Source organism: Streptomyces sp. NPDC005483, assembly GCF_040606035.1.
In the GTDB taxonomy this organism is placed as follows: domain Bacteria; phylum Actinomycetota; class Actinomycetes; order Streptomycetales; family Streptomycetaceae; genus Streptomyces.
In genome coordinates, this window is sequence record NZ_JBEXEA010000019.1 from 1 (window position 1) to 114,717 (window position 114,717).

Genomic DNA, 114,717 nt, shown 5'->3' on the forward strand with positions numbered 1-114,717 from the left:
AAGCAGTGGCGCGGCATCGCGACCCGCTACGACAAGACAGCCGAGTCCTACCAAGCAGCCGTCACTCTCGCCTCGCTCCTGATGTGGGCGTGACACTTGAAGACAACTCCTAGGACCCGCCGAGACTCCAGTGGTAGAGGGTCATCGCCACACTCGTCGCCAGGTTGTAGCTGGAGACCTGGGGGCGCATGGGCAGCGCCACCAGATGATCGGCACGCGCGCGTAGGTCGGGCGACAGCCCGCTGCGCTCCGAGCCGAAGGCGAGGACGGCGTCGTCCGGGAGCTTCACGCCCCGGATGTCGTCGCCCTCCGGGTCCAGGGCGAACACCGGGCCGGGCGGCAGCTCGGCGACCGTCAGGCGTTCCACCGCGGTCGCGAAGTGCAGGCCCGCCCCACCGCGTACGACGGTCGGGTGCCAGGGGTCGAGCGTGCCCGTGGTGACCACGCCGGTCGCCCCGAAACCCGCGGCCAGCCGGATCACGGCCCCGGCGTTGCCGAGGTTGCGTGGATTGTCGAGGACCACCACGGGGGCGGTACGCGGTGTGTGCGCCAGCTTCTCGAGATGGGCGGCCCGGGACGGCCGTACGGCCAGGGCCGCCACCGCCGTGGGATGCGGACGCGGCACGAGGGACGCGTACGCCGACTCCGGGACCTGGGCCAGCAGCGCGTCCAGGGTGTCCCGTACGTCCGGCGCCAGCTCTTCGGCCAGGGCGAGCGCGGCGCCCCGGTCGACGGCGACCGCCACCGGGACCTCCGCCCCGAAGCGCACGGCGTGCTTGAGGGCGTGGAAGCCGTCGAGCAGCACGGAGGTGTCGGCGAGCCGGTGCCACAGGCTCACGGGATCGGGGGCGGGGGCGGTCATGCGGGGAAGCCTACGTGCCGGGGGTCGGGGTTCTCGGGGTCGCCGGGGGTGGGGTTTTCGGGGCGGGCGGAGGTCGCCTTCTCGGGGTGCCCGGAGGCGGCGAGGTCCTCTGGGTCGGCGCCAGGGTCGCCGATGAGGTGCGGGGACTGCGCGGGCTCCGGCTCCTTCAGCGCGCCCCGCCCTTCGGGACCGCGTTGCCCCACGGGACCGACGCGTTCCCCTTCCGGACCGCGCTGTCCGGGCAGTCCCGCGCCCGGGGCGTCCCCGCCCGTCAACCGTGCCCACAGCCGGACACGCGCGCGGGCGAGCCCCTCACCGAGTCGGCGCAGGAACGTCGTCGGCAGGAAGACCGAGTCGGCGGCGATCATCGCCAGCGAGAAGAACGGCAGTCCGAGGACGACCGCGATCACCGCGTGCTCGGTGATCATCGCGGCCAGCAGGATGTTCTTGACCCGACGGTTGAACAGGGTGAACGGGAAGGCGACCTGCACGGCGACCGTCCCGTAGGTCACCAGCATCACCATGACGCCGTTCGCCGACAGCAGGTCGGCGAGGGCGGGCCAGGGCGAGAAGGACTCCAGGTGGAGGGGGTAGTAGACGGCCGTGCCGTCCTGCCAGCGGGAGCCCTGGATCTTGTACCAGCCCGCCGTCGCGTAGATGAGGCAGGCCTCGGCCATGATCACGAGCAGGGCACCGTTGTGGACGATGTTGCCGACGACGTCGAGCATGATCCGCGACTGTCCGGACCGGGTGAACCGATCGACCGCCCACCACAGGCCCTGTGCCAGCCACAGGGCCCACAGCAGCGCCGGGACGAACCGGTCGCCGTTCAGCCTGTCCAGGAAGGCCGCCGACACCAGCACCAGCCCGAGGACACCCCACAAGGCAGGGCCGACGCGGTCCACGCCATGCTCTCCACGCGCGTGTGCCTCCCGCGTGCGCCGGGCCCGCCGCTCGTCCAGCGACCAGACCTGGCCGCAGCGGGTGAGGACGAGGTAGATGCACATCAGGTGCAGGACGTTGTCGCCGCCGTCGCCCATGAAGATGCTGCGGTTCTGGAGCGAGAGCACGCCGACCATGAACAGCACGGACATCGCACGGGTGCGCCAGCCGAGCAGCAGCAGCAAGCTCGACACAGCGGCGAGCACGTAGACCGTCTCGAACCAGAACCGGCCGTCCGACCACATCAGGGCCGTGAACGCGCCGTTGAGCGAGATCAGCTGGTCGGCGAGGTTCCAGCTCCACGGACCGTCCGGCCCGTACAGCTCCTGGCGGTGCGGGAACTCGCGCAGCAGGAACAGCAGCCAGGTCGCGCTGAAACCGATACGGATCATCGCGGTCTGGTAGGGGCCGAGCGCGGCCCCGGTGACGCGGGCGATGCCGGTGGACACCGCCAGGGCGAATCGGTTCACCGGGCGCTCCCCTGGGTGTCGTCCGCCGTCACGGCCCACCAGAGCAGCTCGCGGTAGGCCGGCTGCACCGAGACCTTCTCCTCGCTCCACTTCGGCGGGGGCACATTGGAGGTCCTGGAGCGGACCTGGACGCTCACGAGGACGGCGCCCCGTGCGGTCACGCGGTCGCGCTCCAGACGCAGTACCACGATGCGGCGGAGATAGGTCTCCGACAGGCTGCCGCGCAGGCCGACCGGGCGGTTGTCGGCGTCGTGCGTGGCTACGAAGAAGTCCCAGGAGCGGCGCAGCTCGTTCTGCTGCGTGTGGCTGGGCAGCGGATTGCCGTCGACGGCCCGGCCGTCCTGGGCGGACAGGTCGTACCAGCCGGTCGTACGGCTGCCGCCGTCAGCGGTCCGTGTCCGGGCCCGCACCTGCACCGCGATGTTCTGCTGGAGCGGGTTCGGCGCGAAAAGCTTCCAGTTCTGCTCGAACTCCGGGTAGACCCAGTCGTCGACCGCCCCGCCGTGCTGCCTGGTCATCGTGTTCGGCGGCGCGACGTGCAGGAACACCATCCCGATGTGCACACAGACGGCGACGGCCACGACGGCGAGCGCCAGTGCGGCACCTATCTGATAGCGGAGCGAGAGGGCGGCCACGCCGGTACGTGGGTCGGGGCCGGGATCGAGATCGCGGTAGGGCGCGGGGGTCGGGGTCGGGGCGGCCGGGCGTATCGCGGCGGGGTCGGCGGGACGGGTGTCAACGGGCCGGGTGTCGCCGGGGCGAGTGCCCGTGGGGCGGGTGCCGGCGGCCTCGGCGTACGCCTCGTGCGGGGCCGACCGCACGTCGGCGGGTTCACGATCCGGTGCGGGGTGCGCCTCCCGGGCCTCGGTGGACGTGTCCGGCGCACCCGGCGCCTCCGGACCGTGTGGCTCCTCCCGCCCCGCCGGCTCCTCCGACTCAGGGGCATCGACCGGCTCGCTCGCGGCGCCCGGTCCTTGCCGGGCGTTCGAGCCTCCGTCGTACGCGTCCATTCCGCCCCGTTCCCGATTCCGGTCCGTCCACCACCGCCGGGCCGCAAGGGGCGGCGGCGCCCGGTGGCCGGCGCCGGTACCCGCCTCGCCGCGGTGGCTCGCACGGCACGGTACTCAGACCCGGCCGCTCCGCACAGCCCCTGCCGAGGGGCACCGCCGTGGCCGTTCTCACTCCCGCCCCGGTTTTCCACAGGTTGCCCCGCGGGTTTTCCACAGCGGTTGACACCTTACGGCGCCCGGCACACCATGAAATCGCACGAACCGAACGATCGGTCGGTAGCAGATTCCGGCGGAGCCCAGGTCGAGGGGGCCTCATGGCGACATAGAGCGGGTGCTGCACCGAAACGGCGTGCGGGAGGTCACCGTCCGCACCGCTCTCGCGCCGGCTTGGTCGACCGACGACATCACGGCCGAAGGGCGCCGCAAGCTGCGGGAGTTCGGCATAGCGCCACCCCTCACCGTGGCCGCATCCGGACCGGTCGCGGTGGGTCTCGGGCCCACGCGGACACGCGACGCTGCGGCCGAAGCCGTCCTCTGCCCGCACTGCGGTTCCGCCGGCACCGATCTGCTCAGCCGGTTCTCCTCCACCGCGTGCAAGGCGCTGCGTCGGTGCCTGGACTGCCGTGAACCGTTCGACCACTTCAAGGAGTTGTGATGGCCCGCTTCCGCTTCCACCCGCTCCCGGTGGCCGCGGTCGACCGGCTCACCGACGACTCCGTGGCCCTGACCCTCACCGTGCCGCCAGAGCTGCGCGGGGAGTTCCGGCACGCCGCGGGCCAGCATCGCCCTGCGCCGCCCGGCCGACGGCACGGAAATACGCAGGACCTACTCGATCTGCTCCCCGGCGCCCGACGCGAAGGGACCACGTGAACTGCGGGTCGGCGTGCGGCTGGTGGAGGGCGGCGCCTTCTCGACGTACGCGCTCAAGGAGATCGACGTCGGTGACGAGCTGGAGGTGATGACCCCGGCGGGCCGGTCCACCCTCCACCCGGCGCCCGGTCTGTACGCGGCGATCGTCGGCGGCAGTGGCATCACCCTGGTGCTGTCCATCGCGGCGACACTGCTGGCGCGCGAGCCCGCGGCCCGGTTCTGTCTGATCCGCAGCGACCGTACGTCCGCGTCGACGATGCTCCTGGAGGAGGTCGCCGACCTGAAGGACCGCCATCCCGAGCGGTTCCAGCTGGTCACGGTGCTCTCCCGGGAGGAGCAGCAGCAAGGCTGCCGTCCGGGCGGCTCGACCGGAGCGGCTGACCGGGCTGCTGCCGGCGCTGCTACCCGTGGACCGGGTGGCGGGGTGGTTCCTGTGCGGACCGTTCGGACCGGTGGAGGGTGCGGAGAAGGCGTTGCGGGAGCTAGGGGTCGCCCGTGCCCTGATCTACGAGGAGATCTTCCACGTGGACGCGGCCGCCCCCGCTCCGAAGGTTCCCGCGTCCGCGCACAGCACCGTGACCGCTCGGCTCGACGGGCGAGGCGGCAGCCGGCCGGTCCAGGACGGTGAGTCGCTGCTGGAGACGGTGCTGCGCAACCGGTCCGACGCTGCAAGGGCGGGGTGTGCGGGACCTAAGGGGCCTTCCTGGTCTCCGGCGAGGTGCGCATGGACCGCAACTTCGCGCTGGAGGCGGAGGAGACACAGGCGGGCTATGCGCTGACGTGCCAGTCGCATCTGGTGACAGAGAAGGTGGAACTGGACTTCGACAGGTAGGACGGGGGGAGCCCGTTCCCTTCTTCTAGAACTTGTTCTATCTTGACGGACCGTCAGATCAGCTGACCCGATCTGCCGACCCGTCGGAAGGACAGGGACCGTGGACTTCACCTTCAGCGAGGAGCAGCAGGCGGCGGCCGAGGCAGCGCGGGGGGTGTTCGCCGATGTCGCACCGGACGCGGTGCCGTCTCCGGCGCTCACCACGGGTGCCGTGGCCGACGAGTTCGATCGCGCGCTGTGGGCCACGCTCGCCGACGCGGACCTGCTGAGCCTGCTGCTGGCGCAGGAGTACGGCGGGGCCGGCCTGGACGCCGTCGCGCTGTGCCTGGTGCTGCGTGAGTCGGCGAAGGTGCTGGCGCGGGTGCCCCTGCTGGAGAGCAGCGCGGCCATGGCGGCCGTACAGGCTTACGGCGGGCCGGAGTTGCGGGGGGAGCTGCTGGAGCGGGCCGGGCGCGGGGAGGTCGTGCTGACCGTCGCCGCGAGCGGCCGCACCGGGCACGACGCCGCCGGACTCGCCGTCACGGCGCGGCAGGAGGGGGAGGGGGCCGACTGGGTCCTGGACGGGGTCCAGACCGCGGTGCCGTGGGCGTACGACGCGGACTTCGTCGTCGTACCGGCGCATACGACCGCCGGCCGTACCGTCCTCGCGCTGGTGCCCCGGGGCCGTGACGGGGTCGCGCTCGGTGAGCAGTTCTCCACCAGCGGGGAGCGGCTGGGCGAGTTGCGGCTGGAGTCGGCGCGGATCGCCGCGCGGGACGTGATCGACGTCGAGGGCGCGTGGGAGTGGCTGCGGGATCTGCTGACCACGGGGACCTGTGCGCTGGCGCTCGGGCTGGGCGAGCGGGTGCTGCGGATGAGCAGTGCGTACACCAGCGAGCGGGAGCAGTTCGGGTTCCCGATCGCCACCTTCCAGGCCGTCGCCGTACAGGCCGCCGACCGTTACATCGACCTGCGGGCGATGGAGGTCACGCTGTGGCAGGCGGCGTGGCGGATCGCCTCGGGAGCGCGGGGTTCGCTGCCCGTCGCGGGGGATGTCGCCGTGGCCAAGGTCTGGGCGTCGGAGGGGGTGAGGAGGGTGGTGCAGACGGCACAGCATCTGCACGGCGGGTTCGGCGCCGATGTCGACTACCCCCTGCACCGGTACCACGCGTGGGCCAAGCATCTGGAGCTGTCGCTCGGTCCGGCGGCGGCGCACGAGGAGGCGTTGGGGGATCTGCTGGCCGCACATTCCCTGGGGTGAGGCGAAACCGCAGAACCCTTGATCGGCGACTGAGAGGGTGACGGAACCGCTCCCACAGTAGGAGGCAGAGCATGATGGTGCTCGCCCTGTCCGGCATCCTTGTGCTCACCATCGGGGGATGTGTCTGCGTCTGGTGGGCAGCGCGGGGCGGCCCACGCTGGACGCGCGCGGTGTCCGCCGCGACCCTCGCTGCGGGCGAGCTGGCCCGGCGCGCGAGCCGTTATGACCGGAACCCGAGCAGCGGAGACGACTGAGCACCCTCCGCCCGGACTGAGCACCCCACCCTCCGCCCGGAAAATGCCCGATGGCTGCCGGAATCTGCCAGGGCGGCCCGAGCCTGCCAGGGACCGCCGAAGATGCCCGGAACTGCCCGACGCTGCCGGGGCTGGCAGGAACTGCCCGGACCTGCGGGGAGCGACCGATGGCTGCCGGGAACTGCCCCACGCTGCCGGGGTTAGCGGGAACCGCCGGGCCTGCCCGGACCTGCCAGGACTGCCCATGCCGGCCGGGAACTGCCCGACGCTGCCGGGGCCCCGCCGGAGGCTAGAGCACGAAGCCCGGTCGGCCGTCGTCGGTCACCACGGGGCGGCCCACCTCGGCCCACAGCTGCATCCCGCCGTCGACGTTCGCGGCGTCGATGCCCTGCTGGGCCAGGTACATCGTGACCTGGGCGGAGCGGCCGCCGGACCGGCAGATCACGTTGACGCGGCCGTCCTGCGGGGCTGCCTCGGTCAGCTCGCCGTAACGGGCCACGAACTCACTGATGGGAATGTGCAACGCCCCTTCGGCGTGACCCGCCTGCCACTCGTCGTCCTCGCGGACGTCCAGCAGGAAGTCGCCGTCCTTGAGGTCCGTGACCTGGACCGTGGGCACACCAGCACCGAAGTTCATGGGGCCGACGCTACCTGACGCCCTGGGGACGCGGCCGGTCACTCCTGCGCGAGCAGCTCCGTGAGCTCCGCCTCCCGAGTGGAGACGTCGGCCAGGAGCTTCTCGGCGATCTCCTCCAGGAGACGGTCCGGGTCGTCCGGTGCCATCCGGAGCATCGAGCCGATCGCGCTCTCCTCCAGCTCCCGCGCGACCACCGAGAGGAGTTCCTTGCGCTGGGCGAGCCATTCGAGGCGGGCGTAGAGCTCCTCGCTGGGGGTGGGGCCCTGCTCCGGCGGCTTGGGACCAGCGGCCCACTCCTCGGCCAGTTCCCGCAGGAGAGGCTCGTCGCCGCGGGAGTAGGCGGCGTTGACCCGGGTGATGAACTCCTCGCGCCGCGCCCGCTCGGTGTCGTCCTGGGCGAGGTCCGGGTGGGCCTTGCGGGCGAGCTCGCGGTAGAGCTTGCGGGCCTCGTCGCTGGGGCGCACCCGCTGCGGGGGCCGTACCGGCTGCTCGGTCAGCATCGCGACGGCTTCCGGGAACAGACCCTCCCCGTCCATCCAGCCGTGGAACAGCTCCTCGACGCCGGGCATCGGCATCACGCGGGCGCGGGCCTCCTCCGCCTTGCGCAGGTCCTCGGGGTCGCCACTGCGGGCGGCCCGGATCTCCGCGATCTGCGCGTCCAGCTCATCGAGGCGGGTGTACACGGGGCCGAGCTTCTGGTGGTGCAGGCGGGAGAAGTTCTCCACCTCGATGCGGAAGGTCTCCACCGCGATCTCGTACTCGATGAGCGCCTGCTCGGCGGCCCGCACGGCCTGCTCCAGCCGCGCGGTGCCTGCGGCGGCTGTGCCGGGGGGGTCGGTTTCCGGGGACGTCATCCGGACAGCGTAACTGTGCGGGGGTGAGGCGAGCGCCTTCCGGGGTGGCGGGCCAGGGGTGGTCGGGCGGGTGCGGGTGGCGTTGTGGCCGGTCGGCCCCCGCGGTGAAGCCGCACATGGACACGGCCCCGGGCCCTTGGGGGTGGGTGCGGGCCCGCCGGTCACAATGCTCCCGGCCTCCTCACACCCCCGTCTCCGCCGCGATCCGTCCGGTCCGCACGGCCGCCACCAGCTCCCCGTGGTCCGCCTCCGTGCGGTCGGCGTAGGTGACGGCGAAGGTGGCGATGGCCTCGTCGAGTTCGTCGTTCTTGCCGCAGTAGCCGGAGACGAGGCGGGGGTCGGCGCTGTGCGAGTGGGCGCGGGCCAGGAGGGCTCCGGTCATGCGGCCGTAGTCGTCGATCTGGTCGGCGGAGAGGGCGGCCGGGTCGACGCTGCCCTTGCGGTTGCGGAACTGGCGGACCTGGAAGGGACGGCCGTCGACGGTCGTCCAGCCCAGCAGAATGTCGCTGACGACCTGCATCCGCTTCTGGCCGAGGACCACCCGGCGGCCCTCGTGGTCGACCGACGGGACGTCGAAGCCCGCGGTGACCAGGTGCGGCAGGAGGGCCGAAGGCCGCGCCTCCTTCACCTGCAGGACCAGCGGTTCGCCGCGATGGTCGAGCAGCAGGACGACGTAGGAGCGGGTGCCCACGCTGCCCGTGCCGACGACGCGGAACGCCACGTCGTGCACCGCGTGGCGGGCCAGCAGCGGGTGGCGGTCCTCGGAGAGCGTGGTCAGGTAGTGCTCCAGGGACGCGGCCACCGTCGCGGCCTCCTCGTCGGGCACCCGGCGCAGCACCGGCGCGGCGTCCACGAAGCGCCGGCCGCCGTCCTCGGTGAGCTCCGTCGACTTTGCCGCGAAGCGCCCGCTGGTGTTGGCGCGCGCCTTCTCCGAGACCCGCTCCAGCGTGCCGACCAGGTCATGGGCGTCGGTGTGGGAGACGAGTTCCTCGTCCGCGATCGCGTTCCACGCGTCCAGCACCGGGAGCTTGGCCATCAGCCGCATGGTGCGCCGGTACGCGCCCACCGCGCCGTGCGCCGCCGCGCGGCAGGTCTCCTCGTCGGCGCCGATCTCGCGGCCCGCGAGGACCAGGGAGGCGGCGAGCCGCTTGAGGTCCCACTCCCAGGGGCCGTGCACCGTCTCGTCGAAGTCGTTCAGGTCGATGACCAGGCCGCCGCGGGCGTCGCCGTACAGGCCGAAGTTCGCCGCGTGGGCGTCGCCGCAGATCTGGGCGCGGATCCTGGTCATCGGGGTGCGGGCCAGGTCGTACGCCATGAGGCCCGCCGAGCCGCGCAGGAAGGCGAACGGCGTGGCCGCCATCCGGCCCACCCGGATCGGCGTGAGCTCGGGGATACGGCCCCGGCTCGACTCCTCGACCGCCTCGATCGCGCCGGGGCGGGAGATGTCGAGGTCCAGCGCCGCATGGGCACTGCGCGGGACGCTCTCCCGCAGGGCCTTGCCCTCCTTCTTGGGCGAGCCTTCGACGGGCCACTGGGCGAAGCCGGGAACCACCTGCCGCCGGGCGGGCCCCGCGGCCGTGTCGGCCGACACCGAGGCCGACACCTCCGGCGCCCCGGCCCCCTCACCGGCCCGCGCCCCGGCCTTCGCCTCCGCACCGGCATCGGTCACACCGACCGCCTCCCCCGTGACTCGCAAGAACATCAACTCGTGCCGACCGTACAACCACCAGCCGAAACGCGTCAGACCCTGTGGACGGCGGATGTCCGTGGACCTGGCTCAGCCCAGCGCGTCCACGGCCCGGTAGTACGTCCACGCCGTCGCGCGCACGAGGTCTTCTCCACGCCCGAGTACGTGGTGCACACACGCTTGAGGTCGGCGCCTCGAAGGTGCCGGCCGCCTCGTAGCTGCCGTAGCCGAAGCCATGACGGACACAGGCGTTCGCGAACGGGAACCCTAGGGGGTTGTCGGGGAGGTCGTGCAGTAGTCGGTTGACCAGTCGAAGCCGTACGCGCTCCAGGCGCTCTGGCCGCGCGGGCGGCGAAGAAGGCGTTGTAGCTGCTCGCATAGGACTGGGTCCAGCTGCTGAGCACGGCGCTCTTGCCGGCCGGGGCGACCGGGGCGGCCTCAACGGCGGAGGCCGGAAGCAGGACGGCGGTCACGGCGACGGCGGAGGTGAACAGGGGCGCGGCGAGACGACGGCGCATGGGCTCTTCCTCCGGGGCACGGGGACGCCCCGACGGGACTCGTCGAGGCGTGGTCCAGCGAAGGCCGGAGCCCTATGCCGCACGCATGCCGCAGCTACAGAAGGAGGTCGCCTCGGCCGGAGGACGGCCGCACTGCCAGGAGAGCCGCGCGACTAGGGAGAAGTCACCCCTAGCCGGGAGAGGCCGCACCCACTATCGAAATGCCACCCGCAACCGCAGAAGGCCGCGCCGACCAGGAAGAACCCGCCCCTCAGCTGCGGATGACCGCGCCGACCGGGAGAAGTCACCCCGCGGCCCGGGGGGACGGCCGCACCGCCAGAGAGAAGTCACCCCCAGTACGGGGACGGCCACGCCGACCATCGAAAAGCCGCCCGCAACCACAGTTGACCGCGCCGACCAGGAAGACCCCGCCCCCCAACCGGGAGGACCGCGCCAGCCAGGGCAAAGCCCCTCTGGCCGACGAAAGCCACCCCGCCGAAGCCCCACAGGAGACGTCACGATCGCAAATATGCGAGTACCGCGAGTACCCGGCGGTGGGTCTCGTCCGCCGGTGGCAGGTCCAGCTTCGTCAGGATGCCGCCGATGTGCTTGCCCACCGCCGCCTCGGAGACGACGAGTTCACGCGCGATGGCACCGTTGGACTTGCCCTCCGCTATCAGCGCCAGGACCTCCCGCTCGCGAGGGGTGAGCCGCTCCAGCGGATCCCGGCGCCGGCGCAGCAACTGCCGTACGACCTCGGGGTCCACGACCGTGCCGCCCTCCGCCACCTCGGACAGCGCGTCGACGAACTCCTCGACCTGGCCGACGCGGTCCTTGAGCAAATAGCCGACGCCCGTGCCGTCGCCGGAGTCGAGGAGTTCGGAGGCGTACGTCCGCTGCACGTACTGGCTGAGCACCAGCACCGGCAGCGCGGGGCGGCTCTCCCTCAGGCGGACCGCCGCGTGCAAGCCCTCGTCCTGGAAGCCGGGCGGCATACGGACGTCGGTGACCACGATGTCCGGGCCGTGCTCCTGGACCGCCGCGATCAGCGCCTGCGCGTCGCCGACCGCCGCGACGACCTCGTGACCGCAGCGGCCGAGCAGGCCTATGAGTCCCTCCCGCAGCAGCACGCTGTCCTCGGCCAGGACTACACGAAGCGAGCGGCCGCCTCGCTCAACTCGGTCGCCTCGCAAGGGAACTCCACACGCAGCAGGGTCGGTCCGCCCGGCGGACTGGACAGGGAGAGTCTGCCATCCAGGACCGACACCCGGTCCGCGAGTCCGGTCAGTCCGCTGCCCGCCGAGGCGTCCGCGCCGCCACGTCCGTCGTCGCGCACCTCGAGGACCAACCGCCCGCCCGTGTGGCCTCCGGACACCTGGGCGCGGTTCGCCCCACTGTGCTTGGCGACGTTGGCGAGAGCCTCGCAGACCACGAAGTACGCGGCCGCCTCCACCGCCTGCTCGAACCGTCCCGGCAGCGGGAGGTCCACGTCGACAGGGACCACGGAACGGTCGGCCGCGTCGGCCACGGCGGCCCCGAGGCCGTAGTCCGCCAGGACCTTCGGGTGGATGCCGTGGATGAGTTCACGCAGTTCCGCGAGGGCCTTGCCCGCCTCGTCGTGGGCCTTGGCGAGCTGGTCGGCGAGTGGTCCGGGCGGGGCGTCGAGGCGGGCCAGGCCCAGGGTCATGGTCAGGGCGACGAGGCGCTGCTGGGCGCCGTCGTGCAGATCGCGTTCGATGCGCCGGCGCTCCGCCTCGAAGGCGTCCACCAGCCGCACCCTGGACCGGCTGAGCTCCACCACCCTGGCGCCCAGGTCACCGTCCCGGTCGGCGATCAGCAGCCGGGTCAGTTCGGCGCGGGCGCCGGCCGCGACGCCCAGGACGTAGGCGCCGAGGGCCAGCAGCAGCACACCGAGCACGGCGACCCCGGACGCCGTCGGCCAGGTGGTGACCGTCCACTGCTTGAGTACTTTCGTCTTACGGCCCTCACCGAAGGTGGCCATGAGCAGCGGGGTGGCGGCCAGGGAGAGGGGGAAGAGCAGCGCGACCGTGACCACCAGCGCGTCCAGCGGCCACAGCAGGCCCGCGAACAGCACGGTGTACGCGAGCTCGCGCCAGGTGGCCTGTTCCTTCAGGCGGGTCGTCAGCCAGGACACCAGCCTCTCGGCGGCCGGTGCCTGGTGAGGGTCCGGTGCCGGGTCCAGGTCGACCAGGCCGAGCCTGCGCCGCTCCACCCAGGCCACCGGCAGACCGGCGAGCGCCAGCACGACCAGCAGCGGCAGTCCGACGAGCACGATGGCGAGCGCCCCGCCGACGGCCGCCAGCGTCACCAGCCCGATCAGGGCGAGGACGCCGGTGACCGCGCCGGTCAGCAGGTAGCCGACCGAGCGCCAGGGCCACGCCGACAGCAGAAAGCCCGGCCGGGACATGGCCTGCCACACATTCCGAGGGTGCATGGGAATCACCGTAGAAGGGCGGCCCGGCGCCCGGCCATGGGTCCAGGGGGCGGGCCGGGGGTAGGGCCGGCCATACCCCCCGGGCGGGAGCGACGGGATCCGGCCGCGTCCGCGCCGGAACACGGGTCCGTCGTACGGCTGCCCCGGCCGTCGTACGGCTGCCCTGGCCGTCGTACGACGATCCCGGCCGCCCCACAGCAAGTAACGCCCGTCCGCTCGCAGGCTCTTGCCATGGCAGGCTGCCGCCGAATCGAAGGCACAATGCCGCCGATATGCGGTGCGAACAACGGCAAAAGGAAGACGCTTCAGCGTTCCGCGCCCGCCGGGCCGCTCCTTGGGCCGTGGCCGCAATCCATCGCAACCGCACCCCTACGGCGGGACGCCGGCTGCTGATCCTGTTGGACGACGCGGCCGGCGAGCTCCGGCTCGACGCGCTGCTGCCTGCGACGACGACGGACGCGGCGGTGCGGGTGACCGGCCGGTACCGGCTCACCGTCGTGCCCGGTTCACGCACCGCCGTCCGGAACCGATGGGTGCCTCGGAGTCCCGCGCACTGTCGCGGCGAACGCCGGTAACGCCCGGATCGTGGTGAGCCGGAGGCGGCCGACATGATGGTGCGGTCCTGTGCCGGACTGCCAGCCGCGCGGCTGGGCGAGCTCCGCACTCGGACGGACGTGGGACGTGTCCTCGCCTCGGCCCTGCGGGCCCGGCCGCACGGCGTGGGGGACCCCGCGGGTGTGCTGGCATCGCCCTCCCGCGGTCCGCAGCGGAGCCGCGGTGGAGACCGGGCTGTCCGAGGACACGGCCGAGAACTGCTGGAGCGGCTGCTCGAAGGTCCGCTGCTGAAGACGGCGGGCAGCGACGCCGAGGGCGGTTGGGTTGAGCGGCGGTCCTACGGCTGTCAGGGCGCGCTGCGCGAGGTGATCCGCTTCCCCGGTGAGCCGGTCCGAGCGCCGGGGGTATGCCCAGCCCTACCCCAAGTCTCGTCCCTGCCGCACTGCGCCCGAGTGTCCCCACACGGTTTCGTGGAGTCACCGAAAGAACGAGAGAGGCGGCACCCGGATGACGGCTTGGCCGGAGTAGACGGCGGCGCCGGCATCCGCGCCCCTGGTGCTGCTGCTACCCGCGCTGGACCACCCCGGCTGCGACTCAGACAGCTCCTTGCTACGCCAGCCACCCGCCCCCTGCCACCTGCCACGCGCCACGTCAGACCCGCACACCCCGGCACCCCGGCCCAGCCCGCAGTGGCCGTACCGGCGCCGGCGCTCCGAGCCCCGAAACCGCCGTCCCGCCCGGGTGCGCGGGAGGACCGACACCGAACGAGTGGGGACAGATGAACAACGACGCCATCCAGTTGCGTTCCGTCAGCAGGAGCTACGGGTCGGGCGAGGGCACCGTGACCGCCCTCGACCAGGTCTCCCTCTCCTTCCCACGCGGTACCTTCACCGCCGTCATGGGCCCCTCCGGCTCCGGCAAGTCGACCCTCCTGCAGTGCGCCGCGGGCCTGGACCGCCCCACCTCGGGCTCGGTCTCGGTGGACGGCACCGAGCTGACCAAGCTCAGTGAGACCAAGCTGACGCTGCTGCGACGCGAGCGCATCGGGTTCGTCTTCCAGGCGTTCAACCTGCTGCCCGCGCTGACCGCGGAGCAGAACGTCGCCCTGCCGCTGCGCCTGGCCGGCAAGCGGGTCGCGAAGTCCCGGGTGCGTGAGGTGCTCCAGCAGGTCGGGCTCGGCGACCGGGCCCGGCACCGGCCCACCGAGATGTCCGGCGGCCAGCAGCAGCGCGTCGCCCTGGCCCGCGCCCTGATCACCCGCCCCGAGGTCCTCTTCGGCGACGAGCCGACCGGCGCCCTGGACTCGCAGACCAGCCGTGAGGTGCTGGCACTGCTGCGCTCCATGGTCGACCGCGAGGGACAGACGATCATCATGGTCACCCACGACCCGGTGGCCGCCGCCCATGCCGACCGCGTGGTCTTCCTCGTCGACGGCCGGGTCAACGGCGAGCTGATCAGGGCCAGCGCGGACGGCATCGCGGCGCGTATGACCAAGCTGGAGGCCGTGCCGTGCTGAGCGTCGCCCTGCGCACCCTGCGCACCCGATGGGTCACCTTCGTCGGCAGTTTCGTCGCGCTCTCGCTGGGCGTGGCACTCCTCGCCGTGATGGGTCTGGCCCTGGCCTCCTCCCTGCACGCGCCCGAACGGCAGCCGGAGCGGTTCGCCGCGGCGCCGGTGGTCGTCCAGGGACAGAACACCCTGTCGGTGCCGACCCCGATCGGCGACCGCACCCAGAAGCTCGCCCACCCGCGCGCGGTGCCCGAGGAGACCGTGGCGAAGCTGCGGCGGCTCGGCCCGGTCGTCGCGGACCGGTCCTTCCCGGTGCGGGCCGCGAAGGGCCCCGGCGACCTGGTCGGCCACCCCTGGTCCACGGCAGCCTTCGCGCGGTACGAGATCGACGGGGGCCGTGCTCCGCGCGGCGCCGACGAGGTCGTCGTCACCGGCGGCTGGGCGCGGCCCGGTGAGCGGGTCACGACCGACCGCGGCACCGTGACGGTCGTCGGAACCGTCGCCCCGCGCGGCTTCGAGGACGCCGTCTTCTACACCGACGCCCGGGCCGCCGAACTGTCGCCGAAGAGCACACAGTTGGTGGTGAAGGCCGACGCGGCGGAGGTCCGCGAGGTCGTCGGGGGCCAGGATCTCCGGGTCCTGACCGGTACCGACCGCCGTCTCGCCGACGCCGATCCGGATCGCGACAGCGAGGCGCTCACCGCGATGAACGCCATGTTCGGCACCGCCGGCGGGGTCACCGCGTTCGTGTCGGTGTTCGTGGTGGCGTCCACGTTCGCCTTCGCGGTCGCCCAACGGCGCCGGGAGTTCGGACTGCTGCGCACCGCGGGGGCCACGCCCGGCCAGATCCGGCGGATGGTGTTCGCGGAGGCCCTGGTGGTCGGCGTGCTGGCGTCGGCGGCGGGCTGTGTGCTGGGCGCGTACGGCGCCCCCAGGCTCGCCGCGTGGGTGGTAAAGGGCGGTCTCGCGCCCAGCTGGTTCACCATCGGCGACTTCACCTGGCCGTACCACATGGCCTTCTGGACCGGTCTGCTCGTCGCGCTGCTCGGGGTGATCGCCGCGTCCTGGCGGGCCGGCCGCACCGGGCCCACCCAGGCGCTGCGCGAGGCGTCCGTGGACACCAAGGCGATGACCTGGGGCCGCTGGCTGTTCGGGGCGGGTCTGCTGCTGACCGCGGCGGTGACACTGGGTCTCGTCCTGGTCTCCGACCCGGGTGAGCTGCTGCACCGCAAGACGTATGTGAGCCGTCCGATGCTGCTGATCACCGCGGTCGCGCTGCTCGCGCCGATCCTGGTGCGTCCGCTCACCCGGCTGATCGCCTGGCTGCCGGCCCAACTGCCGGGCGCGGGCGGGATGCTGGTGCGGGAGAACGCGGCCGCGGGCATCCGTCGTACGGCTGCCATCGCGGCGCCCGTCCTGGTCACCGTCGCCCTCGCCGGCTCCCTGCTGGGTGCCACGGCCACCCTGAACGAGGCGAAGGCCACCGAGACACGGAAACAGACGGCGGCCTCGTTCGTCGTCACCCCGGACGGGGACGCCGGGTTCGACGCGGCGACGCTCGCCCGGCTGCGTGCGACGAAGGGCGCCGTGGTCTCGGCCACCTCGGCAAGTGCCGTGTACGTCCTGGAGGACGGTGTCGCCCTCATCAAGTCCGAGGCCCGCGCCGCAGAGGCCGCCCCGCTCGCCAGGACCGTGCACCTGCCGCTGGCCGCCGGGAAGGTGAGCGACCTCGACGACCACTCGATCATCGTCAACAAGGAGTGGGAGAAGCACACCGTCGGACAGAACGTGGACGTCTGGCTCGGCGACGGCACGAAGAAGTCGCTGCGGATCGCCGCGGTGATGACGACCGGCACCGGCAACAACGGCGCCTGGGTCACCCCCGCCAACGCCCCCGGAGCGAGCGTCGACCGGGTGGACGTGGCCCTCGCCGACGGCGCCGACCCGGCCGCCGTGGCCGCCGCGCTCACCAAGGCCGGCGGACAGGTCTTCACCAAGGACCAGTGGGTGCGGGCGAGTTACCCCGAGACCAACCGGACCACCCGCTACGGCTTCCTGCTGGTTCTCGGCATCGCCCTCCTCTACACCGGGATCTCCCTGGCCAACACGATGGTCATGGCGACCTCCGACCGGGTGCGCGACCTCGCCGTCCTGCGGCTCGCCGGGGCCACCCAGGGGCAGGTGCTGCGGCTGGTCGCTGGCGAGGCACTGATGGTCGTCGCGGTCGGCGGAGTGCTCGGACTCCTGGTCGCCGGGCTCAACCTGGCGGGCATGTGGAGCGCGCTCGGTCTGCTGTCGGTGTGGAGCCCGGTGGAGATGCCGTGGGCGGAGCTCGGAGCGGCCGTGGGTGCGTGTGCCGTGCTCGCTGTGGTGTTCTCCGTCGCCCCGGCCGGGCTGGCCATGCGGCGCCGGCCCGTGGAACTGGTCGGCATGCGGGAGTGACCCCCCGACCGCGCCGATCGGCACCTCCCCCGTCCCGGTCGGCGCCACCCCGCCCGTGGGTCCACCCCGGGTCCCACCGAGCGGAACGACGGCCGGTCCGCCCCTCACAGGGCGCACCTCACGCCTCCGCCACGGCAGTACAGCGCATGTTTCACGTGAAACAGAAAAAAATCGGGCCGCCGGGTCGGCGAAGCCCAGACCACGGAGAGTTGGCAGGCGAACCGGCCGCTCTGCGAGGAAGCTGTGGCACCGCTCCCGGCCGAGCACCGCCTCGGCCGAGGCGGTCGGCAGCCGGACTGCTGGTGCGCGGCGGTGAGGAGGCAGGATCAAGAACCCTGGGTCGGCGCTCCACTGGAACGGGCGTGGAGGTAGACGCCCATCCGGCCTCGCCCCTGAAGCGCACGCTCGTCGGCAATGTGGTCGACGAAGAAGGCCCCGACCCGTGAGATAGCTCACGAGCTGGGGCCTTCCATATGTCCTGACAAAGGTGTGTGATGTCTCACAGTCACCAGACCTGCCAGGAAACCAAAAACGGACCTCTGCGGTGACTTCCGTCACCTGCAGAGATCCGTCGTCGGTACCTCGTGGTGCGCGAGGGGGGAGTTGAACCCCCACGCCCTTTCGGGCACTGGAACCTGAATCCAGCGCGTCTGCCTATTCCGCCACCCGCGCATTGGGTGTGTCCTCGGGCCCCTCGCCTTGCGGTGCGGCGCCTTCCGACACGCAGAACATTAGCACGCTGGAGAGGGTGGGTTCACATCCCTTATCCGGGGGCAGCCGCCCACCAGCGGCTTCGAAACGGCGCCCCGACCGAGGTGCCGTCGGACCCGTGTCGACCTGCGCCGGTGCACGTATCAACTTGTGCTGGTTCACGTATCAACCTCGTACCGGTAGCCCCCGTCCCCCCAGGACAGGTAGGGGTCCACAGTCAGGTGCGGGACACTGGTCTGCGGCCGCCTCTACGATCCTTGACGAAGGAGTGGGACAGCGGAGTTCGAAGTGGAGCTCCACAGGGAACTTCGGAGGCGTCGACACCCGTCGACCGTGCCGACAGGGGGAACCAGCCGATTCACCGGCGCGTGGATACGATCAGTAAGCAGTACCAGGTAAACAGCAGCCGGCGCAGTACCCAGGACGGCAAGGACGGAGGAGGTGCCTCATGGGAGTCCTGAAGAAGTTCGAGCAGCGTCTCGAAGGTCTGGTCAACGGCACCTTCGCCAAGGTGTTCAAGTCCGAGGTCCAGCCCGTGGAGATCGCGGGCGCGCTCCAGCGGGAGTGCGACAACAACGCGACCATCTGGAACCGCGACCGAACGGTCGTACCCAATGACTTCATCGTGGAGCTGAGCACGCCGGACTTCGAGCGTCTCAGCCCCTACTCGGGCCAGCTCGGCGACGAGCTCGCCGGCATGGTGAGCGACTACGCCAAGCAGCAGCGCTACACCTTCATGGGACCGATCAAGGTCAACCTGGAGAAGGCGGACGACCTCGACACCGGTCTGTACCGGGTGCGCAGCCGTACGCTCGCCGCCTCCACCAACCAGCAGGCCCCCGGAACCGCGGCCCCGGCCGGCCGCCCCGGCGCACCGGCACCCGGGGCCGGCTACGGCTACCCGCCGGCCGCCCCGGCGGGCGCCCCGCCCATGCCGGCCGCCCCGCCTCCCGGCCGTGGCGCCCCCGGCGGCTACGGCTATCCGCAGCCGGCCCAGGCCCAGCGCCCCGGCGCCGGCGGCCCGGTCGGCGCGCCCGCGCCGGGCTCCCGCACCCGCCACTGGATCGAGATCAACGGCACCCGCCATCAGATCTCCCGCGCCACGCTGGTGCTGGGCCGCAGCACCGAAGCCGACGTGCGGATCGACGACCCCGGCGTCTCGCGCCGGCACTGTGAGATCCGGACCGGAACGCCCTCGACGATCCAGGATCTCGGGTCCACCAACGGCATCGTGGTGGACGGGCAGCACACCACCCGCGCTACGCTCCGCGACGGCTCGCGGATCGTCGTGGGCAGTACCACCATCATTTACCGGCAAGCCGAAGGGTGAAGCGGGGGCAATGTCAGAGCTGACCCTGACGGTCATGCGGCTGGGTTTCCTGGCCGTACTGTGGCTGTTCGTGATCGTGGCCGTGCAGGTCATCCGCAGCGACCTGTTCGGTACGCGCGTCACCCAGCGCGGCGCGCGCCGGGAGGCCGGCCGTGCCCAGCAGTCCCAGCGGCAGGCGCCCCCGCAGCAGCGCCAGCAGCCGGCCGCCGGGGGCCGCCAGCGCCGTAACGCGCCAACCAAGCTGGTCGTGTCCGAGGGCACCCTCACCGGCACCACCGTCGCCCTCCAGGGGCAGACCATCAGCCTGGGCCGGGCGCACGACAGCACCATCGTGCTGGACGACGACTACGCCTCCAGCCGCCATGCCAGGATCTACCCGGACCGCGACGGCCAGTGGATCGTCGAGGACCTGGGCTCGACCAACGGCACGTATCTCGACCGATCGCGGCTGACGACTCCCACACCGATTCCGCTGGGCGCGCCGATCCGCATCGGCAAGACCGTCATCGAGCTGCGGAAGTAGTGCTACATCATGAATAGGCGCGAGCGGAGCGAGCACGCGGCGTGGGCCCCCACCCCGGGCCCCGGCGCGCTCCCGACCGGAGGGTGGGCACCGTGCGGATGTACCCGGAGCCGACGGGCGAGGTGCGCATGAGTCTGTCACTGCGCTTCGCCGCCGGATCGCACAAAGGCATGATCCGGGAGGGCAACGAGGACTCCGGATACGCCGGGCCCCGCCTGCTCGCCATCGCCGACGGCATGGGCGGCGCCGCCGCCGGCGAGGTCGCCTCCTCCGAGGCCATCTCCACCATCGTCGCCCTCGACGACGACGTCCCCGGCTCCGACGTCCTCACCTCGCTCGGCGTGGCCGTACAGCGCGCCAACGACCAACTGCGCTCCATGGTCGAGGACGACCCCCAGCTGGAGGGCATGGGCACCACGCTGACCGCCCTGCTGTGGACGGGCCAGCGGCTCGGCCTCGTCCACGTCGGCGACTCGCGCGCCTACCTCCTGCGCGACGGTGTCCTCACGCAGATCACGCAGGACCACACCTGGGTGCAGCGCCTGGTCGACGAGGGCCGCATCACCGAGGAGGAAGCCACCACACACCCCCAACGCTCCCTGCTGATGCGGGCATTGGGCAGCGGCGAGCACGTCGAGCCCGACCTCTCCATCCGCGAGGTCCGCGCCGGCGACCGCTACCTGATCTGCTCCGACGGCCTCTCCGGCGTGGTCTCCCACCAGACCCTCGAGGACACCCTCGCCAGTTACCAGGGCCCCCAGGAGACCGTGCAGGAGCTCATCCAGCTCGCACTGCGCGGCGGCGGCCCCGACAACATCACGGTCATCATCGCCGACGTCCTCGACCTGGACACCGGGGACACCCTCGCCGGGCAGCTCTCCGACACCCCGGTCGTGGTCGGCGCGGTCGCCGAGAACCAGCACCAGCTGCACGACAACAACATCATGCAGACCCCCGCGGGCCGCGCCTCCGGGCTCGGCCGCCAGGGCCACGGACAGGGCGGAGGCGGCGAGTTCGGGCCGTCCCACTCCTCCGACACCACCGGCTACACCCCCGCCGGAAGCTTCGGCGACTACTCCGACGACGACTTCGTCAAGCCCCGCAAGGGCCGCAAGTGGCTGAAGAGATCCTTCTACTCGGTCCTCGCGCTCGCCGTCATCGGCGGCGGCCTGTACGGCGGCTGGCGCTGGACGCAGACCCAGTACTACGTCGGCGTCAACGACGAGCACGTGGCGCTGTACCGCGGCATCAGCCAGGACCTGGCGTGGGTCTCGCTCTCGAAGGTGTCCAAGGACCACCCCGAGATCGAACTCAAGTACCTGCCGCCGTACCAGCAGAAGTCGGTCGAGGGCACCATCGCCGAGGGCGGCCTGAAGACGGCCCAGAAGAAGATCGACGAACTGGGCGTCCAGGCCTCCGCGTGCAAGAAGCAGGCAGAGGCTCAGGCCACGGAGAGCAAGAAGAACTCCAAGACGGGCGAGGGCCAGGCCGGCGGCACCACGGGAACCACTCTGTCCTCCCTGACGTCAAAGGCCACACCGACCCCGACGAGCACGACCTCCCCGTCCCCGAGCGCTTCCGCATCCCCGAAGCCCACTCCCACCCCCGGCCCCACCCTCTCGGACGAGGAGAAGCAGGTCGTCGGGAACTGCGGTACGCAGTAGGCAAGCCGTGAGAGGCCCTGTCACACGATGAGCAGCAGTACTTCGAACACGTCGACGCACCACACGTCCACGATCGGCGCGATCGGCGCACCGAGCCGCCGCAACACCGAGCTGGCGCTGCTGGTGTTCGCCGTCCTCATCCCGGTCTTCGCCTACGCCAACGTGGGCCTGGCCATCGACGACCAGGTCCCCACCGGGCTGCTGAGCTACGGCCTGGGCCTCGGCCTGCTGGCCGGCGTCGCCCACCTCGCCGTACGCAAGTTCGCCCCGTACGCGGACCCGCTGATGCTGCCGCTGGCCACCCTGCTCAACGGCCTCGGACTCGTCGCGATCTGGCGCCTCGACCAGTCCAAGCTGCTCCAGCAGATCCATGTCGCCGGCGGCAAGGCCACCAACCAGCTGATCTACACGGCGATGGGCATCGCCCTGTTCGCCGTCGTCCTGGTCTTCCTCAAGGACCACCGGGTCCTGCAGCGCTACACCTACATCTCCATGGTCGGCGCGCTGGTCCTGCTGCTCCTCCCGCTGGTCCCGGGCCTCGGCGCCAACATCACCTACGGCGCCAAGATCTGGATCCAGGTCGGCAGCTTCACCATCCAGCCCGGTGAGTTCGCCAAGATCGTCCTCGCGATCTTCTTCGCCGGCTACCTCATGGTCAAACGGGACGCGCTCGCCCTCGCCAGCCGCCGCTTCATGGGCCTGTACCTGCCGCGCGGCCGCGACCTCGGCCCGATCATCGTCGTCTGGATGATCTCGATCCTCATCCTGGTGTTCGAGACCGACCTCGGTACCTCGCTGCTGTTCTTCGGAATGTTCATCATCATGCTGTACGTCGCCACCGAGCGGACCAGCTGGATCGTCTTCGGTCTGCTGATGTCCGCAGCCGGTGCCGTCGGCGTGGCCAGCTTCGAGCCGCACGTCCAGACCCGTGTCCAGGCCTGGCTCAACCCGATGCACGAGTACCTGCTCAGCCGCAACGGCAGCAACGACGGCATCGTCCACTCCGAGCAGGCCATGCAAGCCCTGTGGGCCTTCGGCTCCGGCGGCACCCTCGGCACCGGCTGGGGCCAGGGCCACTCCGAGCTGATCCGCTTCGCCGCCAACTCCGACTTCATCCTCGCCACCTTCGGCGAGGAACTGGGCCTGGCCGGCCTCATGGCGATCCTGCTGATCTACGGCCTGATCGTGGAGCGCGGCGTCCGCACCGCCCTCGCCGCCCGCGACCCCTTCGGCAAGCTGCTCGCCATCGGCCTGTCCGGCGCCTTCGCGCTCCAGGTCTTCGTGGTGGCCGGCGGTGTGATGGGCCTGATCCCGCTGACCGGTATGACGATGCCCTTCCTGGCCTACGGCGGCTCCTCCGTCATCGCCAACTGGGCCCTCATCGGCATCCTGATCAGAATCAGCGACACCGCCCGCCGTCCCGCGCCCGCCCCCGCCCCCAGCCCCGACGCCGAGATGACCCAGGTGGTCCGCCCGTCATGAACAAGCCCCTGCGCCGGATCGCGATCTTCTGCGGCCTCCTGGTCCTGGCCCTGCTCATCCGCGACAACTGGCTCCAGTACGTCAAGGCCGACAGCCTCAGGGAAGACCCGGACAACCGCCGCGTGCTCATCGCGCGGTACGCCACGCCCCGCGGCGACATCATCGTCGACGGCAAGGCCATCACCGGGCACGCCGAGACCACGTCGGGCGACTTCAAGTACAAGCGCACCTACAAGGACGGCGCGATGTGGGCGCCCGTCACCGGCTTCGTCTCGCAGGCCTACGGCGCCACCCAGCTGGAGTCCATCGAGGACGGCATCCTCACCGGCACCGACGACCGGCTCTTCTTCCGCAACACCCTCGACATGCTCACCGGCAAGCCGAAGGAGGGCGGCAACGTCGTCACCACCCTGAGCGCGGCCGCGCAGAAGGCGGCCTACGACGGACTGAAGAAGCAGGGCGGCAAGGGCGCGGTAGCCGCCATCGAGCCGTCCACCGGCAAGATCCTGGCGCTCGCCTCCTACCCGTCGTACGACCCCTCCACGATCGCCGGTGGCAGCGACTCCGACGCCGAGGCCTGGAAGAAGATCGACAAGAAGAACAACCCGGACGACCCCTCGCTCAACCGGGCGCTGCGCGAGGTCTACCCGCCCGGCTCCACCTTCAAGGTCGTCACCGCGGCCGCCGCCCTCGAGAACGGCCTGTACAAGTCGGCCGACGAGCAGACCGACTCCCCGCTGCCGTGGACCATGCCCGGGACCACGACCCAGCTGAAGAACGAGGGCAATATCCCCTGCAAGAACGCCACCATGCGGGTCGCCCTCCAGTACTCCTGCAACACCGTCTTCGGCAAGATCGGCTCCGACCTCGAGAACGCGAAGATGCTCGAAGAGGCCAAGAAGTTCGGCTTCACCGAGGAGCAGTTCACGCCGGTCCGCTCCAGCGCGTCGGTCTTTTCCGACGACATGAACAAGTCGCAGACCGCGCTGTCCTCGATCGGCCAGTACAACACCGCCGCGACCCCCCTCCAGATGGCCATGGTCGCCTCGGCCGTCGCCAACAACGGCACCCTGATGAAGCCGTACATGGTCGACTCCCTCCAGGCCCCGAACGTGGACACCCTCGAGAAGACCGAGCCGGAGAAGCTGAGCGAGCCGCTGTCCCCGGAGAACGCCCAGATCCTCCAGTCGATGATGGAGACGGTCGTCGAGAAGGGCACCGGCACCACCGCCAAGATCGACGGCGTCACCGTCGGCGGCAAGACCGGCACCGCCCAGCACGGCGAGAACAACAGCAAGAACCCCTACGCCTGGTTCATCTCGTACGCCAAGGTCGGCGACAGCGCGCCGGTCGCCGTCGCCGTGGTCGTCCAGGACGACAAAGCGGTCCGCGAGAACATCTCCGGCAGCGGCCTCGCGGCGCCCATCGCCAAGAGCGTCATGGAGGCGGTCATCAACTCCAAGAAGTGACCCCGCTCACGTCACCTCCACATCGATGCACGTTGCGATACCGGTCCTGTATCGGGTGACGCACTTGGCCAGGTCACACAAAGCTAGCCGGGTACGGTAGGCCCGGAGTGCAGCCTCCGACGGCACACACGTGCCGGTCGGGACCGACGGAGAGGGCTGGTAGGAAGCTATGGAAGAGCCGCGTCGCCTCGGCGGCCGGTACGAGCTGGGCCAGGTGCTCGGCCGTGGTGGCATGGCGGAGGTCTACCTCGCCATGGACACGCGCCTCGGCCGCACCGTCGCGGTGAAGACGCTGCGCGCGGACCTCGCGCGCGACCCGTCCTTCCAGGCCCGGTTCCGCCGGGAGGCCCAGTCGGCCGCCTCGCTCAACCATCCCGCGATCGTGGCGGTCTACGACACGGGCGAGGACTACATCGACGGGGTCTCGATCCCGTACATCGTCATGGAGTACGTCGACGGCTCCACGCTCCGCGAACTCCTGCACAGCGGCCGCAAGCTGCTGCCGGAGCGCTCCCTGGAGATGACCATCGGGATCCTCCAGGCGCTGGAGTACTCCCACCGCAGCGGCATCGTCCACCGGGACATCAAGCCCGCCAACGTGATGCTCACGCGCAACGGCCAGGTCAAGGTCATGGACTTCGGCATCGCCCGCGCCATGGGCGACTCCGGCATGACCATGACGCAGACCTCCGCGGTCATCGGCACCGCCCAGTACCTCTCCCCGGAGCAGGCCAAGGGCGAACAGGTCGACGCGAGGTCGGACCTCTACTCCACCGGCTGCCTCCTCTACGAGCTGCTGACGGTCCGGCCGCCCTTCGTGGGCGACTCCCCGGTGGCCGTCGCCTACCAGCACGTACGCGAGGAGGCGCAGCCCCCGTCGGTCTTCGACCCCGAGATCACGCCCGAGATGGACGCCATCGTCCTCAAGGCCCTGGTCAAGGACCCCAACTACCGCTATCAGTCCGCCGACGAGATGCGCGCCGACATCGAGGCCTGCCTCGACGGCCAGCCGGTCGCGGCCACCTCGGCGATGGGCTCGGTCGGCTACGGCGCCTACCCGGACGACCAGCCAACCACGGCCCTGCGCTCCGACGCCGGCGCCACCACCATGCTCCCGCCGACGAACCCGGACGACGGCGGCTACGGCTACGACGACCGCCCCGACCGGCGCCGCCAGAAGAAGTCGAACACCTCGACGATCCTGCTGGTGGTGGCGGGCATCCTGGTACTCGTCGGCGCGATCCTCATCGGCAAGTGGATCTTCAGCGGCGGCGGTGCGGGCAACGACCAGGTCACCGTGCCGAACCTCGTCAACCAGCCAAAGGACGACGCGGCGAAACAGCTGGCCAACGTCGACCTGAAGCTCGGTGAGGTCACGCAGAAGGCCTGTGAGAACACGGCCAAGGGCAACATCTGCGAGCAGAACCCGACGGGCGGCACCAAGGTCGACAAGAACTCCACCGTCAGCATCGTGGTGTCCACCGGGGCACCCAAGGTGGCCGTCCCCAGTGTCCTCGGCCTGAAGGTCGACAAGGCCACGCAGACGCTGGAGGACGACCAGTACCAGTTCGTCGTCAAGACCAAGCAGCAGGTGTCCACCGAGGAGGCGGGCACCGTCCTGAACCAGGACCCGAAACTGGGCGCGGAGGTGGAGAAGGGTTCCACCGTCACCCTCACCATCGCCAAGGCCGAGGACAAGGCCACGGTCCCGGACGTCGTCGACCGGTCCTGTGACGAGGCCAGGGCACAGATGCAGGCGAACAACCTCGTCGGCAACTGCACCACGGTGGAGACCGACGACACCAACAAGATCAACAAGGTCATCTCGACCACACCGCAAGCCGGCACCCAGGTCGCCAAGAACTCCTCGGTCAACATCCAGATCGGTAAGGCGAAGGACAAGACCCAGGTCCCGGACGTCAGGAACCGCACGGTCGCGCAAGCACGGCAGATCCTGAACAACGCCGGCTTCACGAACATCCAGTTCGCGAACGGCAGCGACCAGAGCGACACCGCGGTCGTGCTCCAACAGGACCCGGGCGCGGGCAACGAGGTCGACGATCCGGGCCAGACCCAGATCAACCTGACCACCGTGAGCTTCGGCAACGGCGGCAACAACAACGGCGGCAACAACGGCGGAGGCATCTTCGGAGGCCCCGGAGGCTGACCCTGCCTGCACCCAGCGCGGAAAGAAGAGCCGGACCCTGCACGGGGTCCGGCTCTTCGCGTCTCTGCCCGTCGTGTCTTCCCATCCGACAAGTCGTTGATCGGATGGGGTGACGTGTCGAAACGTGCCCCGACCACAGCCGGAGGGGCAGAACATGATCAACGACACGGCGCTGCTGGAATCGAAGAGCCTGCGCGACAGCGTGCTGGAACGCACGGACGTACTCGACAGGGTCAAGGCCTTGTCCCTGCTGCCGGACGGGATGCATGTGACCACGGCGATGGTGGCGTCGTACTTCGGGTGGGTCTCGAAGCCGTCAAGTCACTGGTCAAGGACCACCGGACAGAACTGGAGACCAACGGGTATCACCTGCTGACCGGTGAACAACTGAGGTCCTTCAAGAACCTCAGTGGGATTCAGTCACGCACCGCCTCCCTCGCCCTCTTCTCCCGCCGAGCCGTCCTCAACGTCGCCATGCTGCTCCGCGACAGCGAAGTCGCACGTCAGGTGCGTGTGTATCTCCTCGACATGGAGTACCTGGCGCGTACACAACCTGTGGACAACTCAGTCCACAGGGAGACCGTCTCGCTCGACGACCGCATCGACCAACGCATCACGCACGTCCTCGGCAAGACCGTCGTACCCATGTTCAACGCCCTGATCGAAACCTCGGGCGAGCACCGCAAGGAACTGATCGCCCTGCGGGCAGGAGTCCAGCGCATCGAGCGACGCCTCCACCAGCACCACACCCGGCTGCAGCGACTCGAAGGCGTACGAGACGACCGGCCCGCCGTCGGGGTCATGGCCGCCATGGACGCCATGAACGGCCGCAAGTTCGAACATCACATCGCCAAGCTGCTGCGCCGGGACGGCTGCACCAACGTCGTCGTACAGGGCAGTCAGGGAGACCGGGGCGTCGACGTCATCGGGCTCACGGCCGACGGACGACGCCTCGTCGTCCAGTGCAAGAGGTTCGCGCCGTACCTCAACATCACCAGCCCCGACATGCAGAAGTTCGTCGGGGCGGCCAAGGTTCTCCACAGCGCGGAGGTGGCGCTCTTCGTGGCCACCTGCCCGTTCACCTCGGAGGCCCTGAGCATCGCCGCCGAGACCGGGATCACCGTCGTACACCGTGGACAGCTGGAGGAGTGGAGCGCCGGGGAACCGCTGGAAATCCTGGAGTAGGCGCGGCCTGACGCGAAGAGGCCCGAAGCCGCAAGAGCAAGTTGCGGCTTCGGGCCTTCGCCATGCTAGGTGACAGACCTCCTTAAAGGAGGTCTGTCACCTCAGCTCCTTCGGCAGCGTCCGCTCGCTGTCCACCTTCTCCGTGCGGACCAGCTCCCCCCACACCACGTACCGGTACCGCGACGTGTACACCGGCGTGCACGTCGTCAGCGTGATGTAGTGACCCGCCTTCTTCTTGCCGGACTCCTGGGGGATCTGGCCGAGGACCTTGACGTTGTACTTCGAGGTCTCGGGAAGCACGGCGAAGACCTTGTAGACGAACCACTCGTCCTTGGTCTCGAAGACGATCGGGTCGCCCTTCTCGACCTTGTCGATGTTGTGGAACTTCGCGCCGTGGCCGTCGCGGTGGGCCGCGAGCGAGAAGTTGCCCGTCTTGCCGCTGGTGGGAAGCACGGCCTTGACCGGGTCGGTGTAGTAGCCGGCCACACCGTCGTTGAGGATCTTCGTCGACGTGCCCTTCTCGACCAGGACCTCGCCGTTCTTCATCGCGGGGACGTGCAGGAAGCCGATGCCGTTCTTGGTGTCCAGCGCACCGGGACCACCGGTGGTCCGCTCGGTCCAGCTGTCGCGCACCTTGTCGGCCTGTTTGTCCGCCGCACGGTCGGCGACGACGTTCGTCCACCACAGCGAGTAGACGACGAACAGGCCGAGCACCAGGCCCGCCGTGATGAGGAGTTCACCGAAGACGCTGACCGCCATGGCGATCCGGCCGGTGCCGCGGCGGCGCGGCGCGGAAGCCCGGGTGTTCTGCTCTTGATCGGTGGTCGCTGCCACTAGTCATCTGCCCTTACTGGACGAGCGCATCCGGCTTGCCCTTGCTGCGCGGCCGTTCCTCGACCATCTTGCCCCAGACGATCAACCGGTACTTGCTGGTGAACTCCGGCGTGCAGGTGGTGAGGGTGATGTAGCGGCCGGCCGTGGTGAAACCGGATCCCTTGGGGACGGGGTCGATCACGCTCGTGTTGCTCGGAGACGTCACCGGCAGCGTCGACGTCATCTTGTAGACGAAGTACTCGTCCTGCGTCTCGACGACGATCGCGTCACCCGGGGACAGCTTGTTGATGTAACGGAAGGGCTCGCCATGTGTGTTGCGGTGCCCGGCCAGCGCGAAGTTGCCGGTCTTGGCGTCGGGCATCGCCGTCTTCAACGCGCCCTCGCTGTAGTGCCCGACCATGCCCTTGTCGAGGACCTTCTTGTTGCTGACGCCCTCGGCTATCGGCACCACCACGTCCAGCTTGGGGATGTGCAGCAGAGCGAAACCCTGGCCCGGCTCGAAGGTACCTGGGGCGCCCTTCCCGCTCGCCCAGTCGTTCTGGAGGCTGCTCGCCTCCTTGTCCGCCGCCGCGTGCGCCCGCACGTTGGTCCACCACAACTGGTAGCTGACGAACAGCAGCATCAGCACACCGGTGGTGATGAACACCTCACCGATCGCCCGGCTCGCGACGACGGCCGCGCCGGGTTTGCGCGCCTTTGCCGCCTTGCGGGCCTCGATCCGCGAGAGCGGCTTGCCGTCCGGCGACTCCTGCTCCGACGGCGACTCGGGGGCGGCCACGCCACCATGACGCCCGTGACGGCCCTTGGCGGCCTTTCTGCGGGCCGCACGGCCACCCTGTGGTGATCTAGTGGCGGATGTGACGGAAGAGGCCGCAGAAGCGGACATGGAGGGCGGTGACGGATCGGGGATCCGCAGCGCCACCGTCTCGTCGTCGGCCGGAGGCACATACGGGCCCGACGCCCCGCCGAACGAAGCCCCACCCAACGACGCCTCGGTGTACGGCTCCTCGACGAACGGCTCCTCCACGCGGGGCTCCTCGGCGTACGAAGCACCACCCAAGGACTCCCCGGCATAGGGATCGCCGCCGTAGGACTCGTACGACGCGTCGCCGTACAAGTCCTCGCGCTCAGGGCGCAGGGCCGTCACGCCGTGGCCCTGCCCACCACCGGGGCGAGCCCCGCCGACCTCGCCACCGCGCCCTGGTCCCCGCACTCCACCAGCCAGTTCGCCAGCATCAGATGGCCGTGCTCCGTAAGCACCGACTCGGGGTGGAACTGCACACCCTCGACCGGGTGTTCACGGTGCCTGAGCCCCATGACGATCCCGTCGTGCGTCCGCGCGGTGACCTCCAGTTCGGCCGGGACCGTCGCCGGCTCGGCGGCCAGCGAGTGGTACCGGGTCGCCGTGAAGGGAGTGGGCAGCCCGGCGAAGACCCCGCGGCCCTCATGCTCGACCAGCGACGTCTTGCCGTGCAGCAGCTCGGGAGCACGGTCCACGACACCGCCGTACGCCACCTGCATCGACTGCATGCCGAGGCAGACACCGAAGACGGGCACCCCGGTCGCGGCGCAGTGGCGCACCATCTCGATGCAGACCCCGGCCTCCTCCGGCGTGCCGGGACCGGGCGAGAGCAGGACGCCGTCGAAGCCGTCCTGGGCGTGCGCCGTCGACACCTCGTCGTTGCGCAACACCTCGCACTCCGCACCCAGCTGGTACAGGTACTGGACCAGGTTGAAGACGAAGCTGTCGTAGTTGTCGACGACGAGAATGCGCGCGCTCACTGGTTGTCCACCGTCACATCGTTGAAGGGCAGCAGCGGTTCGGCCCACGGGAACACGTACTGGAACAGGACGTACACCACAGCAACGACCAGCATGAGTGACAGGAATGCCTTCGCCCATGCGTTCCCCGGCAGATGCCGCCAGATCCAGCCGTACATGCCGTCCCTTCCGTCGCACCACGGCACCACACACACGCCGTACCGCACCAGACTAACGGCGCAGGGCAACAGGCTCGCCGTCCTCCACAGGCTGTGTGGAGTCCAGGTGTGCCCAGACGATCAGCCGGTGGCTGTGTCCCCACTCCGGATCGCACGTGGTCAGCGTGAGATAGCGGCCAGGCCGCGTGTACCCGGATTTACGTGGCACAGGATCGATCACCTCAATGTCGGCGGGCACGGTTTTGTAAGGGCCTTTGTCGATCCGATACGTGAACCAGGTCGTTCCGTCGGTCAGGACCACCGCGTCACCACGCCGCAGCCGCGGAAAGTCCTTGAAGGGATCGCCGTAGGTGCGCCGGTGCCCGGCGACCGAGAAGTTGCCCTGCTGCCCGAGCCGCGCGGTGTTCGCGTAGTGCCCGAGGCCCTTCTTCAGGGTGCCGACCTCGGTGTCTTCGAGCACGGGCTTGTTCCACGTGAAACCGAGCCGAGGGATGTACATGATCGCGAAGGGCTTCCCGCCGCGGTACGGCACCGACGCCGCGGCAGACGGGGAGGAAGAGGCGGACGCACCGGCCGTCGCCCCGGCCGTCACCCCGGGCTGCCGCACGCTCCCCTGCGACCACTGGTTCTGTAACTGGTCGATCTGGTCGTCCATGACGGAGTCGGCCTTCACACCGGTCCAGAACAACACATAGGCGACGAACAACACGATCAGGGCGCCGGCGGTGATGCACAGCTCGCTGACGGTCCGGACGACGACACGCACCGGCGGCTCCAGAGGCTCACACCGTGCTCACTCCACGGGCTTGGCGTACTGCAGATCCACTGTGCCCGAGTAACCGGGAAGAGTCACCGTGCCGTCATCGGCGACATTCCAGCCGAGACCGTAGACGTTGACGTAGACCATGTAGTTCTGGATCGCCTTGGAGTCCGCGAGCGCCTGCTTCAGCCTGCCGGGGTCACCGACCGCCTGGATCTTGTACGGCGGCGAATAGACGCGGCCCTGGAGGATCAGGGTGTTGCCGACACAGCGCACGGCACTGGTGGAGATCAGCCGCTGGTCCATGATCTTGATGCCCTGGGCGCCGCCCTTCCACAGGGCGTTGACCACGGCCTGCAGGTCCTGCTGGTGGATGACCAGGTAGTCGGGCTGCGGCTCGGGGTAGCCGGGCAGCTTGGCGGTGGCGTTCGGCGGGGCGTCGTCGAGCGTGACCGTGACCGCCTTTCCCTTGATTTTCTGGGTGCCCGCCCGGTCCTCCAGTGCCGCGAGCTTTTCGTCCTCGGCCTTGGTGCTGCCGTCGTCGCGCTCGGCTAGCGACTCGACGTCCCGGCGCAGCGAGCCGTTCGACTCGTCGAGCTCGCCGTTGTTGCGGCTGCGCTCCTGGATGAGGTCCGAGAGCTTCAGCATGGAGGCGTCCGTGCGGATGTCGGTGCCCTTGGCCGTGTTGAAACTCGTGAAGAAAATGAGTCCGGCGAGAGCGAAGACACCCACCGTGAGCACCCGCACCGGCCGGAAACCCCGCCTGCGGACAGGACTGGATCCGGACGGGGGAGAGTCGGCAGAATTGCTCAACGTACCCTTATCTCCTTCGGCGCTACGGAAGCACTACGCTAACGGACGCCCGGGGGAGCGCTCAGCGTCCCCTTGTACGCTGCCCCGAGCCCGACCAGTTACCTGCGCGGCCACGCAGCGCATCGACAGGAGAGACCCTCGTGCCGAAGTCACGTATCCGCAAGAAGGCCGACTACACGCCGCCCCCGGCGAAGCAGGCGACCGCCATCAAGCTCAACAGCCGCGCCTGGGTCGCCCCTGTGATGCTGGCCATGTTCCTCATCGGGCTCGCCTGGATCGTCATCTTCTATGTGACGGACGGCTCGCTGCCCATCGATGCTCTGGACAACTGGAACATCGTGGTGGGCTTCGGTTTCATCGCCGCCGGATTCAGCGTCTCCACCCAGTGGAAGTAGCTCTCCCCAGGGGTATCCGCAGAGTTATCCACAGCCTGAGCGATTTCCACAACGAGGCTGGGGAAAAGACGACGATCTGTGGATAACCCATCGGACGTTGACGCCGGTACGACCATCGCACCAGCATCGCAAGCCTGTTCGCCCCCTGCCTGACCTGCGCAAACACGGGTCAGCAGCAGGGGGCACAGCTGTTCCCGCACTGTATGCACAAGATCCGGGACTCTCTGTGGACAACGGCCGCTCAGAGGGGTCGCGCGGTCCTTTTCAGGTCAGCTGGGCGGTTCTGACCACGATCATGACGACGATGACCAGCAGAACCAGCGCACAGGTCCCGTACTGCACGAGCGCCCGCCGCTCACGCGGGGCGTGGACCATGCCGTAGCCCGTGATGAGACCGGCGACGAGGCCTCCGATGTGGGCCTGCCAGGAGATGCTGCTCCAGCCGAAGGTGAAGATCAGGTTGATCACCAGGAGCGCGATGATCGGCCGCAGGTCGTAGTTGAGCCGCCGCATGAGGACGGCGGTCGCGCCGAAGAGGCCGAAGATGGCACCGGAGGCGCCGAGTGTCTGGGTGACGGGATCGGCCAGCAGGTAGGCCAGGGCACTGCCGGCGAGACCGGAGACGAAGTAGACCGCGAGATAACGAGCCCGGCCCAGGGCGGCTTCGAGGGGGCCGCCGAGCCACCACAGGCTCAGCATGTTGAAGCCGATGTGCCAGATCTCCTGGTGCGCGAACATCGAGGTCACCAGGCGGTAGTACTGACCGTCCGCGACGCCCTCGGTGGGCGTGAAAGGCGCCGGCGGCCAGGCAGCGACGAGGCTGAGGTCCGCCGCCAGGGACGCGTTGGCCCGGATGGCGATGAAAACCGCGACGTTGATCCCGATGAGGATCTTGGTGAACAGCCGGGGGTCGGCCGTGACGGCACCGCCGGCGATGGTGCGGGGCCGCGCCGTGGCCGGAGCCGGTCCGCTGCCGCCGCCGTCGCGTACGCACTCGGGGCACTGGAAGCCGACGGAGGCGCTGACCATGCACTCGGGGCAGATCGGGCGCTCGCAGCGGGTGCAGCGGATGCCGGTCTCCCGGTCCGGGTGCCGGTAGCAGCCAGGCAGGTTCTGGGCCTCCGGTGTGCTGCCCGCCTCCTGATTCATGCCATCCCCTAAGTCGCCCTGAGTCGTCGTGCCCCCATGCACTGCCCCGCTCATCCTTACGGTTGAGCGGGGCGTTTGGTTCCCTGTGCGGTGGCTGTCCGGGGCTCAGCCCTGGCGCGTCTCCACGACGACCTGCTCGATGACGATGTCGTTCACCGGGCGGTCGTTGGGGCGGGTGGTCTTGACGCCGGCGATGGCGTCGACGACCTTCTGGCTGGCCGGGTCGGTGACCTCGCCGAAGATGGTGTGCTTGCGGTTCAGCCAGGCCGTCGGGGAGACGGTGATGAAGAACTGCGAGCCGTTGGTGCCGGGGCCGGCGTTGGCCATGGCGAGCAGGTAGGGCTTGTTGAAGCCGAGGTCGGGGTGGAACTCGTCCTCGAACTCGTAGCCCGGGCCGCCGATGCCGGTGCCCAGGGGGTCCCCGCCCTGGATCATGAAGCCGCTGATGACGCGGTGGAAGATCGTGCCGTCGTAGAGCCTCTTGGTGGACTTCTCACCGGTGCCCGGGTGGGTCCACTCGCGCTCGCCCTGGGCGAGTTCGACGAAGTTCCTGACCGTCTTCGGGGCGTGGTTCGGCAGGAGCCGGACTTCGATGTCGCCGTGGTTGGTCTTCAGGGTGGCGTAAAGCTGCTCGGCCACGATCTGCCTTCCGTTGTCTTCTTGTGCCCGTCCGATCCTCGCACGGATCCGGCCGAGGAGGGTCCGGACGGGGGCGCGGGGCGGCGATCCGTGGCATTGTCGTCGACAAGCTCCTGTTGCCACGTATTCATCCGTTATTGATCCGGATGCCCGCCCTCAGGTGCCGGGCTGCGCTCCGGCAGGCATGATCCGTAAAAGGGTGGAAAGTCGAATTACCGTACGCCACCGAGGAGGAGGATCCCGTGACCCGCATCGAAAGCGTGCGCGCCGCGACCGGCTCGGCGAAGGACAGCGTGCTGCACGCCGCGGAAGTGGTGGCGCCCTACGCCGACACGGCCAAGGACAAGGCCTCGCACTACGCGACGGAGGCACGCGTACGGCTCGCGCCTAAGGTGTCCCTGGCCGCCGAGCAGGCGCGTGTCCAGTACGGCGCCTATGTCGCGCCGCGCCTGGAGCAGGCCCGTACGCATGTTCCGCCGAAGGTCGATCAGGCTGCCCACGAGGCCGCCGTACGCACCCGCAAGGCAGCTCGGCAGGCCGCCGACTATTCCCGCCCGAGGATCGAGCAGGCCGTCGCCGCGGCCGGTCCGGTCCGTGACGAGGCCACGGCCCGGAGTGCGGCCGCACTGGCCGCGCTGCGTGGCCAGGTCACGCCCAAGGAGGTCCAGAAGCTGATCCGCAAGCACGAGCGGCGGGCCCGCGCAGGTCGGCTCGCCAAGGCGCTGGCGGTCGCGGGCCTTGTGGCGGGCGGTGCCTTCGCTGCCTGGAAGTGGTGGGACAAGCAGGCCAATCCTGACTGGCTGGTCGAGCCGCCCGCCGCGACCGAGGTACCCGAGACGGGCCGGCTGACGTCCGTGGACGGCAGCGGTCAGTCCGCCCTGGACCCCGAGGTCCAGGCGAAGGAGGCCGAGGAGGACGCCGCGAAGCACGACGAAGGGCGCTGACGCCGATACCGGCGTGTACCAGGGGTGGGGCGGAGCTTCTCCGCCCCACCGTCGTGTTCACCCGCCGGTGTGGTCGGACCGGTGCGGCGGGGCTCGGGTGCGTCACAGTCGCGGGGACATGTCTCCGTACCGGATGGACCGTCGCCCTGATGAAGCCCTCGTGCCGCGGGCCGCTCGCCCTCGTCGCCGTACTGCTGCTCCTGGCCTCGGCCTGTACTGCCCGTGTCCCCGGGCCTGCGGCGGTTTCCGCGTATGGCGCGTACGTCGGCTACGAGGCCGCCGACGTGGGGCGTGTGCGCGCACTCGGCGCCTGGGTCGGCGGGCGCGCGCCCCGGGTCGGGCATGTGTATCTGCCCGGCGACCGGTGGAGCAACATCGAGGGAGCGCCGGGTTACCTGGAGTCTTGGGCGGCGTGGCGGCGGGCTGATCGGCGGCGGATGTTCGTCCTGAACGTGCCGCTGCTGGAGCGTACGGAGGCCCACCTTCCCGACAGCGCGGTCCGTGAAGAGCTTCGGCGGGGTTCGAACGGCGACTACGACGGCCATTTCCGTGCGCTGGCCCGGCGGCTGACGGCTCTGGGCGTCCCGGACACGATCGTCGTCCTGGGCTGGGAAATGAACGGCACCACCTACACCCACCGCTGCGGCCCGGATCCGGCCGCGTGGAGGAGGTACTGGACGAGGATCGTGCGCGCGATGCGCTCGGTGCCCAGTCAGCGCCTGCGCTTCGAGTTCACGCCCAACCGCGGCCGCGACGCGATCCCGTGGCCGCGTTGCTATCCGGGGGACGGGGTGGTCGACATCATCGGCATGGACGCCTACGACGCCCCGCGCGGCCTGCGCTTCACCGACCAGGTGAGCGAGCCGTACGGCCTGCGCGCCCAGGTCCGCTTCGCCCGCGCCCACGGCAAACCCTTCTCGTACCAGGAGTGGGGCCTGTACGAGAACGGTGACGACCCGGCGTACATGCGCGGCATGCTCACCTGGTTCGCTAGGCAGCGCCCCCTGTACCAGGCCATCACCGATTACTGCCCGCACGGTGTGTGGGGTTGCCGGGCCCATCCGAGGTCGTCCGCGGTGTACCGCTCGCTGATGAGGTAGGTGGGTAGGTCGGCACCGGCCGGTCGGGGGGGGCGCCTGCACCGGCAGTCCGGCCGATGAGGACGCGCACCGCGGGGCTGGGGCTTCGCTCCGGTCAGCCAGGTGGCCTGCGGGCGGGTGGTGATCCTGTCGTCAGCGTCGGGTCATCGGTGCGGCCTGCACGAAAATCCCCTCCGCCCGCGTATTCGCAGGTCGGAGGGGATTTTGGAGTGGAGCCTAGGGGAGTCGAACCCCTGACATCTGCCATGCAAAGACAGCGCTCTACCAACTGAGCTAAGGCCCCGGGAAGAGGAACGTCCGCCGGAAGAACCACTTGCCGGTGGGCGCCGCAGACCAGAGTACCGGGTCACCCCCGGTATTCCGCAAAAAGATTGGGGGTCCCCGCGAACGACCACTCTCCGTAAGATGCTCAACCGTGGTTCGCTGTCGCGAACCACGGTTTTTTGGGGAAGCGATGGGGAGACGCACATGGACGCCGCACAGCAGGAAGCGACCGCGAGAGCGCGGGAACTGCAGCGGAACTGGTACGGGGAGCCGCTGGGGGCGCTCTTTCGTAAGCTCATAGACGACCTCGGCCTCAACCAGGCTCGTCTCGCGGGGGTGCTGGGACTTTCGGCTCCGATGCTGTCGCAGCTGATGAGCGGTCAGCGGGCGAAGATCGGCAATCCCGCCGTGGTCCAGCGGGTGCAGTTGCTGCAGGACCTGGCGGGGCAGGTCGCGGACGGCAGCGTGAGCGCGGCCGAGGCGACCGAGCGCATGGACGAGATCAAGAAGTCGCAGGGGGGCTCGGTGCTCAGCAACACCACGACCACGACCAGCAGTTCGGGTGCGCCGACGGTCAAGCGGGTCGTCCGCGAGATCCAGTCGCTGCTGCGCTCGGTGGCGGCCGCCGGAGACATCATCGACGCGGCCGACACTCTCGCCCCGACCCACCCGGAACTGGCAGAGTTCCTGCGGGTGTACGGCGCCGGCCGCACCTCCGACGCGGTCACGCACTATCAGTCGCACCAGAACTGAGCCGTCCGTCCGGTCGCCGAAGGGGGTTCGGCAGCCGGGTCGGGGGCCGTGCGGGTGCAACGGAGGAGCGCGAGGGGGTCGCGCTCCTCACCGGCGGGTGACACACGGGGGTGTGCCGGCCGCCGAGGAGACGAGGAACACGGGGCCGTATCTCTCATCCGGGAGGCCACGAGGGGTCGTATCGCTCATCGAGGGGGAAGCAACGGGGGTAACCGCAGGGGGAGGAGCGACGCGCAGTCATGGGTGAGGTGTTCGCCGGCCGGTACGAACTGGCCGATCCGATCGGACGCGGCGGTGTCGGCGCCGTCTGGCGTGCCTGGGACCACCGGCGTCGACGGTATGTGGCGGCCAAGGTCCTGCTGCAGAGCGACGCCCACTCCCTGCTGCGCTTCGTCCGTGAACAGGCTCTGCGGATCGACCACCCCCATGTCCTCGCGCCGGCCAGCTGGGCCGCCGACGACGACAAGGTCCTGTTCACCATGGACCTGGTCGCCGGCGGCTCGCTGGTTCATCTGGTCGGGGACTACGGTCCCCTGCCGCCCGTGTTCGTCTGCACCCTGCTCGACCAACTCCTCGCGGGGCTGGCCGCGGTGCACGCGGAAGGTGTCGTGCACCGTGACATCAAGCCGGCCAACATCCTGCTCGAAGCCACTGGTACCGCCCGCCCGCGGCTGCGGCTGTCCGACTTCGGCATCGCCATGCGGCTGGGCGAACCCCGCCTGACCGAGACCAACCTCGTCGTGGGCACCCCCGGTTATCTCGCCCCCGAGCAGATGATGGGCGCGGAACCGGACTTCCCCGCCGACCTGTTCGCCGTCGGCCTGGTCGCGTTGTACCTCCTGGAGGGCGCCAAGCCCGACGCCAGGGCACTCATTGAGCACTTCGCAGCCCATGGCACGCCCGGCGCCCCTCAGAGCGTTCCCGACCCGCTCTGGCAGGTCGTGGCCTCCCTCCTTCAGCCGGATCCCCAGGCCCGCTTCCGCACCGCCACGGGCGCCCGCAAAGCGCTCGCCGCCGCCAGGGAACTCCTCCCGGATCCCGGCCCCGACGACGAGTCCATCGAAATCTTCGACCAACTCGGCCCTTTGCCCCCCGGGTTCGGTCCGGAGGGACCGCTCAAGCGGGCACCTGGCGTGCGCTCCGGGACAGGTGACGGACGCGGGGGTTCCTTTGAGAGCGGCGGGGGGAGCGGGGCTCCTTTCGTGAACGGCGGAGGCAACGCGGGAGCGTTTGCCGACGGCAGAGGGGATGGGCCGGGGTTCTGGCGGGGGGCCGGCGACGGGGTTGGTGCTGGGGCGGGTGCTAGTGCTGGTGCCGGTGGGGCAGGCGGTGATGCGGGTGCGGGTTCCGGTGCTGGAGCCGGTGGTGGTGTTGGGGCCGGCGGTGGTGCTGCTACTGGATCTGGTGCCGGTGCTGAATCGGGTGCCGGTGCGGGGCCTGCTGGTGATGGACTCGGTGCCGGTGCTGCGCCCGGTGCTGGCGAGGCTGGCGAGAGAGCTTCGTGGCCTGGCTGGGGCAACGGCGGGGCTTCCCGGCCAGATGGGGCGGGTGGCGCATCCTCCTGGTTCGGTGAGGGGCACGGGGCAGGGCCCCGTCCTGGTGAAGCGGGCGAGGATTCCTTCCGGTACGGCGACGGGAATGGACCGGGCGCCTTCCAGCCCGGAGACGCGAGCCGGGCTCCCTCCTGGTCCGGGGAAGGAAACGGGCCGGGATCCCAACCCCGCCAAACGGGCGGAACCTCCCTCGGGCCCGGCGAAGGAAAGGGACCCACCCCCACCCCACCCGGAGAAGCGACCGGGACACCCCCCTGGCCCCAAGAAGGAAACGGGCCGAGATCCCAACCCGGCCAAGCAAGCCACGCCCCATCCCAGCCCCGGGCGGCCAGGGGAGCGACCAACTGGTCCGGCGAAGGAAGCGGACGGTCCTCCCACCCCGAGGTGCCAGGCGGGGCGCCCTCCTGGCACAGCGAGGTAGGTGGAACACCTTCCCAGCGCCGCGAGGCAAGTGAGACGCCTTACCAGCGAGGTGGGGCAGACGGAGCTGCCTACGGACACGCTGGGCCGAGCGGACCTGCCTATCCACCTGGTGAGCCGAGCAGGCCTGTGGCCTGGCCCGGGGAGGCATACGGAGCGGTCTCCTGGCCCGGCGAGGGAAACGAGCCGTCCTGGCCCGGACAAGGCAGCGGCGCGGCCTGGCCCGTCGAGGGCAGTGAGGTCCCGCAACGCGCCGGGGAGGGAAACGCACCGCCCTGGCCCGCTGAGGCGAATTCGCCGTCCTGGCCCAGGGAATCGAACCCGGCGCCATGGTCCGAACAGGGCAATCCGACGTCCTGGCCCCGCGAGTCCGGCCCCCCGCCCTCCCCGGGTACCGACGCCCCAACTGCCCACCCGAACGCCGGCACCGACACGTCCTCTCCCACCACGGGCCGCGGAACCCCCTGGCCCGACCCCACCGCGCCACCCTCGGTGTCGGACACCGGAAGCTTCCATCTGTCGCCACCCCGGCCCACGGACTCCGGCTCCCAGCCTTCCACTCCACCGGAACACCAGGCACAGCCGCGCCACCCCCACCCACAGGCCCCAGCACCACCACGCCGACCTGCGCCCCCGGCTCACTCCGGCTACGTCTCCCCCTACGACCCCACACCCCCCACTCACGTCCTGCCCTCCCCCCAACTCCACGCCCCACGCTTCCCCACGCAGGCTCCGACACCGGTCCGGCACCAGCTCCACGGTGATACCTCTACTGCTTCGTACACCGCTCAGAGCCCGCAGGTTCCACCTCCCACCCGGTCACTTTCGCGAGCGCGCCGCAGCGGCCCACCCGCAAAGGTGGCGATCCCCCTCCTGCTCCTGGCCCTGGCCTGCTACGCCGTGGGATTTTGGGCGCTCACCCAGATCTGAGGAGCTGGCGCCTGTACAGACCGCCATCCGTACAGGCCGCCATTCAGACACTGCAGGACGACTCCGCCGAGGTCCTGACTCCCCCGCATCCCGAATACCCCATGCACTGCCCCGGGCCGGCGGCAAGACAGCCGCACTCAATCCGGTCAACTCCGAGGTCCGACAACCCGGTTGTCCCAGGCCCCAGAACCGAACCGTGCGGTCGCCGAGGGCCCGCACCCCGCACATACATCCCCGGAGCCTTGAATCCCCGACGCCCGACAGCACAACCCAAAGGCTCCCAAGCCGGACCCCGGCCCCGGACCCCCGAACCCCCACGCCCTACACTCCGGCAGCCCTCCGCCGCCCCACCGCAACCCACACCCCGAGAACCACCAACACCACGGTTCCCGCCCCGATCCCCCCGACGGCCACCAGCTTCATGCCGGCATCACCGCCACCCGCCTCACCACCGTCACCGTCGCTCGAACCCGCGTCCCCGGCCGCCCCCGATCCCCGTCCAAGAAGCCCCACCTGGAAGATCCCCGAAGGCTCGGACTGCCCCGCGTAACCGGGCCCGGCCGTCGCCGCCCCCTTCACCCGCACACGCAGCGTCAGCCCGACCGGCCTGTCCCCGAACTCCTCGCCCACCCGCGCGGCGAGATGCACGACGAGGTAATAGGACCCGGCGAACCGCATCCCGCCCACCCGGTCGGAAACGGAGTAGCGGTTGTCGTACCCGACCGGCGGCAGGGCAGCCAGCGCACCCGACTTCTGGCTGCCGTTGTAACTGATGCTCGTGTCGTCCACGAGTCCGCGCACGGGGTTGTACAGCGCCAGATTCACGCCCCCCGGCACAAAGCCCCCACCCACCCCACCGGACCCACCACTGCTCGCACTGCTCAGGTCGGCGGTCGCGTACACCTGCTGTCCCCAGTCGACCGGCACCTCGTAGAACAGCGTCTGTCCGGGCCGTACGTCGTCGCGCCAGGCCCCTTGTTCCAGCGCGGTCGCCGAGCCGAAGCCCCCGCCGCCCCGCAGCCGCACGGCCTCACCGCCCGGAGGCGAGGGCGTGGCCGAGTCCCAGGCCTCGGGCGCGCTGGTCGAACCGGTCTCCCGTAGCCGCGGTTCCAGCACCGGCGCGAGTTCCAGGTCCCAGTCTCCCGGTGTGGACTCTGTGCGCAGCACGCGCTCGACGACGACGTAGTACGTACCGGCGCCCTGGCACAGTGACCGGCTCGACGGGAGCTGACGCGCCCCCCAGACGGTGAGCGGACGCGGGCTGCGGCCGGCGCCGATGCTGGCGGTGTCCGGCGCGGAGCAGGGACGGCCGTCGGCGTCCTGCACGGACACCCTGACACCTTCCGTGGGGGTGACCGCGGCGTCCGTCGGGGGTACGGCCGTCGCGGCGACGTACACGGTGGACGTGCCGTCGAGTACGAGGCGGTAGTAGACCTTGCCGTCGCTCGGCAGCGAACTCCGGTACGTCGTGCCGGGTTCGAGACGCTCGGCGTCCGCCGTGTCCGACGCTCCGGTGACCGACGGGGCGTCTTCGGCAAAGGCGTACGAAGCACCCGTAGCGGAGGAAGAAGGAGAGGGAGAGGGAGAGGTGGAAATGGAAGCGGAGGGGGAGGTGGAAGGCGAGAACGAGGCGGCAAAGCCAGGAGACCCAGGCGCACCCGCCACCGCGCCCAGCACGACCCCCACGACGGTCCCCCGCCACCACGCCGTACGCCGCCCCATCCCGCCGCCCCTCCGTGTCCGCGCCCGAACTCCCACGACCGTCATCGATGGGCCACGACCGCCCGTGCGGCCGGGCGGCCGTGGCCCATCCTGCCCCGCCCGGCCGCCGCCCACCCTCGCAATCCGTACGCCCGTCCGAAACCCCCGGTCACCGCCGTCCCGCTGCCGAACCGGCCTCGGGCAACACAAAACCCCGACCGCAACAACGGCCGGGGTCTGTTCAGAATCGGATGTCGGTACTCACGAACCCGTGGGCACGGAGTCAGTCGCCTCCGTCCACAGATCCTGCTCGGCGCGATCCGCCTGGATCTGGCGGTACACGAGGAGCCCGCCGATGGCGGCCAGTGCGACCAGGAGCAGCTTCTTCACCGCGCTACCTCGTCTTTCCTTGACGTAGGGGACCTCTGCCGCCCGACTATACACACCGACCGATACCGATCGGTGACCTGCGTCCTGGGCCTCAACTCCCTTCGGGAACGGCCCAGTAGAAGCGGAACAGGGACCTCCGATCAGAGGGTGATCACACCTCTACAGACGGTCACTTCACCCCCTATCGCACCGCTTCTCCTCTTTTTCGCCCTTTATGCACCCATTCGTGTGGTGTTCATCTGAAGATCGACGCGCCACAGGCTCGGGTACGTGATTTCGCGACGCTCATACACATCATGAGGAAAGTACGCAAATCGAACCGACCCGAAAGTGAGGGACCATGGCCCAGAACAAGGTCATGAAGCTGTGGACCGTCGTCATCACCGCCGTCCTCGCGCTGTTCACGGCGCTCGGCCTCATCACGACGACCGCCGCCGCTGCCGTACCGCAGACCCAGCCGGCCCGCAACAGCGCCGCCGCGCACCCGGAACTCCCGGCGACGTCCCACGGACTCTGGTCCTACGTCAGGTCCCTGCCCCCCACGATGAAGCAGCGGATCCGGGCAGAGGCCCACGGAAAGACCCCCAGCTGCCGCCCCCGTTCCCTCGCCGACACGGACGCGGCCGCGGACCCGAGCACGGACACGGACACGGAAGCGGAAGCGGGCACACCCGAACCGGCCTGCGCGGACCGCGCCTGACGCCACCGCCCCGCCCCAGAAGCACCGAAGCCGAATCGAAGACGGATCAACGACGGATCAACGACGCACCGAAAACGCACCGAAGACGCGGCAGGAACGCATTGAAGTGGCACCGAAGACGCAGCGAAGAAGCGCTGAAGATGTGACGACGTCGTACACACCACCGCGCGGAGACACCCGCCCGAACGCCGAAGGCCCCCCACGGGAACCGGCTGAAGGTCTTCGTCTCCGGTGGAAGCAAGAGGACGTACTCCGGAGGTCACCGCACACGATGGACACAGCACCCGTGTTCGCCGGCCCCCGCACCCGCCCAGGGGTTCTCACTGACGCCGTTGGCCCAGGACACAGAACTCGTTGCCTTCCGGGTCGGCCATGACCACCCACGACTGGTCACCCTGGCCGATGTCGACCCGCTTGGCACCATGAGCCTCAAGGCGAGCCACCTCGGCGGTCTGGTCATCAGGCCTGAAGTCGAGATGCAGCCGGCTTTTGGCCTTCCTGCTCTCCTCGATCCTGACGAACTCCAGCCCTGGCAGGCGGTCCGGCCCCGGGCGGATCTCGAACTCGTCATCGGAAGAGTGGACCACGACCCAGCCAAGAGCCTCGGCCCACCACTGCCCCAGGGCCGCCGGATCCACCGAGTGAACGATTACCTGCTCCCATTCCAAGGTCATCCGGCGAGTCTAGGCACCCGAGGACTTCGAAAAGCCGGCGCTCGAAACCCCCCAAGACAAAAACCCCCAACCATGATCGGTTGAGGGTCTTCGTGCTGGTGGGGCTAACAGGATTTGAACCTGTGGCCTCATCCTTATCAGGGATGCGCTCTAACCAACTGAGCTATAGCCCCGCCGCGCTCTGCGGAGTGTGTCCCGCGCGCTGACTCCTGAAGATTAGCGCACGACGTGGGCAGTCCCAAAATCGGTTCCCCGAGGACCGCCCCCGCAGGTTTCGGACAGCGTTACTCGTCCTCGGCCAGTGTCAGCTCGACGCCGCCGACGAAGCCGGCGGAGAGGTTGTAGATGAACGCGCCGAGGGTCGCGAGCGCCGTCGCGAGGACGACGTCGATGACCGCGATGATCGACGTGAACATCAGGACGTTCGGCAGGGAGAGGAACGCCTGGAGGTCGAAGCCGTTCGACTCGTTCGAGCCGGTCGCCTCGGCGATCGTCCCGCCGACCGTCGAGAAGACGCCCATCGCGTCCATGACCATCCACAGCACGGCGGCCGCGACGATCGTGCAGATGCCGAGTGCGATGGAGAGCAGGAAGCTGACCTTCATGACGGACCACGGGTCGGCCTTGGCCACCCGCAGACGTGCCTTGCGGGTTCGCGGCGCGGTGCGCGCACCGGTGCGCGGGCGGCGTACGGCACCGGCCGGCCCGGCTTGTGTCGGGTAGGCCTGCGGCGGGTGGTACGGGCCGGTCTGCTGCTGCGGCTGCCGTTCCCCCGGCAGCGGAGACGGCGAAGGCTGGGGCTGCACCGCGGGCTGCGGCTGCGGCGGTGCGGCGGGCGCCGTCGGCTGGGCCGGCGGCTGGGTGTCCGTCACAGGTCCCCCCTGGGATCCACGAGTCTCGGGCGAGCGCGACGGGGTCGCGGGCGGCTTGATCGCCTTGAGTTGAGTCGTGTGCGTATCTGTGGGGTGCGGTTCTGCCGCACGTGCGTCGGCCGCACGCCCGTCCGTCGCCCGCGCGTCGGCTGCACGCGCGGCAGAGCCACGGCCGCCGCCGTCCGCCTCCGTGCCGGGGGAGGACCCCCTAGAGGTTCCGGTCGATCCGGCGCCCGTGGCTCCGCTCACGATGACTCTCTCCTCGTGCTACTCGGCCGAGGGTGCCTCACCCTCGTCCGTGCCGATGGTCTCGGCGGCACCTTCGACGGTCTCGTCGTCGGCCACATCGCCTTCGACCTCCTCCGCCTCACGTCCCGCCTCGGCGTTACGTGCGATGCCGACCACGGCATCGCGCTTGCCCAGGTTGATCAGTTGGACGCCCATGGTGTCACGGCCCGTCTCCCTGACCCCGCTGACTCGCGTACGAATCACACCGCCGGACAGCGTGATGGCGAGGATCTCGTCGGTCTCCTCGACCACCAGCGCTCCGACGAGCGATCCGCGGTCCTCCACGATCTTGGCGGCCTTGATGCCGAGGCCGCCGCGACCCTGGACGCGGTACTCGTCGACAGGGGTCCGCTTCGCGTACCCGCCGTCCGTAGCAGTGAACACGAACGTACCGGGTCGAACAACATTCATCGAGAGCAGCTCGTCTCCCTCACGGAAGCTCATGCCCTTGACACCCGAGGTGGCACGGCCCATGGGACGAAGGGTGTCGTCCGAGGCGGTAAACCTGATCGACTGTGCCTTCTTGCTGATCAGAAGCAGATCACTGTCGGCCGAGACGAGTTCGGCGCCGATCAGTTCGTCGTCCGAACCGTCCTCGCGCTCCCGCAGATTGATGGCGATGACGCCGCCGGAACGCGGAGAGTCGTAATCCTTCAGTGACGTCTTCTTGACCAGACCCGCCTTCGTGGCGAGCACCAGGTACGGCGCCGCGTCGTAGTCGCGGATCGCGAGGATCTCGGCGATCGCCTCGTCCGGCTGGAAGGCCAGCAGGTTGGCGACGTGCTGTCCACGCGCGTCACGCCCGGCGTCCGGCAGTTCGTACGCCTTGGCCCGGTAGACGCGGCCCTTGTTGGTGAAGAACAGCAGCCAGTGGTGCGTGGTGGACACGAAGAAGTGGTCGACGATGTCGTCTTCCTTGAGCTTCGTGCCCCGTACGCCCTTGCCGCCGCGCTTCTGGGCGCGGTAGTCGACGGTCTTGGTGCGCTTGACGTAGCCGCCGCGCGAGACCGTGACGACGATGTCCTCCTCGGCGATGAGGTCCTCGATGGACATGTCACCGTCGTAGGGCACCAGCATGGTCTTGCGGTCGTCGCCGAACTTCTCGACGATCGCGGCGAGTTCCGCGCTGACGATGCCGCGCTGGCGGACCGGCGAGGCGAGGATCTCGTTGTATTCGGTGATCTTCGCCTGGAGTTCGTCGTGCTCCTGGATGATCTTCTGGCGCTCCAGGGCGGCCAGTCGGCGCAGCTGCATCTCGAGGATGGCGTTGGCCTGGATCTCGTCGATCTCCAGGAGCTCCATCAGGCCCCCGCGCGCGATGTCGACGGTGTCGCTGCGCCGGATGAGCGCGATGACCTCGTCGATGGCGTCCAGGGCCTTCAGCAGGCCGCGCAGGATGTGCGCCCGCTCCTCGGCCTTGCGCAGCCGGAACTTCGTACGGCGGACGATGACCTCGATCTGGTGCGCCACCCAGTGCCGGATGAACGCGTCGAGAGACAGCGTGCGGGGGACGCCGTCGACGAGCGCCAGCATGTTGGCGCCGAAGTTCGACTGCAGGTCCGTGTGCTTGTAGAGGTTGTTGAGTACGACCTTGGCGACCGCGTCACGCTTCAGGACGATCACGAGTCGCTGGCCCGTGCGCGACGACGTCTCGTCCCGGACGTCCGCGATGCCGCCGACCTTGCCGTCCTTGACCAGGTCGGCGATCTTCTGTGCGAGGTTGTCGGGGTTGGTCTGGTACGGCAGTTCCGTGACCACCAGGCACTGGCGGTTCTGGATCTCCTCGACCTCGACGACCGCGCGCATGGTGATCGAGCCACGTCCGGTGCGGTACGCCTCCTCGATGCCCTTGCGGCCGACGACGAGGGCGCCGGTCGGGAAGTCGGGGCCCTTGATGCGCTCCATGAGCGCGTCCAGGAGCTCCTCGTGCGAGGCCTCCGGGTTCTCCAGGTACCACTGGGCGCCGGACGCGACCTCGCGCAGGTTGTGCGGCGGGATGTTGGTGGCCATGCCGACCGCGATGCCGGCCGAACCGTTGATCAGCAGGTTCGGGAAGCGGGCCGGCAGGACGGTCGGCTCCTGGGAGCGGCCGTCGTAGTTGTCCGTGAAGTCGACGGTCTCCTCGTCGATGTCCCGGACCATCTCCATGGACAGCGGCGCCATCTTGCACTCGGTGTAGCGCATGGCCGCCGCCGGGTCGTTGCCCGGGGAGCCGAAGTTGCCGTTGGAGTCCACCAGCGGCATCCGCATCGACCACGGCTGGGCGAGGCGCACCAAGGCGTCGTAGATCGAGGAGTCGCCATGGGGGTGGTAGTTGCCCATGACGTCGCCGACCACGCGCGCGCACTTGTAGAAGCCACGCTCGGGGCGGTAGCCGCCGTCGTACATGGCGTACAGGACGCGGCGGTGGACGGGCTTGAGGCCGTCCCGGACGTCCGGCAGCGCGCGGGACACGATGACGGACATCGCGTAGTCCAGGTACGAACGCTGCATCTCCGTCTCGAGCCCGACGGGCTCGACACGCTGGGCGATGACGCCGCCCTCTTCAGGGGTGACGGGAGTGTTCTCGTCGGCCATTACTGGTCAAGATCCTTCCTGGTGCGGTCAGCTGAGACCGACTCAGATGTCGAGGAAGCGGACGTCCTTGGCATTGCGCTGGATGAACTGGCGCCGGGCCTCCACGTCCTCGCCCATCAGGACGGAGAACAGGTCGTCGGCCTGGGCGGCGTCGTCGAGGGTGACCTGGCCGAGGACGCGGTGCTCCTGGTCCATGGTGGTCACGCGCAGTTCCTCGGCGTTCATCTCGCCGAGACCCTTGAAGCGCTGGATGGAGTCCTCGCGGATGCGCTTACCGCGCTGGCGTCCCATCTCGATCAGCGCGTCCCGCTCGCGGTCGGAGTACGCGTACTCGATGTCGTCCCGGCCCCACTTGATCTTGTACAGCGGGGGGCGGGACAGGTACACGTGCCCGGCCTCGACCAGCGGCCGCATGAAGCGGAACAGGAAGGTCAGCAGCAGGGTGGAGATGTGCTGGCCGTCGACGTCGGCGTCCGCCATCAGGATGATCTTGTGATAGCGCAGCTTCTCGATGTCGAAGTCCTCGTGGACCCCGGTGCCGAAGGCCGAGATCAGCGCCTGGATCTCCTGGTTCTGCAGGATCTTGTCGATCCGCGCCTTCTCGACGTTGAGGATCTTGCCGCGGATCGGGAGGATCGCCTGGTACTCGGGGTTACGGCCGGACTTGGCGGAGCCGCCGGCGGAGTCACCCTCGACGATGAAAATCTCGCACTTGGTGGGGTCGTTCGACTGGCAGTCGGAGAGCTTGCCCGGCAGGGACGCGGTCTCCAGCAGGCCCTTGCGGCGGGTCAGGTCGCGGGCCTTGCGGGCCGCCACGCGCGCGGTGGCCGCCTGGATGGACTTGCGGATGATGTCCGCGGCCTCGACGGGGTTGCGGTCCAGCCAGTCGGTGAGGTGCTCGTAGACGACCTTCTGAACGAAGGTCTTCACCTCGGTGTTGCCCAGCTTGGTCTTCGTCTGGCCCTCGAACTGCGGCTCGCCCAGCTTCACCGAGATGATCGCGGTCAGACCCTCGCGGATGTCGTCACCCGTGAGGTTGTCGTCCTTCTCGCGCAGCAGCTTCTTGTCGCGCGCGTACTTGTTGATCAGCGAGGTCAGCGCCGCGCGGAAGCCCTCCTCGTGCGTGCCGCCCTCATGCGTGTGGATGATGTTGGCGAAGGAGTACACACCCTCGCTGTAACCGCCGTTCCACTGCATCGCGAGCTCGAGGGACAGGCTCTTGTCCTTGTCCTCGGCCTCGAGGTCGATCACGGTGGGGTGAACGACTTCTCCCTTGCGGGAGTTGAGGTACTTCACGAAGTCGACGATGCCGCCCTCGTAGTGGTACGAGACGGTCTTGACCTCGTGCTTCTCGTCCTCGCCCGCCTCGTCCGCGCCGGCGGTGGCCTTCGCCGACTCGCGCTCGTCGGTGAGGTTGATCCTCAGGCCCTTGTTGAGGAACGCCATCTCCTGGAAGCGCCGCGAGAGCGTCTCGAAGGAGTACTCGGTGGTCTCGAAGATGTCCGGGTCGGCCCAGAAGGTGACCGTGGTGCCGTGCTCGTCCGTGGCCTCGTGCTGGGCCAGCGGGGCCGTCGGCACGCCCAGCTTGTAGTCCTGCGTCCAGCGGTAGCCGTCAGTCTTGATCTCGACGGACACCTTGGTCGACAGGGCGTTCACGACGGAGACGCCCACGCCGTGCAGACCGCCGGAGACCGCGTAGCCGCCGCCACCGAACTTGCCGCCCGCGTGCAGCACGGTCAGCACGACCTCGACGGCCGGTTTGCCCTCGGAGGGGACGATGCCCACCGGGATACCGCGGCCGTTGTCGACGACGCGCACGCCGCCGTCGGGGAGGATCGTCACGTCGATGGTGTCCGCATGCCCGGCCAGCGCCTCGTCGACGGAGTTGTCGACGACCTCCTGCACCAGGTGGTGCAGGCCGCGCTCGCCGGTCGAGCCGATGTACATACCGGGTCGCTTGCGGACCGCGTCCAGACCCTCGAGGACGGTGATGGCGCTGGCGTCGTACGAGGCGGTTACCTCGCCGTTCGACGAGGTCGCCTCGGCGTCGGTGGACGGAATGTTCTCGTTGGGGTTGCCGGAATCGGCCACGAAGCGCCCTTTCTGGCACAGCACGAGCCGGGCTCGTCGGCGGGTTGCCGGAGCGGCTGCGGCATGTTGCGTTGGTAAGCCTTGATCAGCGTTGCTCAGCTTCTCCCGGGCGGTCCCCACGTTCGGGGCGGGATCGGCTTTCAGTCTACCGGTAGCGCCGACAGTGATGGGGGTTTGCCGGTACCTGAGTCCGCATGTGCCGCCCTCAACCGGCGTCTTCCGGGTCCCCATATACGGAGCGGGGCTCCAAGAGGCTCACAGCGGCACTCAGCGCTTCCAGCTGTCAACCCTTGGCTACTTGGGAGTCAGGTCGGAATTCGCAACCGCGTGCAGTGCTACGACAAAGGCGTCGGCGGCGCCCTGAAGGCACCGCCGACGCCCCTGTTGTGATGTCTGTCACCCGTAGGTGTCACCGGGCCCCGTGCTGCCGGGGGCGCGCAGCGGACCGTAGCGACGCGCGGGTCCGCCAGGGCCGTTCACCTTGATCACCTTCACGGCGCCGTGCCCGAGATCCTCGTTCAGGCGGGCCACCAACTGCGGCGCGAGCAGCCGCAGGTTCGTCGCCCAGGCCGTCGAGTCGCAGCGCACCACCAGGACCCGCTCGTCCTCGTCGTACGTCTCCGGCGCACAGTGCTTGGCCACGTCCTCGCCCACGATCTGCGGCCAGCGCCCCATCACCCCGCCCACCGCGGCCGGCGTCTCCCAGCCGCGCTCGGTGATCAAGCGGTTGATGGCGGCGCCGAAGGCCATGGGGTCGCGTCCGTCGGCGCGCGCGCCGGAACGCAGACCGCCCCCGCGCCTCGCCTGCCGCTTCTGCTGCGCCGCGTCCCCACGCGCGCGTGCCTGTTCCTTCGCGGCCCTGAGCGCCACGCGCGCGAGGTCGACACCGGAGGGTCCGGCGGGCTTGGGACCGTCGCCGGAAGGTTGTTCGTCGGTCATGCGCGCTCCACCGCCCCCTCGGACACGGCGTACCGCGTCCCCGTCAGCACGTGCGGCACGTCGTCGTCGACCGCCGCCGTCACCAGGACCTGCTCACCGGGCGCGACCAGCTCGGCCAGACGCTCACGGCGACGGGTGTCCAGCTCGGCGAACACGTCGTCGAGGATCAGCACCGGCTCGTTCCCCTCGGCCCTGAGAAGGTCGTACGACGCGAGGCGCAGCGCCAGCGCGTACGACCAGGACTCGCCGTGTGAGGCGTATCCCTTGGCGGGCAGCTGACCGAGTTTGAGATTCACATCGTCCCGATGAGGTCCTACGAGGGTCACGCCCCGCTCGATCTCCTGCTTGCGCACCTCGGCGAGCGCCGCCATCAGCTGCTCGTAAAGATCCTCACGCGTGTGTGCCTCGCCCGGCGCGGACGGCTTGTACTCCAGCGCCACCGGACCGCCGCCGGGCGCCAATTGCTCGTACGCCTTGTCGGCCAGCGGCTGGAGCGCGGCGATCAGATCGAGCCGCTGGGCCAGCAACTCGGCGCCCACGCGCGCGAGGTGCTGGTCCCACACGTCGAGGGTGGACAGGTCCATCGAGCGGCCGCCGTGCCTCCTCGCGAGGGCGGCCGACTTCAGCAGGGTGTTGCGCTGCTTGAGGACCCGCTCGTAGTCGGAGCGGACGCCGGCCATGCGCGGGGAGCGCGCGGTGATCAACTCGTCCAGGAAACGGCGCCGCTCGCCCGGGTCGCCCTTCACCAGCGCGAGATCCTCCGGCGCGAACAGCACCGTGCGCACGATCCCGAGCACATCCCGCGGCCTGACCTGTGAAGACCGGTTGATGCGGGCACGGTTCGCCTTGCCGGGGTTCAGCTCCAGCTCGACCAGCTGCTGCCGCTCGCCCTGCCGGACCTGCGCCCGGACGATCGCGCGGTCGGCGCCCATGCGGACCAGGGGTGCGTCGGAGGCGACCCGGTGACTGCCGAGCGTGGCGAGGTAGCCGATCGCCTCGATCAGGTTCGTCTTGCCCTGTCCGTTGGGGCCCACGAACGCCGTGACGCCCGGGTCGAGCGGAACTTCGACCCGGGCGTACGAGCGGAAGTCGGCCAGCGACAGATGCGTGACGTGCATGGTCGGGCGCCGACCTCCCCCAGCTTGTGGACCGTTGTGAACAGCTCTGTGGATTACTTCGTCTCGACCGCGTGGCCGCCGAACTGGTTGCGCAGCGCCGCGATCATCTTCATCTGCGGTGAGTCGTCCTGACGGGACGAGAACCGCGCGAACAGCGACGCGGTGATCGCCGGCAGCGGCACCGCGTGGTCTATGGCGGCCTCCACGGTCCAGCGGCCCTCGCCGGAGTCCTGTGCGTAACCGCGCAGCTTCTGAAGGTGCTCGTCCTCGTCCAGGGCGTTGACCGCGAGGTCGAGCAGCCAGGAGCGGATGACCGTGCCCTCCTGCCAGGAGCGGAAGACCTCCCGGACGTCGGTCACGGAGTCGACCTTCTCCAGGAGCTCCCAGCCCTCGGCATAGGCCTGCATCATCGCGTACTCGATGCCGTTGTGGACCATCTTCGCGAAGTGGCCCGCGCCGACCTTGCCGGCGTGCACCGCACCGGCGTCGCCCTCGGGCTTGAGGGCGTCGAAGACGGGCTGCACCTTGGCGACGTTCTCCGCGTCGCCGCCGTACATCAGCGCATAGCCGTTCTCCAGGCCCCACACGCCGCCGGAGACGCCACAGTCGACGAACCCGATGCCCCTGTCCGCCAGCTCCCCGGCGTGCTTCTCGTCGTCCGTCCAGCGGGAGTTCCCGCCGTCCACCACGACGTCACCGGGCTCCAGGAGCTCGGCCAGCTCGTCGACGGTCGCCTGGGTCGGCGCACCGGCCGGGACCATCACCCACACGACCCGCGGACCCTGCAACGCTTCCACAAGCTCCTTGAGGCTGTGGACATCCGCGAGGTCCGGGTTGCGGTCGTATCCGATCACGGTGTGGCCTGCGCGACGTATCCGCTCGCGCATGTTGCCGCCCATCTTGCCGAGGCCGACGAGACCGAGCTCCATCAGTGGTTCCTTAGGTTGCTGTGGCGTGTGTGGCACTTTCGTACCCACGTACGAGCCTAAACCCGGACGCTCACGCACACCTGTGGGCATACGCGCTCAAACGTATGCCCTCACCTGGGGCTTTGACTCAGCCGCTGAGGCGCACCGGCATACTGCGATCTTGTGGGGGACGACCCCCACACCCCCAGCAGCCGTCCGGCCCAGGTCGGCCGGCACGCTCAGCCGCTGAGGCGCACCGGCATGATCAGGTACTTGTATGCCTCGTCCGCCTCGGCGTCCAGGGCCGGCTTGCCGCTCAGCAGCGCGGGCTTGGTGGACGTCGTGAAGGAGAGCTGGGCCACCGGGGAGTCGATCGCGCTCAGGCCGTCCAGCAGGAAGGTCGGATTGAAGGCGATCGAGATGTCGTCGCCCTCCAGCTGGGCGTCGACCCTTTCCACAGCCTGTGCGTCGTCGCTGGAGCCGGCCTCCAGGATCAGCACACCCTGCTCGAAGCTGAGCCGCACCGGGGTGTTGCGCTCGGCGACCAGAGCCACACGCTTGACGGCCTCCACGAAGGGGGCGGTCTCGATCACGGCGATGGAGTTGAACTCCGTCGGGAACAGCGTGCGGTACTTCGGCAGGTCGCCCTCGAGCAGACGCGTGGTCGTACGGCGGCCCGCGCCCTCGAAACCGATCAGGCCCTCGCCCGCGCCCGAGCCGGACAGCGCCAGGATCACGCTGTCGCCGCTCGTGAGCGCCTTGGCGGTGTCCAGGAGCGTCTTGGCGGGCACCAGGGCGACCGCGGACGCCTCGGGGTTCTCCGGCTTCCACAGGAACTCACGGACCGCGAAGCGGTAGCGGTCGGTGGACGCCAGCGTGACGGTGTCGCCCTCGATCTCGATGCGGACACCGGTCAGGACGGGAAGCGTGTCGTCGCGGCCCGCGGCGATGGCCACCTGGGAGGCGGCGGAGGCGAAGACCTCACCGGGAACGGTGCCGGTGGCGCTCGGCATCTGCGGCAGCGTCGGGTACTCCTCCACAGGCAGGGTGTGGAGGGTGAACCGCGAGGAACCGCAGACAACAGTCGCCCGTACACCGTCTGTGGAAATCTCCACCGGGCGGTTGGGCAGGGCGCGGCAGATGTCGGCGAGCAGGCGGCCGGAGACCAGGACCGTGCCCTCCTCCTCGACCTCGGCCTCCACCGACACCCGCGCGGAGACCTCGTAGTCGAAGCTGGACAGGCTCAGCTGGCCTTCCTCGGCCTTCAGGAGAAGGCCGGCGAGGACAGGCGCCGGCGGACGGGCCGGGAGGCTGCGCGCCGCCCAGGCCACTGCCTCCGCGAGTACGTCGCGTTCCACCCGGATCTTCACTGTTGCCGCCTCCTGCTGTTGCCGGCGCTGCTCGGCCTGCCTGGCTTCGTCGTCTGTCTCGGTGTCGTCGGCCCCTGTGGCGGGAAGGACACCGGGGAACAGTCTGACGCACCCCACTGACAGTAGGTGCCTCTCGGGGTCAAGTCGTGACGAGGGGCAGCCGGGCGCCGGACAGCGAGTTGTGCACAGGCCCCACTTCGAAACGGATTCCCAGCTCTCTCTAGTTGGGAGTAGTAGTAGGGGCTGTGGATACCGTGGATAACCCTGTTTTCCCAGCTCAGAGCGGGAATTTTGTCCACCGACCCTGTGGGCGACGACGGTGGACAACTGGGTGTCTCTGTGGAGAACAGAAAGTTCTGCACACTCCGTGCACAGCCTGAGGCGACTTCTCCCCAGCACCGTCCCCAGCTTTACCCGGCTTTCCCACAGCCCAACCCGGCACCTTCGTGTGACGCCTTTCACTCGACCTGGTGATCAGGCGCGTCGCGTTGCCGAACAGTGGACAGGCATGTGGAGAAGCTGGTGATCGCTGGGGACAACAGGTCCCGGCCTGTGGGTCGTCGGTGGACAACTTGATGCACAGCCTGTGGATCTTCTCGTTGTCCACAGTCTGTGGAGATCCTTTGTCCACGAATCCACAGCCACCTGACCTGGCCCGATGGTCTTTCGACAGGGAGCCTGTGGACCGCGATCTGGACAACTTCGCAGTCCCCAGGATGTGGACGGGAAAAAGTCACCGGATCTGTGGAGAGAGGCCGTAACCCTGCGGAGAATCGAACACCGGGCTACGGCGCCGTGACCCGGAGAATGACGAGGGGCGCCCCGGGACCTCGTCCCCAGGGCGCCCTGGACGCCGTGACTCTGTTGCCGCGCCTTCGAGGCGGGGCGCCGGCGCATCGACCGCGATCTGCCCGACGGCGCGGCAACAGCGCCTGGGCGCCCTGATGATGACGCTCGGCCAGGCCCGTCTCGACGCCCGGCAGGGGCCCCTTGCGACTTCGGCCAAGGCCCTCGCGGACCATGGCCTCGGGCCGCCGTGGCCGACCTCAGCCGTTCTTGATGCGGTTCGTCAGCTCGGTCACCTGGTTGTAGATGGAGCGCCGCTCGGCCATCAGATTGCGGATCTTGCGGTCCGCGTGCATCACCGTCGTGTGGTCGCGGCCGCCGAACAGCGCGCCGATCTTGGGCAGCGAGAGGTCCGTCAGCTCGCGGCACAGGTACATGGCGATCTGGCGGGCCGTGACGAGCGCCCGCCCGCGCGAGGTGCCGCACAGGTCCTCGACGGTCAGGCCGAAGTAGTCCGCCGTGGCGCTCATGATGGCCGTCGAGGTGATCTCCGGGGCCGAGTCCTCCCCGCCGGGGATCAGGTCCTTCAGGACGATCTCGGTCAGGCCCAGGTCCACCGGCTGCCGGTTCAGCGACGCGAACGCCGTCACCCGGATCAGCGCGCCCTCCAGCTCGCGGATGTTGCGCGAGATGCGGGAGGCGATGAACTCCAGTACCTCCGGCGGCGCGTTGAGCTGCTCCTGGACCGCCTTCTTGCGCAGGATCGCGATCCGCGTCTCCAGCTCGGGCGGCTGGACGTCGGTGATCAGGCCCCACTCGAAACGGTTCCTCAGCCGGTCCTCCAGCGTCACCAGCTGCTTCGGCGGCCGGTCGCTGGACAGCACGATCTGCTTGTTGGCGTTGTGGAGCGTGTTGAAGGTGTGGAAGAACTCCTCCTGCGTCGACTCCTTGTCCGCCAGGAACTGGATGTCGTCGACGAGCAGGATGTCCATCTCGCGGTAGCGCTTGCGGAAGCTGTCGCCCTTGCCGTCGCGGATGGAGTTGATGAACTCGTTGGTGAACTCCTCCGAGCTCACGTACCGCACACGCGTGCCCGGGTAGAGGCTGCGCGCGTAGTGCCCGATCGCGTGCAGCAGGTGGGTCTTGCCGAGGCCCGACTCCCCGTAGATGAAGAGGGGGTTGTAGGCCTTGGCCGGAGCCTCGGCGACCGCCACCGCGGCCGCGTGGGCGAAGCGGTTGGATGCGCCGATGACGAACGTGTCGAAGAGGTACTTCGGGTTCAGTCGCGCCGTGGGCTCACCAGGGCCCGTCGCCGGCGCGGGCTGCGCGGCCAGCGGGCCGGGGGCACCGGTGGTGGGCAGGTTGGAGCCGACCGGGCCGCCGCGGTGCACATGACCGGAGTTGGAGGGCGGATCGGACAGCTCCCGGCGGGCGTCGCGCTGGTCGTAGTCGGACCGGGGCTGGTCGTAGTCGGGACGCGGCTTGTCGTAGTCAGGCCGCTTGTCGTAGTCGGAGCGCTGGTCGTAGTCGGTGCGTGGGCCGTCGTAGGGCGGGCGCTCCATCTGCTGCGGGCGGTAGTCCTGCGACGGCGGGCCGTACGAGTCCTGCGGGTACGGCTCCTGCGGATAGGGCTCCTGCGACGGCGACGCGTACGGGTCGCGCTCCGGGAAGCCGAGGCGCTGCTGCTGCCAGCTGTACTCGTCCTGCGCCGGCCGCGGCCAGGCGCCGGGCTCGGGGCGCTGGTACTCCGAGGGGTAGGCGGGGCGCGCGGTCGGGAGCTGGTCCGGGCGGGGTGCGTGGTCGTTCTGTTGTCCGGGGCGTTGCTCGCCGCGGCCGGGGCGGGAGGGGTCGGCACGGTGACGGCCGTAGCCCTCGTACTGGTTGTCGTACTGGCCGGAGGGGAGCTCCGGCTCCTCGTAGCGCGGCTGGGGCCGGGGGGCCGGAGGCGTGGGGGGTGCCGGGGGTTCGCCCGCGGAGTCGTCGACGGTGATCGCGATGCGGATCGGGCGGCCGCACTCGCGGCTCAGGGTCTCGCTGACGGCCGGGGCCAGTCGGCCCTCCAGTACGCCTTTCGCAAATTCGTTCGGTACGGCGAGCAGGGCGGTGTCGGCGACCAGAGCGAGCGGCTGGCAGCGCCGGATCCAGTGCTCGTCCTTCGCCTCCACACCCTGTACGCGGCCCTCGCCGAGAAGCTGCTCGAGTACGCGTGGCCACACTGCGGCAAGATCGGCAGGTACGTCAGCCACAGGGCACGCTCTCTCACGGGTCCCACGAACGTGTGGTTGTGGGACGAGTTGGGATTCAGATGGGGTGGAGCCGAAACAGAGGGGTCAAAGGAACGAATCGGAGTTCAGCCACGGTAGTCAGGGCGACGGGTGCGGTTCAAGTTGTTGTCCCCAGCCTGTGGATAGTGTCTCCCGGTGACCACTGGTTTGACCGGATGGCGTAGCCGCGCGTACCGTAACCAGGTCGAGTTGTCGATGGCTGCTGCCGCCTGCCTCCGATGGGCACAGATCGCGTCAGGTGATCGGTAAGCGGTGCACACGGGCGTAACTGCGAGCTACTCGTGGGCGCACGGTGACAGCCAGGACGGCACCCGCCACCACCGATTGATTTCTGGAGCCCCCGAGTGAGCAAGCGCACCTTCCAGCCGAACAACCGTCGTCGTGCCAAGACCCACGGCTTCCGTCTGCGGATGCGTACCCGTGCCGGCCGCGCGATCCTGGCGAACCGCCGCAGCAAGGGTCGCGCGAGCCTGTCCGCCTGATCCCGGTCAGGTCATGCCGTCGTGCTGCCCACCGAGAACCGGCTGAGGCGGCGCGAGGACTTCGCGACCGCAGTACGACGAGGGCGCCGGGCCGGACGCCCGTCCCTCGTCGTCCATTTTCGTAGCGGTGCCACGGACCCGCACGCGCCTGGGGAGAGCGCTCCCCCGACGCGTGCGGGTTTCGTCGTGAGCAAGGCCGTGGGCGGCGCGGTCGTGCGCAACAAGGTGAAGCGCAGACTGCGTCACCTGATGCGCGACAGGGTCGCTCTGTTTCCCCCCGGTAGCCTGGTAGTAGTACGAGCGCTGCCCGAGGCGGGCGACGCTGATCACGAACAGCTGGCCCGAGACCTGGATGCCGCCGTTCAGCGGCTGCTGGGAGGGGGCGCACGATGAAGTACCCGCTGCTGGCGCTGATCAAGCTGTACCAGTGGACCATCAGCCCGCTGCTGGGGCCGGTGTGCAAGTACTACCCGTCGTGCTCCCACTACGGCTACCAGGCCATCGACCGGCACGGTGCGATCAAGGGAACGGCACTCACCGCCTGGCGCATCCTGCGGTGCAATCCGTGGTCGCTGGGCGGTGTGGACCATGTCCCGCCGCGCAAGCGTCCGCGGTGGCACGAAATGCTGCGTAACGCCTGGCGTGCACGTAGGGGCGGGCCCTCCGCCGCCTCGGCCACCGAGGGACAGACTCCTTCGAGCCCGGCCGCAGAGACTCCGTCCCATGCCCAAGGAGCATGATTAGTGGACACGATTGCCAGTCTTTTCAGCTTCATCACGACACCCGTCTCCTGGGTCATCGTTCAGTTCCACACGGTGTACGGCAAGATCTTCGGCCCTGACACCGGGTGGGCCTGGGGCCTGTCGATCGTGTCCCTCGTGATCCTGATCCGTATCTGCCTGATCCCGCTCTTCGTGAAGCAGATCAAGTCGACGCGGGCCATGCAGACGCTCCAGCCCGAGATGAAGAAGATCCAGGAGCGCTACAAGAACGACAAGCAGCGTCAGTCCGAAGAGATGATGAAGCTGTACAAGGAGACGGGCACCAACCCGCTCTCCTCGTGCCTTCCCATCCTGGCGCAGTCCCCGTTCTTCTTCGCCCTGTATCACGTCCTCAACGGCATCGCGACGGGCGACACCATCGGTGTCATCAACGAATCGCTGCTGGCCAGCGCCCGTAAGGCGCACATCTTCGGGGCCCCGCTGGCCGCGAAGTTCAAGGACGGCTCCGCCACCGTCCAGGCGCTGGGCGCCACGGTCACCGACGTGCGGGTCGTCACCGCGGTCATGATCGTCATGATGTCGGCGTCGCAGTTCTACACACAGCGCCAGCTGATGACGAAGAACGTCGACACCACGGTCAAGACGCCGTTCATGCAGCAGCAGAAGATGCTGATGTACGTCTTCCCGGTCATGTTCGCCGTCTTCGGCATCAACTTCCCCGTCGGTGTTCTCGTCTACTGGCTGACCACCAACGTGTGGACCATGGGCCAGCAGATGTACGTCATCCACAACAACCCGACCCCGGGTTCGAAGGCCCAGGCCGCCTACCTCGAGCGCCTCACCAAGCACGTCACGAACCACGGCAAGGCCCGCAAGCGCAGTGAGCGCACCATCATCAAGGCGATCGTCGCCAAGGGCCGTGACCGCAACGAGTTCGAGCGCAAGTTCATCAACGGTCTGAACAAGGCGGGCCTCGCGGCGCAGGCCGACGGCTCGGTCATCCAGAGTGATTCCCAGGCCGCGGTCCAGACCGAGGACGGTTCGCCGGCGAGCGCGGCGGCTCCCAAGCGTCAGCAGCCCAAGCGGCAGAGCAAGTCCCAGCGGCAGTCGGGGGCGGCTTCGGTCGGCTCGAAGGCGGCCGGTGACGACCAGCCGTCGGAGCCGACCTCGCTGAGCAAGTCCGACGAGCCCGAGGACGCCAAGCCCGCCGCTCCCGCCAAGAAGCAGCCCGGCGGCGGTACCCGCAGCAAGGCCCAGTCCGGACAGCGCAAGGGTCCGCAGCGGCCCAAGTCCCCGTCCAAGAAGTAAGAAGGAGTCCATCCCGTGACGGAAGGCACCACCTCCGCCGCTGCCGAGGGTGCAGACACCCTGACCCGCCTGGAGCAGGAGGGCGAGATCGCGGCGGACTACCTCGAGGGTCTGCTCGACATCGCCGATCTCGACGGCGACATCGATATGGACGTCGAGGCCGACCGCGCCGCTGTCTCGATCATCAGCGACGCGGGCGGCCGTGATCTGCAGAAGCTGGTCGGTCGTGACGGCGAGGTGCTGGAAGCCCTGCAGGAGCTCACCCGCCTTGCTGTGCACCGGGAGACCGGGGACCGCAGCCGGCTGATGCTGGACATCGGCGGTTACCGGGCCAAGAAGCGCGCGGAGCTCTCCGAGCTGGGCGCCAAGGCCGCCGCCGAGGTGAAGAGCACCGGCGAGTCCGTGAAGCTCGACCCGATGACGCCGTTCGAGCGCAAGGTCGTGCACGACGCGATCAAGGCCGCCGGGCTGCGCAGCGAGTCCGAAGGCGAGGAGCCGCAGCGCTTCGTCGTCGTGCTTCCCGCCTGATCGGTCCGTACGTTCCTCCGGCCCCGTCTGTAGAGCAGGCGGGGCCGAACTTTGTCAGCCTGATAGTTCTGATGGTCGGCGCCCGGTGCGCTGATGCGGTACGGAAGGACGGTTCCCCGTGACGGAGGCAGCGGAGCTTCCCCCCGCGCCCGAAGAGGCGCGCGAGGTGTTCGGCGATCGCTTCGAGGACGCGGTGCGCTACGCCGAGCTGCTCGCTGAGGCGGGTGTGCAGCGCGGTCTCATCGGCCCCCGTGAAGTGCCCCGCCTGTGGGAGCGGCATCTACTGAACTGCGCGGTTCTCTCGGAGGTCGTCCCCGAGGGGGTGACGGTGTGCGACGTCGGCTCCGGTGCCGGTCTGCCCGGCATCCCTCTGGCCCTCGTCCGCGAGGACCTGAAGATCACGCTGCTGGAGCCGCTGTTGAGGCGGACGACCTTCCTGACGGAGGTTGTGGAACTGCTGGGCCTGGACCATGTGACGGTCGTGCGGGGCCGCGCCGAGGAAGTCATGGGCAAGCTGACCCCCGTGCATGTGGTGACGGCGCGGGCCGTGGCCCCGCTGGACCGGCTGGCGACGTGGGGTGTGCCGCTGCTGCGTCCCTACGGCGAGATGCTCGCGCTGAAGGGCGACACCGCGGAGGAGGAGCTCAAGGCGGCAGGTACTGCCCTGAGTAAGCTCGGCGCCGTGGGGACCTCCATCCTGCATGTGGGTGAGGGCGTGGTCGATCCGCTGTCCACGGTGGTGAGGGTCGAGGTCGGGGAGAGTCCCGGCGGTGTACGTTTTGCGGCCAAGCGCGCCAAGGCGGCCCGTACCGGCCGAACGCGTCGACGTCGCTGATCCGTCCTGACGACGAGACGTACTCCACACAAGCTGCCCAACCTATGCATGCCGGAGTGTCGCGGCAGAACGGGCACGGCTGCCCTGCATCGTGTTTCACGTGAAACGTCGCTCACTGCTGCACGGCATCATCAGCCGGGGCCGCGCCGCGGCCGAACCCCGCGACCGGAAGCCTCTCGGGTCACTCGGAGAGGTAACGGAGTTGTCCACAGAGGTGGATTTCTCCACAGAACAACAGGCCTCACTGGTTCACGACCCCGAAGACATGGGAGGCTCTGTTCATTGCGAGCCTGAAGTCGAGGAGAGTGAATCCTTGCGGTCCGACGCCAACATCGCGGGACCGATGACCGATCCGGTCCCCGGTCCCCGAACCGAGTCGATGGGGGACGATGTTTCACGTGAAACACCGCCCCCGATGGACGACACTCCGATCGGTCGTGCTGCCCAACTGGCGGTAGAGGCTCTTGGCCGTGCCGGCGAGGGCCTGCCACGGCCTGAGCAGACCCGGATCATGGTCGTCGCCAACCAGAAGGGCGGGGTGGGCAAGACGACGACGACCGTCAATCTTGCTGCTTCGCTGGCTCTGCACGGCGGCCGTGTCCTGGTGATCGACCTCGATCCCCAGGGCAACGCATCCACCGCGCTGGGGATCGACCACCACGCCGAAGTCCCGTCCATCTATGACGTCCTGGTCGAGAGCAGGCCACTGGCGGAGGTCGTCCAGCCGGTCCCTGATGTCGAAGGTCTCTTCTGCGCCCCCGCCACCATCGATCTCGCCGGTGCGGAGATCGAGCTGGTGTCCCTGGTGGCACGTGAGAGCCGACTGCAGCGCGCCATCCAGGCGTACGAGCAGCCTCTGGATTACATCCTCATCGACTGTCCGCCCTCGCTCGGCCTGCTGACGGTCAATGCGCTCGTGGCCGGTGCGGAGGTCCTCATCCCGATCCAGTGCGAGTACTACGCACTGGAGGGCCTCGGGCAGCTGCTGCGCAACGTCGATCTCGTGCGGGGCCACCTCAACCCCACCTTGCACGTATCGACCATCCTGCTCACCATGTACGACGGCCGGACGCGTCTCGCGTCCCAGGTAGCGGACGAGGTGCGCACCCACTTCGGCGACGAGGTGCTGCGGACGAGCATTCCCCGCTCGGTCCGTATCTCCGAGGCGCCGAGTTATGGACAGACGGTGCTGACCTACGATCCAGGATCGAGCGGTGCCCTGTCGTACCTTGAGGCGGCGCGAGAGATCGCGTTGAAGGGTGTCGGCGTCAGCTATGACCCGACGCAGGCGCACATCGGCGCACAGAGCAACCCGAGCATGGTGGAGGGGATCCAGTGAGCGAGCGACGGAGGGGTTTGGGCCGTGGTCTCGGCGCACTGATCCCGGCTGCCCCGACGGAGAAGACGCCGACTCCGGCGGCGATGGGAGGCGCTGGTTCAGCGTCTCCGACATCGGTCCCGGTGCTGACGACCGACCGTGGAGTGGCCGCGGCGAAGGTGGCTACGCTGCCACCTGTTTCACATGAAACCGAGGTGCCGGTCAACGGCTACGAGGAGGCGCCCGCGCCTCCCATGGGCGCCCACTTCGCGGAACTCCCCCTCGACTCCATCACGCCGAACCCGCGCCAGCCGCGTGAGGTCTTCGACGATGACGCGCTCCAGGAACTGGTCACTTCCATCAAGGAAGTCGGGCTCCTTCAGCCGGTCGTCGTGCGACAGGTCGGTCCCGCCCGCTACGAGCTCATCATGGGCGAGCGGCGCTGGCGGGCCAGCCGTGAGGCCGGCTTGGAGGCGATCCCCGCGATCGTGCGGGCCACGGACGACGACAAGCTTCTCCTGGACGCCCTCCTGGAGAACCTGCATCGTGCTCAGTTGAACCCGCTGGAAGAGGCAGCCGCCTACGACCAGTTGCTGAAGGACTTCAACTGCACGCACGACCAGCTGGCGGACCGCATCGGCCGGTCCCGTCCGCAGGTCTCCAACACCCTGCGTCTGCTGAAGCTCTCGCCGGCGGTGCAGCGGCGAGTGGCCGCCGGAGTGCTCTCCGCCGGACACGCTCGTGCCCTGCTCTCCGTCGAGGACTCTGAGGAGCAGGACCGGCTGGCCCACCGGATCGTGGCCGAGGGACTCTCGGTGCGTGCGGTCGAGGAGATCGTGACCCTCATGGGGTCGCGGCCGCAGACCGCCCAGCGTTCCAAGGGACCGCGTGCCGGTGCCCGCGTCTCTCCGGCGCTGACCGACCTCGCGACCCGCCTCTCGGACCGCTTCGAGACCCGGGTGAAGGTCGACCTGGGGCAGAAGAAGGGCAAGATCACCGTCGAGTTCGCCTCGATGGAGGACCTCGAACGCATCCTCAGCTCCCTCGCTCCCGGCGAGGGACCGGTTCTGCAGAAGAGCCTGCTGGACGGTGGGGCCGAGGAGACGGAAAGCTGAGCCAGGCCTCGCCAGGGTGACACTGCCCGGCGAAGCATGAAGAGCGGGCGGTGTCCGGTGCGTCCCGGAACACGGCCCGCTCTTTGCTTTCAGGCGGTATCGATGGAATCGCTGTGTGGATACGATGCGAATGGGTGCGGCACATCCACCCGGCACCTCTGAGGGGAGGCAGGGGCCATGCGAACGATGAGCCGAAGCGGACTGGTGAGCGCGGGCCTGGGACTGGGGGCGGTCGGCGGATTCGTCGGCAGCCTGCTCAGGGAACGGAGCGCTCTGACGGCCGCCCGCGATGCGGCGGGCGAAGGAAGCGAGGATCAGCCTTCATGGGGCGTCGGCTCGTACCGCTCACGCTGGACAACCTTCAGGACCTACCCCGGCGTTGCCGCTCGTGTGTCTTCTGGGAGTTGGACCCCGTCAGCGGAGAAGCCGCGGTAAAGGCGGGAACACCAGCTCTGGAGAAGGAAGCCTGGATCTCCGCCGTCCTGCTGGACTGGGGTTCGTGCGGCCGGGTCGTCTACGTCGATGACGTACCGGTCGGCTTCGTCCTGTACGCGCCTCCCGCGTACGTTCCTCGCTCCACGGCGTTTCCCACGAGCCCTGTCTCTCCGGACGCCGTTCAGCTGATGACGTCGTTCATCATGCCGGGCTATCAGGGGCAGGGGCTGGGCCGGGTGATGGTGCAGACGGTCGCCAAGGACCTGCTGCGGCGGGGTTTCAAGGCCATCGAGGCTTTCGGAGACGCTCGTTGGAAGGAACCCGCCTGCCTGCTTCCTGCGGACCATCTCCTCGCCGTGGGCTTCAAGACGGTCAGACCCCATCCCACGTATCCGCGACTGAGGCTGGAGCTTCGGACCACGCTCTCCTGGAAGGAAGATGTGGAGATGGCACTGGACCGGCTTCTCGGGGCGGTACAGAAGGAACCGGCGCTGCGCCCCCTGTAATGCGATGGGGCCGACCCCTTCGGGTCGGCCCCATCGTGTTTCACGTGAAACATCACTCGGCGATGAAGTCCTCGAGGTCGCGCACGATCGCGGCCTTCGGCTTGGCGCCGACGATGGTTTTGGCGACCTCGCCACCCTGGTACACGTTCAGCGTCGGGATGGACATGACGCCGTACTTGGCGGCCGTACCCGGGTTCTCGTCGATGTTCAGCTTGACGACCTCGATCTTGTCGCCGTACTCGGCGGCGATCGCCTCAAGGGACGGCGCGATCTGACGGCACGGTCCGCACCAGGCGGCCCAGAAGTCCACCAGGACGGGCTTGTCGCTCTTCAGGACGTCCTGCTCGAAGGAATCGTCGGTCACATTCTTCAGGGTGCCGGCCACGGCGGGCTCCTTAACTGGGTTGGTGCGGTGGGGCGGGATGGGGGTCAGACAGCGGTCTTCTCGGGCTCGGCCTTCTCTTCGTCCGCGAGGGCGGCGAGGAAGCGCTCTGCGTCGAGAGCGGCGGAACAGCCGGTGCCGGCCGCGGTGATCGCCTGGCGGTAGGTGTGGTCGACCACGTCACCGGCGCCGAAGACACCGGTCAGGTTGGTGCGGGTCGAAGGTGCTTCCACCTTCAGGTAGCCCTCACCGTCCAGCTCGAGCTGGCCCTTGAAGAGCTCGGTGCGCGGGTCGTGGCCGATCGCGATGAACAGGCCGGTGACCGCCAGGTCCGAGAGTTCGCCGGTTTTGAGGTTGCGCAACTTCAGTCCGGAGAGCTTCGGGTCTCCCTGGATTTCGGCGACCTCGCTGTCCCAGACGAACTTGATCTTCGGGTCGGCGAAGGCGCGCTCCTGCATCGCCTTGGAGGCGCGCAGAGTGTCACGGCGGTGGACGATCGTCACGGACTTGGCGAAGCGGGAGAGGAAGGTCGCCTCCTCCATCGCGGTGTCACCGCCGCCGATCACAGCGATGTCCTGGTCCTTGAAGAAGAAGCCGTCACAGGTGGCGCACCATGAGACACCGCGTCCGGAGAGGGCGTCCTCGTTCGGCAGGCCGAGCTTGCGGTGCTGCGAGCCGGTGGTGACGATCACGGCCTTCGCCCGGTGGACCGTGCCCGAGGTGTCGGTGACGGTCTTGATCTCGCCGGTCAGGTCGACGCTGACGATGTCGTCCGGGACGAGCTCGGCACCGAAACGCTCCGCCTGGGCGCGCATGTTGTCCATGAGCTCGGGGCCCATGATGCCGTCCTGGAAGCCGGGGAAGTTCTCCACCTCGGTGGTGTTCATCAGCGCGCCACCGGCGGTGACGGCGCCCTCGAACACCAGCGGCTTCAGCGACGCGCGCGCGGTGTAGAGCGCCGCCGTGTAGCCGGCGGGCCCGGAGCCGATGATGATCACGTTACGGACGTCGCTCACGGCTTGGTTCCTCGTCTCTGGACTGCGTCGTCGGACCGGTGGAGCCCACTCAGAACTCTCACCCCACCCAACGGATCCTAAGGGGCGCGCATTCCCGGTGTGTCCGGGCACACGGAGAGGCCACACCGTACGCATTGCCACGCAGGGCGGAGACGAAGCGTGAGGGCTCAGGAGCGCGTGTAGGACTGCTTCAGCAGAACCTTCGCGGTGCCGGTCGGTGCGTTCTTCACGCACGACGCATCCACGATGTAGGCAGTGACGCGGGTGCTGTCGGAAGGGTCGCGTAGCACGACGAGAAGCGCGTCCGTGCCCTTGTAGACACCGTCCTCGGTCGCGAGCGGCGCGTCGCTGGTGTGAATGCCGTTCTGGATGCACCGGGGAACCTCGGGCGTCACCAGGATGCGGGGATTCCCGGAGTCCGGGACCTTCTCCGCGCCCATGCTGGTGTGCGGAGCCCGGGATCCGCCGCTCGTACTCTGCTTCTCGGTGAGAAGGTCCGAGACCTGCTTCTCGAGTCCGCTCGCGGAGAAGGAGTCGGGGGAGGCGGTCGCCTGTCCGTGTGCCGCGTCGGTCGGCTTGCCGTCGTCCAACGTCGACAGCAGCACGGAGCCGAATCCCAGGGCGGCGACGGTGAAGACGGCGCCGAGGACGGCAACCTTGCGCCGTCCGTTCCTCTTGCGGTCCTTGCGGCCGGGGCCGGTGGTGGCCGAACGGGCGTGTCCCGTGGGGCGGTCGGCCGTGGGCGAGGTTTCACGTGAAACATGTGCCGTCTCGACCGGCGCCGGTGCGTTCACGGCCTCGGGAGCGGTTGCCTGCAGGAGAGCTTCCGCGGCGAGGGCGGCGTCGATCCTGCCGGCGACATCGGCGGGCATACGCGGTGGGCCCGGCAGTGTTCCGAGCAGTCCGCGGATCTCCTCCAGCGACGCGTGTACGTCCGCGCAGAGTTCGCACTCGTCGAGATGCCGACGTAGGTCCGCGGTCCTGGAGGCGGGGAGAATGCCTTCGGTGAGGTCGGAGATCTCCGCGACGTCCGGGTGCCCGGCTGTGTCTGTCGTGGAAGTCACGCTCGCCCACCTCCGCCCTTCACTGCAGCTGAATCGCTTGATCCTGAATCCGGCGGGCCCTCTGACGGAGGTCCCGCTGCGGGTGGGACGGATGTCCCCTGCGTGCGGTTCCGTCCAGCGCTCGCTTCTCTCACGCCTCCGGTTCTTTCCGGCCGGAGATGAGTGAGAAGGGGCAGGAGTCTGGCTCTGCCTCGGGCGCAGCGGCTCTTCACCGTCCCCGTCGGCACATCGAGCACGCGGGCGGCTTCGGCGACCGGATACCCCTGCATGTCGACGAGGACGAGGGCGGCGCGCTGGTCGGGCGGGAGCGTGCCGAGGGCCTCCAGGAGCTGGCGGTGGAGGTCGTTGCGCTCCGCGGGCGCCGAGGCGGACTCGTGCGGCTCCAGGAGCTGCTCCAGGCGCTCGGTGTCGTCCACGGGAGATGTCTTGCGGGAGGCCGCCTTCCTGGCCCGGTCCAGGCAGGCGTTCACCGTGATCCGGTGCAGCCAGGTCGTGACCGCGGACTGACCCCGGAAGGTGTGTGCGGCCCTGTAGGCGGACACCAGGGCGTCCTGAACGGCGTCAGCTGCTTCCTCACGGTCTCCGAGCGTGCGGAGGGCAACGGCCCAGAGCCGATCGCGGTGCCGCCGGACGAGCTCACCGAAGGCGTCGGGGTCGCCTTCCACATGACGGGCCAGGAGATCCTGATCGCTGGTGTCGCCGTACGCGGTGTCATCTGCCATCGGACCCCTCCTCAGCCTTAACTGGTGACCTTGATGTCCGCCACCCGGCCGCGGTAGGTGCCTTCCTCTGTCAGGGGCAGCTTGGTCAGCCAGACCAGAAGGTAGCGGGACTTCACGGTCTTGTCCGGCTTGAGCGGGACACCCGTACCGGAGCCCTCGGCGACCTTGGTGTAGGCGTCGAAGGTGGTCGGCCGGGAACTCGCGTCGCTTGAGGCGGCACGTAGTTCGACAGACGTGTCGCCCGTGAACGTGACGGTGACCTTGCCGATGTCCTGGACCTTGCCGAGATCGAGGATTATCCCGAGGCCCGGCTTGAGGTTCCCGAAGCGGGCACCCTGGTAGAAGTCCGTCTGCCAGTACGACGAGACGTCGTCGTCGTAGGCCTTCTTTATGTCGGTCGGCTTCTCGGATCCGTCGCCGAAGGGGTCGAAGTCGTACCCCTTGACGATGGCGATCGGAACGCTGGCAGGCTTCGTCGGGGTCTTGTCACCGTCGTCGGTCGTCTGGGTCTGGTTCTCGTCCGACGTGCCGCTCCGGTCCATCAGCGCGTCCGCAAGCTGCCAACTACCGAGACCGAGCGCGGCGATGAGGAGGGCAGAGACCGCCCACTTCAGGGCCCGGCCCGTGCGGCTCTGCAGCGGCGGTGGCGGGGCTGGGACGGGTTGGGTGACTCCGGGGTGCGGCGCCGGGCGGCCGTACGTGCCCTGCTGGTACGTCGTGCGCTGGTACTCGGGCGGGGCCGTGAACGCGGGCTCCGGCGGGCGGATGCGGGGCATCTCACCGATCGCCTTGACCAGTTCCTCGGGAGTGGTGCAAGCCGACTCGTGCCGTGAGGCGGTCGCACCGTCGTTGGCGAGCGCCCGCATGGACAGCTCGGACAGGCCACGGTGGACACCCGCCCGCACCTGGTCGGGTGCGATGAGACCGACGTCCTTGGGCAGACCGGCCAGACCGTAGGCGTCGTTCTCGTACGGCCAGCGCTGGGTGAGCGCCGCGTACAGGAGCGCGCCGATGGCCTCCGTGTCGGTGCGCTGCGGAGTCTCCGAACTGGCGCCTCGCAGCGCGGCATTCACGGCGAGGCCCCGGATGCGCCACTGCCCGCTCGACGTACGCAGGACCGCGTTCGGGTTCAGCCGCAGATGCGCGAGTCCCTCGCGGTGGGCCGCGGCCATGGCGGACGCCACCTGACTGACCATCTGGTAGGCGTCGTACACCTCCAGCGGGCCCAGGGCGAGGAGGGTGGTCAGTTCGGTTGCGTCGGGCAGCCACTCGTGGACGACGTAGACGAGGTCGTTCTCCTCGACGGCGTCCAGGACCTGGACGAAGCGCGGGTCACCCAGCAGCGCGGAGGAACGGGCCGCGGCCAGGACGGAACGCGCCCGCGCATGATCCGCGGGCAGGATGTGCACGCCGACGGCACGACGGAGTTTCTCGTCGACGGCCCGCCAACTGCTGAACCCGTCCAGACGGGTGACGCACTCCTCAAGCCGGTAGCGCCTGGCGAGTTTGTGGCCGCTGTGCAACTCCGGCGATGACGCTTTGCCAGGACTCTCGGTCCCGCCACTCCCCTGTGCCTCGACGTCTTCCGTGTCCCGCTCCCGGTTCTTGGCCACGCCGTCGGCCGTGGGCTGGTCCGCCTTGGCGGTCAGCGGTTCGTCACCGCTGTTGTCTGCCACGTCGACGGCAGCCGTGCTCCGTTCCGCCACCGTCGTTCCCTGCCTCCCCATTCATTGCGCGCCGTGCGACGCAGAATCCAATTGTGCCCACAGTCCGCCGCTATGCACGACACACGGTGGCGGACGATGGTTGTGCGCGTACCCCTGCCTCAGCGCCCCAGACGCCCCCGGACCATGCCGACCAGTGAGTTCAGCTCCTCGATACGCATCTTGCGTGCGGCGAGGAAGAAGATCCCGAGCAGGACCGCCCCACCCGCGATCAGAGCGGCGAACGAACCGACAACTCCCTGGCCGAGCGAGTGACCGATGCCGTAACAGACCGCCCCGCTGAGGAGCGCCGCCGGGACGGAGGCGATGCAGAGCCGGGCGTAGGTCCGCAGGACGCGGTTCCCGTCCAGGTCGCCGCCGAGCCGCTTGCGCAGTCGGTTCCAGGCGACGCCGACGCCGATCGCGTAGGCGAGACCGTACGAGGCGGCCATGCCGACCACGGCCCAGCGGGGCGGCAGCACGGCGTAACAGGCGGCGGAGGCAGCGGCGTTGACGGCTGCCACGATGACGGTGTTGTAGAAGGGCGTCCGGGTGTCCTCGTAGGCGTAGAAGGCGCGCAGGACGACGTACTGGACCGAATAGGGGATCAGCCCGAGGCCGAAGGCCATCAGCATGTAACCCATGTTCGTGGCGGCGCCGGTGCTGGAGGCACCGAAGATCAGCGTGCACATCGGGATGCCGAGTGAGAGGAAGCCGAAGGCGATGGGCACGATGGCGACCGCTGTGGTGCGCAAGCCCTGCGAGATGTCGTCGCGGACCGCGCCGGCGTCGTCCTCCGCGGCCGAACGGGAGATGCGCGGCAGCAGGGCGGCCATCAGCGAGACGGTGATGATGGCCTGCGGAAGGCCCCAGATCAGCTGGGCGTTGGCGTAGGCGCTGAAGCCGGTACCGGGGATCTTGGTGTCGGCGACGGCCGCGGTGGCGAGCTGGGTGACGACCAGGGCGCCCGCCTGATTGGCGAGGACGAAGAGGATGGTCCACTTCGCGAGCATCGCGGCCTTGCCGAGACCGTGGCCCTTCCAGTCGAAGCGCAGGCGCAGGCGGAACCCGGTCTCGCGCAGATACGGGATCATCGCGAGGGCTTGCACCACAAGGCCGAGCAGGATGCCCACGCCCAGCAGCCGCTGCCCCTCCGGCGGGATGGTCGTGACGCTCATCCCGGAGTGCCCGGCGGTGCCGTACACCCACAGGAACATCGCGAGCGTCACGATGATCACGATGTTGTTGAGGACCGGCGTCCACATCATCGCGCCGAACTTGCCGCGCGCGTTGAGGATCTGTCCCATCACCACGTGGATGCCCATGAAGAAGATGGAGGGCAGGAAGTAGCGGGTGAAGGTGATGGCTACGTCGTTGGCCGCGGGGTTGGTCGCCACCGGGTTCGACAGCGCACGCACCAGGAGCGGCGCGGCGAACATCGTGAGCGCGGTGAGCGCGGCGAGCGCCACCATGACGAGCGTCAGGAGCCGGTTCGCGAAGGCTTCGCCGCCGTCGTCGTCCTCCTTCATGGCGCGCACGAGCTGCGGCACGAAGACGGAGTTCAGACCACCGCCCACGGTGAGGATGTAGATCATGGTCGGCAGTTGGTAGGCCACCTGGAACGAGTCGCCCAGGAAGGCGGTGCCGAGCGCGGACACGATGAGTGCCGAGCGGATGAAGCCGGTCAGGCGCGAGACCATCGTGCCGGCCGCCATCACGGCGCTCGATTTCAGCAGCCCTGTTGCCTTGCCGCCCTTCTTCGCGGGGGCGGCAGGAGCTTCGGAGGCCACCGCAGCCGCAGCAGGCGCGGTGCCCAGGTTCATGGTCTCGTCGGCCGAGGGCGCAGGCGCCGCAAAAGCCTGGAGCTGCGGGGTCGGTGGCGGTCCGCCGGGGCCTGGCACGGACGGCGGATCCGTCGGTCGCCCGCCGCGCTGCTGCTGGTCGCGGAAGAGGTGCGCGAACGCGTCCGGCTCGTGGCGTTCCTCGCCGGCCTGGCTCACCAGGTCGTCGACGCCCACGAACTGGGTGGTACGAGGGTCGTCGCCGTACGGCAGGTATTGCGTGGGGCCCTCAGGCTCGGGCGCCGGGGTCTGCGCCCACACGTGCGGGTCCGGGGCGTAAGGAGACTGGGGCGGCTGGGAGTACAGCGGCTGCTGCGGCTGATGGGTGCCCGGGGGCGGCGGGGGATGCGCGGCCCGGTCGTACAGGGCCTCGGCGACCGGGTCCTGGGCATAGAGGTCCTGCGCCTGGTAGGGGTCCTGGTCGTAGGCGTCCTGGAGGTACATGTCCGCGGGAGCCTGCGGCGGCACCTGGCCATGCTCGGGCGGCGGCCCCTCGGGACGACCCGAGCTGTCCGCGCCCTGACCGCGATCACCGTCGTACGGCGCGTTCATGGTTACCCCACCTCATCGTCCCGGGCCCACCGGCCACGACATCCTCAACGGTCCACTCTCTCACCCGTGCCGGACGGGTCGGCGCTTTCCGCTGCGGTGTCCGCCGTCAGGTCACTCGGCTGCTCCGGGTCGTCCGCTCCGGGCCCGGTGCCGGTCTCCTCCTTGAGACGGTCGTCGGGGCCTTCCGGGTTCTTCGGTCCGTCCACGGCTTCGTCCGCCTCGTCGTCGGGGCCGTTCTGCTCGGCCTCACGGGCGGCGGCGCGCTTGCGCTGGGTGTACATCCGGAATCCTGCCAGCACCAGCAGCAGGACACCGCCACCGATGACCAGCATCACAGTGGCCGTGAACTCGGTGACCTTGACGTCGAACCTGACGGCCTCGCCGTACGGCTGGCCGTCCTCGGTGTACAGCTGGGCGATCACCGAGGCCTTGCCGTTGGCGTTGGCCGTCGTGGTGAACTTCACCGTCTGGCTGTGGCCGCCGGAGACCTCGACCGCCTGCTCGTCGTAGGAGGAGCCACCGATCTCGAGCCGGTTCGGGCTGAGGGAGGTCAGTCGGAGCCTCAGGTGCTCCACTCCCTGCACCAGGTTGTTCTGGACCGTCACGGGGATCGTGGCACTGCGGCCGGAGAGCTTGGTCTCCGATTTGTCGATCAGGCTGACCTGGGAGGTCAGTTCGTCGAGGTACGCCTCGACGTCGCTGCGGAAGCCGCTCGCCTCGGTGGCGCGGCCCCGCCACGACGTGGACATCTCGCGGTTCATGGCCCGTCCGAAGGGGGTCACGACGCGGGACTGGTCGGAGAGGATCACCTTGAAGTTGTCGAGCTTGTTCCGCGTGCTCGCGGTCTGCTGGAAGGCCCACTTGGGCAGCTCCTGCTTGCGCAGCGAGGAGGGGTAGGCCGACGCGGAGGGCACCTTGGTGGTGGCCCCGGGATCGGGCTTGGCCGCGGCCGCCGCCGTGAGCTTCTGGGTCTGTGACCAGTTTCCGCCCTGCAACGCGGTGATCGCTTCGGCCATGGCATCGGCCTGGCTCGCCGTGGGCATCCGCTGCGGGGCGACGACGATGCTGCGCTGCTTGTCCGTCTGGAGGCCGAGAGCGAGGCTCTGAGCGAGGAACCGCTGGACGGCGAGCGTGGCGGAGGATGCCTTCGTCAGATCTCCCTGGAAGGCCGTGGACAGTCGCGCGTCCGCGACGACCGCCGTGGTGCCACCGCCGATGGGACGGGCCGCGGAGGGCGTGTACGACAGTCCAGCGGTCTCCTGGAGGCTGTCGCTGCGGGCGATCACCTTGTCGGCGCCGGCAGAAGTGGCGACCTTCACGATCGACGGGTCCACCGCGCCGTTCACCGGCCAGGCGAAGTCGGTGCTCGCCGTCACGTGGAGCACGGTCCTCACCGTGGTGGCCGCGACGTCGGTCGCCTCGTCGAGGTGGCTCAGCGAGCCGGTGACGCTCGTGCCGTTGTGCGCCAGCGAAGCGAGGTCGGGGTCGGCGAAGGGAAGCGCGACGACCTCCTTGTCCTCCACCGCCTTCTGCAGCCTGGCCAGCCACTGCTTGGCGAGTGCCTGGTGGGTGCCCGGGGTGGTGGTGTCGCCCGCACCCTGGATCCGGTAGCTGCGGGTCATCGCGTCGACGGATGCCAGCAGGTCCGGGTCGATCACCCACGTGACGTCCAGGTTCTCGCCCAGCGAGAGCATCTGGTCCAGTCGGCCGCCCGCCGAGATCTCCTCGGCGAGGTCGTCGTTGAGGAAGACCGGCGTCTGCTGTGCGTTGGAGCCCGTCTCCGCCGTCATGTGCACGGTGGAGATCAGCGGCCACAGGAAGGTCGTCTTCGTCTTCGGGTCCGCCTCGTCGGACTGCCAGGGCAGGAAGGTCCGCTGGATGCCGAGCGGCTGGTCCCACGGCTGCGCGGAGGTCTTGCCCGAGAGGGAGACGGCGAACTGGTAGACGCCGGGGTCACCGAGGTCCAGCTCGTCCACCGGTACGGAGATGGAGAAGGGCTGTGCCACGCCGGGGGTCAGCCTCGCGAACTTCGCCACGTACTTGCCGCCGACCTCGGACCCCGTGGAGCCCTGGAGGGAGTCCTGGTCGTCGGTGACGGTGTCGATCGACGAGCGGGTGTTGAGCTCCGGGCCCACCTGCAGGCCGACATGAGCGGCTGTGACCGCCTGCTTGCCGTTGTTGGTCACTGTCCCCGACACGGTGAGCGCGTCACCGTCGGTAGGTGCGGTGGGGCTGACTGTGTCGATCGCGACGGACACCGATCCGGAGTTGTCGGCGGCCTGGGCGGAGGGTGTGGCGGGCAGCTGGCACAGACCGGCCAGCAGAGGGGCCGCTGCGAGCAGGGCCCCTGTACGCCGCAGCCAGCGGCGGGCAGGTGAGGGACTCGTCCCCTGGAAGTCTGCCGCCTCGGCCACGCGCTCGCCCGTCCCTCGTCGTCAGTGGTCGTCGGAATGTGCGTCCACGCATGGTAACGATGCGCGCTGAGGGGAAGTGCCGCGGACTGCTCCACAAGATCGGAGGACACCGCCGCACTGTCCCGAATGTGTACGTATAAAGGGGAGCACGCCCGTGAGTCTCCGGAGCAGACCTTGTGCAGGTCTACGTGGCGAGTCTGTGCACGTTTAATGGAGGCGCCCGGGGACGTCCGGGCCACGTACCCTCTTCTGTTGTGCCGAACGCCAAGGAAGACAAGCTCAGTGCCCCGAATCGGGTGCAGGACCACGCGGTGAACGAACTGCTTCAGGTCGCACCCGTCGCCGACGACCTCGCCCGTCGCTTCCAGGAGGCCGGGTTCTCACTCGCCCTGGTCGGTGGTTCGGTCCGGGACGCACTGCTCGGCCGGCTCGGCAATGACCTGGACTTCACGACCGAGGCTCGCCCCCAGGACGTTCTGAAGATCGTTCGGCCGTGGGCGGACGCCGTATGGGAGGTCGGGATCGCCTTCGGCACCGTGGGAGCGCAGAAGGACGGCTACCAGATCGAGGTGACCACCTACCGGTCCGAGGCGTACGACCGCACCTCGCGCAAGCCTGAGGTGTCGTACGGCGACTCCATCGAGGAGGACCTCGTCCGGCGTGACTTCACGGTGAACGCGATGGCCGTCGCGCTCCCGCAGAAGACGTTCATCGACCCCCACGGTGGCCTCGACGACCTCGCGGCGCGTGTGCTCCGGACCCCCGGTACACCGGAGGCGTCCTTCTCGGACGACCCGCTTCGGATGATGCGGGCGGCGCGCTTCGCGGCGCAGCTCGACTTCGAGGTGGCGCCCGAGGTGGTCACCGCGATGACGGAGATGTCCGGGCGGCTGGAGATCGTCTCCGCCGAACGGGTCAGGGACGAGTTGAACAAGCTCATCCTGTCCGCCCATCCGCGCAAGGGGCTGACGCTGCTGGTCGACACCGGCCTGGCCGAGCATGTGCTGCCGGAGCTTCCGGCCCTGCGGCTGGAGAGCGATGAGCACCACCGGCACAAGGATGTCTACGAGCACACGCTGATCGTCCTGGAACAGGCCATGGCGTTGGAGAAGGAAGGGCCCGACCTGACCCTTCGCCTGTCCGCGCTGCTCCACGACATCGGCAAGCCGCGCACCCGCCGCTTCGAGAAGGACGGCCGGGTCTCGTTCCATCACCATGAAGTGGTCGGAGCGAAGATGACCAAGAAGCGGATGACGGCACTCAAGTACTCCAACGAGCTGGTGAAGGACGTCTCGCGGCTCGTCGAACTCCATCTGCGGTTCCACGGATACGGCACAGGAGAGTGGACGGACTCGGCGGTCCGGCGCTATGTACGGGACGCGGGCCCGCTGCTCGACCGGCTCCACAAGCTGACCCGCTCGGACTGCACGACCAGGAACAAGCGTAAGGCGGCCGCGCTGTCGCGTGCCTACGACGGCCTGGAGGAGCGGATCTCGCAGCTTCAGGAGCAGGAGGAGCTGGATTCGATCAGGCCCGACCTCGACGGCAACCAGATCATGGAGATCCTCGGCGTGGCACCTGGCCCTGCGGTAGGCAACGCCTACAAACACATGTTGGAACTTCGTCTGGAGAACGGGCCGATGGAGCACGACGAAGCGGTGGCCGCGCTCAAGGAGTGGTGGGCCGCGCAGGGCTGAGGCCGTGAAACGGGGTCATGTTTCACGTGAAACATGACCCTGAACGCATCGAGGGGCGGTGTTTCACGTGAAACATCGCCTCTTCATCGTTCCGTCGCAAGTTGCCGTTGCTTCGTCATCGCTACGGCGATCGCTCCGTAGAAGACGGCGACAATGATCACCAGGGTCGCCGAGCGGCCGTCCGGCGGCAGCATCAGGGCGGCCACGGCGGCGGCGCTCACGAAGGCTATGTTGAACAGGACGTCGTAGACGGAGAAGATCCGGCCCCGGAATCCGTCGTCGACGGAGGACTGCACGATCGTGTCCGTGGCGATCTTCGCGCCCTGGGTGATCATGCCCAGCACGAACGCCGCGATGAGCATGGGGGCGGTGGTGAAGGGGAGCCCGAGGGTGGGCTCCAGCACCGCGGCGGTGGCCGCACACCCAGCGATCCAGCGTTCCGGCCCGAGCTTCCCTGCGGTCCAGGGGGTAATGACCGCGGCGACGAAGAAGCCGGCACCGGAGATTCCCAACGCCAGGCCCAGCAGGGCGAGTCCGTCGTCCGGATCGGACGTCAGGGCGTACCGGCAGAGCATCAGCACCATGACGAGCAGAGCGCCGTAACAGAACCGCATGACCGACATCGCGCCGAGCGCGCGGGCGGCCGACCGACGCGTGGGTGCGGCCAGATGACGGACACCGGCGGTCAGGTCACGGGCCGTTCCGGCGAGGGCAGCGCCGAGGCGGGGCTGGACCAACTCGCGGTCGGGTCCCAGTAGTTCCGGTGGGATGCGCAGTGCGGCGAGTGCACCGCACAGGTACAGCCCCGCTCCCAGCAGCACCACGGCCGCGTCGGAGTCGGCGACCAGTAGTCGTAGCAGGAAAGCGAGGCCACCGCCCGCGGTCGCGGCGAGCGTTCCGGCCGTCGGGGAGAGGGAGTTGGCGATCACCAGCCGCTCCTCGTCCACGACGCGGGGCAGAGCGGCGGAGAGGCCGGACAGGACGAAGCGGTTGACGGCGGTGACACACAGGGCGGAGACGTAGAAGAGCCAGTCCGGAACGTGGCCGATCATCAGAACGGCCGTCGCCGATGCCAGCAGGGCGCGCACGAGATTGCCGTAGAGGAAGACCTGGCGGCGGCGCCAGCGGTCCAGGAGGACGCCGGCGAATGGGCCGACCAAGGAGTAAGGAAGCAGCAGGACCGCCATCGCGGAGGCGATCGCGGTGGCAGACGTCTGCTTCTCCGGGGAGAACACGACGTAGGCGGCGAGCGCGATCTGGTAGACGCCGTCCGCGCCCTGGGAGAGCAGGCGCACGGTGAGCAGACGTCGGAAATCCCGGAAACGGAGAAGGGCACACAGATCGCGGACGACGGGCATGGGGCACAGCCTCACATACGGCGAGGTCCCCGGGCCGATAGAACCCGGGGACCCTCTGTAGCCCTGGCAGGAGCGTTTTGAGTGAGCCTTAGCGCTCGACTTCACCCTTGATGAACTTCTCGACGTTCTCGCGGGCCTCGTCGTCGAAGTACTGAACCGGCGGAGACTTCATGAAGTAGCTGGAGGCCGAGAGGATCGGGCCGCCGATACCGCGGTCCTTGGCGATCTTCGCGGCGCGCACGGCGTCGATGATGACACCCGCGGAGTTCGGGGAGTCCCAGACCTCCAGCTTGTACTCCAGGCTCAGCGGCACGTCGCCGAAGGCGCGACCCTCAAGGCGGACGTAGGCCCACTTGCGGTCGTCGAGCCACTGCACGTAGTCCGACGGGCCGATGTGGACGTTCTTCGCGCCGAGATCCCGGTCGGGGATCTGAGAGGTCACGGCCTGCGTCTTGGAGATCTTCTTGGACTCGAGGCGCTCGCGCTCGAGCATGTTCTTGAAGTCCATGTTGCCGCCGACGTTCAGCTGCATCGTGCGGTCCAGGACGACGCCGCGGTCCTCGAACAGCTTCGCCATGACGCGGTGCGTGATGGTCGCGCCGACCTGGGACTTGATGTCGTCACCGACGATCGGGACGCCCGCCTCGGTGAACTTGTCCGCCCACTCCTTGGTGCCGGCGATGAAGACGGGGAGGGCGTTGACGAAGGCGACCTTGGCGTCGATGGCGCACTGGGCGTAGAACTTCGCCGCGTCTTCGGAACCGACGGGCAGGTAGCAGACGAGGACGTCGACCTGCTTGTCCTTGAGGACCTGGACCACGTCGACCGGAACCTCAGCGGACTCCTCGATGGTCTCGCGGTAGTACTTGCCGAGGCCGTCGAGGGTGTGGCCGCGCTGGACGGTCACCCCGGTGTTCGGCACGTCGCAGATCTTGATGGTGTTGTTCTCGGAGGCGCCGATGGCGTCGGCGAGGTCGAGACCGACCTTCTTCGCGTCGACGTCGAACGCCGCGACGAACTCGACGTCACGAACGTGGTATTCGCCGAACTGGACATGCATCAGCCCGGGGACCTTGGACGCCGGGTCGGCGTCCTTGTAGTACTCGACTCCCTGAACCAGCGACGCGGCGCAGTTGCCCACGCCGACGACGGCTACGCGAACCGAACCCATTCCGGTTGCTCCCTGTGTGTACGAGTGAGGCCCTGGCAGGGACCTCACGTGGCGGTGTCGCCGGGCGTATCCGGTCCGGGGGTGTCCCCGGCCCGGGGCAGGACGCCCGGCGCTCCCTCTGTGGTGTCGCGAGCGGTTTCTCCATGGCCGGGCCCCTTGAGGTCCCGGCCGGCCCGCTCGCTCTCGATGAGCTCGTTCAGCCAGCGCACTTCGCGCTCCACGGACTCCATCCCGTGGCGCTGAAGCTCAAGCGTGTAGTCGTCGAGGCGCTCCCGGGTGCGTGCCAACGAGGCACTCATCTTCTCCAGGCGCTCCTCCAGCCGGCTGCGCCGGCCTTCGAGGACTCGCATGCGGACGTCGCGCGAGGTCTGCCCGAAAAAGGCGAAACGAGCGGCGAAGTGCTCGTCCTCGTACGCGTCGGGACCCGTCTGCGAGAGCAGCTCCTCGAAGTGCTCCTTACCTTCCGCCGTCAACCGGTAGACGATCTTGGCGCGACGCCCTGCGAGTGGTGCGGCGAGGGCGTCTTCGTGGGTGTTCCCCGGCTCCTCGATCAACCAGCCGTTGGTGACCAGCGTCTTGAGGCAGGGGTAGAGCGTGCCGTAGCTGAACGCACGGAACACGCCGAGTGACGTATTGAGGCGTTTGCGCAGCTCATAGCCGTGCATCGGGGACTCACGGAGCAGGCCGAGTACGGCGAATTCGAGGATCCCGGAACGCCGGCTCATCGTCGCCTCCTCGTCATTGTGTCGCTCCGATGTATCGACTCGATACATCAAGACGATAGAACGCTCTTCCGGAAGCGACAAGTGGGGGGACGGTGAACGGGATCACATCAATGATTCATGCGAGCCAAGTTGCCTGATTTGGGGTGAACTTCGGAGCTCGGCGGGTTTTGACGGTGCGTAGTCTGTGCGGCATGCACACCACCGGGGACCGAGTGACGCCTGGGGGGCGTCGCTGCCCCGGTGCGGTACGGATGAATGCGGAACCGACCACATCCGTACTTCGGGGGGACCGGAAACCAGCCGCCGTTTCCAGGCGCGCAAAGGTGCGCCTGCCCGAGGAGTAGTCGTTCGATGAGCGAGCACCGTCGCAAACCGCCGCAGCCGCAGGGAGGCGGACGTGCCGCGGCCCGACGCGGCCAGTCCGGCTCGTCCTCCGGCCGCCGCGCGGCTCCGCGAGGCGCCACCGGGTCTCTTGCCGACTCCTATGGGACGAGCTCCCAGGAGTCGGCTTCCTACGGTCCGGGCGCCGAGGAACATTTGCAGGGCGGCCGCGCCGAAGCCCGCCGTGCGGCCCAGAGAAGCACGGGCGGTGGTCGCCGTAGAGGGGCGGAGCCTGCACCCGGAAGCAGGCGCGGCGCGCCGGCCGGCCGGGGACGCGCGGCTGGCCCCGGGAAGAAGCGGCTGATCGACTATCCCCGCGCGGGCAAGTACGGCGTGGCGCGCTGGGTGCCGTCCTGGAAGCTGGTGACGGGCCTGTTCATCGGCTTCATCGGAAGCCTGGTGGCGGTGGCCGGCGTGGGTTACGCGCTCGTGAGCGTTCCCAACGTCGACGAGACCGCGACGGCGCAGAACAACGTCTACTACTGGTCCGACGACACCGAGATGGTCTCCACCGGCGGGGAGACCAACCGCCAGATCGTCAACCTCGCGCAGATCCCGAAGGCGATGCAGTACGCCGTCGTGTCGCAGGAGAACAAGACCTTCTACACCGACAGCGGCATCGACCCCAAGGGCATCGCCCGCGCCGTGTTCAACATGGCCAGGGGCGGCAACACGCAGGGTGGCTCCACCATCACCCAGCAGTACGTCAAGAACGCGCGCCTGAACGACCAGTCCCAGACCGTCACGCGCAAGTTCAAGGAGATCTTCATCTCCATCAAGGTGGGCGCCACGGTCAACAAGGACACGATCATGGAGGGGTATCTCAACTCCGCGTACTACGGACGCAACGCCTACGGCATTCAGGCGGCCGCGCGCGCGTACTTCAACAAGCAGGCCAAGGATCTGGATCCGGGCGAGTGCGCCTTCCTGGCCGCCATGCTGAAGGGCGCCACGTACTACGACCCGGCGGGCGCGATCTCCATCGACCCGGCGAACGCCACGCCCGACGCTAACAGGAAGCGGGCCCTGCGCCAGATGCAGGACACCCTCGACAAGATGGTCGAGTACGGCCACCTCAGCGCGACCGAGCGGGCCAGGTACAAGACGCTCCCCGCGTGGCAGAACCCCCGGTCCAACACCCAGCTCAAGGGCCAGACCGGCTATCTGGTCGACCTGGCCAAGGCCTACCTGATCAACAACAAGATCATCAGCGCCGACCAGCTCCAGCAAGGCGGCTACTCGATCTACACGACCTTCGACAAGAAGAAGGTCAGCGAGCTCGAGGCAGCGGTCAAGAAGGTCCGCAAGGAGAACATCGATCCCAAGAAGCGCCCGGACAAGGACACCTACGTCCAGTTCGGCGGGGCTTCCGTGGAGCCGGCCACCGGGGCGATCCGGGCCTGCTACGGAGGCGAGGACGCGACCACCCACTTCACCAACAACTGCGACTCGACCGGTGCGCAGGTCGGTTCGACGTTCAAGACGTTCGTGCTCGCCGCGGCGATGAAGTGGGGTGTGCGCGATCCCGATCTCGGTGAGAGCCAGGCGCAGGACGAGCGCACGGTAGTCAACGCAAAGAGCCTGTTCAGCGGCAAGAACGACCTCAAGATCAAAAACTACGACGGTTCGGTCTGGAAGAACGAGGAGGGCAAGGAATGGCTCCAGGAGAACGACGGCAAGCAGTCCTACGGCTCTCCGCCCAAGTACCAGATCGACCTTCGTGAGGCGATGCGGGAGTCCGTGAACTCCGCCTTCGTACAGCTCGGCATGGACGTCGGCCTGGACAAGGTGAAGGAGTCGGCCATGGACGCGGGCCTCAAGAAGGACAGCCTGGCCGGTACCAACTTCCCGTCCTTCTCCATCGGTATCTCCGACCCGAGCGCGATCCGCATGGCGGGCGCGTACGCCACCTTCGCGGCCAGCGGCAAGCAGAACGAGCCGTACTCCGTCGAAAGGGTCACGAGCAAAGACGGTGACGTCTTCACTCACAAGGCGGAGCCCGAGCAGGCTTTCGAGAAGAAGGTCGCCGACAACGTCACCGACGTCCTCAAGACCGTGGTCGAGAAGGGCACGGGTACCAACGCCCAGCTGACCGGCCGTGATGTGGCGGGCAAGACCGGTACCACCGACGGCAACAAGTCCGCCTGGTTCGTCGGGTACACCCCTCAGCTGTCCACGGCGATCACGATGTTCCGGCTGGACGACGACGAGACCAAGAAGAACCGCACGTTCCTCGAGATGTACGGCACGGGTGGCCAGGAGAAGATCCACGGTGCGTCGTTCCCGTCCGAGATCTGGCACGACTACATGGAGCAGGCGCTGAAGGGCCAGGAGGCGATCGACTTCCCGACGCCGGAGCCCATCGGTGAGATCGTCAACGAGGAGCCGAGCCCGACGCCCACTCCGACGTTCAGTGAGACCGAGTCGGCCACTCCGACTCCGACCCCGACGCCCAGCCTTACGTTCCCCTCACCGACGCCCACGGCGTCCGAGAGCTGCCGGTTCGCCTGGCAGTGCAGCGATACGGGCGGCACGGACAACGGTGGCACTGACGGAGGTGTGACCTCGACACCTACGGCCACATCGACGGATGCCAACGGCGGCAACACCAATGGCAACGGCAATGGCAATGGGGGCCTCTTCGGCGGTCCGGGCGGTTAGTCACCACATGCCCCGTCGAGGGTGTTTCACGTGAAACATGGGCCGTCGCACCCACCAGGTGCGGCGGCCCTCGGCGTACTCCTAGCCTCGTACGGCAGGATGGGCGGCATGCCCAGTGCTGAATCGACGCCAGCGAGCGTGCACGACTCGGACCCAGTGCGTCCGACCAAGGACGACGAGGTCTCCAGGAACGGCAGTGAGTTCATCGGTGGCCCTCTCGGACGGCGCGCCCTGCTGGGGACCTCCTGGTGGACTCCCGTCCGGGTCATCGCGCTCGTGGCCATCGGCGTGTTCGCGCTAGGCCTGGTCCAGAAGGCGCCCTGCTACAACGGCGGCTGGTTCTTCGGGGCCAGCACCCAGTACACCCACGCGTGCTACTCGGACATCCCGCACCTGTACCAGGGGCGCGGCTTCGCCGACGGACTCGTCCCGTACTTCGACAAGCTGCCCGGCGACATGCAGTACCTCGAATACCCGGTGCTGACCGGCGTCTTCATGGAGGTCGCCGCCTGGCTCACGCCAGGGAGCGGCAGCATCCAGGACCAGGAACAGTGGTACTGGATGGTCAACGCCGGAATGCTGATGGTCTGCGCGGCCGTCATCGTCGTCTGCGTCAGCCGTACCCACGCCCGTCGCCCCTGGGACGGGCTGCTGGTCGCCCTGGCGCCCGCCTTCGCGTTGACGGCCACCATCAACTGGGACCTGCTGGCGGTCGCTCTGACGGCCTCCGCGATGCTGATGTGGGCGCGGGGCCGCTCGCTCGCCTTCGGTGTCCTCCTGGGGCTCGCCACGGCCGCCAAGCTCTACCCGGTCTTCCTGCTCGGGCCGCTGTTCCTGCTGTGCTGGCGAGCGGGCAAGTGGCGGGACTTCGGCAAGGCCCTGGGCGGCGCGGTCGTCTCCTGGCTCGTGGTGAACCTGCCGGTGATGTACTTCGCCTTCGACGGCTGGTCGAAGTTCTACACGTTCAGCCAGGAGCGGGGCGTGGACTTCGGCTCCTTCTGGCTGATCATGGCCCAGAAGTCGAAAAACCCGCTGAGCACCGAGACCGTCAACACCTTCGCCACGCTGCTGGTGCTGCTGTGTTGCGCGGGCATCGCGGCGCTGGCCCTGACCGCCCCGCGCAGGCCGCGTTTCGCCCAGCTGGCCTTCTTGATCGTCGCCGCGTTCATCCTCACCAACAAGGTCTACTCGCCGCAGTACGTCCTGTGGTTGGTGCCGCTGGCGGTGCTGGCCCGGCCGAAGTGGCGGGACTTCCTCATCTGGCAGGCGTGCGAGGTGACGTACTTCCTGGGGATCTGGCTGTACCTCGCGTACACGACCAGCGGAAACGCTCACAAGGGTCTGCCGGCCGACGGCTACTACTGGGCCATCGGAGTGCATCTGCTGGGCACGGCCTACCTGTGCGCGGTGGTCGTGCGCGACATCCTCATGCCGGAACGGGACGTGGTGCGTCGGACCGGCGACGACGATCCCTCGGGCGGTGTGCTCGACGGAGCCGAGGACGTCTTCGTACTGGGCCCCGCCGCCCACCCGCCGCGGCACGCGGCCCACTTCGACGGACCACAGGTGGAGTGGGGCAGCGATCCGGAGTCCGCTGACCGTTCGCTCTGAGCGAACAACCCCTGTACGGAGTACGCCGGTTGAGCCACACGTGTGAAAGGCCGTACACGGGCATCACCGTGTACGGCCTTTTCTCGCCAGCGGTACTGAAGACGCTCAGCGGTCGACGATCCGGTCGAACTGCGTCGTGGTGTGCCGCAGATGTGCCACCAGTTCCTCGCCGACCTTCGGCTCCGGGGCGTCCGAGGGCACGAAGAGGATGGAGACCTGCATGTGCGGCGGTTCGGCGAACCAGCGCTGCTTGCCGCCCCAGACGAACGGAGAAAGGTTCCGGTTGACCGTGGCCAGGCCGGCGCGGGCGACCCCCTTGGCGCGCGGCATGACGCCGTGCAGGGCCTTCGGGGCCTCCAGACCCACACCGTGCGAGGTACCGCCCGCCACGACGACCAGGAAGCCGTCCGAGGCCGCCTTCTGCTGCCGGTAGCCGAAGCGGTCCCCCTTGGAGACGCGGGTGACGTCCAGGACGGCGCCGCGGTACTCGGTGGAGTCGTGGTCCCCGAGCCACAGCCGGGTCCCGATGCGGGCGCGGAAACGGGTCTGCGGGAACTGCTGCTGCAGCCGGGCGAGGTCCTCGGCCTTGAGGTGGCTGACGAACAGGGTGTGCAGCGGCAGCCGGGCCGCGCGCAGCCGGTCCATCCAGCCGATGACCTCCTCGACGGCGTCCGAGCCGTCGGTGCGGTCCAGCGGCAGGTGGATCGCGAAACCCTCGAGGCGGACGTTCTCTATGGCGGCGTGCAGCTGCGGCAGGTCCTGCTCACTGATGCCGTGCCGCTTCATCGAGGACATCACCTCGATGACCACGCGGGCGCCCACCAGGCCGTAGACCCCGTCGATGGACGACACCGAGCGGATCACCCGGTCGGGCAGGGGCACGGGCTCCTCGCCCCGTCGGTAGGGCGTCAGCACCAGCAGGTCACCGCCGAACCAGTCCTTGATCCGCGCGGCCTCGTAGGTGGTGCCGACGGCGAGGACGTCCGAGCCCAGCCGGGTGGCCTCCTCCGCCAGCCGCTCGTGCCCGAAGCCGTAGCCGTTGCCCTTGCAGACCGGGACGAGCCCCGGGAACTGCTCCTGCACGTGCTTGTGGTGCGCCCGCCAGCGCGCGGTGTCGACGTAGAGCGTGAGCGCCATGGCCGGACCCGGAACCTTTCTAGTCGCTGCGGTGTATGAGAGGTATGCGAGCTATTGAAGCGAAGAGCGCGACGTCAGCGGCGCGACATGTAGATGTCGAGAGCCTTGTGGAGCAGCTTGTTGAGCGGGAAGTCCCACTCGCCGAGGTACTCGGCCGCCTGGCCGCCCGTGCCCACCTTGAACTGGATCAGACCGAAGAGGTGGTCGGTCTCGTCCAGCGAGTCGGAGATGCCCCGCAGGTCGTAGACGGTCGCGCCGAGCGCGTAGGCGTCACGCAGCATCCGCCACTGCATCGCGTTCGAGGGCCGGACCTCACGGCCGATGTTGTCGGAGGCGCCGTAGGAGTACCAGACGTGGCCGCCGACGATCAGCATGGTCGCCGCCGACAGGTTCACGCCCTCGTGCCGGGCGAAGTACAGCCGCATGCGGTTGGGATCCTCGGTGTTGAGGGCCGTCCACATGCGCTGGAAGTACGACACCGGGCGGGGCCGGAAGTGGTCGCGCACCGCCGTGATCTCGTACAGCCGCTGCCATTCCTCGAGGTCCTGGTAACCGCCCTGGACGACCTCGACACCGGCCTTCTCGGCCTTCTTGATGTTGCGGCGCCACAGCTGGTTGAAGTTCTTGTGGACCTCTTCCAGGGAGCGGTTCGCGAGCGGCACCTGGTAGACGTAGCGGGGCTGCACGTCACCGAAGCCGGCTCCCCCGTCCTCGCCCTGCTGCCAGCCCATGCGGCGCAGCTTGTCGGCGACCTCGAAGGCGCGCGGCTCGATGAAGTCGGCCTCGATGTCGCGCAGGCGCTTCACGTCCGGGTTCTGGATGCCGGCCTTGATGGAGGTGGCCTCCCAGCGCCGGATGATCACCGGCGGGCCCATCTTCACGGAGAAGGCGCCCTGGTGCTTGAGGTGCGCGAGCATCGGTTCCAGCCACTCGGTCAGATTCGGCGCGTACCAGTTGATGACCGGGCCCTCGGGCAGATAGGCGAGGTAGCGCTTGATCTTGGGCAGTTGGCGGTAGAGGACGAGACCGGCGCCGACCAGCTCACCGGTCTTATCGAACCAGCCGAGGCTCTCCGAGCGCCATTCCGCCTTGACGTCTGCCCAGGCAGGAACCTGCATGTGGCTCGCCGAGGGCAGGCTCTGGATGTATGCCAGATGCTGCTCGCGACTGATCGTCCTCAGGGTCAGGCTCATTCGGGGCGCTCCTCGGGCTGGTGTGTCCCCATGGGTACAGGGGCTCCGGCTCTCGCGCCGAAGCCTACTGCGCCTTGCGAGCGCCCTGACTGGGCGTACGGAACCTGCGCCCCGGCTCGTGGGCCACCGAGGCGTTCCGCGGTGCTTTGGATGGTGTTGTGGGGACGGTGCCCGTGGCGTCAGCTGATGACTCCGCCGAAGAGGCCACCATGCGCCATGCCCAGGAAGAAGCCGATCGCCGATGCACCGAGACCCAGAATCAGTCCGAAGCGCTCTCGGGTCGTCTCCGAGACCCACTGGCCGTACGCGCCGGTGAGGATGCCCACCAGGCCGGCCCAGGAGCTGAGCAGGTGCAGGTTGTGGAACATCGCCGAGACGAAGGCCGTGATCCCCAGCACCAGGGTCACCGCGAGCAGCGTGTCCTGGAGGGGGTGGGACTTTCCGTCCGTGGCGAAAAGGCCGCCGGCGGTGTTGGGTCGCATTGCCTGTGCCATAGGGCACCTCCTGCGGAAGGCGGCGCATCGTAGCGCCATACTCACCCGATGTGTACAGAGTGACCGTCCTCGGGGCCGGATTTCAACCGGAAGCCGGTGTGCGGGTAGTCTGTACCGTCTGCAAGGTGTCTGCCCATGTCACGACCGGGACTACCGCGAGGAAGCCCCGATTGTCAGTGGCGGCCGATACCGTTGCGTACGCATCACAACCCTCCTGCCACGGAACGACCGTGGCCGTTGAGTCCAAAGGAGGTGGGTTCCACATGCGTCACTACGAGGTGATGGTCATCCTCGACCCCGATCTGGAGGAGCGCGCTGTCGCCCCCCTGATCGAGAACTTCCTCTCCGTCGTCCGTGAGGGCAACGGCAAGGTGGAGAAGGTCGACACCTGGGGCCGTCGTCGGCTCTCGTACGAGATCAAGAAGAAGCCCGAGGGCATCTACTCGGTCATCGACCTGCAGGCCGAGCCTGCGGTCGTCAAGGAGCTCGACCGCCAGCTGAACCTGAACGAGTCGGTCCTCCGGACCAAGGTCCTCCGCCCCGAGACCCACTGAGCTTCCGCTCAGCTGATCCCGGGATTCGAGTAGCAGCAACCAAGCAGCCAGAGCAGCAAACCCGCCGAGAGGTTCCCCATGGCAGGCGAGACCGTCATCACGGTCGTCGGCAATCTTGTCGATGACCCCGAGCTGCGCTTCACCCCTTCCGGTGCGGCGGTCGCGAAGTTCCGTGTCGCGTCCACCCCCCGCACCTTCGACCGTCAGACGAACGAGTGGAAGGACGGCGAGAGCCTGTTCCTGACCTGCTCGGTCTGGCGTCAGGCGGCGGAGAACGTCGCCGAGTCGCTCCAGCGAGGCATGCGCGTCATCGTGCAGGGCCGGCTGAAGCAGCGGTCCTACGAGGACCGTGAGGGCGTCAAGCGCACGGTCTACGAGCTGGACGTCGAGGAAGTCGGCGCCAGCCTGCGCAGTGCCACGGCCAAGGTCACCAAGACCGCCGGCGGTGCCGGACGTGGTGGCCAGGGTGGTTACAGCGGCGGTAGCGGTGGCGGCCAGGGTGGCGGCGGCTGGGGCGGTGGCTCCGGCGGCGGTCAGCAGGGCGGCAGCGCTCCCGCTGACGACCCGTGGGCGACCAGCGCTCCCGCGGGTGGCAACCAGGGCGGCGGCAGTGGCGGCGGCTGGGGTGGAAACTCCGGCGGCGGCGGCGGCGGCGGTGGCGGCGGCTACTCGGACGAACCCCCCTTCTAGGCCTTCGGCCGAGGGGTGGGTCGTACCCACACTTCTTGATCACACAGGAGAAACACCATGGCGAAGCCGCCTGTGCGCAAGCCTAAGAAGAAGGTCTGCGCTTTCTGCAAGGACAAGGTCACGTACGTGGACTACAAGGACACGAACATGCTGCGGAAGTTCATTTCCGACCGCGGCAAGATCCGTGCCCGCCGCGTGACCGGCAACTGCACGCAGCACCAGCGTGACGTCGCCACGGCAGTCAAGAACAGCCGTGAGATGGCGCTGCTGCCCTACACCTCCACCGCGCGATAAGGGAAGGGTGACCGACTAATGAAGATCATCCTCACCCACGAGGTCTCCGGCCTCGGTGCCGCGGGCGACGTCGTCGACGTCAAGGACGGTTACGCTCGCAACTACCTGATCCCGCGGAACTTCGCGATCCGCTGGACCAAGGGTGGCGAGAAGGACGTCGAGCAGATTCGTCGTGCTCGCAAGATCCACGAGATCCAGACCATCGAGCAGGCCAACCAGGTGAAGGCTCAGCTCGAGGGCGTCAAGGTCCGCCTGGCCGTCCGCTCCGGCGACGCCGGTCGTCTCTTCGGTTCCGTCACCCCGGCCGACGTCGCTTCTGCGATCAAGGCTTCCGGTGGCCCCGAGGTCGACAAGCGCCGCATCGAGCTGGGCTCGCCGATCAAGACCCTGGGTGCCCACGAGACGTCCGTGCGTCTGCACCCCGAGGTTTCCGCCAAGGTCAACATCGAGGTCGTCGCGGCCTGACCGCTGCGGCTGTCTCGAGTAGTGGTGAGAGGGGCCGTACCCATCGAGGTACGGCCCCTCTCGCATGCCGCCAACCCTTGTGCAGCGGGCGGTGTTTCACGTGAAACGTGACAGCCCGCGATGTTTCACGTGAAACGGTCAGCGGATCGCTCCGGTGACGATCCAGCGGCCTGAGCGGGTTCGCACCCAGAGCGTCAGCATGCGGATCACCATCATCAGAGTCATTGCTGCCCACAGTGCGGTGAGACCGCCATCCAGTGTGGGCACGAGCAGAGCTATCGGGGCGAAGACGGCCAAGGTGATCACCATGGCCCAGGCGAGATAGGGCCCGTCGCCCGCTCCCATCAGCACGCCATCCAGAACGAATACGACACCGCAGATCGGCTGAGACAGGGCCACGATCACCAGAGCGGGAAGGGCCGTTTCCTTGACCGTGGAATCACTGGTGAACAGGGGAAGGAACAGCGGTCGTGAGAGTACGACCAATACGCCGAGGACGACTCCGACCGCGATGCCCCACTGCACCATCCGACGGCATGCCTGGCGGGCGCCCTCGGTGTCGTCGGCGCCCAGATAGCGCCCGATGATGGCCTGTCCGGCGATGGCGATGGCGTCCAGTGCGAAGGCGAGCAGGCTCCACAGGGACAGGATGATCTGGTGGGCGGCGATGTCGGCGTCCCCCAGGCGAGCTGCGACGGCTGTGGCGATCATCAGGATCGCTCTCAGGGAAAGCGTGCGGACCAGCAGGGGGACACCGGCTTGGGCGGAGGCTCTGATCCCTGCGGCGTCAGGGCGCAAAGAGGCGCCGTACCTGTGGGCCCCGCGGACGACGACCACGAGATAGGCGGCGGCCATACCGAACTGGGCGATCACTGTGCCCCAGGCAGAGCCCGCGATGCCGAGGTCGGCGCCGTAGACGAGGCCTGTGTTGAGAGCGGCGTTGGCTACGAAGCCGGCGACGGCGACGTAGAGCGGAGTCTTGGTGTCCTGCAGCCCGCGGAGGACCCCAGTCGAAGCGAGCACCACCAGCATGGCCGGGATGCCGAGGGCCGAGATGCGCAGATAGGTGGTCGCGTAGGGAGCTGCGGTGTCAGAGGCACCGAAAAGCTCCACGATCGACGGCGCGGTGGGCAGGACGACTGCGATGACAACGGCGCCCAGCAGGAGTGCCAGCCAGATGCCGTCCATGCCCTGGCGGATGGCGGCCTGGATATCGCCGGCTCCTACACGGCGAGCCACAGCGGCCGTGGTGGCGTAGGCGAGGAAGACGAAGACGCTGACGGCCGTCGTGAGAAGGGCCGAGGCGATGCCGAGACCGGCGAGTTGGGCAGTGCCCAGATGGCCGACGATCGCGCTGTCGGCCATGACGAAGAGGGGCTCGGCGACGAGCGCGCCGAAGGCCGGAACGGCGAGTGCGACGATCTCGCGGTCGTGCTGTCGCCGGATGGCTTTGGGGGTCGCGGACGCCTGTGTCATGTGCATCAATCTAATCGTCCACAGGTAAGAGATGCAATGGGCATGAGACCCTTACCCGTGTTCGGAAGGTGTGTGTCACTGTGTACAGTTCGAACTGATCTTGAGCCGACTGGGAAAGTTTTTCTTCTGCACAACCGGTGGACGGCGAAGGCGCAGGTCAGAGTGCATCTCTGAGAACGGGTGGGGGCTTGTTCACAGGGCTGTCCACCGGGTCGTGCACAGGTTTTGCCGAGTTCTCCACAGCATCCGGGCCGTCGTCCACATGGCCTGTGGATAACCAGATTGGCTGACGGTGCCCGCGGGCCTACCGTGGTCCGGCGCCCGCTCCGTGTGTCGGCTGGGAAACCAGCACAAAACCGACGCGCCAGAACCGGAGTTGGGCGTCTCAATTGTCAGTGCCGTGCCGTAGAACTGAGAAGCACGGCGAGGTCCGCTCGGCGGACGGGAGGAGGTGGCTCGGTGAGCATTTCCGAGCCCTTGGACGACCCGTGGGCCGACAGCGGTCCCAGTGATCGTCTGCCTTCCTCGCGTCGCCGCGGCGACGGAGGCCGGGGCCGAGACGAGCAGCACGACCGTGGCCGGGACAGCGACGCGTGGGACGGCGGAGGCACGGCCTTCGAGCGGGTCCCGCCCCAGGACCTGGACGCCGAGCAGTCCGTCCTGGGCGGCATGCTCCTGTCCAAGGACGCCATCGCGGATGTCGTCGAGGTCATCAAGGGCCACGACTTCTACAAGCCCGCCCACGAGACGATCTTCCAGGCGATCCTGGACGTCTACGCCAAGGGTGAGCCGGCCGACCCCATCACCATCGCCGCCGAGCTCACCAAGCGCGGCGAGATCAACAAGGTCGGCGGCGCCTCGTATCTGCACACCCTCGTCCAGACCGTGCCGACGGCAGCGAACGCCGAGTACTACGCGGAGATCGTCCATGAACGGGCGGTGCTGCGGCGCCTGGTGGAGGCGGGGACCCGCATCACTCAGATGGGATACGCGGGCGACGACGACGTCGACGAGATCGTCAACCGCGCCCAGGCCGAGATTTACGCGGTCACCGAGCAGCGCACAAGTGAGGACTATCTGCCGCTCGGCGACATCATGGAGGGCGCGCTCGACGAGATCGAGGCGATCGGCTCGCGCAGCGGTGAGATGACCGGTGTGCCCACCGGCTTCACCGACCTCGACTCGCTCACCAACGGTCTGCACCCGGGCCAGATGATCGTGATCGCGGCCCGCCCCGCCATGGGAAAGTCCACCCTCGCGCTGGACTTCGCTCGCGCGGCCTCTATCAAGCACAACCTGGCCAGCGTCATCTTCTCCCTCGAGATGGGGCGCAACGAGATCGCGATGCGTCTCCTGTCGGCCGAGGCGCGGGTCGCCCTGCATCACATGCGTTCGGGCACCATGACGGACGAGGACTGGACGCGGCTGGCGCGCCGGATGCCCGAGGTGTCCTCCGCACCCCTCTACATCGACGATTCCCCGAACCTGTCGATGATGGAAATCCGTGCGAAGTGCCGGCGGCTGAAGCAGCGCAACGACATCAAGCTCGTGATCATCGACTACCTGCAGCTGATGCAGGCCGGCGGTTCCAAGCGCTCCGAAAGCCGTCAGCAGGAGGTCTCGGACATGTCCCGTAACCTCAAGCTCCTGGCCAAGGAGCTGGAGGTTCCGGTGATCGCGCTCTCGCAGCTCAACCGTGGTCCCGAGCAGCGCACGGACAAGAAGCCCATGGTGTCCGACCTGCGTGAGTCCGGCTCCATCGAGCAGGATGCCGACATGGTGATCCTGCTGCACCGCGAGGACGCCTACGAGAAGGAGTCGCCCCGCGCGGGCGAGGCGGACATCATCGTGGGAAAGCACCGTAACGGCCCGACGGCGACGATCACCGTCGCCTTCCAGGGGCACTACTCGCGCTTCGTGGACATGGCCCAGACCTGATGTGCGTACCGCGTCGCATCGTGCTGGTCACCGAGGTGCCCCGGGCCGGCAGGAGCACCTCTCCTCGTCATGCCGAACGGGCGGCCACTAGCCATCCGGTCCTTTTGGTCCGCGAGCTCTCGCCGGAGGTTCTGGTCCCGTACGACCGGCCGCGCGGGTCCGCCGAATGTTCGACCAGGAATGACACGGCCTTGAAGCGGCAGCCGTCGGTCGGCCGTCCACGTCATCGCCGGGGCTAAAGAAGTCGACGCCCGCGTGCCCAAAGGGATGGACTGGGGGCATGACGACATCTCAGGAAGAGCTGCTTCCCGGCACGCGCCGGGCGCTGCTCCATCGGATCGCCGTGGCTCAGGCGGAGGGGAGGGCACCCTCACTGGTCGCGGCGGTCGTGCGGGACGGACGGACCGTGTGGCACGGTGCGCGCACCTCGGTGGACGGCCACGGCCCGGACCAGAACGTGCAGTACCGCATCGGCTCGATCACGAAGACCTTCACCGCCGTCCTCGTTCTTCGACTGCGTGACGAGGGACTGCTCGACCTCGGCGACCCGCTGGAGAAGCACGTCCCCGGCACGGGAGCGGGGGAGGCCAGCGTCGCCGAACTCCTCGCCCACACCGGCGGTTTGGCGGCCGAGTCTCCCGCGCCCTGGTGGGAGCGCACCTCAGGGTCCTTGCGTCCGGAACTCACCGACGTACTGGGTGAGCAGCCCTTCCTGCATCCGGTAGGACGCCTCTTCCACTATTCGAACCCCGGCTACACCCTGCTGGGAGCACTGGTCGAGAAGCTACGGGGGGCTCCGTGGGAGGAGGTGCTCCGGCGAGAAGTACTCGTACCCCTGGGTCTCGACCGCACGAGTGTCCGTCCGGAAGCGCCTCATGCGGGCGGCTGGGCGGTCCATCCGTGGGCCGATGTGATGTTGCCCGAGCCCTCCGAGCACCTCGGGCGGATGGCTCCCGCCGGGCAACTCTGGTCCACCGCAGCGGACTTGGCCCGCTTCGCGGTCTTCCTGACGAACGGCGACGACCGGGTGCTCGGCGCGCAGACCGTGCGCGAGATGCGCACGCCCGCGGCACCGGCTGGGACGGGGGACCTCGCCGACGGTGCCACGTACGGGCTCGGGTTGCAGATCCAGCACCGCGACGGACGGCTACTCGTGGGCCACTCGGGCTCGCTGCCGGGATTCCTCGCGAATCTGACGATCAGTGAGGCGGACGACGTCGCCGCGGTCGTGCTGGCCAACTGCACCTCCGGCCCGCTGCTGTCCGTCGTAGGGTCCGATCTCGTACGGATCGTCGCCGAGGCCGAGCCCAGGATCCCCGAGCCCTGGCGTCCGATGCACGAAGCCGATTCGCCCGCACTGGAGTTGGCGGGCCAGTGGTACTGGGGAACGAACGGATTCGCCCTACGGCTGACGGCGGACGGACTCGTCTCGCTGGAACCCCTGTCGGGCGCAGGTCGGCGCTCACGATTCCGCGCCAACGGCGACGGCACCTGGACCGGTCTGGAGGGCTACTTCCAAGGCGAGGTCCTGAAGGCCGTACGGCGGCCTGACGAATCGGTGGACCACCTCGACCTCGGATCGTTCGTGTTCACTCGTCAGCCGTACGACGAGGGGTCTTCCGTGCCGGGTGGAGTGGATCCGCAGGGGTGGCGAGGCATCGGCTAGGCGCTCGTGCCTGATCGACTCAGCGGCGCCCTGTTTCACGTGAAACAGGGCGCCAGGCTGTGCAGCGAGCGAACGGCCACGGGGAGGATCACAGGGCCAGCTTGAAGCCCACGTGCGAAGCCGTGAAACCGAGCCGCTCGTAGAAGCGGTGGGCGTCCACGCGCGTGTTGTCGGACGTCAGCTGAACCAACTGGCAGTTCTGACGGCGTGATTCCTCGATCGCCCACTCGATGAGCCGGGACCCGAGTCCACCGCCCCGCTCGTCGGCGTGGATACGTACCCCTTCGATGATGGATCTGGTGGCACCGCGCCGGGACAGTCCCGGAATGAGGGTGAGCTGAAGCGTGCCGACTACGCGATCATCCCGCGTGGCGACGACCAGATACTGGTTCGGGTCGGCGGAGAGTCGCTCCAGCGCTGCCAGATAGGGATCCAGGTCGTCCGGGGACTCGCGCTGGGCGCCCAAGGGGTCGTCGGCAAGCATGCCGACGATCGCAGCGACGTCGTCCGCCGTGGCGGGCCGAATTTCAAGATCTCCCATGTGCGCACCCTATGCGGGGTGCCCGTGTGCGGGCCCCGTAGGTGGGCGGAGAGCTTCCCATGCCCTTATGGGTGGCGGCTTGGTCGAGGGCTTCTCGCAGGGCCTTCTCGTTGGTGGGGCGGGCTTGTTCGAGGAGGGTGCGACCGACGTCGGTGACGTCGCTGAGGACGACGGCGTCGGCGACCTGCAGGTGTCCGCCCTCGCCGTCGTGCTGGCGGCCCAGGACGTCAAGCAGGGAGTACTCGCGCACGCTGAGGTCGTGTGCGCTCTCCAGGGTCTTCTCGCGGGGTCTGTGGCGGTCATGGGGCCTGCTTTCCTCCGCCTCGAATCCTCGTCGCGGCATGAGCGAATCAGTACTACCTTCGCTTGCATATATAGAGCGTCTGCAATTATTGTGAGCGTGCGCAACATGCTCCTGCAATCGTCTGGGAAGGTCACCCTCCATGCCGCTCGCGCTTCTGGCCCTCGCGATCGGGGCCTTCGGAATCGGAACGACCGAGTTCGTGATCATGGGTCTGCTGCCCGAGGTCGCGGACGACTTCGGGGTATCCATCCCCACCGCGGGCTTCCTGGTCACCGGCTACGCGCTCGGCGTCATGTTCGGCGCCCCCCTGATGACCGCCCTCGGCACCAAGATCCCGCGCAAGCGGATGCTCATGCTGCTGATGGGGCTGTTCATCCTCGGCAACCTGCTTTCCGCCCTCGCCCCGTCCTTCACCGTCATGCTGATCGGCCGCGTGATCGCCTCCCTGGCCCATGGAGCCTTCTTCGGCATCGGCTCGGTTGTCGCCGCGGACCTGGTGGCCCCCGACAAGAAGGCCGGAGCCATCGCGATGATGTTCACCGGCCTGACAGTCGCCAATGTCGTCGGCGTCCCGCTCGGCACGCTGATCGGCCAGAGCGCCGACTGGCGTCTCACCTTCACGATCGTCGCGGCCCTCGGTGTCGTCGGCCTGGCCGGTATCGCCAAGCTCGTCCCCGAGATGCCCCGGCCGGAGGGCGTGCGCCTTCGTCACGAACTGGCCGCCTTCAAGAACGCCCAGGTACTGCTCGCCATGGCGATGACCGTCCTCGGCTTCGGCGGTGTCTTCGCCGCCATCACCTACATCGCGCCGATGATGACCCACGTGGCGGACTTCGCCGACGGCTCTGTGACCTGGCTGCTGGTCCTCTTCGGCCTCGGCATGGTCGGCGGCAACCTGGTCGGCGGCAGGTACGCCGACCGGGCCCTGATGCCCATGCTGTACGTGTCCCTGGGTGCCCTGGCCGTCGTACTCGCGCTCTTCACACTCACCGCGCACCACAAGGTCCTGGCCGGCGTCACGATCGCTCTCATCGGCGCGCTGGGCTTCGCCGCTGTGCCACCGCTCCAGAAGAGGGTGCTCGACCAGGCGCACGAGGCCCCCACGCTCGCCTCGGCCGTCAACATCGGTGCCTTCAACCTCGGCAACGCCCTCTCCGCCTGGCTCGGCGGCCTGGTCATCTCGGCCGGCTTCGGCTACACCGCCCCCAACTGGGTGGGCGCAGCCCTGGCCATGGGTGCTCTCCTTCTCGCGTTCCTCTCCGCCGCGCTGGAACGCAGGGACGGCGCTCCCAGCTCCGTGGTCGCAGGGGCGACCCACGCAGAACAGCCGACCGCGGTGCACCACTGAACCCGAGTGGCGCGCAGTTGGACATGACGACGGCGCCGGTTCCCCGAAGCGGGGGGAGCGGCGCCGTCGTACAGGCATGTCTCAGACCGCGGCCACCGTCAGCGGAGCGAACCGCCTGTGCCAGTCACCCGGCAGCTCCGACATCCCGTACGTCATGATCGAGTTGAGGGCGACCGGCGCCAGACCGCGTTCCTTGGCCCACGCCCGTAGCTCTTCGTGTCGTACGTCGATGTCGGTACGCAGGGGGCGGTCGGTGCCGGCGGCGAGCGACGTGAGGAGAGCCTGGGCTGTCCCGGTGTCCCGGGCGATCAGCGGGCCCACGACATGGGTGTGCATGTTGGGCCAGGCAGCCGCGTATCCGATGATCCGGCCGTTCTCCTCGGCGACGCGGAACTGGTCGGCGAAGGCAGGCAGCCGGGTGATGAGGTGGGTGCGATCCGTGCCGAGCACCTCTTCGTCGAGCCGGAGAATCATGGCGAGGTCCTCGGCGGTGGCCGCACGCGTGCTCACGGCCGGTGCCGGGCCGCCCGGAATGAAGTGCCCGCGGAGCATCTCCGCTTGGCCGATGGCCTTGAAGCCCAGTTCCTCGTAGAGCGGGCGGCCGTAGGGCGTCGCGTGAAGAGTCAGCGGGGTGGTGCCCATCGCGGAGAGGATGTGCCTCATGAGCCGACGGCCGATGCCCTGCCGGGCATGCCGTTCGGCGACCAGCACCATCCCGATCGCCCCCAGATCGGGCTCGCTGTAAGGGCCGTACTCCGTGACCACACAGGCGGTGACGAGGCCGCCGTCCGGGTCGTCGATGCCGTAACCCTTTCCGGCCGCGAGGAGGAGGCCCCACTTGTGCTCCTCGCGTGGCCACCCCCGGTCCTCGGACAAGTCCGCGCAGGCGGTGAGATCGCGAAGCGTCAGACGGCGGATGGGGAGAGCGGCGAGAGAAGGAATCGGCACGCAGGTCAGGCTGGCCGACGGGTGCCCTCGGCGTCCACCTGTTTCCCGGGGTGCGTACAAGCTTTTGGCCATGTTGTAGCCAAGCGCACAGCACGCGATCAGATGCCGGGTGTTTCACGTGAAACATCGAAGAACGGCGACCATCCGGCGATCGACCGGAAGTACCCATCACACCTCACCGATCTCATGGGCCACTAGCCTCAAGCACATGGCGAGACTTCATCTCTTCGACCTCGATGGCACGTTGCTGCATGGGACCAGTGCGCCTGTACAGATTTCCCGGCAACTCGGTCTTGAGGCCGAGACGGTGGCACTCGACCAGGCGATCGGAGCCGGACTGATAGGCCCGCCCGAATACGCGCAGCAGGTGTATGCGCTGTGGGCGTCCCTGACCGAGGCACACGTCGTGGCGGCCTTCGAAGGTGCCCCGTGGCTGGCACGGATTCGTGAGGTCTGGGCGGAGATCAGAGAACAGGGCGACTACTGCGCGGTGGTGTCACTCTCGCCGTCGTTCTTCGTGGAACGGCTGACCAGTTGGGGAGCTCATGCCACGCATGGATCCCGCTTTCCGGCCGTCCCCTTCACCGAGCCCGTGGATCCTGCCGGAGTACTGAGCGCCGCCGCCAAGGTCCTGATCGCGGACCGGCTCTGCGAGCAGTTCGGAGTGACACGGGCCGACTGCATTGCCTATGGCGACTCTCCGACAAGGACCTGTTCGCTGCGGTGCCGATCTCGGTGGCGGTCAATGCGGACCATCACCTGTCCGATATCTCGACCCACTCCTACCAGGGCGTGGATCTGTGGGAAGCCTATGAATTGGTGCGCCACGCTCGGTAATTGAGGCTATGGCGACCACCGGTAGAGTCGATGCCGGTTCCCTGTCCGTAAGGGGGCGCGACCACGTCGGGCGGCCGAGAGCAGGGCAATGCAGCCTAACGGGACGGAGAGATCGAAGGCCCGCATTTGCGGTTATGCGACCAGGGCATCCGTACGCGGTGGGACACTGCGGTGAAGGTGCTGCGGCCAATGTCACACTCTCACCCACTTGTCCGTAGGGACTGCGAATACGGGTTGCATGTGGCCGCGTCGGCCGTGACGGCGAGCGGGGAATGCAAGCCGTCTGTGGGGGAAAGCAGACAACTTCCGACCGGGGAAGTGCGCAGACCGACCGAGATATGTTCGAGGCGAGGCACACCATGGATGCTCCGACCCCCATGTCGGCCGACAACGGTATTTCCGGGGGTGAGGGCGACTGGTTCGCTCCACGCGATCAGCCGACGACGGCCCCCGGTGCCGAGGAACCGGCGGAGGGAAACAGGTCGGCCGCGTTGCGCCCGGTTGCCAGGCCGGCCGCGGGCCCTTCTCCAGGAGCCCCGACAGCCGGTGAACCGGACCCGTCGGCCCAGGCCACGGCACCGCCTGGCACTTCGGCTCAAGCCGCGGTGCCACTCGGCATGGATACCGACGGCAAGGATGGGGCGCCTCTCGGGGAGATACCCGCCCCGGCGCAGACACCGCCGCCACCGCGGCACGCCCCGGCCCAGCCCCCGACAGCGCCGCACGAGACCCCTTCCGCACGCCCTCGGGTCCCCGTGCAGAGTTCTTCCCCGCACCAGGGCACGCCCTCGGTACTCGGGACCACCCCCGCGCACGTCCCGGGCCTGTCCGCGAGAGATCAGCCGCCCTCCCCGGACGCCGTCCGCATCCGCAGGACCATGGCGGAGGTCGCCCCCGTCGCCGAGAAGGTCACGTCGTACTTCTACGCGCTGCTCTTCGTCCGCCACCCCGATCTGCGCCCGCTGTTCCCCGCCGCCATGGACGCCCAGCGGGACCGCCTGCTCAGGGCGCTGCTGACGGCGGCCGAGCACATCGACAACACTCCGGTCCTGGTCGACTACCTGCAGAACCTCGGCCGGGGCCATCGCAGGTACGGCACCCGCGCCGAGCACTACCCGGCGGTCGGGGAGTGCCTCATCGGCGCGCTGAGCAAGTACGCCTCCGGCATCTGGGACGCGGAGACGGAAGCGGCCTGGGTCCGGACCTACACGACGATGTCGCAGGTGATGATCGACGCGGCGGCCGCCGACGAACTGCGCGCCCCCGCCTGGTGGTACGCGGAAGTCGTGTCGCATGACCTGAGGACCCCCGACGTGGCCGTCGTCACCGTCCGGCCCGGCCAGCCCTATCCGTTCCTCGCCGGCCAGTACACAAGCCTGGAGACGCCGTGGTGGCCGCGCATATGGCGGCACTACTCCTTCGCCTCGGCACCCCGCTCAGACGGTCTGCTGTCGTTCCATGTGAAAGCCGTCCCCGCGGGCTGGGTCTCCAACGCCCTGGTGCACCGGGCCCGCCCTGGCGACATCATCCGGCTCGGTCCGCCGGCCGGGTCCATGACCGTGGACCACACCACCGGCAGCGGACTGCTCTGTCTGGGCGGTGGTACGGGCATAGCTCCGATCAAGGCGCTGGTCGAGGACGTGGCCGAACGCGGCGCACGACGGTCGGTCGAGGTGTTCTACGGTGCTCGCACTGGCAACGACCTGTACGACATCGACACGATGCTCAGGCTGCAGCAGATCCACCCCTGGCTGTCGGTCCGCGCCATCGTCGACCAGCAGGCCCGTCGCCAGTTCACGGACGCGGTACGCGAGTACGGCCCCTGGCGCGAGTACGACGCCTACCTCTCGGGACCGCCCGGCATGATCCGCAGTGGTGTGGACACGCTCAGGTCCGTCGGGATCCCGTCGGAACGCATACGCCACGACTCCGTCGAGGAGCTCGTCCTGGCCCAGTGACCCCGGCGAGGGGTCAGCCGAGGTCCGGTGCGTGCATGGCCCGTACACCCTCGATGTTGCCGTCCAGATAGTGGCGTAGGGACAGCGGGACCAGGTGGACGGAGGCGATCCCGATGCGGGTGAACGGTACCCGGACGATCTCGTACTCCCCGATGGGCTCGTCCACTTCGGGCCCATGCCGTAGGGACGGGTCAATCGACTCCAGGTGGCAGACGAAGAAGTGCTGCACCTTCACTCCGGTCGCGCCGCCGTCGTCGCCGATGTGCTCGACGGTGTCCACGAAGCAGGGCACCACGTCGGTGATCTTTGCGCCGAGTTCCTCGTACACCTCGCGGTGCAGGGCGTCGACGACGGTCGTGTCCGTCGGCTCGACTCCGCCGCCGGGAGTCAGCCAGTAAGGATCCATGCCGGGCTTGGTGCGCTTGATCAGGACCAGATCGTCGCCGTCCAGCAGGACGGCACGGGCGGTGCGCTTGACCACGGGTCGGACGGTCATGGGGGGTATGTGGCCCGGATGGTTCCACGTGAAACATCGCGTGGTGTCACCGGCCGGGCTCGCTGCGTCAACAGCGCAGAACCGCAGCTCAACACCAGTCCGCAGCTGCTCGCAGCAGCCATTCGTGCGCCCGCGCGATATGCGGCATGGCCAGCGTCCCGGTGCGCACCACCAAGAAGTACGTCCGCAGCGGGGGCACGGGGGGCTCGTGCAGCGCGACGACGTCACCGCGCTCCAGGGCTGCCGCGCACAGATAGCGCGGCAGCACCGCCAGCCCGGCGCCCGCGACCGCGCAGGCGAGTACAGCGCGCAGATCGGGGACGACGACGGTGCCCGGTGCGGCCGGGCGGGAATCGAAGACAGACGCCCAGTAGCGCGAGACGAAGGGCAGTGACTCGTGCACCTCGACCACGGGGACGTCCTCGAACGCGGGGGCTCGCTTGACCGCGGGAAGGGCCTCGACCTCCTCCGCCAGGTCGAGCCGGCCGGCCCAGCTCGGGGCGGCGATCAGCACATGCTCCTCGTCGCAGAGCGTGCTCGCGGTGAGCAGGGCACCCCGTGGACGGGCCGTGCTGATGGCCAGATCGTGATGCCCGGCGGCCAGACCTTCCAGAATCTCCTCGGCGTTCCCGAACGAGGCCCGTAGGGCGAAGCCCTGGCCGTCCTCGCCGGTCAGCTCGGTGAGGGCGGGCAGCGCCCGCTCGGCGGTGAACTCGGGAGGCCCCGCGAGATGCAGCGTGCGTGGGGACGACTCGTCGTCGAGGCCGGTCTCGGTGATCTCGACCAGGGCGTCCAGATGAGGGGCGGCCTTGTGTGCGAGTTCGTCACCGATGGTCGTGGGGGTCACGCCGCGGGCCTGCCGTAAGAACAGGGGGCGGCCCAACTGTCGTTCCAGCGTGCGGATCTGGGAAGTGACAGCCGGCTGCGAGAGCCCGAGCAGTGCGGCGGCACGGGTGAAGGAGCCGGCCCGGTGCACCGTCACAAAGGTGCGCAGCAAGGCCAGATCCATGGCGACGTCCCCCTTTCCTGCCCGTCTCGCGGCCCGGGGCAGGGGCCCAACTATAAATATGTCGATAGGTCTCTGTCGCTACTGTGATTGGACACTGACAGAGAGTCAACTAGCCTTGGTCGCGCGGTTCTTCGCGCGCGGGAACCGGGGCGGTCCGAGCCACGAGGGGGGAGGCTCGGACCGTCCGTTGTACGTAGCCGGACATGGCCGGACGTCCGTGAAGGTCCTGCTGAGACGGTCAGTCGGCCGACTCGTCCAGCGCACGCAGTACATCCGCCACCAGGTCCTCGGGATCCTCTGCCCCGACCGAGAAGCGGATGAAGCCCTCCGGCACGTCGTCGCCGCCCCAGCGCCGACGGCGCTCGGCCGTGGAGCGCACCCCGCCGAAGCTCGTCGCGTCGTCCACGAGCCGCAGGGCGTCGAGGAAACGGTCGGCACGCGTGTGCGTGGGCAGTGTGAAGGAGACCACGCACCCATGGCGGCGCATCTGCTGCGACGCGACCTTGTGCGAGGGATCGTCGGGCAGCCCCGGGTAACGCAACCCGGTCACCTCGGGCCGCTCCCGCAGCGCCTGGGCGAGCACGAGCGCGGTCGCGTTCTGCCGGTCGACCCGCATCTGCAGGGTCGCGATCGACCGATGGGCCAGCCAGGCCTCCATGGGCCCCGCGATCGCCCCGACGATCTTCCGCCAGCGGCGGACGGCGTCCATGGCCTCGCCCTCGTGGCCGGTGACGTAGCCGAGGAGGACGTCTCCGTGCCCCGTGAGCTGCTTGGTGCCGCTCGCCACGGAGAAGTCCGCGCCGAGCTCCAGCGGGCGCTGTCCGAGCGGTGTGGCGAGAGTGTTGTCGACGGCGACGAGCGCACCACGCGCGTGTGCCGCGTCGACGAGCCGCCGGATGTCGCACACGTCGAGGCCGGGGTTGGACGGACTCTCGATCCACAGCAGCCGTGCGCCGTCGAGGACCTCGAGCTGGGCGTCGCCGCCCGTCGGAGCGGTGCGCACCTCGATACCGTACGCCTCCAGCTGGGCGCGGACCAGCGGCAGCACCTGGTAGCCGTCACTGGGCAGGACGACCGCGTCCCCGGCACGCAGCTGCGAGAAGAGCACGGCGGAGATGGCGGCCATGCCCGAGGCGAAGACCAGTGTCTCCACGCCGTCCTCCCCGGGCGCCTCCAGCTCGCCGATGGCTCGTTCCAGCAGGCTCCAGCTGGGGTTGGTGTCGCGGCCGTAGGTGTAGGGGCCGTCGACCTCGCCGGGCAGATGGAAGTGGGCGGCGAAAACCGGGCCGGGCAGGGTCGGCTCGTTCTTCACCGCCTCGGGCAGTCCGGCCCGTACCGCGCGCGTGCCTTCCCCCTGGTCCGTAGCGCTGTCGCTCATGCCACCCGTCCTTCCGTCTGCTCCCGCACCTCGGCGAGCAGACCCTCGCTCGCCGCCTCCACCATCTCAAGGCACTCCTCGAAGCCGTCCAGGCCCCCGTAGTACGGGTCCGGAACGTCGAGGTCGTCGCCCGCGGCGGGGTCGTACGAACGCAGCAGCCGTACCTTCCCGGCGTCCTCCGGGGTGGGAGCGAGGCGTCGCAGTGCCTTCAGGTGGCCGGCGTCGAGGGCGATGACGAGGTCGAGGCGGGAGAACCAGGAGGGCTGGAACTGCCGGGCCGTATGGGCGCCGTCATAGCCGTGCTCCTCCAGGACGGACACGGTGCGCGGGTCGGCGCCGTCGCCCTCGTGCCAGCCGCCCGTACCCGCACTGTCGACCTCGACCAGTCCCTCCAGGCCGGCTTCCGCCATGCGGGCGCGGAAGACCGACTCGGCCATCGGGGAACGGCAGATGTTGCCCGTGCAGACGAAGCAGACGCGGTAGGTCATGCCTCCTCAGTCCTCGTCGGGCAGGACGACGTGCAGGGCCCAGGACACGAGCGAGATGATCAGGCCGCCCAGAACGGCGGTCCAGAATCCCTCGACGTGGAAGCTCAGGTCGAGCTTGTCGGCGAGCCACGAGGTCAGCAGGAGCATCAGCGCGTTGACGATCAGTGTGAACAGACCGAGCGTCAGGATGAACAGAGGGAAGGTCAGGAGCTTCACGACCGGCTTGACCAGGAAGTTCACCAGGCCGAAGACCAGGGCGACGAGTATCAGCGTCCAGACCTTCTTGCCGGTGCTGTCACCGGTCAGGGTGATCTTGTCGAGCAGCCAGACGGCGACCGCCAGAGCGCCGGCGTTGGCGATCATCTTGACTAGGAAATTCTTCATGTGTCTGATCGTGGCAGAAGAGATCGGTTACGGGCACTGACGAAGGCGGACCAAGTCGATGAAGGCATTCCGGTTGGATGAACTGGAGGCGGAGCGCGCCGCCAACGACGGCGCCTACCTGCAGTTCCTGCGTGAGCGGAACATGTCCGTCGGCCTGTACGCACTCGACGCGGGCGCGCAGGACCCCCAGCAGCCGCACCACCAGGACGAGGTCTACCTCGTGGTCAGCGGACGCGCGGCGATCACCGTGGGCATGGAGACCACCCAGGTGGCGCGTGGCAGCGTGGTGTACGTGCCGGCCGGAGTCGCGCACAAGTTCCACCACATCAGCGAGGATCTCAGGGTCATGGTGGTCTTCTCTCCCCCGGAGAGCTGACCTGCGGCCTCGGGGTTCCCTAGGGGATCAGTCAGGGGAGGACAAGGGGTGCGAGGCCCCCGCAGCGGTACCTCCCGGCTCTAGCATCGAGTGCAGGACATTGGTGGATCCGGTACCAGAGGGGCCGGACGGTGCCGGACTTCAGAGAGGTAAATGCGATGGGAGAGATCTTCGCGGGGCTGCCGTGGTGGGTGAAGTGGATCGCGGTGCCGGTCATCGCCCTGGTCGTGTTCGGCGGACTGATAGCCACGGTCGTCGGCTTCGTCATCGGCCTGCTCTTCAAGCTGCTGGTCTTCGTGGCGCTGGTCGGCGGACTCGTCTACGTCGTACGGAAGTTCATGTCGAGCTCCTCGTCGCGCAGCGACTGGTGAGCGACCGGAGCGGGCGGGGCGAGCGGTAACAGGAATCCACTGTTCCCTCGGGCGGGGGAAGTTTTCCGGACGGGCCGTATACGTGCGGTGGCAGACCGTTAAAGTCCGGAACTCGACGCGGGGACGACCCCGCGAGCGGAGTACACCCCCTCCCGTGTTCCCCGCACGGGCTGCCCCCCTCGCGCTCCGGGAGTGACCCTTGGCCACGGTTGACACCGCACCCGCACAGATCGACGCCCGCTCGACGACGGCTCCGACACAGCCGACGGCGTCAGTACGACCGACGGCCCCTGGAGGTCCGGTAGCTCCCGCCCTGCCGGCAGCTCCGGTACAGGCGTCCGCTCTCGTACGGCCATCCGCTCCCGTTCAACCCTCCGCGCCCGCACGGCCGACGACTCCGGTACGGCCGTCGGCCCCCGTCCAGCGGCAGATGGCGCCCTCCTCCGAACCGCCCGAACAGGCCCATTCCGCGACCCTGATCGGATCTGTCCAGCGTGCGATGCGCCTGCTGGAATCCGTCGCGGAGCACGAGCACGGCGCTCCCGCCAAACAACTCGCCCGCGAGACGAGGCTTGCGCTGCCCACGACGTACCACCTGCTGCGCACCCTCGTGCACGAGGGCTATCTGCGCCGCGACAAGGGTCTGTTCTTCCTCGGGGAGGCGGCCGAACGGCTCAGCAGCAACGGAGCCGAGCAGAAACGTCGCAGCACCGTTGTCGAGGCGCTCGCGCACTGGCGCGACCAGATCGGCGTTCCGGTCTACTACGCCCAGTACCGCGACGGCGAGATCGAGGTCCTCTGCGTCTCCGACAGCCCCGGAATCCCTGCGGTCGAGGAGTGGGCCGACTTTCGGGAAACCGGGCACGCCCACGCCATCGGGCAGTGTCTGCTGGCCCAGCTCGACGACGAGGCCCGGCGCGACCACCTCGACCGGTACCCCGTGCAGTCCATCACGCCGTACACCGTGCGCGACGGCCACAGCCTGCTCCGGCGTCTCGAACGGAGCGCGCGGATGGGACCGGTGATCGAGCGTCAGGAGTACGCGCTGGGGACGGTGTGCGCGGCGATTCCGATCACGGTGGGTAACGCTGCGGCAACGATGGCTATCTCGTTGCCCGCTCATCAGGCGGACCGGTTGCTGGCCGCCACCCAGCAACTGCAAGAGGAAATGGGGCGTCTCATGGGATCACTCGCGATCTCTATCAGTATCTGAAAATTCACTCCTTGTGATCTGTCGTGCACGTTCAGCAAGATGCCACCAGTGTCAGATGGGATCATTTCGGCCGACGAAGGCAGATGACGGGGTAGGCGATGCGCGAGTCCGTACAGGCAGAGGTCATGATGAGCTTTCTCGTGTCGGAGGATCTCTCCTTCCGTATTCCGGTGGAGCTGCGCTACGAGGCCTGCGATCCCTACGCCGTCCGGCTGACCTTCCATCTCCCGGGTGATGCCCCGGTGACCTGGGCATTCGGCCGCGAGCTGCTGATCGACGGGGTGGGCCGGCCCTGCGGGGAGGGTGATGTACGGGTCTCACCCGCCGGTTCCGACCTGCTGGGCGATGTCCTGATCAGGCTTCAGGTCGGCGGCGACCAGGCCCTGTTCCGCTCTTCGACGGCGCCGATCATCGCCTTCCTCGACCGCACCGACAAGCTGGTGCCGCTGGGTCAGGAGGCCGCGCTGGCCGATTTCGACACCCATCTCGACGAGGCGCTGGACCGGATCCTGGCGGAGGAGCAGAGCGCGGGCTGATGCCTTCGGCGGCGAGGTGCCGCAACGCTTCATCGTGGTGCGGGAGGCTGCAGGAACGCTTCTGCCTGGGTTGGGGCCGCCGGAGCAGGGCGGGTGCCGGGGCTGCGGGCCGAGGTCACTGGGCGTGGGGTATGGCGAGGCTTTCCCCACCGATCAGGATGCCGGAGTGGATCGGGCAGGGTGAGGATGACCGATCACACTCACAGCGGGACGGCGGCGCGACCCGGCTCGCTGGAGGTTCGGAGCGGGTCGGTGCTCGTGATGCTTCTGCCGAGGTGGGCGGCGCTGCCGGTCGTGACGGCCGGGGCCGGCCATCGGGGGCGTGGGCGCCGCGGGAACGACAAAGCGGCGGGCTGCCCGTGCTCGTGGGACCAGGGCGGTGTGAGAGCGGATGTGGCGTGATGCAGCGCGTGTGTGCGCACATGTCCTATGGCGAGCGGGTTTCCTCATAAGAGCCGGGAGCCTCAGGGCAGTGGAACCGTAGCTCGGGAGCAGTGGCCGACCTTCACCGTCGTCGTCCTCGACCTCCGCCGCCGCGCTGCCCGGCGCCTTCCTGCCCTGGGTGCTGTTGTCGCTGATGAACCCGTTCATGGGCGGCGTGGACGCGGCCTCCATCCTGGCCTGTCTGCTCCCCGTCGGGCTGTATCTCCTGTCCCGGACACCGGGACCCGAACCGGAACTCGGAACCGTGAGGCAGAGCCCCGGCCCGCCCCCTGGGCTCCTCTCAGCGCCTGCGCCGCCGACCCTTCCCACCGCGTCCCGTTGCCGGCCGACTGTCGGCCGTGCCCGCGCTCGCACTCGTCGCCGGTACGGGCGCTGACGCCGCCGCAGCAGCCTCCGCTCCCGGCCGGTCGGCCGAGACCACCAGGGCCGCGAGGGCCGTCGTGACCGGTACAGAGGCGACGAGGCCGATCGAGCCGACCAGCGTGCGCACGATCTCCTCAGCCACCAGCTCGCTGTTGGCGACGTTCCCCACGCTGGACTGGGCGATGGAGAAGAGCAGCAGCAGCGGCAGCGCGGCGCCCGCGTAGGCGAGGACCAGCGTGTTGACCACGGACGCAATGTGGTCGCGGCCGATCCGGATACCCGCGCGGTACAGCCCGCGCCATCCCATCGCCGGGTTGGCTTCGTGCAGCTCCCACACCGCCGAGGTCTGCGTGACCGTCACGTCGTCCAGGACGCCGAGGGAGCCGATGATGACGCCGGCGAGCAGCAGACCGCTCATGTCGATCGACGGGTACAGGCCGTGGATGAGCCCGGTGTTGTCGTCGGTGTTGCCGGTGAGCGCGGCCCAGTCGATGAACACCGAGCCGAGGATGCCGATCAGCACCAGGGAGATCAGTGTGCCCAGTACGGCCACGGAGGTGCGGGCAGACAACCCGTGGCACATGTAAAGGGCGATCAGCATGATGGCGCTCGACCCGACCACCGCCACGAGCAGCGGGTTCGAGCCCTGGAGGATCGCGGGCAGGACGAAGAAGTTCAGCACCATGAAACTGATGGCCAGGGCGACCAGTGCCATGACTCCGCGCATGCGCCCGACGACCACGACGGCGAGCGCGAAGATGCCGGCAAGCACGGCCATCGGAATCCGGCGGTTCACGTCGGTGACCGAGTACTGGAGATCCCTGGGGGCGGAGGGCTCGTAGGCGACCACGACCTTCTCGCCCTCGTGCAACTGCCGCGACTGGTCCGGCTGGACGATTTCCGTGAAGGTACGGCCCTTGTCGTCGCCGGTGTCGACCCGGATCGTCGCCTTCTTGCAGGTGCCGTTCGCCTGCTGCTCGGCGGACGAGCCCTCCGGGGTGGAGGTGTCCCCGGTCGGGGTCTCCCCCGAGGCGTTCACCGACTTGCAGCTCACGCTCACGACCTTGGTGACCGTGGCCTGCTGGGTCTGCCGGTCGAAGCCGACCCCGGTGCGTTCGTGCGCCGGGGCACCACCGGGCCACAGCACCCCGAGCCCCACCACCACGGCTACGCCGAACGGGATGAGGATCGCCGCGATGACCTTGCGCAGGTGCTTGGAGACGGGAGTCGCCGGGCCATGGCTATGACTGTGCGAGTGACCGTGCCCACCGCCGGAGCCGGGCCCGCTCTCGTGCCCTTCACCGGAACCGTGCCCGTGCCCGTCACCGGGACCGTGCCCGTCGCCGCGATGACCACCACCGCCACCCAGACCGCCACCACCGCCTTGGGCCCCGTGGCTCGCGCCCTGACCTCGGCCGTAGTCGTAACCGCCGCCATGCCCGCCACTGTGCTCTCGCTCATGCTCGTGCCAGCCGCCGGCCCCACCGGACCCGCCGTCTCCGAAGCCACCGCGGGATCCGCTGCCAGGGCCGTGCCCAGGGCCGTTTCCGGAGCCCGGTCGGCGCGGAGGCTCGGGAGGCGGGTACGGGGGCTGATGCGTCGTGGTCACCGACCGATCATCGCAAGAACGACAGGGGCCCTCTGTTCACCGCGCCCGAATTGACGCTAGCGTGGAGCCACTTTGTACACGCGGGAGCTCGGAGCACCGGGCTGAGAGGGCGCTGACCTCCGTCCCAGCGATGTTTCACGTGGAACGTCCTTTCAAGCGAGTGACGTTCCCCACGAAACGTCGGCAGACGGAAACCGCTGCGTCGACCGCCGAACCTGTTACCGGGTAATGCCGGCGTAGGGAGTAGGTCTCATGACCATCAAGGACGCGCGCACGCCTGCCTCCGAGCAGAACGACGACCAGCTCGACGGAGAGGCCGGGAAGTCCATCGGCTGGCACAAGGCGTACGTCGAGGGCTCGCGCCCCGATCTGCGGGTGCCGGTCCGCCAGGTGCACCTCACCAACGGGCAGTCGGTCACTCTGTACGACACCTCGGGCCCGTACACCGATCCGCTCACCGAGACGGACGTCCGCCGGGGCCTTGTGCCGCTGCGGGAGAACTGGATCATCGCCCGCGGGGACACCGAGGAGTACGCCGGTCGTCCCGTGCGCCCCGAGGACGACGGGATCAAGCACACCTCACCGCGGGGTGGCCTCCGTAACCTCGACGCCGTCTTCCCGGGGAGGTCGCGTCAGCCGCGACGTAGCCGTGACGGCAGGGCGGTCACGCAGCTCGCCTACGCCCGCCGCGGTGAGATCACACCGGAGATGGAGTACGTGGCCATCCGGGAAAACGTATCTGCCGAAGTCGTCCGTGAGGAGATCGCGGCGGGCCGCGCGGTGCTGCCGGCGAACGTCAACCACCCGGAGATCGAACCGATGATCATCGGCAAGCGGTTCCTGGTGAAGGTCAACGCCAACATCGGCAACTCCGCGGTGACCTCCTCCATCGAGGAGGAGGTCGAGAAGATGACCTGGGCGACCCGGTGGGGCGCGGACACGGTCATGGACCTGTCCACCGGCCGCAACATCCACACCACCCGCGAGTGGGTGCTGCGCAACTCCCCCGTCCCCATCGGCACGGTGCCGCTCTACCAGGCTCTGGAGAAGGTCGACGGCCGCGCCGAGGATCTGACCTGGGAGATCTACAAGGACACGGTCATCGAGCAGGCCGAGCAGGGCGTGGACTACATGACGGTCCACGCGGGCGTACGCCTGCCGTACGTACCCCTGACGGCCAACCGGAAGACGGGCATCGTCTCGCGTGGCGGCTCGATCATGGCGGCGTGGTGCCTGGCGCACCACAAGGAGTCGTTCCTGTACGAGAACTTCGAGGAACTGTGCGAGATCCTCGCGGCCTACGACGTCACGTACTCGCTGGGCGACGGTCTCAGGCCGGGCTCGATCGCTGACGCCAACGACCAGGCACAGTTCGCGGAGTTGCGCACACTCGGGGAACTCAACCGGATCGCGAAGCGTTTCAACGTACAGACCATGATCGAGGGCCCGGGACACGTCCCGATGCACAAGATCAAGGAGAACATCGACCTTCAGCAGGAGATCTGCGATGAAGCTCCGTTCTATACGCTCGGCCCGCTGACCACCGACGTCGCGCCGGCCTACGACCACATCACTTCCGGCATAGGCGCCGCGATGATCGCCTGGTGGGGCACCGCGATGCTCTGCTACGTCACGCCCAAGGAGCACCTGGGCCTGCCCAACCGGGACGACGTAAAAACGGGTGTCATCACCTACAAGATCGCCGCCCACGCGGCCGACCTCGCCAAGGGATACCCCGGCGCCCAGGAGTGGGACGACGCCCTCTCCGACGCCCGCTTCGAGTTCCGCTGGGAGGACCAGTTCAACCTGGCCCTCGACCCCGACACGGCCCGGGAGTTCCACGACGAGACCCTCCCGGCCGAACCGGCCAAGACGGCTCACTTCTGCTCCATGTGCGGGCCGAAGTTCTGCTCGATGAAGATCAGCCAAAGCATCACCGAGCGGTTCGGGGGCGCAGCGGCTGAGGGAGCGACGCCGGAGGAGATCGCTGAGGGGATGCTGCAGAAGTCGAAGGAGTTCGCGGCGAGCGGGAACAAGGTGTACCTGCCCATGGCGGACTGAGAACCGGGGGGTGGGGCCCCGAAGCTCCGGGGCCCCGCTTCTGCGGGGGTTCAGTAAGCAGCTCCTCGGTCCCTCGGCGGGCAGACTGACCCCATGACAGCGAGAGCACTGAGCCAGGGCGCCATCAGCACCGTCCCCGACCAGGAGCTGTACGACCGGCCCCGGTCAGAGTTCCCGACTTGGGTGGCTGCCGCCGACCAGGCGGGCATCCTCGTGCTCCGCGGTGTGGTGCCACCGGAACACCGCCCTCTGATCACTACCGTTGAGCGTTCTGCAGGCGTTCGACCTGCTTTGTGATCAGATCAGGTGGGAAGGCTGCCTGTTTGTCGATTTCCATCGCGGTGAATGCTGCGATGACGCTGCCCACCCGGACCACCACGTGGTCTTCGTGGTGGACGCGGCCGTCGTCCATCGGAGACTCAAGGCCGTACCGCACGGCCTCGTCCCCGACGCGAGGTGAGCTCTCAACTGCCAGCTTCGATCGGTACTTGCCGGCATAGCTGGTCCCAGTGAAAGCTCTGCACGCCTTGAGCCCCTCGCCAAGTCGTTTGAAGGCGCTTTGTGCTTCTGCTCCCTTGTATGCGGCGAGAGTCGATCCGCCGGGGAAGATGTTGTCCTTCCAATTGAAGGTCTGAACCACGACAGAGGACGCTTCCTCGGCGTCGTTGATATCCAAGACCTGCTCGCATGCCGAGTCCGAGACAGGAGGGAACGTCGAGTAGCCGGTCTCTGCCGTAACGTCGCGGACGGGGATCGCACCCTCGTATGCCTGGGGCACCTCACCCTCCCGGAAGGTGAGGGTCTTGAGTTCGCTCACACTCAGGGAACGCCTAGTCTGCGGGGCGGAGGCATTTGCCTGCGGAGACCGTGCTGAGGCACTCGGCTCCCGATCCGCACCGCAGGCGCTCACACACACTGATCCAGCCAGCAGTGCCCCGAGCATGAGGACGCTCGCTGGTCTCGTCGGTGATTTCCCCGTTGGCATGTACCCCCCCCAGAGTCGAAAAATGAGGGGCAGAGAGTAGACGGAGAACTCCTCTTTCCACAAGCCATGATCTCGACGCCGAATTGTCCGGTCAGGAAGAGATCGAGGAGGGCATGGCCCAGAAGTCGAAGGAGTTCCCGGCGGCGGGCAATCGCGTGTATTGGCCGGTCGTCGACTGACGTAGGCGAATCGGCGACGGACCTGGGCGAACCGTCGGGTGGCCGGCGGCCGGGTCTTCGGCTTGCGCTCCCCGTGGTGGGGGCGCAAGCCGAGGGGCTGTGCCGGGTGTCATTCCGGCTGGTGTTCCGGCCCCCCGAAGTCCGGGCTGGTGTAGTCCGGGCTGGTGAAGCTCGGGCGGGCACCGGAGGCACCGTCGTCCGGGCTGCTGAAGCCCGGGCGGTCGTAGCCGAGGTGCGGCATCCGGCTGGTCGGTGCGGGTGGTGCCGCGCGGTGCAGTGCCGCGGTGCCGGGATCGGCCAGGGCGTCTCTGAGGAAGGGGAGGAGCCCGCGTTCCAGCAGGGCCTCGCGCCAGGCGTCCCTAGCCCGTGCCACCTCCTCACTCAGCTCGCCGTACCCCGCGTCCGGCGAGGGCCGGTTGTGCAGTGCGGTGATCAGCAGGCCGCCGGCGGCGACCAGGATCGCCGCGGCGGTCAGGGCGCCGAACACCCAGCCGATGGTGATCATGGCGTGGGCGAACGCCGGCGGTGGGCTGAGCATCTGGAGGATGTAGCCCACGAGCAGGAAGATCGCCGCGGCTATGCCGGCGAGGACAGGTGTCAGAACGGCGGCGACGGCGACGGCGCCCGCACCGGCGGTCTCGGCGACCTCTCCCATGGTGGTGGCGAGCCCCATCGCACCCGTGCCCGAGTCGGCGGGGCCGGGTTCGTGCACGGACGACAGGGTGGACGGCGTCGCCGGGCGGCGCTGTTCCTCGCGGACCTTCACGTAGTGCTGGTACTCGGTCGCCGCGGCCGCCGTGATGAGTGCGGTGGCGTTGAGCGCCATGGTGCGCAGCTGTTCGGGATTCAGCCGCTGTCCGACAGCGGCCAGTTCGGGACGGTGTGGTGCGGAGCGCAGCGCCTCATCGAGGATCCGCTCGTACTCCTGGCGGTCCTCGCTGTGCAGGTGCTGCGGAACGCTGTTCATGTGCATCCCCCGATGCTCCGTAGGGCTTGGGGCTCGCATGCCAACGAGCCGTCGGGCAGAAACGGAGGGGAGCCTGCTACGGATAAGCAGATGGTAGAGCGGTCACGGCACAGGGTGACAGGGGGTTTCCAGAAATTGGCCTCTGGCCTGCGCGGTCGACGGTCGGTCCGTCATGGGTGAACGTATGTCCAACGAAGGTTCAGATATCCAGGGGCAGTTGCTGGACCAGCAGCTTTCCGGCCATGGTCACCCCGCCGTCCATGGCGATGGCCAGCCCGTCGGCGTAGAGGTGCGGCCCCTCGACCACCGGACCGGATTCCTCCTTGTCGTCCTCGGAGCCCACTTCGCCGAGCAGATAGGGGATCGGGCTGTGGCCGTGAACGATACGGCTGCCGCCGTACGTGTCGAGGAGGGAGCGCACGTGGTCGGCGCCGCCTTCGTCGCGGAAGGAGAAGCGCTTGGTCAACTTGCGGAACAGGTCCCAGACCTCGTCCGCGTCATTGCGCGTGAGGGTCTCGCGGATGGTGTCGTTGACCGCCTCGATCGAGTCGCCGTAGTCGAGATAGGCGGTGGTGTCGGAGTGCACGAGCAGGTGCCCGTCCACCTCCTCGACGGCGTCGAGGCGGGACATCCACTGCAGGTGGTGATCCTGGAGGCGGTCCATGTCGGTCTTCTGCCCGCCGTTGAGCAGCCAGGCCGCCTGGAAGGTGGCGGTGCCCGCGCCGGAGTTGACGGGGGTGTCGCCGAACCGCTTGGCGCCGAGCAGCAGCAGCTCGTGGTTGCCCATGAGGGCCTTGCAGTAGCCGCCGGCCGCCGCGGCCTCCGCGGACAGCCGCATCACGAGGTCGATGACGCCGATCCCGTCGGGGCCGCGGTCGGTGAAGTCGCCGAGGAACCACAGCCGGGCGGTGCCCGCGCACCAGTTGCCCGCGACGTCGACCAGGCCCTTCTCGTGGAGTGCGGCCATCAGTTCGTCGAGGTAGCCGTGGACGTCGCCGACGACGAAGAGCGGGCCGGGGCCGTCCGCCGCCGGATCGGTGGGGTCGGCCGCGGCCTGGACCCCGTCATCGTGGTTGATGACGGGCAGGTCCTGCTCGGTGGGGGTGTACCCCTCCGGGTAGGCATCCTCAGGGGCGGGGACTACGTCGCCGGGGTGCGTGCTGTGGCCGTACGGACCGGTCTCGTTGACGTACGCGGGCACCCGGAAGTCGCGCAGCACCGCTGTGCGCTCCACCTCGGGTCCCTGACCGGCCCCCTGAGTCATCAGACCCCTCCACCATCGCGCCGCATCTGCACCGCTTCGGACTGCCTGGTCGCAGCGGCCCGCGGTGTCGTGGGCCCATCATAGGAATGCGGATCGCGCCATGTGATGACCCAGGGGTGGTGAATCGGAGCAAGACTCCTGTCCACCGCGGCATTCGCCCCGATTGGGCCGGGCTTGGCCCTGGCCCGGCCGCCGCCCCGCTACTTCTCCTCGGGCGATCGCGGCGGGCTGACCGTCGTGCGCGGGGCCCGCCGCTGGGACGAGGTGCGCACGATCAGCTCGGTCGGTATCACCTGCTCGACCGGTTGGTCCGATTCGACCCCTTCGATGGCGTCGATGAGGAGCTGGATCACGGCTGTGCCGATGTGGCGGGGCTTGAGGGAGAGTGTGGTGACGGGCGGCTCGGTGCTGGCGTACACGGTGGACTCGCTGCAGCAGACGATCAGCAGGTCGTCCGGGACGCGCAACCCGTAGCGGCGGGCGGCGGCCAGCAGGTCGGTGCCGTTCGGGTCGAACAGGCCGTAGACGGCATCCGGTCGGTCCGGGCGGGCGAGCAGCCGGTCGGCGGCCACGGCGCCCGCGCACGGATCGTGCGCCGGATAGGCCTCGTAGACCGGGTCCTGGCCCACCCGCTCGCACCAGCGCAGATACGCGGTGGTCGACAGGTGGGTGTAGGTGTCCGTCGTCGTCCCGGTCAGCAGGCCGATTCGGCGGGCGCCGGCGTCGGCCAGGTGGTCGAGGATGCCGAGTACGGCGGCCTCATGGTCGTTGTCGACCCAGGCCGTGACCGGGAGCGCGCCGGCCGGGCGGCCGTCGGAGACCACCGGCAGCCCCTGCCGGACCAGCTCGCTGACGACCGGGTCCTGGTCGGACGGGTCGATGACCACCGTGCCGTCCAGGGCGACGTTCGACCACACGTCGTGGCGCGAGGTCGCCGGCAGGATGACGAGGGCGTAGCCGCGGGCGAGCGCGGCCGAGGTGGCGGCCCGCGCCATCTCGGCGAAGTACGCGAACTCGGTGAAGGTGAAAGGTTCATCCCCGTACGTCGTCACCGTCAGGCCGATGAGGCCCGACTTGCCGGTACGGAGGGTTCTGGCCGCCGCCGAGGGCCGGTAGCCCAGTCGGTCGGCGACCTCCCTGACGTGGCGGCGGGTGGCGTCCGGGAGCCTGCCCTTGCCGTTCAGGGCGTCGGAGACGGTCGTGATGGAGACTCCGGCGGCGGCGGCCACGTCTCTGATGCCCGCCCGGCCCGGCCGACTGCCTCGACGTGAGGTTTCCGCGCGGCTCACCTGGTGCTTCCCTGCTGCTGTCATGGCGAGCCGATAGTAGGGCTCATGCGGTGGGGTAGGGCGGACGCATATGCA

General features: G+C 68.8%; 97 protein-coding genes, 3 tRNA genes, 7 pseudogenes and 1 riboswitch. Of the genes and pseudogenes, 49 read left to right on the top strand and 58 right to left on the bottom strand.

Going from position 1 to position 114,717, the window contains the following annotated elements; translation table 11 throughout:
- Positions 1-109 precede the first annotated feature (109 nt).
- From ABZT06_RS31710 to ABZT06_RS31720, 3 genes are read right to left on the bottom strand one after another with little or no spacing between them, the layout of a single operon-like run.
- The gene (locus ABZT06_RS31710; protein WP_355748587.1) at positions 110-862 is read right to left on the bottom strand and encodes a TrmH family RNA methyltransferase; all 753 of its coding nucleotides are present in this window, start codon (positions 860-862) and stop codon (positions 110-112) included.
- A complete protein-coding gene (locus ABZT06_RS31715; protein ID WP_355748590.1) occupies positions 859-2,274 on the bottom strand; it encodes an HTTM domain-containing protein in 1,416 nt (471 codons plus the stop codon). The genes ABZT06_RS31710 and ABZT06_RS31715 overlap by 4 nt, the downstream gene beginning before the upstream one ends.
- Positions 2,271-3,284, bottom strand: a complete 1,014-nt coding sequence (locus tag ABZT06_RS31720) for a DUF5819 family protein (RefSeq protein WP_355748593.1) — start codon at positions 3,282-3,284, stop codon at positions 2,271-2,273. Before ABZT06_RS31720 ends, ABZT06_RS31715 begins: the two co-directional genes overlap by 4 nt.
- Before the next feature lie 319 nt (positions 3,285-3,603).
- Here ABZT06_RS31720 and ABZT06_RS31725 point away from each other — a divergent pair.
- The 4 genes and pseudogenes from ABZT06_RS31725 to ABZT06_RS31740 form a co-directional block, all read left to right on the top strand.
- Positions 3,604-3,939, top strand: a pseudogene (locus ABZT06_RS31725) (phenylacetate-CoA oxygenase subunit PaaJ); the annotation flags it as partial.
- Positions 3,939-4,986 (top strand): annotated as a pseudogene (locus ABZT06_RS31730) (FAD-binding oxidoreductase). The pseudogenes ABZT06_RS31725 and ABZT06_RS31730, both read left to right, overlap by 1 nt.
- 100 nt (positions 4,987-5,086) lie before the next feature.
- A complete protein-coding gene (locus ABZT06_RS31735) occupies positions 5,087-6,226 on the top strand; it encodes an acyl-CoA dehydrogenase family protein (protein WP_355748595.1) in 1,140 nt (379 codons plus the stop codon).
- A gap of 71 nt (positions 6,227-6,297) precedes the next feature.
- The gene (locus tag ABZT06_RS31740) at positions 6,298-6,480 is read left to right on the top strand and encodes a hypothetical protein (protein WP_355748598.1); all 183 of its coding nucleotides are present in this window, start codon (positions 6,298-6,300) and stop codon (positions 6,478-6,480) included.
- 289 nt (positions 6,481-6,769) lie between these two features.
- On the opposite strand, the gene ABZT06_RS31745 is transcribed toward ABZT06_RS31740, so the two are convergent.
- The 6 genes and pseudogenes from ABZT06_RS31745 to ABZT06_RS31770 all read right to left on the bottom strand — a co-directional run bounded on the left by ABZT06_RS31745 (position 6,770) and on the right by ABZT06_RS31770 (position 12,583).
- Entirely contained in the window at positions 6,770-7,099 is a 330-nt protein-coding gene (locus ABZT06_RS31745) for a rhodanese-like domain-containing protein (protein ID WP_355749069.1), read from the bottom strand.
- A gap of 56 nt (positions 7,100-7,155) precedes the next feature.
- Positions 7,156-7,971: a J domain-containing protein gene (locus ABZT06_RS31750; RefSeq protein WP_355748601.1), complete on the bottom strand. Its 816-nt coding sequence runs from the start codon at positions 7,969-7,971 to the stop codon at positions 7,156-7,158.
- Between the two features lie 181 nt (positions 7,972-8,152).
- Positions 8,153-9,673, bottom strand: a complete 1,521-nt coding sequence (locus ABZT06_RS31755) for a DUF2252 domain-containing protein (RefSeq protein ID WP_355748604.1) — start codon at positions 9,671-9,673, stop codon at positions 8,153-8,155.
- Positions 9,674-9,748: 75 nt separating this feature from the next.
- A pseudogene (locus ABZT06_RS31760) lies at positions 9,749-10,176 on the bottom strand (phospholipase).
- A 494-nt stretch (positions 10,177-10,670) separates the two neighbouring features.
- Positions 10,671-11,348: a response regulator transcription factor gene (locus tag ABZT06_RS31765; RefSeq protein ID WP_355748607.1), complete on the bottom strand. Its 678-nt coding sequence runs from the start codon at positions 11,346-11,348 to the stop codon at positions 10,671-10,673.
- Positions 11,303-12,583, bottom strand: a complete 1,281-nt coding sequence (locus ABZT06_RS31770; RefSeq protein WP_355749072.1) for a sensor domain-containing protein — start codon at positions 12,581-12,583, stop codon at positions 11,303-11,305. The genes ABZT06_RS31765 and ABZT06_RS31770 overlap by 46 nt, the downstream gene beginning before the upstream one ends.
- Positions 12,584-12,951: 368 nt before the next feature.
- Here ABZT06_RS31770 and ABZT06_RS31775 point away from each other — a divergent pair, with 368 nt between their 5' ends.
- The 3 genes from ABZT06_RS31775 (at position 12,952) to ABZT06_RS31785 (ending at position 17,116) form a co-directional block, all read left to right on the top strand.
- On the top strand, positions 12,952-13,185 hold the full coding sequence (locus tag ABZT06_RS31775) for a hypothetical protein (protein ID WP_355748610.1): 234 nt from the start codon (positions 12,952-12,954) through the stop codon (positions 13,183-13,185).
- A 758-nt stretch (positions 13,186-13,943) separates the two neighbouring features.
- Complete coding sequence (locus ABZT06_RS31780; RefSeq protein ID WP_355748613.1) at positions 13,944-14,681, top strand: ABC transporter ATP-binding protein; 738 nt, start codon at positions 13,944-13,946, stop codon at positions 14,679-14,681.
- A complete protein-coding gene (locus tag ABZT06_RS31785) occupies positions 14,675-17,116 on the top strand; it encodes an ABC transporter permease (protein WP_355748616.1) in 2,442 nt (813 codons plus the stop codon). The genes ABZT06_RS31780 and ABZT06_RS31785 overlap by 7 nt, the downstream gene beginning before the upstream one ends.
- Positions 17,117-17,701: 585 nt before the next feature.
- Here the strand turns inward: ABZT06_RS31785 and ABZT06_RS31790 are convergent.
- Positions 17,702-17,788 (bottom strand) — tRNA-Leu (locus ABZT06_RS31790).
- Between the two features lie 487 nt (positions 17,789-18,275).
- Between ABZT06_RS31790 and ABZT06_RS31795 the strand changes: the two genes are divergently transcribed.
- From ABZT06_RS31795 to ABZT06_RS31830, 8 genes are all read left to right on the top strand, one after another.
- Complete coding sequence (locus ABZT06_RS31795; protein WP_355748619.1) at positions 18,276-19,157, top strand: DUF3662 and FHA domain-containing protein; 882 nt, start codon at positions 18,276-18,278, stop codon at positions 19,155-19,157.
- A gap of 10 nt (positions 19,158-19,167) precedes the next feature.
- Positions 19,168-19,680 carry an FHA domain-containing protein gene (locus ABZT06_RS31800; protein ID WP_355748622.1) on the top strand — a complete coding sequence of 171 codons (513 nt, stop codon included), beginning with the start codon at positions 19,168-19,170 and terminating at the stop codon, positions 19,678-19,680.
- A gap of 98 nt (positions 19,681-19,778) precedes the next feature.
- Positions 19,779-21,344: a Stp1/IreP family PP2C-type Ser/Thr phosphatase gene (locus ABZT06_RS31805; RefSeq protein WP_355749075.1), complete on the top strand. Its 1,566-nt coding sequence runs from the start codon at positions 19,779-19,781 to the stop codon at positions 21,342-21,344.
- 27 nt (positions 21,345-21,371) lie between these two features.
- The gene (locus ABZT06_RS31810; RefSeq protein ID WP_355748625.1) at positions 21,372-22,826 is read left to right on the top strand and encodes an FtsW/RodA/SpoVE family cell cycle protein; all 1,455 of its coding nucleotides are present in this window, start codon (positions 21,372-21,374) and stop codon (positions 22,824-22,826) included.
- Positions 22,823-24,295, top strand: coding sequence for a penicillin-binding protein 2 (locus tag ABZT06_RS31815; RefSeq protein ID WP_355748629.1), 1,473 nt, complete (start codon positions 22,823-22,825; stop codon positions 24,293-24,295). Before ABZT06_RS31810 ends, ABZT06_RS31815 begins: the two co-directional genes overlap by 4 nt.
- 169 nt (positions 24,296-24,464) lie before the next feature.
- Entirely contained in the window at positions 24,465-26,462 is a 1,998-nt protein-coding gene (gene pknB, locus ABZT06_RS31820) for a Stk1 family PASTA domain-containing Ser/Thr kinase (protein ID WP_355748632.1), read from the top strand.
- Positions 26,463-26,616: 154 nt separating this feature from the next.
- Complete coding sequence (locus ABZT06_RS31825; RefSeq protein WP_355748635.1) at positions 26,617-26,838, top strand: hypothetical protein; 222 nt, start codon at positions 26,617-26,619, stop codon at positions 26,836-26,838.
- A complete protein-coding gene (locus ABZT06_RS31830; RefSeq protein ID WP_355748638.1) occupies positions 26,763-27,647 on the top strand; it encodes a restriction endonuclease in 885 nt (294 codons plus the stop codon). Before ABZT06_RS31825 ends, ABZT06_RS31830 begins: the two co-directional genes overlap by 76 nt.
- Before the next feature lie 96 nt (positions 27,648-27,743).
- Here the strand turns inward: ABZT06_RS31830 and ABZT06_RS31835 are convergent, their stop codons facing one another.
- Genes ABZT06_RS31835 through ABZT06_RS31860 form a run of 6 tightly spaced genes read right to left on the bottom strand, consistent with a single transcriptional unit; the run spans position 27,744 to position 31,994 of the window.
- The gene (locus ABZT06_RS31835) at positions 27,744-28,481 is read right to left on the bottom strand and encodes a class E sortase (protein WP_355748641.1); all 738 of its coding nucleotides are present in this window, start codon (positions 28,479-28,481) and stop codon (positions 27,744-27,746) included.
- A 13-nt stretch (positions 28,482-28,494) separates the two neighbouring features.
- Positions 28,495-29,628: a class E sortase gene (locus tag ABZT06_RS31840; RefSeq protein ID WP_355748643.1), complete on the bottom strand. Its 1,134-nt coding sequence runs from the start codon at positions 29,626-29,628 to the stop codon at positions 28,495-28,497.
- On the bottom strand, positions 29,625-30,263 hold the full coding sequence (locus ABZT06_RS31845; RefSeq protein WP_355748646.1) for an aminodeoxychorismate/anthranilate synthase component II: 639 nt from the start codon (positions 30,261-30,263) through the stop codon (positions 29,625-29,627). The genes ABZT06_RS31840 and ABZT06_RS31845 overlap by 4 nt, the downstream gene beginning before the upstream one ends.
- Positions 30,260-30,421 carry a hypothetical protein gene (locus ABZT06_RS31850; RefSeq protein WP_355748649.1) on the bottom strand — a complete coding sequence of 54 codons (162 nt, stop codon included), beginning with the start codon at positions 30,419-30,421 and terminating at the stop codon, positions 30,260-30,262. Before ABZT06_RS31850 ends, ABZT06_RS31845 begins: the two co-directional genes overlap by 4 nt.
- A 52-nt stretch (positions 30,422-30,473) precedes the next feature.
- Positions 30,474-31,187: a class E sortase gene (locus ABZT06_RS31855; protein WP_355748652.1), complete on the bottom strand. Its 714-nt coding sequence runs from the start codon at positions 31,185-31,187 to the stop codon at positions 30,474-30,476.
- A 27-nt stretch (positions 31,188-31,214) separates the two neighbouring features.
- Positions 31,215-31,994, bottom strand: a complete 780-nt coding sequence (locus tag ABZT06_RS31860; protein ID WP_355748655.1) for a DUF881 domain-containing protein — start codon at positions 31,992-31,994, stop codon at positions 31,215-31,217.
- Between the two features lie 140 nt (positions 31,995-32,134).
- Between ABZT06_RS31860 and crgA the strand changes: the two genes are divergently transcribed.
- Positions 32,135-32,389 carry a cell division protein CrgA gene (gene crgA / locus ABZT06_RS31865; protein WP_355748658.1) on the top strand — a complete coding sequence of 85 codons (255 nt, stop codon included), beginning with the start codon at positions 32,135-32,137 and terminating at the stop codon, positions 32,387-32,389.
- 264 nt (positions 32,390-32,653) lie between these two features.
- On the opposite strand, the gene ABZT06_RS31870 is transcribed toward crgA, so the two are convergent.
- A complete protein-coding gene (locus ABZT06_RS31870) occupies positions 32,654-33,538 on the bottom strand; it encodes a rhomboid family intramembrane serine protease (protein ID WP_355748661.1) in 885 nt (294 codons plus the stop codon).
- Positions 33,539-33,643: 105 nt separating this feature from the next.
- The gene (locus tag ABZT06_RS31875) at positions 33,644-34,177 is read right to left on the bottom strand and encodes a peptidylprolyl isomerase (protein WP_355748664.1); all 534 of its coding nucleotides are present in this window, start codon (positions 34,175-34,177) and stop codon (positions 33,644-33,646) included.
- Between the two features lie 242 nt (positions 34,178-34,419).
- On the opposite strand from ABZT06_RS31875, the gene ABZT06_RS31880 reads away from it, so the two are divergent.
- Positions 34,420-35,121, top strand: coding sequence for a DUF5324 family protein (locus tag ABZT06_RS31880; protein WP_355748667.1), 702 nt, complete (start codon positions 34,420-34,422; stop codon positions 35,119-35,121).
- 149 nt (positions 35,122-35,270) lie between these two features.
- Positions 35,271-36,221 (top strand): hypothetical protein, encoded by a 951-nt coding sequence (locus tag ABZT06_RS31885; protein WP_355748670.1) that lies wholly within the window; start codon positions 35,271-35,273, stop codon positions 36,219-36,221.
- 210 nt (positions 36,222-36,431) lie between these two features.
- On the opposite strand, the gene ABZT06_RS31890 is transcribed toward ABZT06_RS31885, so the two are convergent.
- Positions 36,432-36,504 (bottom strand) — tRNA-Ala (locus ABZT06_RS31890).
- Positions 36,505-36,689: 185 nt separating this feature from the next.
- On the opposite strand from ABZT06_RS31890, the gene ABZT06_RS31895 reads away from it, so the two are divergent.
- Entirely contained in the window at positions 36,690-37,238 is a 549-nt protein-coding gene (locus ABZT06_RS31895; RefSeq protein ID WP_031036313.1) for a DNA-binding protein, read from the top strand.
- Between the two features lie 239 nt (positions 37,239-37,477).
- Positions 37,478-38,374: pseudogene (locus ABZT06_RS31900) on the top strand (serine/threonine-protein kinase); the annotation flags it as partial.
- Between the two features lie 2,088 nt (positions 38,375-40,462).
- On the opposite strand, the gene ABZT06_RS31905 reads toward ABZT06_RS31900, so the two are convergent.
- Positions 40,463-41,863 carry a hypothetical protein gene (locus ABZT06_RS31905; protein WP_355748675.1) on the bottom strand — a complete coding sequence of 467 codons (1,401 nt, stop codon included), beginning with the start codon at positions 41,861-41,863 and terminating at the stop codon, positions 40,463-40,465.
- Positions 41,864-42,103: 240 nt separating this feature from the next.
- A complete protein-coding gene (locus ABZT06_RS31910) occupies positions 42,104-42,232 on the bottom strand; it encodes a DLW-39 family protein (protein WP_003999697.1) in 129 nt (42 codons plus the stop codon).
- Positions 42,233-42,572: 340 nt separating this feature from the next.
- Here ABZT06_RS31910 and ABZT06_RS31915 point away from each other — a divergent pair, with 340 nt between their 5' ends.
- Positions 42,573-42,932, top strand: coding sequence for a DUF6344 domain-containing protein (locus ABZT06_RS31915; protein WP_355748678.1), 360 nt, complete (start codon positions 42,573-42,575; stop codon positions 42,930-42,932).
- Positions 42,933-43,252: 320 nt separating this feature from the next.
- Here the strand turns inward: ABZT06_RS31915 and ABZT06_RS31920 are convergent, their stop codons facing one another.
- The 10 genes from ABZT06_RS31920 to dnaA all read right to left on the bottom strand — a co-directional run bounded on the left by ABZT06_RS31920 (position 43,253) and on the right by dnaA (position 56,801).
- Complete coding sequence (locus ABZT06_RS31920) at positions 43,253-43,606, bottom strand: VOC family protein (RefSeq protein ID WP_355748681.1); 354 nt, start codon at positions 43,604-43,606, stop codon at positions 43,253-43,255.
- A 96-nt stretch (positions 43,607-43,702) separates the two neighbouring features.
- Positions 43,703-43,779, bottom strand: a tRNA-Ile gene (locus ABZT06_RS31925).
- A gap of 111 nt (positions 43,780-43,890) precedes the next feature.
- Positions 43,891-44,727, bottom strand: a complete 837-nt coding sequence (locus tag ABZT06_RS31930; RefSeq protein WP_355748683.1) for a DUF3566 domain-containing protein — start codon at positions 44,725-44,727, stop codon at positions 43,891-43,893.
- An 18-nt stretch (positions 44,728-44,745) separates the two neighbouring features.
- Positions 44,746-47,343, bottom strand: coding sequence for a DNA gyrase subunit A (gene gyrA / locus ABZT06_RS31935; protein WP_355748686.1), 2,598 nt, complete (start codon positions 47,341-47,343; stop codon positions 44,746-44,748).
- A gap of 42 nt (positions 47,344-47,385) precedes the next feature.
- Positions 47,386-49,434, bottom strand: coding sequence for a DNA topoisomerase (ATP-hydrolyzing) subunit B (gene gyrB / locus ABZT06_RS31940; protein WP_355748689.1), 2,049 nt, complete (start codon positions 49,432-49,434; stop codon positions 47,386-47,388).
- A 396-nt stretch (positions 49,435-49,830) separates the two neighbouring features.
- Positions 49,831-50,373, bottom strand: a complete 543-nt coding sequence (locus tag ABZT06_RS31945) for a DciA family protein (RefSeq protein ID WP_355748692.1) — start codon at positions 50,371-50,373, stop codon at positions 49,831-49,833.
- Complete coding sequence (gene recF / locus ABZT06_RS31950; protein WP_355748695.1) at positions 50,370-51,491, bottom strand: DNA replication/repair protein RecF; 1,122 nt, start codon at positions 51,489-51,491, stop codon at positions 50,370-50,372. The genes ABZT06_RS31945 and recF overlap by 4 nt, the downstream gene beginning before the upstream one ends.
- A gap of 53 nt (positions 51,492-51,544) precedes the next feature.
- The gene (gnd, locus tag ABZT06_RS31955; protein ID WP_355748697.1) at positions 51,545-52,420 is read right to left on the bottom strand and encodes a phosphogluconate dehydrogenase (NAD(+)-dependent, decarboxylating); all 876 of its coding nucleotides are present in this window, start codon (positions 52,418-52,420) and stop codon (positions 51,545-51,547) included.
- 218 nt (positions 52,421-52,638) lie between these two features.
- Positions 52,639-53,769 (bottom strand): DNA polymerase III subunit beta, encoded by a 1,131-nt coding sequence (gene dnaN / locus ABZT06_RS31960; protein WP_355749078.1) that lies wholly within the window; start codon positions 53,767-53,769, stop codon positions 52,639-52,641.
- Between the two features lie 1,046 nt (positions 53,770-54,815).
- Entirely contained in the window at positions 54,816-56,801 is a 1,986-nt protein-coding gene (dnaA, locus tag ABZT06_RS31965) for a chromosomal replication initiator protein DnaA (RefSeq protein ID WP_355748700.1), read from the bottom strand.
- A gap of 383 nt (positions 56,802-57,184) precedes the next feature.
- Between dnaA and rpmH the strand changes: the two genes are divergently transcribed.
- The 9 genes from rpmH (at position 57,185) to ABZT06_RS32010 (ending at position 64,089) form a co-directional block, all read left to right on the top strand.
- Entirely contained in the window at positions 57,185-57,322 is a 138-nt protein-coding gene (rpmH, locus tag ABZT06_RS31970; RefSeq protein WP_005482975.1) for a 50S ribosomal protein L34, read from the top strand.
- Positions 57,323-57,343: 21 nt separating this feature from the next.
- Positions 57,344-57,715: a ribonuclease P protein component gene (gene rnpA / locus ABZT06_RS31975; RefSeq protein ID WP_059208182.1), complete on the top strand. Its 372-nt coding sequence runs from the start codon at positions 57,344-57,346 to the stop codon at positions 57,713-57,715.
- Positions 57,712-58,062 (top strand): membrane protein insertion efficiency factor YidD, encoded by a 351-nt coding sequence (yidD, locus tag ABZT06_RS31980; protein ID WP_037707204.1) that lies wholly within the window; start codon positions 57,712-57,714, stop codon positions 58,060-58,062. Before rnpA ends, yidD begins: the two co-directional genes overlap by 4 nt.
- A gap of 3 nt (positions 58,063-58,065) precedes the next feature.
- Positions 58,066-59,352: a membrane protein insertase YidC gene (gene yidC, locus ABZT06_RS31985; protein ID WP_355748706.1), complete on the top strand. Its 1,287-nt coding sequence runs from the start codon at positions 58,066-58,068 to the stop codon at positions 59,350-59,352.
- 15 nt (positions 59,353-59,367) lie between these two features.
- Complete coding sequence (locus tag ABZT06_RS31990; RefSeq protein WP_355748709.1) at positions 59,368-59,880, top strand: R3H domain-containing nucleic acid-binding protein; 513 nt, start codon at positions 59,368-59,370, stop codon at positions 59,878-59,880.
- 118 nt (positions 59,881-59,998) lie between these two features.
- Positions 59,999-60,715 (top strand): 16S rRNA (guanine(527)-N(7))-methyltransferase RsmG, encoded by a 717-nt coding sequence (gene rsmG / locus ABZT06_RS31995; RefSeq protein ID WP_355748712.1) that lies wholly within the window; start codon positions 59,999-60,001, stop codon positions 60,713-60,715.
- A 265-nt stretch (positions 60,716-60,980) separates the two neighbouring features.
- The gene (locus ABZT06_RS32000; protein ID WP_164433038.1) at positions 60,981-62,054 is read left to right on the top strand and encodes a ParA family protein; all 1,074 of its coding nucleotides are present in this window, start codon (positions 60,981-60,983) and stop codon (positions 62,052-62,054) included.
- Positions 62,051-63,148 carry a ParB/RepB/Spo0J family partition protein gene (locus tag ABZT06_RS32005; RefSeq protein ID WP_355748715.1) on the top strand — a complete coding sequence of 366 codons (1,098 nt, stop codon included), beginning with the start codon at positions 62,051-62,053 and terminating at the stop codon, positions 63,146-63,148. Before ABZT06_RS32000 ends, ABZT06_RS32005 begins: the two co-directional genes overlap by 4 nt.
- Positions 63,149-63,471: 323 nt before the next feature.
- Positions 63,472-64,089, top strand: a complete 618-nt coding sequence (locus ABZT06_RS32010; protein ID WP_355748718.1) for a GNAT family N-acetyltransferase — start codon at positions 63,472-63,474, stop codon at positions 64,087-64,089.
- A 52-nt stretch (positions 64,090-64,141) separates the two neighbouring features.
- Here ABZT06_RS32010 and trxA read toward each other — a convergent pair whose 3' ends face one another.
- The 7 genes from trxA to ABZT06_RS32045 form a co-directional block, all read right to left on the bottom strand.
- The gene (gene trxA, locus ABZT06_RS32015; RefSeq protein WP_003991504.1) at positions 64,142-64,474 is read right to left on the bottom strand and encodes a thioredoxin; all 333 of its coding nucleotides are present in this window, start codon (positions 64,472-64,474) and stop codon (positions 64,142-64,144) included.
- 44 nt (positions 64,475-64,518) lie between these two features.
- Positions 64,519-65,487, bottom strand: a complete 969-nt coding sequence (gene trxB / locus ABZT06_RS32020) for a thioredoxin-disulfide reductase (RefSeq protein WP_266562422.1) — start codon at positions 65,485-65,487, stop codon at positions 64,519-64,521.
- 167 nt (positions 65,488-65,654) lie between these two features.
- Positions 65,655-66,551 (bottom strand): hypothetical protein, encoded by an 897-nt coding sequence (locus ABZT06_RS32025; RefSeq protein ID WP_355748723.1) that lies wholly within the window; start codon positions 66,549-66,551, stop codon positions 65,655-65,657.
- Complete coding sequence (sigM, locus tag ABZT06_RS32030; RefSeq protein WP_355748726.1) at positions 66,548-67,273, bottom strand: RNA polymerase sigma factor SigM; 726 nt, start codon at positions 67,271-67,273, stop codon at positions 66,548-66,550. The genes ABZT06_RS32025 and sigM overlap by 4 nt, the downstream gene beginning before the upstream one ends.
- 17 nt (positions 67,274-67,290) lie before the next feature.
- Positions 67,291-68,979: a protein kinase family protein gene (locus ABZT06_RS32035; RefSeq protein WP_355748729.1), complete on the bottom strand. Its 1,689-nt coding sequence runs from the start codon at positions 68,977-68,979 to the stop codon at positions 67,291-67,293.
- Positions 68,980-69,098: 119 nt separating this feature from the next.
- On the bottom strand, positions 69,099-71,369 hold the full coding sequence (gene murJ, locus ABZT06_RS32040) for a murein biosynthesis integral membrane protein MurJ (protein ID WP_355748731.1): 2,271 nt from the start codon (positions 71,367-71,369) through the stop codon (positions 69,099-69,101).
- A 44-nt stretch (positions 71,370-71,413) separates the two neighbouring features.
- Positions 71,414-73,783, bottom strand: coding sequence for a DUF6049 family protein (locus ABZT06_RS32045; RefSeq protein ID WP_355748734.1), 2,370 nt, complete (start codon positions 73,781-73,783; stop codon positions 71,414-71,416).
- A gap of 254 nt (positions 73,784-74,037) precedes the next feature.
- Here ABZT06_RS32045 and ABZT06_RS32050 point away from each other — a divergent pair, with 254 nt between their 5' ends.
- Entirely contained in the window at positions 74,038-75,480 is a 1,443-nt protein-coding gene (locus ABZT06_RS32050) for a CCA tRNA nucleotidyltransferase (protein ID WP_355748737.1), read from the top strand.
- A gap of 83 nt (positions 75,481-75,563) precedes the next feature.
- Here ABZT06_RS32050 and ABZT06_RS32055 read toward each other — a convergent pair whose 3' ends face one another.
- The 3 genes from ABZT06_RS32055 to ABZT06_RS32065 form a co-directional block, all read right to left on the bottom strand.
- Positions 75,564-76,838 carry an MFS transporter gene (locus ABZT06_RS32055; RefSeq protein ID WP_355748740.1) on the bottom strand — a complete coding sequence of 425 codons (1,275 nt, stop codon included), beginning with the start codon at positions 76,836-76,838 and terminating at the stop codon, positions 75,564-75,566.
- 88 nt (positions 76,839-76,926) lie between these two features.
- Positions 76,927-78,009, bottom strand: a complete 1,083-nt coding sequence (locus tag ABZT06_RS32060; protein WP_355748743.1) for an inositol-3-phosphate synthase — start codon at positions 78,007-78,009, stop codon at positions 76,927-76,929.
- A 44-nt stretch (positions 78,010-78,053) separates the two neighbouring features.
- The gene (locus ABZT06_RS32065; protein ID WP_355748745.1) at positions 78,054-78,734 is read right to left on the bottom strand and encodes a PadR family transcriptional regulator; all 681 of its coding nucleotides are present in this window, start codon (positions 78,732-78,734) and stop codon (positions 78,054-78,056) included.
- A 351-nt stretch (positions 78,735-79,085) separates the two neighbouring features.
- Between ABZT06_RS32065 and ABZT06_RS32070 the strand changes: the two genes are divergently transcribed.
- Positions 79,086-81,776, top strand: coding sequence for a transglycosylase domain-containing protein (locus tag ABZT06_RS32070; RefSeq protein WP_355748749.1), 2,691 nt, complete (start codon positions 79,086-79,088; stop codon positions 81,774-81,776).
- A gap of 108 nt (positions 81,777-81,884) precedes the next feature.
- Positions 81,885-83,387: a glycosyltransferase 87 family protein gene (locus ABZT06_RS32075; protein WP_355748752.1), complete on the top strand. Its 1,503-nt coding sequence runs from the start codon at positions 81,885-81,887 to the stop codon at positions 83,385-83,387.
- Between the two features lie 105 nt (positions 83,388-83,492).
- On the opposite strand, the gene ABZT06_RS32080 is transcribed toward ABZT06_RS32075, so the two are convergent.
- The 3 genes from ABZT06_RS32080 to ABZT06_RS32090 form a co-directional block, all read right to left on the bottom strand.
- Positions 83,493-84,524, bottom strand: a complete 1,032-nt coding sequence (locus ABZT06_RS32080; RefSeq protein WP_355748755.1) for an alanine racemase — start codon at positions 84,522-84,524, stop codon at positions 83,493-83,495.
- Between the two features lie 74 nt (positions 84,525-84,598).
- Complete coding sequence (locus tag ABZT06_RS32085; RefSeq protein WP_355748758.1) at positions 84,599-85,717, bottom strand: peptidoglycan bridge formation glycyltransferase FemA/FemB family protein; 1,119 nt, start codon at positions 85,715-85,717, stop codon at positions 84,599-84,601.
- A 179-nt stretch (positions 85,718-85,896) separates the two neighbouring features.
- Entirely contained in the window at positions 85,897-86,211 is a 315-nt protein-coding gene (locus ABZT06_RS32090) for a hypothetical protein (RefSeq protein ID WP_355748760.1), read from the bottom strand.
- A gap of 263 nt (positions 86,212-86,474) precedes the next feature.
- On the opposite strand from ABZT06_RS32090, the gene rpsF reads away from it, so the two are divergent.
- The 4 genes from rpsF (at position 86,475) to rplI (ending at position 88,214) form a co-directional block, all read left to right on the top strand.
- Positions 86,475-86,765 (top strand): 30S ribosomal protein S6, encoded by a 291-nt coding sequence (rpsF, locus tag ABZT06_RS32095; protein ID WP_007383258.1) that lies wholly within the window; start codon positions 86,475-86,477, stop codon positions 86,763-86,765.
- Between the two features lie 78 nt (positions 86,766-86,843).
- A complete protein-coding gene (locus tag ABZT06_RS32100) occupies positions 86,844-87,455 on the top strand; it encodes a single-stranded DNA-binding protein (protein ID WP_355748765.1) in 612 nt (203 codons plus the stop codon).
- A gap of 57 nt (positions 87,456-87,512) precedes the next feature.
- Entirely contained in the window at positions 87,513-87,749 is a 237-nt protein-coding gene (gene rpsR / locus ABZT06_RS32105) for a 30S ribosomal protein S18 (protein WP_003949403.1), read from the top strand.
- Between the two features lie 18 nt (positions 87,750-87,767).
- The gene (rplI, locus tag ABZT06_RS32110; RefSeq protein ID WP_355748768.1) at positions 87,768-88,214 is read left to right on the top strand and encodes a 50S ribosomal protein L9; all 447 of its coding nucleotides are present in this window, start codon (positions 87,768-87,770) and stop codon (positions 88,212-88,214) included.
- Between the two features lie 138 nt (positions 88,215-88,352).
- Here the strand turns inward: rplI and ABZT06_RS32115 are convergent, their stop codons facing one another.
- Positions 88,353-89,690 (bottom strand): MATE family efflux transporter, encoded by a 1,338-nt coding sequence (locus tag ABZT06_RS32115; RefSeq protein WP_355748771.1) that lies wholly within the window; start codon positions 89,688-89,690, stop codon positions 88,353-88,355.
- 459 nt (positions 89,691-90,149) lie between these two features.
- On the opposite strand from ABZT06_RS32115, the gene dnaB reads away from it, so the two are divergent.
- Complete coding sequence (gene dnaB, locus ABZT06_RS32120; protein ID WP_355748774.1) at positions 90,150-91,628, top strand: replicative DNA helicase; 1,479 nt, start codon at positions 90,150-90,152, stop codon at positions 91,626-91,628.
- Between the two features lie 280 nt (positions 91,629-91,908).
- A complete protein-coding gene (locus tag ABZT06_RS32125; RefSeq protein ID WP_355748777.1) occupies positions 91,909-93,294 on the top strand; it encodes a serine hydrolase domain-containing protein in 1,386 nt (461 codons plus the stop codon).
- Between the two features lie 88 nt (positions 93,295-93,382).
- Here the strand turns inward: ABZT06_RS32125 and ABZT06_RS32130 are convergent, their stop codons facing one another.
- Together ABZT06_RS32130 and ABZT06_RS32135 are read right to left on the bottom strand one after the other, a co-directional pair.
- Positions 93,383-93,835 carry a GNAT family N-acetyltransferase gene (locus ABZT06_RS32130; RefSeq protein WP_355748780.1) on the bottom strand — a complete coding sequence of 151 codons (453 nt, stop codon included), beginning with the start codon at positions 93,833-93,835 and terminating at the stop codon, positions 93,383-93,385.
- On the bottom strand, positions 93,822-94,178 hold the full coding sequence (locus ABZT06_RS32135; RefSeq protein WP_355748783.1) for a hypothetical protein: 357 nt from the start codon (positions 94,176-94,178) through the stop codon (positions 93,822-93,824). Before ABZT06_RS32135 ends, ABZT06_RS32130 begins: the two co-directional genes overlap by 14 nt.
- Positions 94,179-94,278: 100 nt before the next feature.
- Here ABZT06_RS32135 and ABZT06_RS32140 point away from each other — a divergent pair, with 100 nt between their 5' ends.
- On the top strand, positions 94,279-95,487 hold the full coding sequence (locus tag ABZT06_RS32140; protein ID WP_355748787.1) for an MFS transporter: 1,209 nt from the start codon (positions 94,279-94,281) through the stop codon (positions 95,485-95,487).
- An 81-nt stretch (positions 95,488-95,568) separates the two neighbouring features.
- On the opposite strand, the gene ABZT06_RS32145 is transcribed toward ABZT06_RS32140, so the two are convergent.
- Positions 95,569-96,435 (bottom strand): GNAT family N-acetyltransferase, encoded by an 867-nt coding sequence (locus tag ABZT06_RS32145; RefSeq protein WP_355748790.1) that lies wholly within the window; start codon positions 96,433-96,435, stop codon positions 95,569-95,571.
- A 208-nt stretch (positions 96,436-96,643) separates the two neighbouring features.
- On the opposite strand from ABZT06_RS32145, the pseudogene ABZT06_RS32150 reads away from it, so the two are divergent.
- Together ABZT06_RS32150 and ABZT06_RS32155 are read left to right on the top strand one after the other, a co-directional pair.
- Positions 96,644-97,272: pseudogene (locus tag ABZT06_RS32150) on the top strand (haloacid dehalogenase-like hydrolase).
- A gap of 338 nt (positions 97,273-97,610) precedes the next feature.
- The gene (locus ABZT06_RS32155; protein WP_355748793.1) at positions 97,611-99,230 is read left to right on the top strand and encodes a globin domain-containing protein; all 1,620 of its coding nucleotides are present in this window, start codon (positions 97,611-97,613) and stop codon (positions 99,228-99,230) included.
- Between the two features lie 13 nt (positions 99,231-99,243).
- Here the strand turns inward: ABZT06_RS32155 and ABZT06_RS32160 are convergent, their stop codons facing one another.
- The 5 genes from ABZT06_RS32160 to ABZT06_RS32180 form a co-directional block, all read right to left on the bottom strand.
- Positions 99,244-99,726 carry an NUDIX hydrolase gene (locus tag ABZT06_RS32160; RefSeq protein WP_355748796.1) on the bottom strand — a complete coding sequence of 161 codons (483 nt, stop codon included), beginning with the start codon at positions 99,724-99,726 and terminating at the stop codon, positions 99,244-99,246.
- An 88-nt stretch (positions 99,727-99,814) separates the two neighbouring features.
- Positions 99,815-100,735: a LysR family transcriptional regulator gene (locus ABZT06_RS32165; protein WP_355748799.1), complete on the bottom strand. Its 921-nt coding sequence runs from the start codon at positions 100,733-100,735 to the stop codon at positions 99,815-99,817.
- A gap of 238 nt (positions 100,736-100,973) precedes the next feature.
- The gene (locus ABZT06_RS32170) at positions 100,974-102,113 is read right to left on the bottom strand and encodes a cystathionine gamma-lyase (protein WP_355748802.1); all 1,140 of its coding nucleotides are present in this window, start codon (positions 102,111-102,113) and stop codon (positions 100,974-100,976) included.
- Positions 102,110-102,601 (bottom strand): low molecular weight protein-tyrosine-phosphatase, encoded by a 492-nt coding sequence (locus ABZT06_RS32175; RefSeq protein ID WP_355748805.1) that lies wholly within the window; start codon positions 102,599-102,601, stop codon positions 102,110-102,112. Before ABZT06_RS32175 ends, ABZT06_RS32170 begins: the two co-directional genes overlap by 4 nt.
- A 6-nt stretch (positions 102,602-102,607) precedes the next feature.
- Positions 102,608-102,985, bottom strand: coding sequence for a phage holin family protein (locus ABZT06_RS32180; RefSeq protein ID WP_355748808.1), 378 nt, complete (start codon positions 102,983-102,985; stop codon positions 102,608-102,610).
- Between the two features lie 58 nt (positions 102,986-103,043).
- Here ABZT06_RS32180 and ABZT06_RS32185 point away from each other — a divergent pair, with 58 nt between their 5' ends.
- From ABZT06_RS32185 to ABZT06_RS32200, 4 genes are all read left to right on the top strand, one after another.
- Positions 103,044-103,361, top strand: a complete 318-nt coding sequence (locus ABZT06_RS32185; RefSeq protein ID WP_355748811.1) for a cupin domain-containing protein — start codon at positions 103,044-103,046, stop codon at positions 103,359-103,361.
- 158 nt (positions 103,362-103,519) lie between these two features.
- Positions 103,520-103,732, top strand: a complete 213-nt coding sequence (locus ABZT06_RS32190) for a DUF5326 family protein (protein ID WP_037711649.1) — start codon at positions 103,520-103,522, stop codon at positions 103,730-103,732.
- A 430-nt stretch (positions 103,733-104,162) separates the two neighbouring features.
- Positions 104,163-104,945, top strand: coding sequence for an IclR family transcriptional regulator C-terminal domain-containing protein (locus tag ABZT06_RS32195; protein WP_355748813.1), 783 nt, complete (start codon positions 104,163-104,165; stop codon positions 104,943-104,945).
- A gap of 98 nt (positions 104,946-105,043) precedes the next feature.
- Positions 105,044-105,481 carry an SsgA family sporulation/cell division regulator gene (locus ABZT06_RS32200; RefSeq protein ID WP_355748816.1) on the top strand — a complete coding sequence of 146 codons (438 nt, stop codon included), beginning with the start codon at positions 105,044-105,046 and terminating at the stop codon, positions 105,479-105,481.
- A 724-nt stretch (positions 105,482-106,205) separates the two neighbouring features.
- Here the strand turns inward: ABZT06_RS32200 and ABZT06_RS32205 are convergent.
- Positions 106,206-107,657, bottom strand: a complete 1,452-nt coding sequence (locus ABZT06_RS32205) for a YibE/F family protein (RefSeq protein WP_355749082.1) — start codon at positions 107,655-107,657, stop codon at positions 106,206-106,208.
- Between the two features lie 310 nt (positions 107,658-107,967).
- Positions 107,968-108,157: riboswitch (TPP riboswitch) on the top strand.
- Between ABZT06_RS32205 and thiC the strand changes: the two genes are divergently transcribed.
- Both thiC and ABZT06_RS32215 read left to right on the top strand, forming a co-directional pair.
- Positions 108,150-109,958, top strand: coding sequence for a phosphomethylpyrimidine synthase ThiC (gene thiC / locus ABZT06_RS32210; RefSeq protein ID WP_355748819.1), 1,809 nt, complete (start codon positions 108,150-108,152; stop codon positions 109,956-109,958). Its footprint overlaps the riboswitch before it by 8 nt.
- A gap of 123 nt (positions 109,959-110,081) precedes the next feature.
- Positions 110,082-110,171, top strand: a pseudogene (locus tag ABZT06_RS32215) (VWA domain-containing protein); the annotation flags it as partial.
- Between the two features lie 43 nt (positions 110,172-110,214).
- On the opposite strand, the gene ABZT06_RS32220 reads toward ABZT06_RS32215, so the two are convergent.
- Positions 110,215-110,775: a hypothetical protein gene (locus ABZT06_RS32220; protein WP_355748822.1), complete on the bottom strand. Its 561-nt coding sequence runs from the start codon at positions 110,773-110,775 to the stop codon at positions 110,215-110,217.
- 257 nt (positions 110,776-111,032) lie between these two features.
- Here ABZT06_RS32220 and ABZT06_RS32225 point away from each other — a divergent pair.
- Positions 111,033-111,122: pseudogene (locus tag ABZT06_RS32225) on the top strand (thiamine biosynthesis protein ThiC); the annotation flags it as partial.
- A gap of 109 nt (positions 111,123-111,231) precedes the next feature.
- Here the strand turns inward: ABZT06_RS32225 and ABZT06_RS32230 are convergent.
- The 3 genes from ABZT06_RS32230 to ABZT06_RS32240 all read right to left on the bottom strand — a co-directional run bounded on the left by ABZT06_RS32230 (position 111,232) and on the right by ABZT06_RS32240 (position 114,666).
- Positions 111,232-112,095: a hypothetical protein gene (locus ABZT06_RS32230; RefSeq protein WP_355748825.1), complete on the bottom strand. Its 864-nt coding sequence runs from the start codon at positions 112,093-112,095 to the stop codon at positions 111,232-111,234.
- 193 nt (positions 112,096-112,288) lie between these two features.
- Positions 112,289-113,353: a metallophosphoesterase gene (locus ABZT06_RS32235; protein ID WP_355748829.1), complete on the bottom strand. Its 1,065-nt coding sequence runs from the start codon at positions 113,351-113,353 to the stop codon at positions 112,289-112,291.
- A 200-nt stretch (positions 113,354-113,553) separates the two neighbouring features.
- Positions 113,554-114,666, bottom strand: a complete 1,113-nt coding sequence (locus ABZT06_RS32240) for a LacI family DNA-binding transcriptional regulator (RefSeq protein WP_355748832.1) — start codon at positions 114,664-114,666, stop codon at positions 113,554-113,556.
- Between the last annotated feature and the right edge of the window lie 51 nt (positions 114,667-114,717).

What these genes read in the sequence shown, in the direction of transcription:
- ABZT06_RS31710 (WP_355748587.1), bottom strand. Translation starts at nt 862, where the DNA reads ATGACCGCCCCCGCCCCCGATCCCGTGAGCCTGTGGCACCGGCTCGCC.
- ABZT06_RS31720 (WP_355748593.1), bottom strand. Translation starts at nt 3,284, where the DNA reads ATGGACGCGTACGACGGAGGCTCGAACGCCCGGCAAGGACCGGGCGCC.
- ABZT06_RS31740 (WP_355748598.1), top strand. Translation starts at nt 6,298, where the DNA reads ATGATGGTGCTCGCCCTGTCCGGCATCCTTGTGCTCACCATCGGGGGA.
- ABZT06_RS31750 (WP_355748601.1), bottom strand. Translation starts at nt 7,971, where the DNA reads ATGACGTCCCCGGAAACCGACCCCCCCGGCACAGCCGCCGCAGGCACC.
- ABZT06_RS31755 (WP_355748604.1), bottom strand. Translation starts at nt 9,673, where the DNA reads ATGTTCTTGCGAGTCACGGGGGAGGCGGTCGGTGTGACCGATGCCGGT.
- ABZT06_RS31770 (WP_355749072.1), bottom strand. Translation starts at nt 12,583, where the DNA reads ATGTCCCGGCCGGGCTTTCTGCTGTCGGCGTGGCCCTGGCGCTCGGTC.
- ABZT06_RS31780 (WP_355748613.1), top strand. Translation starts at nt 13,944, where the DNA reads ATGAACAACGACGCCATCCAGTTGCGTTCCGTCAGCAGGAGCTACGGG.
- ABZT06_RS31795 (WP_355748619.1), top strand. Translation starts at nt 18,276, where the DNA reads ATGGGAGTCCTGAAGAAGTTCGAGCAGCGTCTCGAAGGTCTGGTCAAC.
- ABZT06_RS31800 (WP_355748622.1), top strand. Translation starts at nt 19,168, where the DNA reads ATGTCAGAGCTGACCCTGACGGTCATGCGGCTGGGTTTCCTGGCCGTA.
- ABZT06_RS31805 (WP_355749075.1), top strand. Translation starts at nt 19,779, where the DNA reads ATGTACCCGGAGCCGACGGGCGAGGTGCGCATGAGTCTGTCACTGCGC.
- ABZT06_RS31810 (WP_355748625.1), top strand. Translation starts at nt 21,372, where the DNA reads ATGAGCAGCAGTACTTCGAACACGTCGACGCACCACACGTCCACGATC.
- ABZT06_RS31815 (WP_355748629.1), top strand. Translation starts at nt 22,823, where the DNA reads ATGAACAAGCCCCTGCGCCGGATCGCGATCTTCTGCGGCCTCCTGGTC.
- pknB (WP_355748632.1), top strand. Translation starts at nt 24,465, where the DNA reads ATGGAAGAGCCGCGTCGCCTCGGCGGCCGGTACGAGCTGGGCCAGGTG.
- ABZT06_RS31825 (WP_355748635.1), top strand. Translation starts at nt 26,617, where the DNA reads ATGATCAACGACACGGCGCTGCTGGAATCGAAGAGCCTGCGCGACAGC.
- ABZT06_RS31850 (WP_355748649.1), bottom strand. Translation starts at nt 30,421, where the DNA reads ATGTACGGCTGGATCTGGCGGCATCTGCCGGGGAACGCATGGGCGAAG.
- ABZT06_RS31870 (WP_355748661.1), bottom strand. Translation starts at nt 33,538, where the DNA reads ATGAATCAGGAGGCGGGCAGCACACCGGAGGCCCAGAACCTGCCTGGC.
- ABZT06_RS31885 (WP_355748670.1), top strand. Translation starts at nt 35,271, where the DNA reads ATGAAGCCCTCGTGCCGCGGGCCGCTCGCCCTCGTCGCCGTACTGCTG.
- ABZT06_RS31895 (WP_031036313.1), top strand. Translation starts at nt 36,690, where the DNA reads ATGGACGCCGCACAGCAGGAAGCGACCGCGAGAGCGCGGGAACTGCAG.
- ABZT06_RS31905 (WP_355748675.1), bottom strand. Translation starts at nt 41,863, where the DNA reads ATGGGGCGGCGTACGGCGTGGTGGCGGGGGACCGTCGTGGGGGTCGTG.
- ABZT06_RS31915 (WP_355748678.1), top strand. Translation starts at nt 42,573, where the DNA reads ATGGCCCAGAACAAGGTCATGAAGCTGTGGACCGTCGTCATCACCGCC.
- ABZT06_RS31920 (WP_355748681.1), bottom strand. Translation starts at nt 43,606, where the DNA reads ATGACCTTGGAATGGGAGCAGGTAATCGTTCACTCGGTGGATCCGGCG.
- gyrA (WP_355748686.1), bottom strand. Translation starts at nt 47,343, where the DNA reads ATGGCCGACGAGAACACTCCCGTCACCCCTGAAGAGGGCGGCGTCATC.
- ABZT06_RS31945 (WP_355748692.1), bottom strand. Translation starts at nt 50,373, where the DNA reads ATGACCGACGAACAACCTTCCGGCGACGGTCCCAAGCCCGCCGGACCC.
- recF (WP_355748695.1), bottom strand. Translation starts at nt 51,491, where the DNA reads ATGCACGTCACGCATCTGTCGCTGGCCGACTTCCGCTCGTACGCCCGG.
- gnd (WP_355748697.1), bottom strand. Translation starts at nt 52,420, where the DNA reads ATGGAGCTCGGTCTCGTCGGCCTCGGCAAGATGGGCGGCAACATGCGC.
- yidD (WP_037707204.1), top strand. Translation starts at nt 57,712, where the DNA reads ATGAAGTACCCGCTGCTGGCGCTGATCAAGCTGTACCAGTGGACCATC.
- ABZT06_RS32000 (WP_164433038.1), top strand. Translation starts at nt 60,981, where the DNA reads ATGGGAGGCTCTGTTCATTGCGAGCCTGAAGTCGAGGAGAGTGAATCC.
- ABZT06_RS32010 (WP_355748718.1), top strand. Translation starts at nt 63,472, where the DNA reads ATGGGGCGTCGGCTCGTACCGCTCACGCTGGACAACCTTCAGGACCTA.
- sigM (WP_355748726.1), bottom strand. Translation starts at nt 67,273, where the DNA reads ATGGCAGATGACACCGCGTACGGCGACACCAGCGATCAGGATCTCCTG.
- murJ (WP_355748731.1), bottom strand. Translation starts at nt 71,369, where the DNA reads ATGAACGCGCCGTACGACGGTGATCGCGGTCAGGGCGCGGACAGCTCG.
- ABZT06_RS32055 (WP_355748740.1), bottom strand. Translation starts at nt 76,838, where the DNA reads ATGCCCGTCGTCCGCGATCTGTGTGCCCTTCTCCGTTTCCGGGATTTC.
- ABZT06_RS32060 (WP_355748743.1), bottom strand. Translation starts at nt 78,009, where the DNA reads ATGGGTTCGGTTCGCGTAGCCGTCGTCGGCGTGGGCAACTGCGCCGCG.
- ABZT06_RS32065 (WP_355748745.1), bottom strand. Translation starts at nt 78,734, where the DNA reads ATGAGCCGGCGTTCCGGGATCCTCGAATTCGCCGTACTCGGCCTGCTC.
- ABZT06_RS32070 (WP_355748749.1), top strand. Translation starts at nt 79,086, where the DNA reads ATGAGCGAGCACCGTCGCAAACCGCCGCAGCCGCAGGGAGGCGGACGT.
- ABZT06_RS32075 (WP_355748752.1), top strand. Translation starts at nt 81,885, where the DNA reads ATGCCCAGTGCTGAATCGACGCCAGCGAGCGTGCACGACTCGGACCCA.
- ABZT06_RS32080 (WP_355748755.1), bottom strand. Translation starts at nt 84,524, where the DNA reads ATGGCGCTCACGCTCTACGTCGACACCGCGCGCTGGCGGGCGCACCAC.
- ABZT06_RS32085 (WP_355748758.1), bottom strand. Translation starts at nt 85,717, where the DNA reads ATGAGCCTGACCCTGAGGACGATCAGTCGCGAGCAGCATCTGGCATAC.
- ABZT06_RS32090 (WP_355748760.1), bottom strand. Translation starts at nt 86,211, where the DNA reads ATGGCACAGGCAATGCGACCCAACACCGCCGGCGGCCTTTTCGCCACG.
- rpsF (WP_007383258.1), top strand. Translation starts at nt 86,475, where the DNA reads ATGCGTCACTACGAGGTGATGGTCATCCTCGACCCCGATCTGGAGGAG.
- ABZT06_RS32100 (WP_355748765.1), top strand. Translation starts at nt 86,844, where the DNA reads ATGGCAGGCGAGACCGTCATCACGGTCGTCGGCAATCTTGTCGATGAC.
- rpsR (WP_003949403.1), top strand. Translation starts at nt 87,513, where the DNA reads ATGGCGAAGCCGCCTGTGCGCAAGCCTAAGAAGAAGGTCTGCGCTTTC.
- rplI (WP_355748768.1), top strand. Translation starts at nt 87,768, where the DNA reads ATGAAGATCATCCTCACCCACGAGGTCTCCGGCCTCGGTGCCGCGGGC.
- ABZT06_RS32115 (WP_355748771.1), bottom strand. Translation starts at nt 89,690, where the DNA reads ATGACACAGGCGTCCGCGACCCCCAAAGCCATCCGGCGACAGCACGAC.
- ABZT06_RS32125 (WP_355748777.1), top strand. Translation starts at nt 91,909, where the DNA reads ATGACGACATCTCAGGAAGAGCTGCTTCCCGGCACGCGCCGGGCGCTG.
- ABZT06_RS32130 (WP_355748780.1), bottom strand. Translation starts at nt 93,835, where the DNA reads ATGGGAGATCTTGAAATTCGGCCCGCCACGGCGGACGACGTCGCTGCG.
- ABZT06_RS32135 (WP_355748783.1), bottom strand. Translation starts at nt 94,178, where the DNA reads ATGCCGCGACGAGGATTCGAGGCGGAGGAAAGCAGGCCCCATGACCGC.
- ABZT06_RS32140 (WP_355748787.1), top strand. Translation starts at nt 94,279, where the DNA reads ATGCCGCTCGCGCTTCTGGCCCTCGCGATCGGGGCCTTCGGAATCGGA.
- ABZT06_RS32155 (WP_355748793.1), top strand. Translation starts at nt 97,611, where the DNA reads ATGTTCGAGGCGAGGCACACCATGGATGCTCCGACCCCCATGTCGGCC.
- ABZT06_RS32160 (WP_355748796.1), bottom strand. Translation starts at nt 99,726, where the DNA reads ATGACCGTCCGACCCGTGGTCAAGCGCACCGCCCGTGCCGTCCTGCTG.
- ABZT06_RS32165 (WP_355748799.1), bottom strand. Translation starts at nt 100,735, where the DNA reads ATGGATCTGGCCTTGCTGCGCACCTTTGTGACGGTGCACCGGGCCGGC.
- ABZT06_RS32170 (WP_355748802.1), bottom strand. Translation starts at nt 102,113, where the DNA reads ATGAGCGACAGCGCTACGGACCAGGGGGAAGGCACGCGCGCGGTACGG.
- ABZT06_RS32175 (WP_355748805.1), bottom strand. Translation starts at nt 102,601, where the DNA reads ATGACCTACCGCGTCTGCTTCGTCTGCACGGGCAACATCTGCCGTTCC.
- ABZT06_RS32180 (WP_355748808.1), bottom strand. Translation starts at nt 102,985, where the DNA reads ATGAAGAATTTCCTAGTCAAGATGATCGCCAACGCCGGCGCTCTGGCG.
- ABZT06_RS32185 (WP_355748811.1), top strand. Translation starts at nt 103,044, where the DNA reads ATGAAGGCATTCCGGTTGGATGAACTGGAGGCGGAGCGCGCCGCCAAC.
- ABZT06_RS32190 (WP_037711649.1), top strand. Translation starts at nt 103,520, where the DNA reads ATGGGAGAGATCTTCGCGGGGCTGCCGTGGTGGGTGAAGTGGATCGCG.
- ABZT06_RS32195 (WP_355748813.1), top strand. Translation starts at nt 104,163, where the DNA reads ATGGCGCCCTCCTCCGAACCGCCCGAACAGGCCCATTCCGCGACCCTG.
- ABZT06_RS32200 (WP_355748816.1), top strand. Translation starts at nt 105,044, where the DNA reads ATGCGCGAGTCCGTACAGGCAGAGGTCATGATGAGCTTTCTCGTGTCG.
- thiC (WP_355748819.1), top strand. Translation starts at nt 108,150, where the DNA reads ATGACCATCAAGGACGCGCGCACGCCTGCCTCCGAGCAGAACGACGAC.
- ABZT06_RS32230 (WP_355748825.1), bottom strand. Translation starts at nt 112,095, where the DNA reads ATGCACATGAACAGCGTTCCGCAGCACCTGCACAGCGAGGACCGCCAG.
- ABZT06_RS32235 (WP_355748829.1), bottom strand. Translation starts at nt 113,353, where the DNA reads ATGACTCAGGGGGCCGGTCAGGGACCCGAGGTGGAGCGCACAGCGGTG.
- ABZT06_RS32240 (WP_355748832.1), bottom strand. Translation starts at nt 114,666, where the DNA reads ATGACAGCAGCAGGGAAGCACCAGGTGAGCCGCGCGGAAACCTCACGT.